Here is a 114,671-nt window from a genome sequence, read left to right on the forward strand (position 1 = left end):
TTTTCAGAAGTTTTCAAGGAATCCTTAACAACTTCAACCACTTGCGCTTCAGATCTCTCATCAGCGGGAGGAGAATTCTACAGCGTTGCACGCTGCTGTCAACACCTCTTTTTCAACTCCTTGGCGCTTCGATGAACTGAAGCAACCTGCTGCCGAAAACTTCGTAACTCATTGTTTACCAAGGAGTTTTCCGTTTCGACTGCGCCGGAAGTGGGGCGAATTATAGGCTTCCAGAATTTGCCGTCAACCATTAATTACGCCTTTTTGGCAGAAGTACCCTTTTTAGCGATCAGGCGCGGGATTCGACGAGCCAGCGGCGGCAACCTGAGCACTAACAGCAATGCGCCTATAGATGCATAGATCGACCACTCCTTAAGATCGGCGCGCACGATCCAGAGCATATGCAGCAATCCGAGTACGAGAACCAGATAGGCCGAGCGATGCAGCTTCTTCCAAAGAACTCCCATACGTCGTTGGCTGTATCGATTGGAAGTGCACGCTAACGATAGCAAGCACAAAAAACCCAAGGCCCCGACAATGATGTACGGTCGCTTGCGCAATTCGACACCCAGCTGCGCCCCGTCGAATCCAAGGATGAACGCCAGGTAGGCGCTCAAGTGCAGAACCACGTAAGCGAAACACCACAATCCCAATTGCCGCCGGACCGCTATCCACCCCGCCCACCCCGTGAGCTTTTGCAGCGGCGTCATACTGAGCGTGACGAGCAACAGCACAAGCGTCCCCAACCCCAACCGATCAACCAGCACCTTGCCGGGATCAGGCCCCAGCGCATCCTGCCAGGCCTGGTACAACCAAAGCAGCGGCCACACCATTGCACAAATGAAAACCGCTGTACGCCAGAGCGGATATCGCATCAATAATTCTTCCGCAAATCGAGCCCTGCATATAAAGAAGCGACTTCATCCGCATAACCGTTGAACATCAGCGTGTCACGCACATTAGGCTTGAACAGACCGCTCGGCAGTCGGCGCTCGCGAGCCTGGGTCCAGCGCGGGTGGTCAACCGTAGGATTCACGTTCGCGTAAAAACCGTATTCATCCGCGGCAATACTCTGCCAAGTGGTTTTTGGCTGCTCGCTCACCAGGCTTATCCGCACGATGGACTTGATGCTTTTAAACCCGTACTTCCATGGCACAACCAAACGCAAAGGCGCCCCGTTCTGGTTCGGCAGTTCACGCCCGTACATCCCCACCGCCAGTATTGCGAGCGGGTTCATGGCTTCGTCCAATCGCAGCCCTTCTACATAAGGCCAGTCGATCAAGGCGAACCCGGACCGCTGCCCAGGCATGCTCTTCGGATCCTGCAGGGTTTCGAAGCGAATGAATTTGGCATTTGACGTGGGCTCTACCTGGCTAAGCAGCGCCGAAATGGGGAAGCCGATCCATGGAATCACCATCGACCAAGCCTCAACGCAGCGCAAACGGTAAATACGCTCTTCCAACTGATAAGGTTTCATGAAGTCTTCCAGAGCATACCGCCCAGGCTTACCCACCTCCCCGTCCACGACCACGCTCCAGGGTTCGGTTTTCAGCGCACCGGCGTTGGCAGCCGGGTCACCCTTGTCAGTGCCGAACTCATAGAAGTTGTTGTAATGCGTTGCGTCCTTGAACGGGGTGATCGCCTCATCCTTGACACTGACGGCCCCCCATCGAATCGAGGGAAGTTTTTCGCCAAACCAAGAGGGAGCCTTGCCAGGCTCGACATCCGGATATCGCGTCGCCTCCCCGGCAACCGCCCACTGCGGCAGACTGCTCACCGCCAATCCGGTTACGGCAGCACTCAATACATTGCGTCGAGAAAGATAGAGAGATTCAGGCGTGACGTCCGACTCATGGCAGTCGGACGCTTTTGGGACTTTGATCAGCATGGCTACTCCGCAGCATTGGAGAACAGGCGCACCAACAGACTGCGGAGTATGAGGGAAATTACATCACTCGGCGCCTTTACGCCGACGAAGATGTAACAGGTATTGCACCGGACCAGATGCTGCATAGGCGAGGAACACCAGCAACAGGATGCGCGGCGGATCACTGAACACGACGGCAAACACCAACACCACGGCAAGGATCGCCACAAACGGAACGCGCCCTTTCAGGTCCAGCTCCTTGAAGCTGTTGTACTTGATGTTGCTGACCATCAGCATGCCGGCCGCCGCCACCATCAGCGCAACCAGGAAGGACATCTTGGAACCCTGGATGCCGTAATCACTGAACGCCCAGACAATACCGGCTACGACTCCCGCCGCAGCCGGGCTGGCGAGACCGATGAAATAACGCTTGTCGGCAGTACCGACCTGGGTGTTGAACCGTGCCAGGCGCAACGCCGCACCCGCTACATAGATGAAGGCGACCATCCAGCCGACCTTGCCCATGTCGCCTAACGCCCAGCCGAAGGCGAGCAACGCCGGTGCCACGCCAAAGGCAACCATGTCCGACAGCGAGTCGTACTCGGCGCCAAAGGCACTCTGGGTATTGGTCATGCGGGCAACGCGGCCGTCGAGGCCGTCGAGCACCATCGCCACGAAAATCGCGATGGCGGCGAACGCAAAATACTTGCTCGCACCCATCGAATCGCCGGCACTCAAGGCACTCTGGGCGCTCATCGAGTTGATGATGGAATAAAACCCTGCGAAGAGATTCGCAGTGGTGAACAGATTCGGCAGAAGATAGATACCACGATGCCGGACTTTACGGCCGTCAGCGTCATGCCCTTCTTCGATGTGCTCATCGATGGGCAGAAGGCTTTCGGCGTCAGAAGCCTGCTTTGGCTCTTCGGGACGTTCGCTCATGGACATTACCTTGCAACGGGGTGGAAAGTTTCGACAGGTGTCTGGGACGACGGTTCGACCGCAAACGATGCAGCTTTATACCAGAACCGATCACCCAAACGAAAAAACGCGGCCTAAGCCGCGTTTTTCGGACAAGTAATCGACTTAGTTCTTGGCTTTGTCGACGATCTTGTTGGCACCGATCCAAGGCATCATGGAGCGCAGTTGCTCGCCGATGACTTCGATACCGTGCGCGGCGTTATTACGACGCTTGGCGGTCATCGAAGGATAGCCGGTAGCGCCTTCGCTGATGAACATCTTGGCGTATTCGCCGTCCTGAATGCGTTTCAGGGCGTTGCGCATGGCCTGACGGGATTCGGCGTTGATCACTTCCGGGCCAGTCACGTACTCGCCGTACTCGGCGTTGTTGGAGATCGAGTAGTTCATGTTGGCGATACCGCCTTCGTACATGAGGTCCACGATCAGCTTCAGTTCGTGCAGGCATTCGAAGTAGGCCATTTCCGGCGCGTAGCCAGCTTCAACCAGGGTTTCGAAACCAGCTTTTACCAGTTCAACGGTACCGCCGCACAGAACGGCTTGTTCGCCGAACAGGTCGGTTTCAGTCTCGTCCTTGAAGGTGGTTTCGATGATGCCGGTACGACCGCCACCCACGCCGGCAGCGTAGGACAGCGCAACGTTTTTAGCGTTGCCGGATGCGTCCTGGTAGATCGCGATCAGGTCAGGGATACCGCCGCCTTTGACGAACTCGGAACGTACGGTGTGACCTGGTGCCTTCGGCGCGATCATGATCACGTCGAGGTCAGCACGCGGCACAACCTGGTTGTAGTGGATCGCGAAGCCGTGGGAGAAGGCCAGGGTGGCGCCTTTCTTGATGTTCGGCTCGATTTCGTTCTTGTACAGGGAAGACTGGAACTCGTCCGGGGTCAGGATCATGACCAGGTCGGCAGCAGCAACAGCGGAAGCAACGTCAGTCACTTTCAGGCCGTGGGCTTCAGCCTTGGCAACAGTGGCCGAGCCTTTGCGCAGGCCAACAGTCACGTCAACGCCGGAATCTTTCAGGTTGCACGCTTGAGCGTGGCCTTGGGAGCCGTAACCGATGATGGCAACTTTCTTGCCCTGGATGATCGACAGGTCGCAGTCTTTATCGTAGAAAACTTTCATGAATTTCCCCTATATCCGGCCGTTCAGGCCATTCGCTAATTTGGTTTAGATGCTGAGTACTTTGTCGCCGCGGGCAATACCGGTGACGCCACTGCGGACGGTCTCCAGGATCGAGGCGGTGCCAATGGACTGGATGAAGCTGTCGAGCTTGTCGCTGGTACCGGTCAATTGAACGGTATATACGCTGGCACTGACATCGACGATCTGTCCACGGTAAATATCGGTGGTGCGCTTGATCTCGGCGCGCTGGGCGCCGGTGGCCTTGACCTTGACCAGCATCAGTTCGCGCTCGATGTGAGCACTTTCCGACAGGTCGACCAATTTGACCACTTCGATCAGCTTGTTCAGGTTCTTGGTGATCTGCTCGATGACCTCATCGTGCCCGACAGTGGTCAGCGTCAGACGCGACAGGGTCGGGTCTTCGGTGGGTGCCACGGTCAGGCTTTCGATGTTGTAGTTGCGCTGCGAGAACAGGCCGACAACACGAGACAAAGCGCCAGGTTCGTTTTCCAGAAGCAAGGAAATAATGTGCCGCATGATTAAGTACGCTCCGTCTTGCTCAGCCACATATCGCGCATGGAGCCGTCTTTGATCTGCATCGGATAGACGTGCTCGCTGGTGTCGACCGAAATATCGATTACCACCAGGCGATCTTTCATGGCGAACGCCTCTTCCATCTTCGACTTCAAATCTTTCGAATCAGTGATGCGCACGCCAACGTGGCCATAGGCCTCCGCCAGCTTGACGAAATCAGGCAGCGATTCCATGTAGGAATGAGAGTGACGGCTGCCATAGCTCATGTCCTGCCACTGGCGAACCATGCCCAGTACACCGTTGTTCAGGATGACGATTTTTACCGGCAAACCGTATTGCAGGCAGGTCGACAACTCCTGAATGTTCATCTGGATGCTGCCCTCGCCCGTTACGCAGGCGACGTCGTCATCCGGAAAGCTCAACTTGATACCCATGGCCGCAGGGAAACCGAAGCCCATGGTGCCCAGGCCTCCGGAGTTGATCCAGCGGTTCGGCTTGTTGAACTTGTAGTACTGCGCCGCGAACATCTGGTGCTGACCCACGTCGGAAGCTACAAAAGCATCGCCCTTGGTCACTTCGCACAGGGTTTCAATCACCGCCTGCGGCTTGATGACACTGCCGTCGCCCTTGTCATAAGGGAACAGGCCGCGATCACCGCGCCACTCGTCGATCTGCTTCCACCAGCTGGCCACGGACTCCTTGTTCGGGGTCTCGCCGATTTCCTTGAGGATCGCGACCATTTCGGTCAGGACGCTCTCGACCGGACCCACGATAGGCACATCGGCCTTGATGGTCTTGGAGATCGAAGCCGGGTCGATGTCGATGTGAATGATCTTGGCGTTCGGGCAGAACTTCGATGCGCCGTTGATGACGCGGTCGTCGAAGCGTGCGCCGACGGCCAGGATCACGTCAGCATGGTGCATCGCCAGGTTGGCGGTGTAGCTGCCGTGCATGCCCAGCATGCCGATGAACTGACGGTCGGTACCAGGGTAACCGCCGAGGCCCATCAGGGTGTTGGTCACTGGCAGGTTGAGCATCTTCGCCAACTCGGTGAGCGGCGCGGAGCCACCACCCAGGATAACGCCACCGCCCGAATACAGCACAGGACGCTTGGCCGCCAGGAGCATTTCTGCCGCCTTGCGGATTTGCCCCGAGTGGCCGCGAACGGCCGGGCTGTAGGAACGCAGCTTGGCTTTTTTCGGGAAGACGTATTCGAACTTCTCGGCCGGGTTGGTCATGTCTTTCGGAATGTCGACAACGACCGGACCAGGACGACCGGATTGCGCCAGGTAGAACGCCTTCTTCATGACTTCCGGGATTTCCGACGCATGCTTGATCATGAAGCTGTGTTTCACGATCGGCCGGGAGATACCGATCATGTCGGTTTCCTGGAAGGCGTCGGTACCGACCATGGTGCTAGGCACCTGGCCAGAAATCACCACCATCGGAATGGAGTCCATGTAGGCCGTGGCGATACCGGTGATGGCGTTGGTCGCGCCCGGGCCGGAGGTCACCAGTACCACGCCGGCTTTACCGGTGGCACGGGCGTAGCCGTCAGCCATATGGGTCGCGGCCTGCTCGTGACGAACCAGGATGTGAGTCACTTCCGGTTCTTTGAACAAGGCATCATAGACATGAAGAAGAGCACCACCCGGGTACCCGTAGATATATTTGACGCCTTCGTCGCGCAAAAAGCGGACGAGCATCTCACCGCCAGATAAAAGCTCCACGTTGTTCACCTCTAAAACGCCAGAATACCGTCCACGAAAAGGGGGACGGGTCTTAATAGGTTTACTTCCCAGCAGAGCATGAGCGACGGTGGTCGCCGACTACGTCAGCACTGACTGAGCAAGTATTGGGATCGTCCCAAGTGTTGCGGGCCTTTCCCACCCAGCGCGAGGTAACGCGTTGCGGGTGTAACAGGTCGGCGCGGATGTGCGCCTCATGATCTGCCGAGTGGGTCTGCTTCTGGCAGTCCCTCTACAGCGGACTTTGGATTCTTCTGTTTCGTCCCTTGCAAGTCAAGTCGTCTATGAGCTTTATTCTACTAACCACATGAGAACGCAAGAAAAAACCCGTAAACCCCCTGCGTGTTAGCTTCAATTGCGCAACTTTTGACAAGGAATTGGCATGCGTACGCACTTCATCATCGCCGGCCTGATGGTCGCCCTTAGCCCGCTGTCGATGGCCGGGCAGATTTACCAGTGGGTCGACGCCCAGGGCGTTACCCATTTCGATGCTCAACCGCCTCGGGATCAGCCTGCCACTACCATCGTTATGCCCGCCTCACAGCCTGGCACGTCGGGCACTGGCGCCCGCAACGGTGCAATTGGCGACCAACAAGCCATCGACAAATCGGTGAAGAAGCAGGTGAGCGAGCAACAGAACCAGCTGAAGGTCTTCTGCGAACAGGCACGAACCAACCTGGCGCAGCTACAGAATAATCCGCGCCTAAGAGAGGAAGTGGATGGCCAGATGCGGCGTCTTGACGACTCCCAGCGTCAGGAGCGCATCAGTGAAACGCAAATGCAGATTGCGGATAACTGCATGTAGGAGCCCGTAGGAGCTGTCGAGTGCAACGAGGCTGCGATCTTTTTTTGAAAGCAAGATCAAAAGATCGCAGCCTCGTTGCACTCGACAGCTCCTACAGGGGATCGCAGCTCAGCGGGAGGCGGTGATCAGTTGATCGAACTCTTTGAGCAAAGCCTGCAGCTGCCGATCCTTGCCTTGGACATTGCGCTGGGCGAAGACCATTTCAGCCATCTCCTGAATCCCCGATGCATTCGGCAAGGGCAGATCCTGCTCCAGGATTGCTTTCATGCGCGGCAGGAAGATCCATTGCAGCCACTGCTCGAAGTCCAGGGTATCAACTGAAAACGGCTCGACGCTGGACAGTGCTTCAGCGGATGGCGCGACCTCGTCCCACCACCCCTGCACACGCAATTCGCGTTCGATCAGCAGCAACTGATCGGCAATCTTCGGAAACCGTACATCCATCACGAAGTAACCTTGGCTTTCTGGCGAGCCAAAGCGGCCCCCGCCGAATCACCCTGCTTCTCGCGCGCTTGGGCGATCAGCTCCCACAGGCTGGCCTGCAGTGCCGGACGCCCGTTGGCGAAGGTCAGGCCACGGCGAGCAAATTGCTCGGCCTGCGGCGCATCACCTTGGGCCATGCGCACTTGCGCCAGGCGATACAGCACCTGCGGCTCCCGCGGGGCGACACGCTGGGCGCGTTCGAGGCTGGAAGAAGCGCCATTGAGATCGCCGCCGGCCTGCTGCTGCTGAGCGGTGGTCAACAACGCCAGCACCGGCCCGTCCAGTTGCTCGTCGGCGGACAAGCCACCGGAACTGGCCGACGGAATCCCGCTTGGTGTCGAGGGCATGCTATAGCTGCCTTGATTGACCGGTGCGGACTGAACCGGCGACGTGTCGATCGGCCCTGGCGTAATCGGGCCCGGGGTAATGGGCCCTGGAGTAATCGGAGTGGTGCTGATCGGTGCCGACGTCACCGCACCACCACCCGGCACCATCACGACAACACCAGTATCGCCTTGTGGAATCTCCTGGGCCTGGGGTTGCACAGGACGTTTTACCGTCGTCTGACGGTAGCCGCCGTTCGCCGAAACGCGCTCGCTATTGGAAACCTTGGTGCCGGAGTCCACCACCGGAATCGAGCCGCGCTGTACCGAAGAACAACCGCTGAGCAAAGCCACGGCGGTCACCGCTGGAATCAACCACTTGTTCACTTGAAACCCTCTTTGCTTAATTCATCCAGCCCTTGACCCAATCCATCACCGTTTCACCGTTGATCGGGCTTTCGCCACCACAAGCGGGACCGGGAGGCGGTTCGCTGCCGCGAATATACGGCATCTGCACGGCGCCGGGGCAACCGGCGTCGGAGCCTTGGCCGGTTCGCGAATCGACCCAGGCCTGAACGATATTATCCGGCTGCGGCATGTCCAGCGGCAACGGGTCGGCCTTGCGCATGAAGCTGGTCCAGACCTGCAACGCACCGGTAGCACCCGTGAATGGTGTCTTGCCGTTGTCGTCGCGTCCCAACCAGACCACCGCCAGCAAGTCCTGACTGAAACCTGCGAACCAACTGTCTCGCGAGTCGTTACTGGTGCCGGTTTTGCCGGCCAGGGTCAAGGTCTTCGGCAATACGTTGTAGACCGAACTGCCGGTACCTTCACGCATCACGCGCTGCATGGCGCTCTGGATCAGGTAGATCGACGCCGGGTCGAAACGCTGCTGGATCTGGAACGGATAACGCTTGAGCGGCTCGCCTTCGGCCGTCAGGACGCTACGGATCCCGCGCATCGGCGTATTGAAACCGCCGTTGGCGAGCGTCTGGTACATGGTCGCCACTTCGATCGGGGTCATGCCGCCAGCGCCCAGCAACATCGATGGGAAGGCCGGAAACTCGCGACTGACACCCAGGCGCCCGAGCGTCTTGAGGACATTCGGCACACCCACCGCCAGGCCCAGGCGTGCGGTCGACAAGTTGTAGGAGTGCGCCAGCCCTTGATAAAGGAAGACCGTGCCGTGGGAGCGGCGATCATAGTTCTGCGGTTTCCAGACCTGCCCGTCAGCGCCCTTGACCGAGAAGGAGTCGTCCGACAGCCAGCTGGTCAATGTGTATTGGCTCGGTTTTTCCAGCGCCGTCAGGTAAACCGCCGGCTTGATCAACGAGCCGATCGGCCGCACCGCGTCCAGCGCCCGGTTGAAACCGGCAAAGCTGGCCTGGCGACTGCCGATCATGGCCTGCACCTCGCCGGTTTCCGGATTGGTCACGACCATCGCCGCCTCGACCTCATCCGAGCCCTTGCGACCGGACAGGCGCTTGAACGTGTCGTTGACCGACGCTTCGGCCTTCATCTGCAGGATCGGATCGAAGCTGGTGAAGATCCGCAGCCCCTCCTCGGTCAAGTCTTCGTCGCGGTAGTCTTCACGCAGCTGGCGCTTGACCAGGTCAAGGAAGCCGGGGAACGAGCTGTCCGCCAGACTGCCGCGCTTGGTCACGCCCAACGGCATTTTTTTCGCCGCCTCGACTTGCTCCGCCGTGGCAACACCCTGCTCCTGCAGCACGTCGAGCACCAGGTTACGCCGCTCCAGTGCACGCTCCGGATACCGGCGCGGGTTGTAGGAGGACGGCCCCTTGACCATGCCGACCAGCAAGGCCACCTGATGCAGCTTGAGCTCGGCCAGAGGCTGGCTGAAGAAGAACTGGCTGGCCAGGCCGAAACCGTGCACCGCGCGTTGACCGTCCTGACCGATAAACACTTCATTGAGGTAAGCCTCAAGGATCTCACGCTTGTCGTAGTGCAGTTCCAGCAGCAACGCCATCATGGCTTCGGTCAGTTTGCGGGTCAGGCTGCGCTCGTTGGTCAGGTAGAAGTTCTTGACCAACTGCTGGGTCAGGGTACTTCCCCCCTGACGCATGCGACCCGACGAGCCGTTGACCCAGATCGCCCGGGCAATCGACTTCGGCGAGACACCAAAATGGTGATAGAAATCACGGTCCTCGACCGCGACCAGGGTCTCGAGCAAATACGGCGGCACCTGATCGATCTTGATCAGGATCCGGTCTTCGAGGTTTTTCGGGTACAGGCCACCGATCAGCAGTGGTTCCAGACGCACCACCGACAATTTCGAACCCTTGGCCGCCGACAGTTCCGCCACGTAGTCGCCCGAGAAGCGCACACGCACCGGTTGTGCTTGCTCCATGCCTTCATAGAACTGGAAGCCGCGGGTATTCAGATCGACGGTATTGCCGTTGACGGAGGCCGCGCCCGGGCCGTTGGCCACGCTTTCACGGCGATAGCCCAAGGCATCGAGCTCGGTGAGAAAATCGTCCCTGCTCAGCTTTTGTCCGACGAACAGCTCGAGCGGACGCGCGTAGACCTTGGCCGGAATCATCCAGCGCTTGCCGGAGAACTTCTCCTGCACGATGGCATCGAGGTAAACGGCGAACCCGGCCAGCACCACAAGGCCGACCAGGCTGAGTTTAAGGGCCCAGCCAAGCCAGGGCCGCAGGCCTCTGGAGGGGGGATTCTTTGGGGTACGGGGGGATCGAGTACGAGTCATGGCGGCGGATTATACGCACTTTATTCATAGTCAACAGGAGGCCCGCGAGTTTGCGTTAGGCTGGCTAGACGCCATAATGACGACCTGAATTTTTTCCGACTCTTAAGGATCGCCTGTGAGCCAGTCCCTGATCGCCGCCCTGCAAAACCCGGCCCTCTACCCGCATCCTGTAGATGGATTCAAGGTCATCGAGACCCACATTTCCTGGGTCGTGCTTACCGGCCCCTTCGCTTATAAAGTGAAGAAGCCGATGAACTTCGGCTTCCTCGACTTCACCACCCTCGAGGCTCGCAAGCATTTCTGCGCTGAAGAGCTGCGCCTGAACCAGCGCCTGACCCAGGATCTTTATCTCGAAGTGCTACCGATCACCGGCAGCGCCGAAGCACCGCAACTGGGCGGCGAAGGTCCAGCCATCGAGTACGCGCTGAAAATGCGCCAGTTTGACCAGGACGGATTGCTCAGCACCCTGCAAGCCAATGGCGAACTGACACCGGCGCACATCGACCAGATGGCTGAACAGATCGCCCGCTTCCATCTGGACGCACCGCGAGTGCCGGCAGAACACGAAGCCGGGACCGCAGACAGCGTCATGGCCCCTGTACGGCAGAACTTCGAGCAGATTCGCCCCTTCCTCAGCGACAAGGCCGACCTGCTGCAACTGGACGCCCTGCTGGCCTGGGCTGAAAGCAGCTTCGAACGCCTCAAGCCACTGTTTGCCCAACGCAAGGCAGAGGGTTTCATTCGCGAATGCCACGGCGACATCCATTTGGGCAACGCTACCGTGATCGACGGCCGCGTGGTGATCTTCGACTGCATCGAGTTCAACGAACCGTTCCGCTTCACCGACGTTTACGCCGACACCGCCTTCCTGGCGATGGACCTGGAAGACCGCGGCCTGAAGTGCCTGGCACGTCGATTCATCAGCCAATACCTGGAGCTGACCGGCGATTACCAGGGCCTGGAGCTGCTGAACTTCTATAAAGCCTACCGAGCGTTGGTGCGCGCCAAGGTCACCCTGTTCAGCATGCCGGCCGAGGCCACTGCGGTGCAGCGCGCCACGACATTGCGCCAATACCGCAACTACGCCAACCTGGCGGAAAGCTACAGCACCATCCCGTCGCGCTTCATGGCCATCACCCACGGTGTTTCCGCCGTTGGTAAAAGCCACGTGGCCATGCGCCTGGTCGAAGCGCTGGGGGCGATTCGCCTGCGCTCCGATGTCGAACGCAAACGCCTGTTCGGCGAGCAAACCGTCGCCAATGAGCTGCAAGCCGGCATTTATAGTGCCGATGCCAGTGTCGCGACCTACCAGCGCTTGCACGAAATTGCCGGGCTGATCCTGCACGCCGGGTTCCCGGTGGTGGTCGATGCCACCTACCTCAAGCATGAACAACGCGACAAGGCGGCGAAAGTGGCCGAGGCGACCGGTGCGCCTTTCCTGATCCTTGACTGCAATGCACCCCAAGCGGTGATCGAAAGCTGGCTGGCCCTGCGCCAGGCAGACAAAAAAGATCCGTCCGACGCCACCCTGGCCGTTATCGAAGCCCAGCAAGCCAGTCGTGAAGCCTTGACGCCCGCAGAAATCCTCTGCAGCAAACGCGTGCAGACCAACGAAAGCGGAACCCTCGACACAGTGGTAGAACAGATTCGCCAGCGCCTGCCCGGCCTGTAAGGCGCATTTGAGCCGTGAAGCCTGATCCGGCTTCACGGCCTTCAAACAGTGGCACTATACTGGCGTCATAAATCCAACAGGTGACGTGACATGAGCCAGCCGAAACTGCTCGACTCCCCGCTGTATGCCTTGCTGCATAAAGACGACATCACCGGTTTTAACAAAGAGCGCCCCAAACACGGACCTATCGACATGATCGGTGGTGATTTCCGCGGCCTGGACCTGCGCGAACTCAATGCCGAGGGTATCGACTTCACCGACGCCTATTTTCGCTCCGCTGATCTGCGCGGCATCGATTTTCGCAACGCTTCGCTCGAAGGCGCGAGTCTGGCCCACGCACAGATTTCCGGCGCCTATTTCCCAGTGGAGCTGAGCGCGGACGAAATCCTGATGTCGATGAACTTCGGTACGCGCCTGCGTTATCGCACCCGCTGACCGCCAGTCTGAATTGACAAGTCCAGCGCCCCCATAGCGCGCTGAACTTTGGACAATATTGCCTGAAAATCAGGCAATTTGATCGTTTTCCCCACCTTTTCCTCGCTTTTATCAGCATCACAGCCCGCTGCCTCTTAGAAGCTTTTGCGTCAAAAACGAGCAAACAATCACGCTTTTCCTACTGATGGCTACACTCCTCAGAAGCTTGCCCACGCACCATTCGGCCATCGCAAGGAGGCTTGATGAATGATGAACTGCAACACCTGAAGAATCTTGGCAAGACGTCGGCGCAATGGCTGCATGCCGTGGGCATCCACAGCGCCTCGGACTTGCGTCGCCTGGGGGCGGTGGATGCTTATCGAGCCGTGCGCACGCGCGGGTTCCGGGCGTCCAAGGTGTTGTTGTACGCAATCGAAGGCGCATTGATGGACGTGCATTGGAATGACATCCCCGCCGAACGCAAGGAAGCCTTGAACAAACAACTCGAAGCCATCTCGTCACGCCACAAGAATTGAACGAGTACCGCTCGCCATGTACTTACTTGGGGAACAACCGGCCTACGCCGAAACACTGATCACTCGCCTGCGGAACATTCCCGCCCGACTGTTGCAGGGTTTGATACCGAGTGGGCCCGCCGTCGAATTTTCCGCCATCGACGACCTGGCCGCCGCCTTGCCCGCCGATCAACTGTTCATGCTGGATAACGGCCGGCTGCATGGATGCATCGATGATCGAGCACTGTTCTACCTGCAGCAGGGCGATCTGATCGGTCTGCGCCAGGACGCGGGGCTGCCGCGCTGTCGCTTGTGCAGCAAGACGCCCCTGGCGCTGACACCCTACCTTCGATCGCAGGTGTTCCAGCACATCTATGCCGACCCGACCCGCTCGGAGCTGTTCCTGCAGTACATGGCGGGCCAGACCGCCCTGCTGTCCGATGCCGTGGCGCGCCTCAAGCAACCGGAGTTTCGCGCCACCAACGGCTTCCAGCGAGTTGCCGACGGCGAAACCCTGATCCATCGGGGCGATGAGGCCGACCATGTGTTCGTGATCATCGACGGCCATGCCGAAGCGTTTGTCGATGGGGTGAAGGTGGGCGACGTGCCCAAGGACGAGATTTTCGGCGCCATGGCCGTGTTTACCGGCGAGAAACGCAACGCCACGGTCATCGCCAGTGAACCCTGCACCATCATGCGCATTCCCAAGGATCAGTTTTTGAGCCTTACCCAGAGCAATCCGAAGATTGCCAACAGCCTGATCGAGAGCATGGCACGGCGTATCGACCTGCTGAATAAACAGATTGCACAGTTGAGCGCACTGAAAACGACGGGCAGAGCTCAATGAATACGGGGATTTGGAACCATCGTGCGACAAGAATCGGGTAAATGGGAAATCACCTGTTGACTTGGTAATGAGAATCGATATGATTATCACAACTGGTCGCGAGACTGGTCGATATTCTGAAAAGCCCTTGGTTCGGACTCTCAGATTATCTCCTCATCAGGCTAATCACGGTTATTTGACCCGGCTCTTGCCGGGTCTTTTTTTGCCCTCGGGAAAGTCGCGCGACGCTGCAGCCAGTATCCTGAGCATCTGAAACGGGTTTGCATTGGGCAACTCAGCTATTTGGTCAGTGCTTGCGACCTGAGGATCAGCATGAAATTTCTGTGTACCGGCGTTGAACTGGCCGACGCCAGCAGCCGTGGTTTCAACCTCGACGGCCAGAAATTGTTCGCCGTACGCCGGGGTGGCCAGGTCTACGTCTATATCAATCGCTGCCCGCACCGTGGCGTCGGACTCGAATGGACCCCTGACCAATTCCTCGACCCCAGTAACAGCCTGATCCAGTGCGCCACCCATGGCGCCCTGTTCTTGATCGAGGACGGCGAATGTGTCGCCGGCCCTTGCGCAGGGCAATCGCTGACCCGTGTCGATTGCCGCGAAGACGCACAAGGCATCTGGGTCAGCCTCTAACCGCCGAGCAATAATTCAAGACGCCGGTCCACCACCATCTCCTCATGGGTCAGGCGAACACCGTAGGCCAACACTTCAACCCCGCACGCCACGGCCTCACGCAAGGCCTGAGCGTAGGCTGAATCGATTTCTTGCGCCGGGCGCACCGCTTCGATGCCACTGAGATTGACGCAATACAATTGCACCGCACGAATCCCGTCCCGAGCCAGATGGGCCAATTCCCGCAAATGCTTGGCCCCGCGCTGGGTCACCGCATCGGGGAACGCCGCCACCGGCGTGCCGTCATAGCCCAGGGTGACACTTTTGACTTCCACGTACGCGTGCCCGCTCGGGTACTCGAGGCGGAAATCGATGCGACTGCTCTCTTGACCGTAAGCGACTTCGCGCTTGAGCTCGGTGAAGCCGTTCAACTCGGTGATCACCCCCGCTCGCAACGCCTCTTCGATCAAGCCATTGGCCCGCCCGGTATTCACGCAGAACAAGCGCCCGTGCGGGGTTTCGCCGACTTCCCAGGTGCCGGGCAACTTGCGCTTGGGGTCATTGGAGCGACTGAACCAGACCTGTCCGCCTTCGACCTGACAATTGAGCATCGAGCCTGTGTTCGGGCAGTGAATGGTCAGCAACTCGCCATCGACGGTTTCGATATCGGCGAGAAAACGCTTGTAGCGGCGAATCAGCCGACCTTCTTCGAGTGGGGGATAAAAACGCATCAGCCTTGCCAGCTCCGCAAGCCACGCCCGATACGCTCCACCGCTTCCTGCAAGCGTTCAAGGTTTTGGGTGTAGGCAAACCGCACATGATGCCCGGCCTGATACCGGCCGAAGTCCAGCCCGGGCGTAATCGCGACATGCTCGGTTTCGAGGAAATGACGGCAGAACGCGAAGGCATCGCCGCCGAACTTGCTGATATCGGCATACAGGTAGAACGCGCCTTCCGGCTCGACGGCGATACCGAAGCCAAGCGCTCTCAAGGCAGGCAGCAGGTAGTCGCGACGACGACCAAATTCGGCACGACGTTCTTCCAGGATCGCGATCGTAGCCGGTTCAAAACAGGCCAACGCCGCGTGCTGGGCCATGCTAGGCGCGCTGATATAGAGGTTTTGCGCGAGCTTTTCCAGCTCACTCACCGCCGCATCCGGCGCTACCAGCCAGCCAAGACGCCAGCCGGTCATGCCGAAATATTTAGAAAAACTATTAAGTACAAAGGCACTGTCGTCGACTTCCAGCACGCTGGCCGCATCGGTGCCGTAGGTCAGGCCGTGGTAAATCTCGTCCACCACCAGGTGACCGTGGCGTTGTTTGATGGCCTGGGACAGTTGCGCCAACTCGTCGCGGGTGAGGATCGTGCCGGTCGGGTTGGCCGGTGAAGCTACCAGTGCGCCCACACTGTCCTGGTCCCAATGCCGCTCAATCAGATCCGGCGTCAGTTGATAACGCACATCCGGCCCCACCGGGACCAGCTGCGCGGCGCCTTCCACCAGACGCAGAAAATGCCGGTTGCACGGGTAACCCGGGTCGGCGAGCAACCAGTGCTTGCCCGGATCGACCAACAAGGCACTGGCCAGCAGCAAAGCACCGGAACCGCCGGGTGTGATGAGGATGCGTCGCGGGTCGATGTTCAAGCCATGACGCTGCTGATAAAAGCCCGCAATGGCCTCGCGCAGCTCGGGGATTCCGCGGGCGGCGGTGTAACGCGTCTTGCCCCCCTCCAGTGCCGCCTGTCCGGCGCGGATGATCGGCTCGGCGGTGGTGAAGTCCGGTTCACCGATTTCCAGGTGGATCACATCGTGACCGGCAGCCTGCAATTCATTGGCCCGCGCCAGCAACGCCATGACATGGAAAGGTTCTATTGCGCGACTGCGGGCACTGTAGGACTGAGCCATTGGCCTTCCTTCAACAGGGAAAAGAACCAATTCTACCCAAGCGCAGGAACGAGCGAGAACCTAAAGCGGTCAGAGGCCTTATGACCCAGGCACAAACGAACTGAGCGAGTGCCCGGGGTTTGACTAAAATCATTAATTGAGCAGGGTTCCAGAGCCACCAGGCAACGCTTTGCCATCATTTGAAAGCGCCGCAGGCCGCGGCCTCGACATCCGGGAGTAGCGCGGTCTGATTTGATCTGGTAAGTTCGCCCGCTTGCAGCCGCAGGGCCGGCAGGTGCCGGTGATGGAGCAATCCTGCGCAGATGGATTACAAGAGTAGAGGCGGTCTATTTCATGTCCACCCAAGCAAAGCAACAAGCGAATCAGGCGATCAGCGGCTTCGAGCCCTATGTTCAGAAAGCTGGCGAAGAGTACATGGGCGAGCCCATGCGCAAACACTTCACCAAGGTTCTGAATCAGTGGAAAAAAGAGCTGATGGAAGGTGTCGACAAGACTGTGGACCACATGAAGGACGAAGCGGCCAACTTCCCTGACCCGGCAGACCGTGCCAGCCAGGAAGAAGAGTTCGCTCTCGAGCTTCGAGCCCGCGATCGTGAGCGCAAGTTGATCAAGAAGATCGACAAGACGCTTCAGTTGATCGAAGACGAAGAGTACGGCTGGTGTGAATCCTGCGGCATCGAGATCGGCGTCAAGCGTCTTGAAGCACGCCCTACCGCTGACCTGTGCATCGACTGCAAGACGCTGGCGGAAATCAAGGAAAAGCAAGTCGGCAAATAATTGCGGCTTGAACGAAGAACGGAGCGTGCGAACGCTCCGTTTTTGTTTCTGACGTATGCTTCGACAGGAAACCTGTGGGAGCGAGCCTGCTCGCGAAGGGGCGTTCAGGCCCAATATTGATGCAGGCTGACACTCAGCTTTCGCGAGCAGGCTCGCTCCCACATGGGACTTGCGCACGACCGGACAACGTAATATTGCATTCATGACCGCCATCACCTCCCCCACCTACATCGGCCGCTTCGCCCCCACGCCCAGTGGTCACCTGCACTTCGGCTCGCTGGTTGCTGCATTGGCCTCGTACCTCGACGCGCGCTCGGTGGGTGGGCGCTGGCTGATGCGCATGGAAGATCTCGACCCGCCCCGCGAAGAGCCCGGCGCCCAGGCCGCGATCCTCAAGGCACTGGAGAGCTATGGTTTCGAATGGGATGGCCAGATGGTGCGCCAGAGCGACCGTCACGATGCCTATGCCCAAGTGCTCGATCGCCTGTTCAGCCAGGGCCTGGCCTACGCCTGTACCTGCTCGCGCAAACAACTGGAGCCGTTCCACGGCATCTATCCGGGGTTGTGCCGCAATGCCGGACACGGCACCGAAGATGCCGCCATTCGCATTCGCGTCCCCGAACTTGATTACCACTTCATTGATCGGGTGCAGGGGGAGTTTCACCAGCATCTGGGCCGGGATGTCGGTGATTTCGTGATTCGCCGGCGCGACGGGCTCTATGCTTATCAACTGGCGGTGGTGCTGGACGATGCCTGGCAAGGCATCACCGACATCGTGCGCGGTGCCGACCTGCTCGATTCCACGCCGCGCCAGCTCTACCTGCAGGAGCTTCTCGGCCTGCGCCAGCCGCGTTACTTGCACATCCCGCTGATAACCCAGCCCGATGGCAACAAACTCGGCAAGTCCTACCGTTCGCCGCCGCTCACCGCAGATCAGGCTACGCCGTTGTTGTTGCGAGCCTTGCGCGCCCTGGGACAAAAACCCGGCGCCGAACTGGCCTACGCCACGCCACGGGAAGTGCTGGATTGGGGCATTGCCCACTGGGATGCCCGGTTGATCCCGCGCACACTGAGCCTGCCCGAGGCGCAGCTACAGTGATCGTGCTTGCAGTGGCGCGCCCATCCGTTACCATCGCCGCACGTTTTCGGGCACGGGCATAAAAAAGAGAGGCCGGGATGTACATCTATCGCTTGGTCCTGCTCCTGGTAGTGGGGATTTATCTGTTTTCCCCAGCCATCATGGATTGGTGGATCGACGCCACTGGCGCCTGGTATCGCCCTTATCTGCTCTGGCTGATCCTGATCGTCGTGACCTTCATCCTGCAGAGCCAAAAAGATGCCGATGAGCTTTAGCCTGACCCAGATGATCCTGATCAGCGCCGCGTACCTGGCGGTGCTGTTCGGCGTAGCCTGGGTCAGCGAACGGGGCATGATCCCGCGGGCGATCATTCGCCACCCGCTGACGTACACCCTGTCCCTGGGGGTCTACGCCAGTGCCTGGGCATTTTATGGCACCGTGGGCCTGGCCTATCAGTATGGCTACGGCTTCCTGTCCAGCTACCTGGGTGTTTCCGGCGCGTTTCTGCTGGCGCCGGTGTTGCTGTATCCAATCCTGAAGATCACCCGAACCTATCAGCTGTCATCCCTGGCCGATCTGTTCGCCTTCCGCTTTCGCAGCACCTGGGCCGGCGCGCTGACCACGATTTTCATGCTGGTCGGGGTATTGCCCCTGCTGGCGCTGCAGATCCAGGCGGTCGCCGACTCCATCGGCATCCTCACCCGCGAGCCGGTACAACATCGCGTGGCGCTGAGTTTCTGCGCACTGATCACGCTGTTCACGATTTTCTTCGGCTCCCGGCACATCGCCACCCGGGAAAAACATGAAGGCCTGGTGTTCGCGATAGCCTTCGAGTCGGTGATCAAGCTGATCGCCCTCGGCGGCGTCGGCCTCTATGCGCTGTATGGCGTATTCGACGGCCCGCAACAACTGGAGTTGTGGCTGCTGCAAAACCAGACCGCCCTGGCCGCGCTGCACACGCCACTGCAGGAAGGCCCTTGGCGCACGCTGTTGCTGGTGTTCTTCGCTTCGGCGATCGTCATGCCGCACATGTACCACATGACCTTCACTGAAAACCTCAATCCGCGCTCGCTGGTCAGCGCGAGCTGGGGCTTGCCGCTGTTCCTGCTGCTGATGAGCCTGGCCGTGCCGCTGATTCTCTGGGCCGGCCTGAAACTCGGCGCCACCACCAACCCGGAATATTTCACCCTGGGCATCGGTATCGCGGCCAACAGCAAGGCCCTGGCACTGCTGGCCTATGTCGGCGGCCTGTCCGCTGCCAGCGGCCTGATCATCGTGACCACCCTGGCCCTATCGGGCATGGCCCTGAACCACCTGGTGCTGCCGCTGTACCAGCCGCCGGCCGAAGGTAACATCTACCGCTGGTTGAAGTGGACCCGTCGCGCCCTGATCGTCGCCATCATCATGGCCGGCTACGGTTTCTACCTGCTGCTGGGTGCGGAGCAGGACCTGGCCAACCTCGGCATCGTCGCCTTCGTGGCCACGCTGCAGTTCCTCCCGGGCGTGCTGTCGGTCCTGTATTGGCCGACTGCCAACCGTCGCGGCTTCATCGCCGGGCTGCTGGCGGGGATCTTGGTGTGGCTGGTGACCATGTTGCTACCGCTGGTCGGCAACCTGCAGGGCTTCTACATACCGTTGTTGAACATGATCTACGTGCTCGACGACACCAGTTGGCACATGGCCGCGATCGCCTCCCTGGCCGCCAACGTCCTGATGTTCACCCTGATTTCGCTGTTCACCAATGCCAGCACCGAAGAGGCCAGTGCCGCCGAAGCCTGCGCGGTGGACAACGTGCGCCGCCCGCAACGCCGGGAGTTGCACGCCGCCTCGCCCCAGGAATTCGCCACTCAGCTGGCCAAACCGCTGGGAGCCAAGGCCGCGCAGAAGGAAGTCGAACAAGCCCTGCGCGATCTCTACCTGCCCTTCGACGAGCGCCGCCCGTACGCCTTGCGCCGTTTGCGCGACCGGATCGAAGCCAACCTGTCGGGCTTGATGGGACCCAGCGTGGCCCAGGACATGGTCGAGACGTTCCTGCCCTACAAGGCCGGCGGCGAAAATTATGTCACCGAGGACATCCACTTCATCGAAAGCCGCCTCGAGGATTACCATTCGCGCCTGACCGGCCTGGCCGCCGAACTCGATGCCCTGCGCCGCTATCACCGCCAGACCCTGCAGGAATTGCCGATGGGCGTCTGCTCGCTGGCCAAGGACCAGGAAATCCTCATGTGGAACAAAGCCATGGAGGAGTTGACCGGGATCGCCGCACAGCGCGTGGTCGGTTCGCGCCTGAGCACCATTGCCGATCCGTGGAAAGAACTGCTGCAAGGCTTCATCAATGTACCGGATGAGCACTTGCACAAACAGCACCTGGCCCTTGATGGCCAGACCCGCTGGCTGAACCTGCACAAGGCGGCGATCGACGAACCCCTCGCACCGGGCAACAGTGGCCTGGTGCTGCTGGTGGAAGACCTCACCGAAACCCAGATGCTCGAAGACAAACTGGTGCACTCCGAGCGCCTGGCCAGCATCGGTCGCCTGGCCGCGGGCGTGGCCCATGAAATCGGCAACCCGATCACCGGTATCGCCTGCCTGGCGCAGAACCTGCGCGAAGAGCGCGAGGAAGACGGCGAACTCAAGGAAATCAGCGGGCAGATCCTCGAACAGACCAAGCGCGTCTCGCGCATCGTCCAGTCTCTGATGAGTTTCGCCCATGCCGGCAGCCACCAGCACAGCGACGAGCCCGTCTGTCTGGCGGAAGTGGCCCAGGACGCCATCGGCCTGCTGGCCCTGAACCGGCGCAATTTCGAAGTGCAGTTCTATAACCTGTGCGATCCCGATCACTGGGTCGAAGGCGATCCGCAGCGGCTCGCCCAGGTATTGATCAACCTGCTCTCAAACGCCCGCGACGCCTCGCCTCCCGGCAGCGCGGTGCGGGTCAAGAGCGAAGCCGGCGAACACACGGTCGACTTGATCGTGGAAGACGAAGGCAGCGGCATTCCATCGAGCATCATGGATCGATTGTTCGAACCCTTCTTCACCACCAAGGACCCGGGTGAAGGTACCGGCCTGGGCCTTGCACTGGTCTATTCCATCGTTGAAGAGCATTATGGACAAATCACCATCGACAGCCCGGCTGATGTTCAGAGCCAACGCGGCACCCGTATCCGGGTGACCTTACCGCGTCATGTCGAAGCGACGTCCGCTGTGAACTGAGACCGTCGAGAGTATCGAATCAATGCCGCACATTTTGATCGTCGAAGACGAAACCATTATCCGCTCCGCCTTGCGCCGCCTGCTGGAACGCAACCAGTACCAGGTCAGCGAAGCCGGTTCAGTGCAGGAAGCACAAGAACGCTTCACCATTAACACGTTCGACCTGATCGTCAGTGACCTGCGCCTGCCGGGCGCGCCGGGTACCGAATTGATCAAGCTTGGCCAGGGCACTCCGGTGCTGATCATGACCAGCTATGCCAGCCTGCGCTCGGCGGTGGATTCGATGAAAATGGGCGCGGTGGATTACATCGCCAAGCCTTTCGACCACGACGAAATGCTCCAGGCCGTTGCGCGCATCCTGCGTGACCGGCAAGCGGCGCAAGCCAGCGGCGAACCGGTCGTCGGCAAAGTCGCCAACGCTGTCGCCAAACCCGGTAGCGACAACAGTAACGGCGAAATCGGCATCATTGGCTCATGCCCACCGATGCAGGACCTGTATGGCAAGATCCGCAAAGTCGCACCGACGGATTCCAATGTGCTGATCCAGGGCGAGTCCGGCACCGGTAAAGAACTGGTGGCGCGCGCCCTGCACAACCTTTCCAGGCGGGCCAAGGCGCCGATGATTTCGGTGAACTGCGCGGCCATTCCGGAAAGCCTGATCGAGTCCGAACTGTTCGGCCACGAGAAAGGCGCATTCACTGGCGCCAGCGCTGGACGTGCCGGCCTTGTGGAAGCGGCGGACGGCGGCACCTTGTTCCTCGATGAGATCGGTGAGCTGCCACTGGAAGCCCAGGCGCGCCTGCTGCGCGTGCTACAGGAAGGTGAAATTCGCCGAGTGGGTTCGGTCCAGTCGCAGAAAGTCGATGTGCGCCTGATTGCTGCAACCCACCGCGATCTCAAGAGCCTGGCGAAGATCGGCCAGTTCCGTGAAGACCTGTATTACCGGCTTCACGTGATTGCCCTGAAACTGCCAGCCCTGCGCGAACGTGGCGCGGACGTCAATGAAATCGCCAACGCGTTCCTGGCGCGCCAAAGCGCACGAATCAACCGGACAGACCTGAAGTTCGCCCCGGACGCCGAGCAAGCCATTCGTCATTACTCGTGGCCAGGCAACGTTCGCGAGCTGGAAAACGCGGTCGAGCGTGCCGTCATCCTGTGCGAGAGCCCGGAAATTTCCGCCGAGCTGCTGGGCATCGACATTGAACTGAGCGACCTCGAAGACGACGAGTTCATCGGCCTGCCGCCGCAACAAGGTGGCAGCAACGCCGGCAACAACAATCACGAGCCGACCGAAGACCTGTCCCTGGAAGACTACTTCCAGCACTTCGTGCTCGAGCATCAGGATCACATGACCGAAACCGAACTGGCGCGCAAGCTCGGGGTCAGTCGCAAGTGCCTGTGGGAACGCCGTCAGCGCCTGGGCATCCCGCGGCGCAAGACTGGGGTACCAAGCGAGAGCTGAACCCCACCTGTCTCATGTGCGGGTAACACATGATTTTGTGAAAAAACTGTTACCTCAGGTTTTTCACGTAACAGAAGCCGGGGCTTACGGTAACGAAGCCCCGGTTTTTTTTGGCCCTTGTTGACCCCCTCGACGCACCTAACCCCTTGTTTTACTGGGGTTCGCAAAAGTTGGCACGCCCCCTGCTATATGTTTGGTACAAGAACAATAACAAGCAACGAACAACACAATAAAAATAAGACGAATCGACTCACGCACAATAAAAACAAGACGGCGAGAGGCGCAGCTAACTGATTCTTTTGGAGAGGCGTTGTATTTGGGGCTTGCCCCACGACCAGGCCGAGAACAACAAAAAACTGTCTTAAGACAGAGCCTGAACTGGTTGGATCGCAAGATCACTGCAGCACAGCGACCAAAGCAATCCGTTTGCTCTTGGCTCCCGATTGGGAGGGTCATGAAGGAAAGCTTCATGACAAGGGCACTCAACAAAAACAAGAAGCCCGAAACCAATAACAAAAACAGAGCATGCAACTACTTCTTGGGGAGCTTCGGCTCCCCTTGTGGTTTCTGCAATTTGGAAACCTGCCTACACCTCAAATCTGCTGTGTCCTACACCATCCCCCGACTAAATGCTAGAATCCCCGCCCATCATGCGGTCATTCTTCGTTTTGGCCGAACATTCCTTCAAACAGTGCATCCCATGCTGAAGAAGCTGTTCCAGTCATTCCGTACTCCCTTGCGTCGTACGCAACACATTCGCAGCACGCCTGAAGTGCTCAACAGCGGTCAACATTCGCTGCAAAAGGCGCAATTCAGCCGTTACGCGGTGAACATCGTCGAACGCCTGCAGGGCGCCGGGTACCAGGCCTATCTGGTCGGCGGCTGTGTGCGAGACATGCTGCTCGGCATCACGCCGAAAGACTTTGACGTCGCCACCAGTGCCACACCCGAACAGGTACGGGCAGAATTCCGTAATGCACGGATCATCGGCCGCCGGTTCAAACTGGTACACATCCACTTTGGCCGCGAAATCATCGAAGTCGCGACCTTCCGCGCCAATCACCCGCAAAACGACGAAGAGGAAGACACCAATCAATCCTCGCGCAACGAAAGCGGGCGCATCCTGCGCGATAACGTCTACGGGACCCTGGAAGAAGACGCGCAACGCCGCGACTTCACCATCAACGCCCTGTATTACGACCCGGTCAGCGAACGCATTCTCGATTACGCCAACGGCGTACACGACATTCGCAACCAACTGATCCGCTTGATTGGCGACCCCAAGCAGCGCTACCAGGAAGATCCGGTGCGGATGCTGCGGGCCGTGCGTTTTGCCGCCAAGCTCAATTTCGGCATCGAAAAACACAGCGCCACGCCTATCCGCGAGCTGGCCCCCATGCTGCGCGAGATCCCGTCAGCCCGCTTGTTCGAAGAAGTGCTCAAGCTGTTCCTGTCCGGTCACGCCGCTGACACCTTTGAAATGCTGGTCGATCTGCAATTGTTCGATCCACTGTTCCCGGCGAGCGCCGAGGCACTGGAATACAACCCGACCTATACCCATACGCTGATCAGCGAAGCCCTGATCAATACCGACCTGCGTATCAAGCAAAATAAACCGGTGACCCCGGCGTTCCTGTTTGCCGCCCTGCTCTGGCCTGCCCTGCCGGCACGCGTATTGCGCCTGCAGGACCGTGGCATGCCGCCCATTCCGGCGATGCAGGAAGCGGCTCACGAACTGATTGCCGAGCAGTGCCAGCGCATCGCGATCCCGAAACGCTTCACCATGCCGATCCGCGAGATCTGGGACATGCAGGAGCGCCTGCCACGGCGCAGCGGCAAACGTGCTGACCTGCTGCTGGACAATCCGCGATTCCGCGCCGGCTACGACTTCCTGCTACTACGCGAAAGCGCCGGCGAGCAGACCGATGGCCTGGGCGAATGGTGGACCGACTACCAGGACGCCAACGACAGTGAGCGGCGCGACATGATTCGCGACCTCAGTGGCAAGGACGACGGCGCCGGCGGCCCACGCAAACGTCGTCGCAGCGGCGGCGCCAAGCGCAAGCGCTCAGCAGACGCTTCGAGCACCACGGGCGAGTAATCCATGGAACGCATCTACATCGGCATGGGCAGCAACCTCGTTGACCCCGCCGAACAGCTGCGCAGCGCCACCCTGGCGCTGGCACAGTTGCCGCAATCGGAACTGGTCGGGGTTTCAGCCTTCTATCAAAGCGACTCGTTGCTCCCTGGCCAACCGCGTTACACCAACGCGGTTGCCGCTCTCGACAGCACGCTGTTACCGCTTGAATTGCTGGACGCCTTGCAATCCATTGAAAACGGCCAAGGCCGCGAGCGCCTTGAGCGCTGGGGGCCGCGCACCCTGGACCTCGACATCCTGCTGTTCGGTGACCGCCTGATTGACGAACCTCGCCTCAAAGTCCCGCATTACCATATGCAGGAGCGGGCCTTTGTGCTCTATCCATTGGCAGAATTGGCGCCTGTGGATCTGCGCCTGGCCGATGGCCGCAGCCTGGCAGAATTGCTCACGGCGTGCCCGTTCGTCGGCCTGGAACGCCTGCCGGCAGACTGAGTAGCCCCAAAAGATCGCAGCCTTCGGCAGCTCCTACAAGTCATCACCGTCCTGTAGGAGCTGCCGCAGGCTGCGATCTTTTGATGTTGGCGTTTGCTGAAACGCATCAGTCAACCCGGTAACACCCCACACGTAACAATGCGGTAACACACGCAATTGACTTCCCACGTTCTCCTCACGACTATAGGCGTCCCGCTGCCGCCATCACGGCATCAAGGGCGCAATCCAGGCCTTAAAAGCACGACAGAAGACCGTGCGCCTGTATTTAACGAAGAATCACGCGCGTTACTCGCAGTAGTTTCCACAGCGCCTGAATGAGGAACTTTTCATGCCAGCCATCACCCTGACCACTCTGCAAGGTCTCAAGCACAAAGGTGAAAAAATCACCATGCTGACCTGCTATGACGCAACCTTCGCCCATGCCTGCAACCAGGCCGGCGTCGAAGTGCTGCTGGTGGGCGACTCCCTCGGCATGGTTCTGCAAGGTCATGACAGCACCCTGCCGGTGACCACCGCCGAAATGGCTTACCACGTGGCGGCCGTCAAACGCGGTAACACCGACGCCTTGATCCTTGCCGACTTGCCCTTCATGGCCTACGCCACCACGGAACAGGCCATGACCAACAGCGCCCTGCTGATGCAGTCCGGCGCTCACATGATCAAGGTCGAAGGCGCATTGTGGTTGGCGGACTCGATCCGCCTGCTGGCGGAACGAGGCATTCCGGTCTGTGCCCACATGGGCCTGACCCCGCAATCGGTGAACATCCTCGGTGGCTACAAGGTCCAGGGTCGCAATGAAAACCAGGCGCGGCAGATGCGTGCCGATGCCATTGCCCTGGAACAGGCCGGCGCGGCGATGTTGCTGCTCGAGTGCGTGCCGAGCGAACTGGCCGCAGAAATCACCCAGGCCGTGAGCATTCCAGTCATCGGGATTGGCGCCGGCCACCACACCGACGGCCAGGTACTGGTGCTGCATGACATGCTGGGCTTGTCCATTACCGGTCGCGTGCCCAAGTTCGTGAAAAACTTCATGACCGGCCAAACCAGCATTCACGCCGCCTTGAGCGCCTATGTCAGCGAAGTCAAGGCGTCGACTTTCCCTGGCATCGAACATGGATTCTCTGCATGAACACCGTCAAAACCGTCCGCGAATTGCGGGCCGCCGTGGCCCGTGCCCGCGGTGAAGGCAAGCGCATCGGCTTTGTGCCAACCATGGGCAACCTGCACAGCGGTCATGTCGCGCTGATCACCAAGGCCACCCAACGGGTGGATTTCGTGGTCGCGAGCATTTTCGTCAACCCGTTGCAGTTCGGTGCCGGCGAAGACCTCGACAAATACCCGCGCACCCTCGCCGCCGACCAGGAAAAACTCCTTGAAGCCGGCTGCGACCTGCTGTTCGCGCCAACCGTTGAAGAGATGTACCCCGACGGCATGGCCGGACAGACCCGCGTCAGCGTCCCGCAACTTTCCGAAGGCCTGTGCGGCGCCAGCCGTCCAGGGCATTTCGAAGGTGTGGCAACGGTGGTCAGCAAGCTGTTCAACATGGTCCAGCCGGACCTGGCGATCTTCGGCCAGAAAGACTTCCAGCAACTGGCGGTCATTCGCGCGCTGGTGCATGACCTGAACATGCCGATCCAGATCATTGGCGAGCCAACGGTGCGGGCGGCGGATGGCCTGGCACTGTCATCGCGCAATGGCTTCCTCACCGAAGAGCAGCGCGCCGTGGCACCGGTGGTGTATCGCACGCTGAGCGAGATCGCCGAAGCGATCAGGCAGGGTGAGCGCGATTACCCGGCCCTGATCCGCGCCAAGCTGCAACAACTCGAAGCGGCGGGCCTGCGTCCCGATTATCTGGAAATTCGTCATGGTATGAGCCTGCGCCCGGCAACCCCTGAAGATCGCGACCTGGTGATCCTGGTGGCGGCGTTCCTGGGGACGACGCGCTTGATCGACAATTTGCACCTGAACCTCGACACCCCCGCCTGAAATTCCCCCCACAATTCCCCCACGACTGCGCCGGTATAAAAAAGTACCGGTCGCAGGTCCGACAAAGCCAAGACAGATCGTCTCTCTGGGTTTACTGTTACCGGCCTGCGCTATTTAATCGTGTGCACGCAGGCTAACCGGATACCACTCAGACGGTGGTCAGGACATTCCGGTATTTTCAGTGTCTTAAAGGCAGTTCAAGTAAAAGGAAACCCGCAGCGATGGCGTACTACCGCACCCCCCACGACGTGACCGCCCTGCCCGCCTGGCAAGCGTTGAAAGATCACCGCCAGGCCATGCAGGATTTCAACATGCGCGAGGCGTTCAACGCCGACCCGCAGCGTTTTACCCAATTCACTCTCAGTAGCTGCGGCCTGTTTCTCGACTATTCGAAAAACCTGATCAACGCCCAGACCCGTGACCTGCTGGTAGGCCTGGCCGACGAAGTCGACCTCAAGGGCGCGATCAAGGCGCTGTTCGATGGCGAAATCGTCAACGCCTCCGAAGGACGCCCCGCCCTGCACACCGCCCTGCGTCGCCCGGTTGGCGACAAGTTGTCGGTCAACGGCGTCAACGTGATGCCTGAAGTACACAAGGTACTGAACCAAATCACTGACCTGGTGGGCCGCATCCACGATGGCCTGTGGCGCGGCTACTCCGAAAAGCCGATCACTGACGTGGTCAACATCGGCATCGGCGGTTCGTTCCTCGGCCCCGAGCTGGTGTCCGAAGCCCTGCTGGCCTATGCCCAGAAAGGCGTGCGCTGCCACTACCTGGCGAACATCGATGGCAGTGAGTTCCACGAACTGGCGCTGAAACTGCGCGCCGAGACCACCTTGTTCATCGTCTCGTCGAAATCCTTCAACACCCTCGAAACCCTGAAAAACGCCCAGGCCGCACGCGCCTGGTACCTGGCCCAGGGTGGTTCGGAAGCCGAGTTGCATCGCCACTTCATTGCGGTATCGAGCAACAACGCTGCCGCCGTGGCGTTCGGCATCCGCGAAGAAAACATCTTCCCGATGTGGGACTGGGTCGGCGGGCGTTACTCGCTGTGGTCGGCCATCGGCCTGCCGATCGCCCTGGCCATCGGCATGTCGAACTTCAAGGAACTGCTGTCCGGTGCCTACACCATGGACCAGCACTTCCTCAACACCCCCTTCGAACAGAACATGCCGGTGCTGCTGGCCCTGCTCGGCGTCTGGTACGGTAATTTCTGGGGCGCGCAAAGCCACGCGATCCTGCCGTACGACCACTACCTGCGCAACATCACCAAGCACCTGCAACAGCTGGACATGGAATCCAATGGCAAGAGCGTGCGCCAGGATGGTACGCCCGTCAGCACCGATACCGGCCCGGTGATCTGGGGCGGTGTAGGCTGCAACGGCCAGCACGCTTACCACCAGTTGCTGCACCAAGGCACCCAACTGATCCCGGCTGACTTCATCGTGCCGATCGTCAGCTTCAACCCGGTGGCCGACCATCACCAGTGGCTGTATGCCAACTGCCTGTCGCAAAGCCAGGCGTTGATGCTCGGCAAGACACTGGCCGAAGCCCAGGCCGAGCTGCGTGACAAAGGCATGAGCGAAGAACAGGTGCAGAGCCTTGCGCCGCACAAGGTGATCCCGGGCAACCGTCCGAGCAATACCCTGGTGGTCGAGCGCATCAGCCCGCGGCGCCTGGGTGCGCTGGTGGCAATGTACGAGCACAAAGTCTTCGTGCAAAGCGTGATCTGGGGCATCAATGCCTTCGACCAATGGGGTGTGGAGTTGGGCAAAGAGCTGGGCAAAGGCGTCTACAACCGCCTGGTCGGCAGCGAGGAAACCCCGGCTGACGACGCGTCCACCCAGGGCTTGATCAACTACTTCCGCGGGCGCCACCGCGGCTGATCTGACGCCATTCCTGCGGGGGTACTAACCTTGTAGGAGCTGCCGCAGGCTGCGATCTTTTGATCTTCTAAAAGCAAAGTCAAAAGATCGCAGCATTGCGCAGCTCCTACGAGGGTCGCGCAGCTCCCCTCTTGTCCTCAAAACAAGAAGAAGGAACCGTCATGTTCGATATCAGCACGTTCCCCAAAGCCGATGCCGTGCGCCGGGCTGCACAATTGAGTCAGGACGACTATCACCGCCTGTACCGCGAATCCATCGAGCACCCCAGCACCTTCTGGGCCGAACAAGCCACCCGCTTCCTCGACTGGAGCGCTCCGTGGCAAACCGTCCAGCGCTACGATCTGAAAACCGGTGAAGCCCATTGGTTTGCCGGCGCCAGACTGAACGTCAGCTACAACTGCATCGACCGTCACCTGGCAACACGCGGCGATCAGACCGCGATCATCTGGGAAGGCGACGACCCCGCCGAATCCACGCAAATCACCTACAAGAAGCTTCACCATTACGTCTGCCGCCTGGCCAACGTGCTCAAGAGCCGTGGCGTAAAGAAAGGCGACCGTGTGTGCATCTACATGCCCCTACGCCATGCTCGCCTGCTCACGCATCGGTGCAGTGCATTCGGTGGTGTTCGGTGGCTTTTCGCCGGATTCGTTGCGCGACCGGATCCTCGACGCCGACTGTCGCACAGTGATTACCGCCGACGAAGGCGTGCGCGGCGGCAAGTTCGTGCCGCTCAAGCACAATGTCGACAAAGCGCTGCAAAGCTGCCCGGATGTCAGCACCGTGGTCGTGGTGGAACGGACCCAGAACCCGGTGAACTGGGTCGAAGGCCGCGACCTCTGGTATCACCAGGCACTGCGTGACGTCGGCGACGACTGTCCGCCCGAGCCGATGGACGCCGAAGACCCGCTGTTCATCCTCTACACCTCCGGCAGCACCGGCAAACCCAAAGGCGTGCTGCACACGACGGGGGGCTACCTGCTGCAAGCGGCAATGACCTTCAAGTATGTCCTGGACTACCGCGACGGCGAAGTTTTCTGGTGCACCGCCGATGTCGGCTGGGTCACTGGCCACAGCTACATCGTCTACGGGCCCCTGGCCAATGGCGCCACCACCCTGATCTTCGAAGGCGTGCCGAGCTACCCGAGCACCTCGAGGTTCTGGCAGGTGATCGACAAGCACAAAGTAAACATTTTCTACACCGCCCCCACCGCGCTGCGGGCCCTGATGCGCGAGGGCGCAGAACCGTTGCGGGAAACGTCCCGCGCCAGCCTCAGATTGCTCGGCACCGTCGGTGAACCGATCAATCCGGAAGCGTGGGAGTGGTACTTCAATGTCGTCGGCGAACAACGCTGCCCAATTGTCGATACCTGGTGGCAGACCGAAACCGGCGGCATCATGCTCAGCCCGCTGGTCAGTGCGCAACGGATCAAACCAGGCTGCGCGACACAACCGATGTTCGGCGTGCAGCCGGTGTTGCTGGACGAACATGGCAAGGAAATCAAAGGCGCCGGCAGCGGCGTGCTCGCCTTGAAATCAAGCTGGCCAGCGCAGATCCGCAGCGTCTACGGCGATCCGCAACGGATGGTCGACACTTACTTCAAGCCCTATCCCGGCTACTATTTCACCGGCGATGGCGCCCGCCGCGACGAAGACGGTGACTACTGGATCACCGGGCGCATCGACGATGTCATCAATGTCTCCGGGCACCGCATCGGCACCGCCGAAGTGGAGAGCGCCCTGGTACTGCACGACAGCATCGCCGAAGCCGCCGTGGTCGGTTACCCCCACGACGTAAAGGGCCAGGGCATCTACGCCTTTGTCACGCCCATGAACGGCGTCGAGCCCAATGAAGAACTGAAGAAAACCTTACTGGCCCACGTCAGCAAGGAGATAGGCAGCTTCGCCAAGCCCGACCTGATCCAATGGGCGCCGGCCTTGCCGAAAACCCGTTCAGGCAAGATCATGCGGCGCATTCTGCGTAAGATTGCCTGTAACGAACTGGACAGCCTGGGAGATACCTCGACCCTGGCCGACCCGAGCGTGGTCCAGGGCTTGATCGACAAGCGTCTGAACCAATAACGTACTGCCGCCTCCTGCAGGAGCTGCCGCAGGCTGCGATCTTTTGATCTTGAAAAACAAAATCAAAAGATCGCAGCCTGCGGCAGCTCCTACGGAAAATCATCGAGACACCATGGAATTTATTCGCAGCCGCATCGAAACCCAGATCATGAGCCTGACCGGCCTGTCCCTGGGCAAGCTCGACCTGGAAAACCCCAAGGGCGACCCCGGGCTGTTCGGACCGGATTCGGTGAGCTGGCAAGTCCACGGCGATTTCAGCAGCATGTTGATCGGCGGTATCAGCGCCCTGATGCTGCAAGCGTTGCACCCGCTGGCCTTGGCCGGTGTGTGGGACCATTCGAATTTTCGCGAGGATATGCTCGGTCGGCTGCGCCGCACCGGGCAATTCATTTCCGGCACCACCTTCGGCTCACGACAGGACGCCGACTGGCTGATCGAAAAGGTGCGCACCATCCACCTGCAAATCACCGGCACCGCGCCCGATGGCCGGCACTATGCCGCCAGCGATCCCGACCTGCTGACCTGGGTGCACGTCGCCGAGGTCAGCAACTTCCTCGCAGCGCACCTGCGTTATCGAAATCCGCAACTGTCCCTGGCCGACCAGGATCGTTATTACGCAGAGATCGCGTTAGTCGCCGAGCGCCTGGGCGCCCGTGACGTGCCGCGCTGCCGGCAGGAAATTGCCGCTTATCTTGAGCGCGTTCGCCCGCAACTGTTGTGCGACGAACGTAGTCGTGAGGTACTTCGACTGTTGTTGAACGCCCCCTCCCCCAGCCGTTTGGCCAGGCCTTTCGGCGGGTTGATGATGCAGGCCGGAATCGACCTGCTGCCGGATTGGGCCAGTGGCATGCTCGGTGTAAGCCAGGGGCCGCTGCAACGCAAACTGATCCGCGCCAGTGTCAATCGCAGTGCGCCGATGCTGCGCTGGGCGGTGCGTAATGGCTCGGTGCATCGTGCGAAACGGCGTATGGGCCTGTCGTAGGAGCGAGCATGCTCGCGATGGACTTGAATACTGCGCGGAGTGTCAGGCACCCAGCGTCATCGTTGACGATCATCGTCGGAACGCCGCCCGGAGCATGCTCGCTCCTACAAGTGCTACTGCGCTCAAGCTGTTAAACTCCCGCGCCCAATTCCTCCTGCAAGGCGCCCAGCATGTCTTCCTTGAATCAGGCGCTGCGCGCCGCCCTTGAACATCGCCAGGACCTGCTGGCCGAGTTGCACAGCCAGGGCACCGACTGCTATCGCCTGTTCCATGGCAGCCAGGAAGGCGCCGCAGGGCTGACGATCGACCGCTATGGCCCACAACTGATGGTGCAGAGCTTCCATCAGTCGCTGGACCGCGAGGCGTTGCTGCACTTGCATGAAATCGTCAATCAATACCTGGGGCTGGAAACCCTGCTGGTCTATAACGACCGCTCCCGTGGCAACTCGCGCATCGACCGTGAAGACACCGTCTACCGCGCCGAAGAAGCCGCACTGCAAGACCTGGTTGGCCACGAGTGGGGCTTGAATTACCGGGTACGCGGGCGCCACGCCGGGCAAGACCCGCTGTTGTTCCTCGACCTGCGCAACACCCGTGGCTGGGTCAAGGAGCACAGCAAGAACAAGCGCGTGCTGAACCTGTTCGCCTACACCTGCGGGGTCGGCCTCAGCGCCGCAGCCGGTGGTGCCAGCCAGGTGTGCAACCTGGATTTCGCCGAAGGCAACCTGGCGGTCGGGCGCGAGAATGGCTTGCTCAACCCGCAACTGCCAACCATGGAGTTCATCCAGTCCGACTACTTCCCGGCCATTCGCCAGTTGGCCGGCCTGCCTGTCAGCCAGCGTCGTGGGCAGAAATTGCCGAGCTACCAGCGCCTGGACCAACGCCAGTACGACCTGGTGCTGCTCGATCCCCCTGCCTGGGCCAAGAGTGCTTTTGGCACCGTCGACCTGCTTCGCGACTACCAGAGCCTGCTCAAGCCGGCATTGCTGACCACCGCTGACAATGGCGTGCTGATCTGCTGCAACAACCTGGCAAAAGTCAGCATGGACGACTGGCGCGAGCAGGTCTTGCGTTGCGCCGAGAAGGCTGGTCGGCCGGTACGGGAGTGGACAGTCATGAAACCCGGCGATGACTTCCCGTCGATGGACCAGCAGCCCCCGCTGAAAACCCTGATTCTGCAGTTCTGAAAGTCGCCGTTGTTTTCAGATAAATCCCGCTCGATGTGAGGGCTTCGGAACCGAAATCGCGTGCCATACTCCAAGGCACTCCGATCCAGACAGATGAAGCCATACATGTACAAAGGATTGATTCGCGCCATCGGCGCCTTGTTGACTGCTCTGGCCCTCTACAGTCTGCTGGGCTTTCTCATTTTGCCCGGCATCGCGTTGCGCGTTGCCAACCAGCAACTGGCCAACTACGCCACGACGCCCGCCACGATCCAGCGGATCGAACTCAACCCGTTCAGCCTTGAAGTAACCCTTTGGGGCCTGAACATTGGCGAGCCCGGCAAGGAGCAGGTTGGCTTCGAACGCCTGTACGCCAATCTGCAACTCGACAGCCTCTGGACCAAAGCGCTGCACCTGTCGGATATCGAGCTGGAGAAATCCAAGACCGAGGTGCTCTTCGGCAAGGACGGCAAGCTCAACCTGATCGGGTTGTTCAAATTGCCGACCAGCGAACCGACACCCGTCGACCCTGACGCCAAGCCATTCCCGCTGCGCATCGACCGCATCAAGCTGGTGGACGGATCGCTGCACTTTAAGGATGCGCGCCCCAGCGAAGCCATCGAATTCCTCTACGACAAGCTCGATTTCGAGCTCAAGAACCTCAGCACCCTGCCGGAAGACAGTGCCGACATGACGCTGGTGGCAATTGGTCCCAACGGCGGCCAGATCGACTGGACCGGCAACTTCAGCCTGATTCCGCTGGCCTCCGAAGGTAAGCTGAAAATCACCGACGGCAAGATGAAAGCTTTCTGGCCCTATGTGCGCGACGCCGTGCCGCTGGACCTCGAAAGCGGCGTACTCAGCCTCAGTACCGATTACAAACTCAACCTGTCCAAGCAAACCGAACTGCTGTTGAACAATGTCGCGGTCAGTATCGCCCCCTTCGCGATCAAAGCCCCGGATGGACGGCCGCTGGCGAAGCTCGAACGCCTGGACATCAGCGAAACCACTGTCGACCTGGCCAAGCAACGAGTGGTGGTTGGCAAGATCCGCAGCCACAAGCTCGAAACCTGGGCAGCCCTGGAAGCCGACGGGCAACTCGACTGGCAGAAACTGTTCGCCAGCCAACCGTCCAGACCAGCGGCCAAGGCCAACGCCGAACCGCCGAGCACCCCGGCGGCGGCCGATTCGCCGAAACCCGAACCCGCGACGCCAGGCAAACCGTGGCAAGTGCTTCTCAATGATGTGCAATTGCGCGATTACAAAGTGCATCTGGCGGACCGCAAAGCACAACCTGCGGTGGAACTGGAACTGAGCCCGCTGAATCTCGACTTGCAGAAGTTCGACAGTCTCAATGGCTCGCCCTTCCTCCTCAAGCTCGACACCGGCGTAGGCAAACAGGGCAAGCTCACGGCCGATGGCGAGGTCAACCTGGACCCGGTCAGCGCCCGACTCAACGTACAGACCAAGGACATCGACCTGCGTGTAGCACAGTCCTACATCAGCCCGTTCATTCGCCTGGAACTGCGCAGTGGCATGCTCGGCAGCGACCTGGCGGTCAACCTGAAAAGCACCGATCCGCTGGCGCTCAGCGTCACCGGCCGCGCCCAGGTCGATCAATTGCATACCCTCGATACCCTGAAAACCCGCGACTTTCTCAAGTGGCAACAATTGGTGGTAGAAGGCCTGAACTACCAACACGGCGACAGCCTGTCGATCGACAAGATCAATCTGCTGCAACCCTATGCGCGCTTCATGATCAACGATGACCGGACCACCAACATCGATGACCTGCTGATCCCGCAACCGGCCGACGCCGGCGCCAAGCCCGCCGCCGCCAAGCCCACCGCCAGCAAGGACAAGCCCCTGGGCATCCACATCGGCGGCATTGCCATCAACGACGGTTCTGCGAATTTCGCCGACTTCAGCCTGACCCCGAACTTCGCCACCGCCATTCAGCAGCTCAACGGTTCGATCGGCACCATCGACAGCCGTCAGGCGAAACCGGCCAGTGTCGATATCAAGGGCAAGGTTGACCGCTATGCACCAGTGACCATCAAGGGCGCGGTCAACCCGTTCGACCCGATGGCCAGCCTCGATATCGCCACCAGCTTCAAACGCGTGGAACTGACCACATTAACCCCCTACTCCGGCAAGTTCGCCGGTTATCGCATCCGCAAGGGCCGACTCAACCTCGATCTGCATTACGTGATCGTCAAGGGACAGCTCAAGGCTGAGAACAAAGTGGTGGTCGAACAGTTGCAACTGGGCGAAAAGGTCGACAGCCCGGACGCCGTGAGCCTGCCATTGAAACTGGCCATCGCCTTGCTCAAGGATGTCGATGGCAAGATTTCCATTGAACTGCCGGTCAGCGGTGACCTGAACAATCCACAGTTCAGCGTGATGCCGATTGTCTGGCAGACCCTGCGCAACCTGATCGTCAAGGCCGCCGCTGCGCCGTTCAAACTCATTGGTGGCCTGGTGGCCGGTGGTGGCTCGCAAGACCTGGGTACCGTGGCATTCGCCCCGGGTTCAAGCGAACTGAACAAGGACGCCGAAGCGGCACTGGTCAAACTGTCCCAGGCCCTGAAGGAACGTCCGGCCCTGCGCCTGGAAATCGAAGGCACTGCTGCCAAGAGCAGCGATGGCCCGTTGCTCGCCGAGCAACGCCTGGAACGGGAATATCAGTACAACTACTACAAAATGCTCCAGCGCCGTGGCGACAAGGTTCCGGCCAAGGCAAATTTGCTGGAGGTACCCGATAGCGAGAAAGGTGCGCTGCTGGAAGGGATCTACCGCACGCGACTGAAGGTCCAGCCACCTGCTGAATGGAAAGACCTGGGCAAAGAAGAACGCACCGCGAAAATGCGCGAGCAGGTGATCCAGTTCTGGAGTTCCAGCGAAGTGCTGTTGCGTGAGCTGGGCCAGGAGCGCGCCAGCAGCATCAAGGACTATCTGGTCGATAAAGGCCAGCTCGCCGATGACCGTGTGTACTTCATCGATGCCCAGTTGGGCGAAGCGGAAAAAGACGGAAAGGTCGTTACGCCCCTGCATCTGGACGCCGAATAACGGCAACAGCAAAAGATCGCAGCCTTCGGCAGTTCCTACTGGTCTACGCAAACCCATGTAGGAGCTGCCGAAGGCTGCGATATCTGCTTTGAATAGAACAGGCCCCGACACGAATGCCGGGGCCTGTAATGGCCACATCCTTATGGCCGGTCGCATGAACTTCTAAGTTGCGGCAGACGTATGACTCAGCCCGTCTGCCGCGCCTTCTCCCAGTCCAGGCGAGAAGTCTTGCCTTACTCGGCTTTCAGGCCGTCAGCGGAGACCGCCTTGACGCCTTTGATTTTCTTGGTGATCGCCACGGCAGTGGCTTTCTGTGCATCCGTTACAGCAACGGTGGACGACAGGGACACAACACCTTTGTTGGTTTCCACTTTGATATCGGTACCTGGAATGCCTTTTTCGGTGACCAGGTCTGATTTGACTTTGGTAGTGATCCAGGTATCGGAAACATCCTCTTTCGCTTCGGTCATTTCACCGGCGGCCAGCATCATAGGGCCTTGTGTGACCTGAGCCTGGGCAAATGCAGCGTTGGCCATGGTCAGGGTCAACGCGGTAGCAGCAGCGGCAGCAATAGCGAACTTCTTCATACGAGTAACTCCTGTTTTTCTGGAAAGTCTGCTGGTTAGCTTGTCAGCAGGGTTACCAGAGATATTGCGAACGCTGTGCCAACTTTGAAACAGACAACAATTACTTATAAATCAACGACTTATAAAAACAGTCATTTTTCACAATCATGCAAAATGCATGAGTTGGAAATTATCTACATGCAAGTTGCGGGTTTTAAAGAAGGCCTAAGGCCATGAATTGTTGGAAGTTTTCTCAATTACTCGAAATCTTTGAACGGCGAGCAAAAAAATACCCCGCACTGAGCGGGGTATCGGGGCAACAAGCTATGGGTCAGGCCTTTGGCTCAACGCCCTTGCAGCCTTTCGGCGCGTACTCCTGTTCGACACCGGTGGTGCACGTCCAGCCATTCAACGAGCGGGTCAAGGTAATGGTTTTATTCAACACCTGCGCCGGAGCATTGAGGATTGTGCAACCAATCGTGCCCGTACCTTCTGCTGCTTTGCCCACTGCGGTCGTGGCGCAGTTGGACGTGGTGGCGGAGCCGCCCACCTGTGTCAGGTCCGGGTCTGTCCCTTGGTTCATCAGGTCTTCAAACGCCACCTTCAATGCTGAAATCTCGGCCAGACCTGCCGTGACCTTGGCCCGCGCCTGGTACTTGGAGTAAGCAGGGATCGCAAACGTCGCCAGGATCCCGATGATCGCCACGACTATCAGCAACTCGATCAGGGTAAAGCCTTTCTGATTATTCAATGACAGCCTCCGTGCATGAGTGGAAATCTCATGATCTGCACCTGCTGCAGCACAGCCCATGCCAAGCCCGGCGTGCCGTATTCCGGGGTGCAATCATTGCCACGAAGCCCTTCCTGGCCCCAGAAAACGCACTATCTGACACTTTTTGTCACCTCAGGACCGCAGGTTTTGTTCCCCCGCTTGACTAGGCTATAAGTCTTCAATTGCTTGCGCCCGGAACCCCGAGGAACGCATCGGCACATTCACGATCTATGAGGCGGCCGATTGCGATCAATGCAACGGCGGTTATAACCGGGTCAGCAAGGACTGAACATGGCAGTCAAGGCAGCAAGAACCAGTGTGTACACCTGGGAAGGCACAGACAGGAAAGGTACGAAGGTGACGGGCGAATTGAGCGCCCAGAACCCGGCACTGATCAAGGCGAAATTGCGCAAGCAGGGCATCAACCCCGGCAAGGTGCGCAGGAAAACCACGTCGATTTTCAATCAGGGCAAACGTATCAAGGCCCAGGACATCGCCCTCTTCACCCGGCAAATGGCAACCATGATGAAAGCCGGCGTGCCGTTGTTGCTGTCTTTCGACATCATCGGTGAAGGCTTCGATAACCCGGCCATGCGCAAGCTCATTGATGAGGTGAAACAGGAAGTGGCGGCGGGCAATAGCTTCGCCACCGCCTTGCGTAAGAAACCGCAATATTTCGATGAGCTGTACTGCAACCTGGTGGACGCCGGGGAGCAGGCTGGCGCGTTGGACACGCTGCTGGAACGGGTGGCGACCTACAAGGAGAAAAGCGAAAGTCTCAAGGCGAAAATCAGGAAAGCCATGACCTACCCGCTGATCGTCGTGTGTGTAGCGATCATCGTGACTGGCATCCTGCTGGTCGAGGTGGTGCCGCAATTCGAATCGGTGTTCAAGGGCTTTGGGGCTCAATTGCCGTCCTTTACCTTGATGGTCATCGACCTGTCGCAATTCATGCAAGCGTGGTGGTGGATGCTGCTGGGCGTACTGGTCACGGCTGCTTTCGCTGTGCGCCACGCCCTGAAAACCTCGCAAGGTTTTCGTGACCGAATGGACACCTGGCTGCTGAAACTGCCGCTGGTGGGGACCTTGATGCACAAGTCCGCCGTGGCCCGTTTCGCCCGCACGCTGTCGACGACCTTCGCCGCTGGCGTGCCGCTGGTCGAGGCCCTGGAATCGGTGGCCGGCGCCACCGGCAACATCGTGTTCAAACGCGCGGTGTTGCGCATCCGACAGGACGTTGCGACGGGCATGCAGCTGAATTTTTCCATGCGCACTTCCGGTATTTTCCCGAATATGGCCATTCAGATGACCGCCATAGGCGAGGAGTCGGGCGCACTCGACGACATGCTGGACAAGGTGGCCGGTTTCTACGAAGACGAGGTCGACAATATGGTCGACTCCCTCACCACCCTGATGGAACCGTTCATCATGGTGGTGCTGGGTGTTATTGTCGGCGGCCTGGTGGTCGCGATGTACCTGCCCATCTTCCAACTCGGTTCAGCGATCTGACATGCCCTTGAACGAAATTCTTACCCACTACCCACTGGCTTTCGTCGTCATCGCCGGGGTGGTCGGCCTGCTGGTCGGCAGCTTCCTCAACGTGCTGGTGTGGCGCCTGCCGAAGATGCTTGAGCGCGAGTGGCGCGTGCAGGCCCATGAGATCCTCGGGCTGCCCGGCGAAACGCCGCTGCCGACTTTCAATTTGATGCTGCCGCATTCCCAGTGCCCACATTGCGGGCACCGGATTCGCGCCTGGGAAAACATTCCAGTGCTCAGCTTCCTGTTCCTGCACGGGCGCTGTTCAGCCTGCGCGACGCCGATCAGCAAACGCTATCCATTGACTGAGCTGACCTGCGCCCTCCTGTCGGCGTTCATTGCCTGGCACTTCGGTTTCGGCTGGCAAGCCGGCATGGCGATGCTCCTGACCTGGGGCTTGCTGGCCATGAGCCTGATCGACGCCGAGCATCAACTATTGCCCGATGTACTGGTGCTACCGCTGATGTGGCTGGGGCTGATCGTCAACAGCCTCGATCTGTTCGTGCCATTGCCTGAGGCGTTATGGGGTGCCATTGCCGGCTACATGGCGCTGTGGACAGTGTTCTGGGTGTTCAAGCTGATCACCGGCAAGGACGGCATGGGGCATGGGGATTTCAAGCTGCTGGCGATGTTTGGCGCCTGGGGCGGTTGGCAGATCCTGCCGCTGACGATCGTCTTGTCATCCCTGGCGGGTGCGATCATCGGCGCGATTTACCTGCGCCTGCGCAAGGCACAAACATCGACGCCGATCCCTTTTGGCCCCTATCTGGCCATTGCCGGCTGGATTGCCTTGCTCTGGGGTGGTCAAATAACCGCCTTCTATTGGCAGTTTGTCGGTCTGAAATGAATAACCCTGTGGAAAAACCCTGGATTCTCGGCTTGACCGGCGGCATTGGCAGCGGCAAAAGTGCGGCGGCCCAACATTTCATCGACCTGGGCGTGCATGCGGTCGATGCCGATCATGCCGCGCGCTGGGTGGTGGAACCCGGTCGGCCGGCGCTGGCAAAGATTGCCGAACACTTCGGTCCCGGGGTGTTGCAAGCCGACGGGCAACTGGACCGCGCCGCGTTGCGTAAACTGATCTTCGAAGTACCGGAGCAACGCCTCTGGCTGGAAGCCTTGCTGCATCCGCTGATCGCCGAAGAGATTGCCCATCACCTGGCGCTGGCAAAATCACCTTACGCGATTCTGGTTTCGCCACTGCTGATTGAATCCGGCCAGTACGCCATGACCCAACGGGTCCTGGTGATCGATGCCCCCGAACAGCTACAGATCGAGCGCACCCTGCGGCGTGACCAGACCAGCGAACAGCAGGTCCAGGCGATCCTCAAGGCCCAGTCCAGCCGTCAGGAGCGCCTAAGCCATGCCGACGACGTAGTGGTCAATGACCGCGACCTCGCCTGGCTGCACAGCGAGGTCGAACGCCTGCATCACTTTTACCTTACTTTGCGTGGAGGCCAGTCATGAGCCAGATTTCAACCGTCGAATGCCCAACCTGTGGTGCCCCAGTCGAATGGACCCCCGAGAGCAAATTCCGGCCGTTCTGCTCGGACCGGTGCAAACTGATCGACCTGGGCGCCTGGGCGTCGGAAGAGCACAAGATTCCAGTGGCCCCGGATGCCGAGGACGAAATGTTCAGCGGCGATTTCGACCCGCGCCACTGATCCGGATCATCAGGGGCCTGGCCTGTGCCAGGGAGTGGGCCAGGCCCTGGCTGTTAGAGCTTGCGCCCCGAAATCCAGCGTATTAGCGAATGCTATACTTCTCTCGAATTGCATGAATGTGCAACGTTCCCCACGGGTACCGTTACCGACGGCAAAATCTCGATGATTGGCTGCAGGACAAAGGAGGTTCACCGCCAACACGAGATGGGAGGTGTGGCATGAATCGACACTATTACATCAGTGACAATCTCGATGATCTTGAAGCCGTTGAAAATGAGCTGGAAGCCAGCGGCATCAATTCCGAACAAATTCATGTGCTCAGTGAACAGGTTGCTGATGTTGAACAACATCACCTCCACGAAATCAGCTCGTTAATGGAACAGGACGCCGTTCACTCCGGTGAGATTGGTGCGGTGGTCGGTATCCCACTCGCAGCAGTGGTCCTGGGTGGCGCCTATTGGATGGGCTGGACCGAATCCGCCGCAGGCTGGACACCCTTCGTCTTCCTTGCCGTGGTTATCTTGGGCTTCTGCATCTGGGAAGGCGGCTTCTTTGGATTCCAGGTGCCGAACTCTCACTTCCGCAATTTCAAGCAGGCGGTGCATGAGGGCAAGCACATCTTTTTTGTGGATGTTGAGCCGAATCAGGAAACGGTACTGGACCAGGTCATCGGACATCATCCCATGCTGGAAATCGCTGGCACGGGAGCGGCAGCACCCCACTGGACAGTAGCCTGGCAGCACAAATGGCATCAGTTCAAGCGAGTGATATCAGGTTAACTGCCGAAGACTGATGGCCGCTTATTGGCCGAAGAAAATGACCCGACTGAGGAAAACATAATCCGCCTCGGTGGCCATCAGTCCGACAAGTACCAGCAGACACAAGGGTGGCATCAATATCGCGTAGACCAGGGCCAACCGTTCCCAGGCCATGTGCATGAAGATGGAGACGATCAAGCCTGCCTTCAGCAACATGAACGTGATAATCAGGGCCCACCTGAGATAGCCGTGAAAATGGAAAAAGTCGACAAGGTACGAGAGTGTGCTGAGGACAAATAACAGCCCCCAGATTTTCAGGTACAAACTGATTGGATGTTGCTGACCTTGAACATGCGCCATCATCCGCGCTCCTCTACCATAAATAGAAGAAAGCAAAAATAAACACCCACACCAAGTCCACGAAGTGCCAATAAAGCCCCGCTATCTCGACATTCTGATAGTTGCCGGAGCGCTCATAATCTCCCCGCAATACCTTCATCGCCACAATGCTGAGGTAGATGGCGCCGATGGATACATGCAGTCCGTGAAAACCGGTAATCATGAAAAAGCTGGCACCAAATTGCGCCGCCCCCATGGGGTTCCCCCAAGGGCGCACCCCTTCTGCGATGAGCTTGCTCCATTCAAAGGCCTGCATGCCGACGAAGGTCACTCCCAAGGCAGCGGTCGCCAGCATCAGGGCCGTGGTTTTCGCGCGATCACGGCGATAGGCGAAATTGACGGCCATGGCCATGGTGCCGCTGCTGCTGATCAGCACAAAGGTCATGATGGCGATCAGGATAAGCGGGATTTCCCTACCGCCGATCGTCAATGCAAACACTTCACTGGGATTGGGCCAGGCGTCGGTGATGGTCATGCGTACCGACATGTAGCCGGTCAAGAAACAGGTGAATATGAACGTGTCGCTCAGCAGGAATATCCACATCATCGCCTTGCCCCAGGGGACCTGCTTGAAGGCGTCTTTATCCGAGGCCCAATCGCTGGCGATGCCCTGCCATCCCGGTGCAGGCAACGGGCTTGATGGATCGGACTCGACCGGGGCTTGTGGATGCGCTGCCATGGTTTTTCACCTCAGGCCGCAGAGTCTGGCGATGGTTTCATAGGTTTGCGGCGTGCTGGTCAGTAGCGCGAACAGCACGAACCAAAGACCCAATAGATAGTGCCAATAGATGGCACAGAGCTCTACGCTGGCGCTGAGTTGCGGCATTGGCACCTGACGCAGGAATTTGCCGACGGTCCTGCCCCAGGCAACCAATCCGCCCAACAGATGGAGGCCGTGCACGCCGGTTAACAGGTAGAAGAAACTGTTGGCCGGGTTACTGGCGACAAAGTAGCCCCAGGCGACGAACTGCTGCCAGACCCAGAGTTGCCCCGCCAGAAAGGCAATGGCAAATCCTCCCCCTACTACAAAAGCAATGACCGTTGCGTCCATTCGAGCCCGGCGGGCGGCCATGCGCGACCACTGCAGAGAGATGCAACTCAATACCAGAAAAGCCGAATTCACCCACAATTGCCAAGGATTGGCCAACGGCGCCATCGGCTCTGTCAGGGGTAGCCAGTCGGCCATTTGCGAGCGGGCGATAAAGGCGAGCAGGAAGAGAAAGAACAGTGAGCTCACCACTGCCAGAAACAAGCGCAGGCCGGTTTTTGCAACGTGGCTTCCATCGGCACCCGCGCCGGCCTGAATACCTTCAGGATCGCGATTCCAGCTGCCGCCGGGGTCAGCGCCATCGGCGTTTCTCAATAGCAATCTGTTCATGTCTTCACGTCCGCTATCCTGGCGCCCTCGCTGCGTTGCCGCATGTGCTCCAGCTCCTCGGCGGAAACCGTTTGCGGCACGAAATCCTGGTCTATCCCTGGCACGCTGTAGTCATAAGGCCAACGATGCACGACTGGCAGTTTCTCGCCCCAGTTGCCGTGTACCGGCGGGGTGTCCGGTGTTTGCCATTCCAGACTGGCCGCGCCCCAGGGGTTACTGCCTGCGGGTTTACCCTTGAATACACTCCAGGCCATGTTGAACACGAACAGCAGCTGGGAAACACCGACGGTCAATGCGACCACCGTAATGAAGGCATTCAACTCGTGCGCCGACTGTGGAATGAACGCGTAGTTGTCATAGGCGTAGTAGCGGCGCGGCATCCCTTGGAAGCCCAGATAGTGCATAGGGAAAAAGATCGCGTAGGTGCCCAGAAAAGTTATCCAGAAATGCAACTTGCCCAAGGTGTCGTTAAACATGCGCCCGGTGACTTTCGGGAACCAATGGTAAATGCCGCCGAACACCACCAGTACCGGTGCGACCCCCATGACCATATGGAAGTGGGCGACGACGAAATAGGTGTCCGAGAGCGGAATATCGACGATCACATTACCCAGGAATAATCCCGTCAGGCCGCCGACCAGGAAGGTGACGATAAAGGCCAGGGCGAACAGCATCGGTACGGTGAGATGGATGTCGCCCCGCCACAGGGTCAGTACCCAGTTGTAGACTTTCAGTGCCGTCGGCACGGCGATGATCAAGGTGGTGACGGCGAAGAAAAAGCCAAAGTAGGGGTTCATGCCGCTGACATACATATGGTGCGCCCAGACCACGAAGCTGAGTACGCCGATCGCAATGATGGCCCACACCATCATTCGATAACCGAAGATATTTTTACGCGCATGGGTGCTGATCAGGTCGGAGACCAGGCCAAACGCGGGGAGCGCAACGATGTAGACCTCCGGATGGCCGAAGAACCAGAACAGGTGCTGGAACAATATCGGGCTGCCGCCCTGGTGATCGAGTTGCTGCCCCAGCGAGACCATCGCCGGCATGAAGAAACTGGTGCCCAGGAGTTTGTCGAACAGCATCATGACCGCACTGACAAACAACGCCGGGAACGCCAGCAAGGCCATGATCGACGCCATGAAGATGCCCCACACCGAAAGCGGCATGCGAAACAACGTCATACCGTGCGTGCGCGCCTGCAACACCGTGGTGACATAGTTCAATCCACCCATGGTGGCGGCGACAATAAAGATCGCCAATGAGATAAGCATCAGCACGATGCCCCACTCGACCCCAGGTGTGCCCTGGCTGATCGACTGCGGCGGATAAAGCGTCCAGCCCGAACCGGTGGGGCCGCCCGGGACAAAGAAACTGGAAAGCAACACCACTACCGCCAACAGGTAGAACCAGTAACTGAGCATATTGACGTAGGGGAAGACCATGTCGCGGGCGCCCACCATCAACGGGATCAGATAGTTGCCGAAGCCCCCCAGAAACAAGGCCGTCAGCAAGTAGATGACCATGATCATGCCGTGCATGGTCATCGCCTGATAGTAAGTACTGGCATCCATGAACGCCAAACTGCCGGGGAAGCCTATCTGCATGCGCATCAAGCCGGACAACACCACGGCGATAAGCCCCACGAACAGCGCCGTCAAGGAATACTGGACGGCGATGACCTTGTGGTCCTGACTCCAGATGTATTTAGTCAGGAAACTCTTGGGTTCGTGCAGTGCTTCTGTTTCGGCTTGCTCCGCATAAGCCATCACGTCATCCTCCTGTCGAAGTTTCAGTGCATTCCTGGCTGTTTACGGCTACTTCCCTGGTTGCGCCTTGCTCGCGTCGGCATTGGCTTTGGATTTGATAAAGGCGATCAGTGCGTTCAACTCCTGATCAGTCGGGGTAAAGGCCGGCATGACGGCGGCATAGCCTTTGACGATCCTGGCGCCGGGATTGAGGATCGAATCCTTTAGATAACCCTCGTCGACCTTGATACTCGATCCGTCGGCAAGCGTCACTGTCGAGTCATACAGGCCCTGCCAGCTGGGGCCGACACCCTTGCTGCCATCGACACTGTGGCAGGCCAGACAGCCTAGCGACTCGGACAACCGCTGCCCCTGGGTCGCCAAGTCGTCACCCCTGTCCAGCTTTTCGCTGGCAGAAGGTTCCTGCTGCGCAGCACCCAGTGATTTGATCACGGCGACGACAGCCGTCAGCTCATCGTCATTGAGAGTATAGGCCACCATCACCGGCGGGTAGCCCTGCACCAGGCGGGCCTGCGGCTTGAGAATCGACTCCTTCAGGTAAGCCTCATCGACCAGCGCACTGCTGCCGTCGGCAAACTGTTCAGTGCGACCGTACAGACCCTTCCAGGTCGGACCAAGACGGGTACTGCCATCCTGGCTATGGCAGGCACTGCAGCCGTATTGTTCGACCCACTGGCGACCTTTTTCCAGCACGCTGTCCTGACCGGGTTTCGCAGCGCTCGCCAAGGTCTGCGCAAAGGTCGGCTGGCCGCTCAGCCATTGATCAAAGGCACCCTGCTCCTCCACGATCATCTGGCCGCGCATGTTGTAATGGCCTACGCCACAAAACTCAGCGCACAGGACCTCATATTTTCCGGTTTTAGTTGGGGTAAACCAGAAGTAAGACACCATCCCGGGCACCATATCCATCTTGCTGCGAATTTGCGGGATATAGAAATCATGCAATACATCTTTAGAACGAAGTAAAACTTTTACCGGCCTATTCAGCGGCAATCGGATTTCATTATTTTTTATAAGTACATCGTCCTGTCCGGCAGGGTCCTTGGGATCAATGCCGAGGGGATTGGTGGCATCGACAAACTTGATATCCGACTTGCCCAACTTCCCATCCTGCCCGGGAAAACGGTAGGTCCACTGCCACTGTTGAGCAACGACTTCGAGTTCATAAGCCTCTTTCGGCACCCGGATGAAATCGTTGTAGACAACCAGGCCTGGCGCCAACATGGCGGCGATACCGATCGAGGTCACTACAATCAACCAAAACTCCAACTTTTTACTTTCCGGCTGGTAGTGCGCCCTGGCACCTTCCTTATGGCGATACCGCATTATCGCGAGTGCCATGAACACCGTGATGGCGATGAAGAATATTCCGCTGATGATCAGGGTAATGAACAGCGTGGTGTCTATTGATCCCCAGTTGGAAGCTGGCGGTGCTGCATGCCAAGGTGCAAGTACATGAAAGAGCACTGAGGCAATAACGATTAGAATCAAGACAATTGCTATCGCCATTTCTCTTCATCCTATTCCTGTTGTTCGTTGGTTATGCGCAAGCATCGCCACTGACGTCCAGGCACGGCAGGCAACTGCCACCCGTGGTGGCAAAGTCATTGCAAAGTATAGGTCGGCAAGCGAGGCCCGGTTGGCAGCTATACTCAATGGCACGTCCGCAGCCCCGATGGAGGATTCGTCATGAGTAACCTGACGCTCGAAGGCAGGTGGAAACCCAGCGCCGACCAAAAGTCCGAACCCATAGGTGAGATCCATTTTTACGTCGACGGCCCTCTCCATCTACGGCTGGAGGAAGCGGAAGAACGCCTGCAGAAGACCCCTGAGCTAAAAGAAGTCATGGTCGATGTCGACATGGACACGTTGAACCTGGTCTTGCCAGAGGGTTACAGCCCCTTGTCCGACTGTCAGATGCGCGTGTATCTGCACTTCGAACGTGGTCAGTTCCATCTGGTCGGACACCGGGCGAGCGATGGCAGCCTGATCTACTCCAACGTGGTTCTGATTGATCAACTGATCGATTGAACGGCGGATTTGAAAGGAATCAAGACTTGGGATCGTCGTCCTTCCAGGGCGCCGAGAGGTAGCGCGTGCGATTGAAAGTTTCGAGCCACTCGGGGGAGAACACCACCAGCGCGCTGACCACCATGCCGTTGATGAACGCCTCCGGAAATATGAGCAGCCACAGGTAGCCGATAAAGTCTTCGAGCCAGTAAGGCATGGCAAAACGCTCGTCGTACCACAACAATGTCAGCGATAGCGCCAGGCACAGCAACGCTGTAAGCGCTGCGGCAAAAAAACCGGAAATGAAGATGTACACGAAGGGGTTTCGTGGCTGCGCGCGCTCCACCAGAATCGCACAGCATTCGGTGATCAACACTGGCAACAAAATGAATAGCGCGCCATTGACCCCCATGGCCACAAGGTCCTGACGGCCCAGCAGCACCAGTCCCGTCTGCGCCACCAATCCACCGACGATCGCCAGCGGCCAGTCCAGCAACAGCGTCACCGCGGTCATGCCGATGAAGTGATAAGACACGCCGGTATCGAAATCGCGCCGCACCAGCCACAACGCAAAGAGCGCAAACACCGTGCCGAACAGCAAGTGCTGGCGACGGCTGTCGCTGAACAGCTCGACCCAGGACACTCGCGCAACGGCCCAGATCAGCACCGGCACATAGATCAGCCACCCCACCGTGAGGGTTTCAGGTGACAGCAACTCGGCACCGATCATGACAGGACACACTCCCTTGGCTTGCCAATAGAGAACAGGCCTTCAGTCTACACCGCCCTTTGCCACCCCCTCGACTTCACGCCCAATGCCGGGGATCGTTAATCACCGCTTCATGTTCGGCGAACAGCTTGGGCAGCTCAGCCTTGAGAAAATCCACCCACGTACGAACCTTGGCATCGAGAAAGCGTCGCGACGGATACACCGCATACACATTGCGCTGACGCGGCCGATAGTCCGGTAGCAAACGCAACAAGGTGCCATCGCTCAAGGGCCGCGTGGCGGTGTAGAACGGAATCAGGCTGATGCCCATACCGGCCTCCGAAGCCTTGACCATCGACTCGGCGACGTTGCACTGAAAAGTCCTGGACGGGCTGACCGCATGCTCGCCCTCCTCGTCCTGAAACACCCACTGATCGCTGTACAACGGGTCGAGCATGCGCAAGCACTGATGATCGTCCAGCACCCGCGGATGGTCCGGCACACCCCGGCGTTGCAGGTATTGCGGGGAAGCACAGGGCACGCTGTAGAACTGTCCGACGGCCTGGGCGACCAATTGCGAATCGGCCAGTTCGTGGGCAGTCGAAATCACCACGTCGTGCCCTTCCTCCAACGGATCGGGATTGCGCTGCGACAGGGTCAGCTCGAACACCACATCGGGATAAAGCTCGCTGTAGCGAGCAATCAGCGGCGTGATCAGCACCCCCAGGCCGTTCATGCTGTGCACCCGCAACCGACCGCTTGGCTTGAGATGCGCACCGCGAGCCTCTGCGGTCGCCTCCTCCATTTCCTCAAGTATCAGCCGACTGCGCAGCAGGAATCGCTCCCCGGCCTCGGTCAGGCTCAAGCGCCGTGTGGTGCGCTGCAGCAGGCGGGCTTGCACGTGCTGCTCCAAGTCCGCGACCAGGCGCGAGACCTGCGCGGTGGACAACTCCAACGCATCGGCGGCGGCGGTGAAACTTGCGCAGTCGACGACACGGACGAACACGCGCAAGTTGTTAAGCAAATCCATGAGCCCTCCAGGCTGGGTGACTGTTACGTTTGATGTAAGGCTGTATCAGGCGTTCGCCCCTTTATCCAACGGTGGCAAAGACTAGACTTTACCCATCGAACCCACATGGAGCTCGCCATAATGAAAACCTTGATCAGCCTGCTGCTGACCCTCGTCGCCACCTCGGCCATGGCCGCTGAAAACGAGCCCCTAGCGGTCTTGTATAACCCGGCGCAGCCGCTGGACATCGCCAAGGTGGTTTCCGTATCGGACACCGCGACCGCGTGCGGGGTTGTACCAGCGACCATGGTCTATGTCGATCATCAGGGCCAGACCCGCCGCGTGACGTACAACGTCATCGGTGATTGCACCAGCAGCCTGTGATCCGCCTTGGCACTCAGAGCAGCGTCCAGGTGTAACTCAGGATCAAGCGGTTTTCATCGATATCACTGCGGTAGTTGGAACGCGCCATCGCATTGCGCACACGGATACCGAGGCCCTTGAGGCTGCCACTCTGCAGCACATAGCCGATGTCCAGGTCACGCTCACGATCCTTTCCCTCATAGCCCTTGCCGGTGTCGACATTGTCGCCACTGATGAAGCGCAGGGTACTGGTCAACCCCGGTACTCCCAGGGCCGCAAAGTCATAGTCATAACGCGCCTGCCAGGAGCGCTCGTCGGTGGAGGCGAACTCGTAGGTCGGTACTTCGTTGCCCAAGGGCGAAATATTGGCAAATACCCGCGGGAACGCGCTGTCTCCGAACATGCCCTGATAGCCGACATAAAAAGTGTGACCGCCGCGCTTGGCCGACAGCAGCGAAAAGAACACCTGGTTGTCGATATTGCCCAGCAATTTCTTGCCATCCTCGCGCGAATCGAAGTAGCCGAGGTTCGCCCCCAATATCCAGTCGCCTGTCGGCTGGCTGTGCTTGAGCCCCAGGAAGCGCTGGTTGTAGATATCTTCCAGCTGCCCGTACCAGGCGCTGACCGAGCTGCGTTTATCATTGAAGGCGTAATCGGCCCCGGCAAAGTTGAAACCGTCACTGCTGACTTGACGCTGCGGCACATGGCCGAGCATGGCTTGCATCTTTTCGTCACCGGCTTCGTTGCGCAGGCTGGTCGAATTCAAATGGCCGGCCTGCAATGTCAGGCCATTGATCTCATTGGAGCTGATACTTGCCCCCTGATAGCTGGGCGGTAGCAGCCGGATATCACTGAACACCAGCACCGGCAGGTTGGGTTGCAATTCACCCGCCTTCAGTTCGGTTTTGGAGTAGCGCACCTTCAAGGCGCCCTCCAGGCGGCTGTAATCGTTTGCCGCACGCCCGTCATCCTGCACCGGCAGCAAACCGGTATTGACCCGGTCCGGGCTGCTGTCGAGCTTGAGGCCGAGCAGGCCGATGACATCCACGCCGAAGCCGACGGTGCCCTGGGTATAACCGGACTTGACGTTGAGAATGAATCCCTGCGCCCATTCCTCGGCCTTCGATTGTTGATTGGCTCCGACGATGTCGGAATAGTCCCGGCTGAAGTAGTAATTGCGCGCTTGCAAGGTGGCCGTGGTGTCTTCGATAAAACCATTCTCGGCGGCCATCGCGCCGGTGGAGAAACTCGAGACGACAGCCATGGACAACACTGAACCGGTTGTTGGGAGAATCTGTTTCATCGTTTTTTCTCTTATTGTTATTGATCGACAGGTTGAAGTGCTTCAGCAGTGGACTCACCGCGCGCGACGGAGCGGCGGGCGTTCAATATCAAGTGGGTGGCCATGCCGAAAATCAGTCCCCAAAAAGCCGCGGACAACCCAAACAGCGACATACCCGAGGCCGTGGTGAGAAAGGTCACCAACGCGGCTTCGCGATCGGTCGGTACCGCCATCGCGCCCGCCAGCGCTCCAGCAATCGCAGCGAACAGCGCCAATCCGGCGAGGGCCGCGATCAGTTCCTTGGGGAATGCCGAAAACAGTGAGACCAGGGTGGCGCCGAAGATCCCCAGCACCAGGTAACACAGGCCACCCATCACCCCGGCTACGTAACGCTTGCCAGGGTCTTCGTTGGCCTCGCGGCCCGTGCAAATAGCCGCGGTAATCGCTGCCAGGTTCAGTCCGTGGCAACCGAACGGCGCCAGCAGTGCCGTGCCCAATGCGCTGCTGGCGATGATCGGGCCCGATGGCGTGGCGTAACCGCTGGCGCGCAGCACGGCTATACCAGGAACGAATTGGCCAGTCAGCGCCACCATCACCAGCGGCAAGGCGATGTTAAGCGTTGCGCTGAGGCTGAACGCCGGGGTGATCCACACCGGCGTGGCCAAACCGATGACCAGCGCCTCGCCATGCAGATCTCCGGCGAGCAATGCCATCGAGCAGCCCACCAGCAGGACCATCAGCACCGCATAACGCGGCATCAGTCGTTTGCAGATCAGGTACGTGGCAAACATCGCCAGCACCAGCAACGGCTTACCCTGCAACGAGACAAACAACCCGGTGCCGAAGCTGAACAGAATCCCCGCCAGCATCGCTGCCGCCACCGCTGCCGGCAGCTTGCCGATGATCCGGTCGAACGCCCCCGACACCCCGACCAGGAGAATGATCAGGCTGCTGACCAGATAGGCTCCCACCGCTTCCGGCAGGGAGATCCCTGGCAACAGCGCCACGAGCAACGCCGAACCGGGTGCCGACCACGCGATGATCACCGGTACGCGGTAATGCAAACTCAGACCGATACCGAGCATGGCGCTGCCGATGGAAATCGCCCAGACCCACGACGACAGCACTTCGCGCGACAGGTGCGCTGCCTCGGCGGCCTGGAAAATAATCACCAGGGGGCCGGCGTAGGAAATCACGGTGGCGATGAACCCGGCGACGGCCGCAGACAGGGAAAAATCCCGCAGCAAGGTTTTCATGAAGCCTCGCCGACAGCTCCGCCGGACGAGCCCTGCTGATCATCCAACAGGGATTGTCGGGCACTGCGCCGACTGCTGATGGCGAACACCGTCATGGCGATGGCGGCAATCGCACCAGGCAAAGCAAACGCCATGAAGTTCAGTTGCAGCGGCAGGCTGATCCCGAGCAAAGCGCCGCCCAGCAGTGGTCCGACGATCGCACCATTGCGCCCGATGCCCGAAGCCCAGCCAAGCCCCGTGGACCGAATGTTCATTGAGTAGAACTGGGCAGCGCAGGCGTACAGCAGAATCTGCGAGCCGATGGTGGTGGCCCCAGCGATGGCGATCAGCAGGTACAACACCGGCATCGGGCTGTTGAAACCCAACAGGGTGATCGACACCGCCGCCATGGCAAAGAACACCGATAACACACGCGGCAGGTTGAGCTTGTCACCCAGCACACCGCCGCCAACTGCGCCGAAGATCGCGCCGAAATTCAGCACCAGCAGGAACGACAGGCTCGAGCCCAGGCTGTAACCTGCGTTGGCCATCAGTTTCGGCAGCCAGGAGCTCAAGGCGTAGACCATCAGCAGGCAGCAGAAAAACGCCAGCCACAACATCAACGTACGCAGTGCACGGCCCTCGCGGAACAACTGCAACACCGGGGTGCCAGTTCCCTTCACTTCACTCATGTGCAACTGGTCATCGGCCTGTGCGACATAGGCCGGGTCGATCCGCTGGAGAATGTTGCGAGCTTCGTCATTGCGCCCCTGGCGCAGCATGAACCCCACTGACTCGGGCAGGAAATACATGATCAGCGGCAATAGCAGCAACGGCAGGACCGCCACATAGAACACCGACTGCCAGCCGAAACTCGGGATCAGCACGATACCCAGCCCGGCGGACAGCATGCCGCCCACCGAGTAGCCGCTGAACATGATCGCCACCAGGGTGCTGCGGATTTTTTTCGGCGCGTATTCGTTCATCAACGCCACGACATTGGGCATCACGCCACCAATGCCCAGCCCGGCAACGAAGCGGCAAAGACCAAACTCGGTGGGGTTTCGGGCGAACCCGTTGAGCACGGTGAAACCGCTGAAGAGCATCACGCAGATCGTGATGGCTTTCTTGCGGCCGATCCTGTCCGACAGCGGACCGAAGAACAGCGCGCCGAACATCATGCCGAACAATGCATAGCTGCCTAACGCCCCCGCTTGCAGAGGGCTGAGCCCCCACTCTTTCATCAGCATCGGCAAGACCACGCCGTAGATCACCAGATCGTAACCGTCGAAAATGATGATCAGGGCACACCAGAACAGCACCATCCAGTGGAAGCGGTTGAACCGGGCCTTGTCGATAACCTCATGTACGTCGATCTTGCGCATGGCGTTCATCTCTTGTTGTTGTTTTTTTCAGGAGCAGCGGTAGCACGGCTCACGTCCGTACAGCCGAGGGTAGAGTCAACAGGCTCGGGTCAATATCCGCATCGCGCAGACCACTATCCGTTTTGTGCAGCGCCCTGAACCGGGCTGGGAGGCGCGAGCAATTGCCCCTCTCCGATAAACTGTCTTCTTTACAATCGCATTTGAGCGCTAAGCTTGGGCGTATGGATGATTCAGATTACTTACGCCTGCTGACCATTGCGGCCGAGCAAGCCAACGCGTTCCTGTCCAATGCCCGCAAATGGGAGCGCGAGCGTTGGGTCTGCCAACGCCTGCTGCAAGGCTTGAACATTTCCTACCGGGCCGACGAATTTGCTCCGGCGGGAGAACCGCCGGACGTGTTGTTTCGCGACGCCAATTTCGAGGTGTTCTTCGTGCTCGACGAGGGCCGACGCCTCAATGATGAATGGCGCGACGAATTGCAGAGGCGGCGCAGTGCGTTCTCCCTGAGCCAGCTGGTACGGCGCGAAGCCAAGCCCCGCCGCATACCGGCCAACGAGTTCTTGTTGCGGCTGGCGCCAACCTTGCGCAAAAAAGCACACAACTACAAAGAGCGCGGCATGGACCTGGGCGAGCTGGACATCATTGCCTTCGCCAGCCTCAAGCGCGAAGTGCTGGACCTCAACAGTCATTTCCCACCGCCCACCGAATACCTGCGCCAAGGCTGGCGCTCGCTGTCACTGGTGGGCCCGACCTTCGCCCGCGTGCTGTTCGCGCATCCCGATGCGCCGGATTTCCTGCGCAGCAACCTGGGACGCAGCATCGTGTTCGACGTCGGGATCAGCCTGTGAGCCCATTGCAGGAACTGATTGCCGAAGTACCGCAGATCGGCCGCGTACGCTGGATTGGCGTGCGCCCGGAACGTCACGTGCCAATGATCGAGCTGGATGCCGTGGAAGCGCGACTGGAGGCCGGCTTGACGGGCGATCGCGCCCGCCCCGGCGTGCGCAATGCGCGGCAGGTGACGCTGATTCAGTGGGAGCATCTGGCGGTGATCAGTTCGCTGATGGGTCGCCCGGACGATCAACCGGTCAAGCCTGAAGATTTGCGGCGCAACCTCGTTATCAGTGGCATCAACTTGTTCAGCCTCAAGGGCCGGCGTTTCCGCATCGGCCAGGCGATTTTCGAAACCACTGGCTGGTGCCAGCCCTGCGCACGCCTGCAGAACAACCTGGGCCCGGGGACCTTTCAGGCCGTGCGCGGGCATGGCGGAATCACCGCCCGAGTGCTACAAAGTGGCATCATTCGCCTGGACGACAGGGTGAGCGTCGAGCCCCTTACGGACAGCGGCTATGCTCCGTTCAACGTTCGTTGAGTCCGCCTGTAGCTTCTTCACCTTCAGCAACGTCTACCTGACGAGGCCTTTTATGACCAGCCGCCTGAACCCCGAAGACCAAAAGCATGTCGAAGCGTATCTGCAACTGTCCCAACACCAAGTCGAGCGCCGGCCTTTCCGGCCGTGGATGCTCCTTGTGCTGGTATTGGCAGTGACCATTGGCCTGGGCCTGTTGAGCCGACTTATCAGTTATCTGACGCTATGAGCTGCTTGGCGCTCGCTCGGGTAATTGCACCGATTTCTTTTAGCCTTGCGAGATATCCCCATGACTCATCGTATTGTCATCGTTGGCGGCGGCGCCGGCGGTCTGGAGTTGGCTACCCGTCTGGGTAAGACTCTGGGCAAACGCGGCACAGCCAGCGTGATGCTGGTCGACGCGAACCTGACCCACATCTGGAAACCGCTGTTGCATGAGGTAGCGGCCGGGTCGTTGAACTCGTCCGAAGACGAACTCAACTACGTGGCCCAGGCAAAATGGAACCACTTCCAATTCCAACTGGGGCGCATGAGCGGGCTTGATCGCGCCAATAAAAAAATCCAGTTGGCCGCCACTTATGATGACGCCGGGCTGGAACTGGTGCCTGCCCGGGAAGTGCCTTACGACTCGTTGGTGATTTCCGTCGGCAGCACCACCAACGATTTCGGCACCCAGGGTGCAGCGCAGCACTGCCTGTTCCTGGACACCCGCAAACAGGCCGAGCGCTTCCATCAGCAATTGCTCAACCACTACCTGCGCGCCCATGCAGGGCAGACCGACAAGGTCGAGCAGATCAGCGTGGCCATCGTCGGTGCCGGTGCCACCGGGGTCGAACTGGCCGCCGAACTGCATAACGCCGCCCATGAACTGGCGGCTTATGGCCTGGATCGGATCAAACCGGAAAACATGCACATCACCCTGATCGAAGCCGGGCCTCGCGTGCTGCCAGCCCTGCCGGAACGAATCGGCGGGCCGGTGCATAAGACCCTGGAAAAACTCGGGGTCAATGTCATGACCAACGCCGCCGTCAGCGAGGTGACGGCCGACAGCCTGATCACCGTAGATGGCAACGTGATCAACGCCAGCTTGAAAGTCTGGGCCGCCGGGATTCGTGCGCCAGGGTTCCTCAAGGACATCGATGGCCTCGAAACCAACCGCATCAATCAACTGCAAGTGCTGCCGACCCTGCAAACCACCCGTGACGAGAACATCTTCGCCTTCGGTGACTGCGCGGCCTGCCCGCAACCAGGCACTGATCGCAATGTGCCGCCACGCGCCCAGGCTGCGCATCAACAGGCGTCGTTGCTCGCCAAATCGCTGAAACTGCGGATCGAAGGCAAGCCTCTGCCTTCTTACAAGTACACCGATTACGGGTCGCTGATCTCGCTGTCGCGTTTTTCGGCTGTGGGTAACTTGATGGGTAACCTGACGGGTAGCGTCATGCTGGAAGGTTGGCTGGCGCGGATGTTCTACGTGTCGCTGTACCGCATGCACCAGATGGCGCTATACGGGCCATTTCGCACGGCGATGCTGATGCTGGGCAGCAAGATTGGGCGCGGGACAGAGCCGCGCCTGAAACTGCACTGATCAAGCTGCTTTCTGTAGAAGCGAGCATGCTCGCGAAGAACCTGAGAACGCCGCGTTAAACCAGAAACGCTGCGTTTTCGTTAACGATCTTCGCGAGCATTCGAGCGTCGACCGGCTGCTCCTACAGTTGATCCGCGGCAAGCAATTAGCAGGCAAAAAAAATCCCCGTATCTTTCGATACGAGGATTTTTAATATGGTCGGGGTAAGGGGATTCGAACTCCTGACATCCTGCTCCCAAAGCAGGCGCGCTACCGGACTGCGCTATACCCCGGTAAAAAAAAGGCACCTTTGAAAGGCGCCTTCTGCGAACAGAGCTTTTGGCGTCTGATCTTAAGATTTGATTCCAGCGTTAACTGGTTTCAAAAATGGTGGGTCGTGTGGGATTCGAACCTACGACCAATTGGTTAAAAGCCAACTGCTCTACCAACTGAGCTAACGACCCAAAAATGGTCGGGGTAAGGGGATTCGAACTCCTGACATCCTGCTCCCAAAGCAGGCGCGCTACCGGACTGCGCTATACCCCGGTTTGAAATTGGCTCCGTGACCAGGACTCGAACCTGGGACCCAATGATTAACAGTCATTTGCTCTACCGACTGAGCTATCACGGAACTACACATTTCAATTTACAACTGTGAAGCTTTACTGCGTTCTCTTCAACCCGTTTGCATCGCTGCGTTCGTGTGTCTGAGGCGCGCTATTCTACAATCTCTACAACCTCTGTCAACCCCCTAAATTGCTTTCAAGTTAATGATTTGCAACTTATTTTCGATTCCTGCTTGGGGAGCAGAAACCCTGGCGGGTGACTTACTGCGGGGCGCACTTTACAAGCCTTTTCCTTAGAGTTCAACAGCCTAGATGAAAAAAAGGCCTCGCAATGCGAGGCCTCTTCACTTTTGCCGCCGATCTGGCTCAGACGAAGACGATTTCGTCGTTCTCCACCACGCCATGGGCCGTGTCTCCCGGCATGAATCGACCGGAAAGGATCAACTGCGCCAGCGGGTTCTCGATCCAGCGCTGGATCGCTCGCTTGAGCGGCCGTGCGCCGTACACCGGGTCGTAACCCACCGCGATCAGCTTGTCCATGGCCTCTGGGCTCAGTTCCAGCTTCAGCTCCCGTTCGGTCAGGCGACTGCGCAGGCGACCCAGCTGGATCTCGGTAATGCCGGCGATCTGATCCCGCGCCAAAGGCTCGAAGATCACCACTTCGTCGACCCGGTTGATGAACTCCGGCCGGAAGTGAGTGGAAATCGCGTCCATCACCGCCGCACGCTGCGCCTCGCGATCACCCACCAGCTCCTGGATCTGCACCGAACCCAGGTTGGAGGTCATGACGATCACGGTGTTCTTGAAGTCCACCGTACGGCCATGGCTGTCGGTCAGGCGACCATCCTCCAGCACCTGGAGCAAGATGTTGAACACGTCCGGGTGCGCCTTCTCGACTTCGTCCATGAGGATCACCGAGTAAGGCTTGCGGCGCACCGCCTCGGTCAGGTAACCGCCCTCTTCATAACCGACGTAGCCCGGTGGTGCACCGATCAGGCGAGCCACGGAATGTTTCTCCATGAACTCGGACATGTCGATCCGCACCATCGCCTCTTCGGTATCAAAGAGGAATTCGGCCAGCGCCTTGCACAGCTCGGTTTTACCGACACCGGTCGGGCCGAGGAACATGAAAGAGCCGCTCGGGCGATTAGGGTCGGACAACCCGGCACGGGAACGCCGAACCGCGTTGGAAACGGCCACCACCGCTTCATCCTGGCCAATCACACGCTGGTGCAACAGGCTTTCCATCTTCATCAGTTTTTCGCGCTCGCCCTCGAGCATTTTCGACACGGGAATGCCGGTCCATTTCGACACGACTTCGGCGATTTCCTCTTCAGTCACCTTGCTGCGCAGCAACTGGTTTTCGGGCTTGCCATGTTGATCGACCATTTGCAGGCTGCGTTCCAGGTCCGGGATCACCCCATACTGCAATTCGGCCATGCGGTTCAGGTCGCCTTTACGTCGGGCCGCTTCCAGCTCCTGACGTGACTGTTCGATCTTCTGCTGGATCTGCGCCGAACCCTGCACCTCGGCTTTTTCCGAGTTCCAGATTTCTTCGAGATCCGAGTACTCACGCTCGTGACGGGCAATTTCTTCCTGGAGTTTTTCCAGGCGTTTTTTCGCCGCATCGTCGCTTTCTTTCTTCAGCGCCTGGGATTCCACCTTCAGCTGAATCAAACGGCGCTCCAGACGGTCCAGCACCTCCGGCTTGGAGTCGATCTCCATGCGGATGCGGCTGGCGGCCTCGTCGATCAGGTCGATGGCCTTGTCCGGCAATTGCCGGTCAGTGATGTAGCGATGGCTGAGCTTGGCCGCCGCAATGATCGCGCCGTCGGTGATCGCCACCTTGTGGTGGACCTCGTAGCGCTCTTTCAGGCCACGCAGGATGGCGATGGTGTCTTCTTCGCTCGGCTCGTCCACCAGCACTTTCTGGAAGCGTCGCTCCAGGGCGGCGTCCTTTTCGATGTATTGGCGGTACTCGTTGAGCGTGGTCGCACCGACGCAGTGCAACTCACCGCGCGCCAGGGCCGGCTTGAGCATATTGCCTGCATCCATCGAGCCCTCGCCTTTACCGGCACCGACCATGGTGTGCAGCTCGTCGATGAACAGAATGATCTGCCCTTCCTGCTTCGACAGCTCGTTGAGCAACGCCTTCAGGCGCTCTTCGAACTCGCCACGGTATTTGGCACCGGCGATCAGCGCCCCCATGTCCAGGGACAGCAGGCGCTTGCCCCTGAGGCCATCAGGCACCTCACCGTTGATGATGCGCTGGGCCAGGCCTTCGGCGATGGCGGTTTTACCGACGCCTGGCTCACCGATCAGCACCGGGTTGTTCTTGGTGCGACGTTGCAGGACCTGGATCGTGCGGCGAATTTCATCGTCACGGCCGATCACCGGATCAAGCTTGCCCTCCTCGGCACGCTTGGTCAGGTCGACGGTGTACTTGTCCAGTGCCTGACGCGCTTCCTCGTGGTTGGGGTCATTGACCGCCTCGCCACCACGCAGGTTGTTGATCGCATTTTCCAGGGCTTTCTTGCTCACGCCCTGGCCGAGCAAAAGCTTGCCGAGCTTGCTGTTCTCGTCCATGGCGGCGAGCAGCACCAGCTCACTGGAAATGAACTGGTCGCCCTTCTGCTGGGCCAGGCGATCGGCTTGATTGAGCAGGCGCGCCAGATCCTGCGACATGTTCACGTCGCCGGTGGGATTCTGGATTTTCGGCAGCTGGTCGAGCTCTTTGGTCAGCTCTTTACGCAAGCTGTTGACATCGAAGCCCACCTGCATCAGCAGGGGCTTGATCGAGCCACCCTGTTGTTCGAGCAGGGCTTGCATCAAATGCGCCGGTTCAATGGCCGGATGATCGAGACCGACAGCCAGGGATTGGGCGTCGGACAAGGCTAACTGCAATTTGCTGGTTAAACGGTCTATACGCATGGGTCACCTTCCTTTTGAGCAGGTCGGACCTATAAAACATCCTGAATGAAGAAACCTGCCAGATACCACAATAGATGCGGTCGATTCTGGGAGTTTCAAGCGTTGTGATGTTGATGCAGGTCAGAGAAGTCTAGCGTTCGAGCCAGATCAGGGAGGCAAAGCGGCCGGTGCGCGACGCACGGCGATAAGAAAAGAAGCGCGGATCGGTCACGGTACAGAAACCGCCGCCGTAAACAGCGGTTACACCACGGGCCGCCAGACGCAAACGCGCCAGCATATAGATGTCGGCCATGAACTTGCCGGGGTTTTGGCTTGGCACAAATGCCTGGGCGGCTTCGGGCAATTGCCCGACGAAGGTTTCGCGCACTTCCGGGCCGACTTCAAACGCTTGCGGGCCAATGGCCGGGCCGAGCCAGACCAGGACCTCGGCAGGCGCAACAGCCAGACTGTCGAGCGTGGCTTCCAGCACACCGGCCGCCAGCCCGCGCCAACCGGCATGGGCTGCGGCAACGCGGGTACCGGCCCGGTCGCAAAACAGCGCAGGCAGGCAGTCGGCAGTCATCGCCGCACAGGCAATGCCCGGTGTTGAAGTCCAACTGGCGTCAGCAGTCATCACCCGGCTCGGGTCCGCATGGGCCACGACAATGCCGTGAACCTGCTGCAACCATGCCGGTTGAATGGAGAAGTGATCGGTAAGGCGACGGCGATTTTCGGCGACAGCTTCGGGACTGTCGTCGACATGATCGCCAAGATTGAGGCTGTCGAACGGCGTCAGGCTGACGCCGCCCCCACGGGTGGTCACACAGGCTTTGACCCCGGCCGGCGCGGGCCAGTCAGGAATCAGCCAGTCACTCATCCGACAAACGCCTCGCGATCTTGCTTGAGCAGGGTCAGCAACCAGACGAAGTCTTCCGGCAACGGCGATTCCCAGCTCATACGGACACCGGTCGTCGGATGGTCCAGCTCCAGGAACCGTGCATGCAGTGCCTGACGCGGGAAGTTCTTCAACGATTCAACCATGGTCGGGTTGGCTGCCGGCGGAATCCGGAAACGACCGCCATAGGCAGGGTCTCCGACCAACGGGAAGTTGATGTGCGCCATGTGCACGCGAATCTGGTGCGTACGACCGGTCTCCAGCTTCACCCGCACGTGGGTGTGGGAGCGGAAACGCTCGAGCACGCGGTAATGGCTGACGGCCTGCTTGCCACCTTCCATCACGGCCATGCGCTGGCGTTGCTGGCCATGGCGACCAATGGGCGCGTTGATCTTGCCACCCGCCGTCACCACGCCGATCACGATGCACTCGTAGATCCGGCTGACGCTGCGACTCTGCAACTGTGTCACCAGCTGCGTCTGCGCCTGGATGGTCTTGGCCACCACCATCAGGCCGGTGGTGTCCTTGTCCAGGCGATGCACGATCCCGGCGCGGGGCACATTGATGATGTCCGGCACGTGATGCAGCAAGGCGTTGAGCAAGGTGCCATCAGCGTGGCCAGCAGCCGGGTGAACCACCAGGCCCGCGGGCTTGTTGATCACCAGGATGTCGTCGTCTTCATAGACGATGTCCAGGGCGATGTCTTGGGCGACCCATTCGCCCTGAGCTTCCTGCTCGGCGGTGAGTTCAAGAATGGCGCCACCGTGAACGATGTCTCGCGGGCGGACAACCGCCCCATCCACAGTCAGGCGGCCGTCTTTGATCCAGGCGGAAAGGCGCGAGCGCGAGTGCTCAGCGAATAGTTGTGCGGCGACTTGATCGAGGCGTTGGCCGCCCAATTCGGACGGCACCTCTGCGCGAAGTTCAATTTTATCGGACATGCTCGGACTGGGCGTCGGCACAGCCTTTGGTTTCGGCTGCGCGCTTGTGGTTAAATACGGCGTCTTTTGCCCCGAGGCTATTCAACGGGGCGCTCATCATAACAGGACGGCCTCGCCCAAGACAGCGGCCGTCATAGGGACGCAAGCCGCCATGCAAGTGAAACACCTGCTGCTGATCGCCATCCTCGCATTGACCGCTGCTTGCTCTTCGAAGGAAGTCGTAGACGAAAACCTGAGCGAAGTCGAGTTGTACCAACAGGCTCAAGCCGATCTGGACAATAATAGCTACACCAGCGCCACTGCCAAGCTGAAGGCTCTGGAATCGCGCTATCCGTTCGGCCGCTATGCCGACCAGGCTCAGCTGGAACTGATCTACGCCAACTACAAGAACGCCGAACCGGAAGCCGCCAAGGCAGCTGCCGAGCGCTTCATTCGCCTGCACCCACAGCACCCGAATGTCGATTACGCCTACTACCTCAAGGGCCTGACTTCTTTTGACCAGGACGTTGGCCTGCTCTCGCGGTTCCTGCCGCTGGACATGACCAAGCGTGACCCGGGTGCCGCCCGCGACTCGTACAACGAGTTCGCCCAGCTGACCAGCCGCTTCCCGAACAGCCGTTACGCGCCGGATGCCAAGCAGCGCATGATCTACCTGCGCAACCTGCTGGCAGCCTACGAAATCCACGTGGCCGACTACTACCTGACCCGCCAGGCCTACGTGGCTGCCGCGAACCGTGGCCGTTACGTGGTGGAAAACTTCCAGGAAACTCCTTCGGTCGGCGACGGCCTGGCGGTGATGACCGAGGCCTACCAGCGCCTGCACCTGGACGAACTGGCAGCCACCAGCCTCGAAACCCTGAAGCTCAACTACCCGAACCACCCAAGCCTGGTGGACGGTCAGTTCGTGCCATCGGTTGCCGAAGCCGACAACCGCTCGTGGCTGAGCAAGGCTACCCTGGGCCTGATCGAATCCCGTCCGCCGCTGCCGCCGGGTGAAACCCGCGCCAACCAGGACGTGCAGAAACAATTCCAGGACGCCAAGGACGCGATTCCCAACGAGCTCAAGCCGAAAGACAGCAGCGGCGATGTGATCGAAGAAGAGGACCACGAGGCAGAGGGCAACAACGAAGACCGCTCCTGGTTCAGCTACATGACCTTCGGCGTGTTCGACTGACACGACCGGCGGTGCAAAAAAAGGGAGACTCTCGAGTCTCCCTTTTTATTGCGCCGTTTTTATCCAGCGCGAATACGCTGTGCGCCTGCCATGTCCTTGGCTAAACTGGCGGTTCATCCGTCATAAAGCAGCTCACCATGCTTCGTTTATTATTCTGGATCGCCGTGATTGCCGCCGCTGTGTGGTTCTGGCGCAAGTACAAGGGCCAGGCGTCTGCACCCAAGTCCTCCGCCGAGCTGGAAGCAGCCCCCATGGTCCGCTGCGCCCATTGCGGCGTGCACCTGCCCCGCGATCGCGCTCTGCGTCTTCAACAACAGTGGTATTGCAGCCAGGCTCACCTGGAGCAAGGCCCCGGTCCTAGTGATCGCTGAGACGTCCAGTCCCGGCGAAAAACAGGCCCGGCGACTGCTGCGTCTCTATCACCTCTACCGTTTAAGCATCGGCATCACCTTGGTATTGCTGATTTCCAGCAACCTGGACAACCGCTTGCTTACGGCCGCCAATGACGACCTGCTGCGCAGTGGCAGCTGGTTGTATCTGGTACTGAATATCCTGCTGGCAGTCTTCTTCCAGAGCACCCGACGCCCGACGCAACTGCTCAGCCTGGCCCTGGTCGACGTCCTGCTGCTTTGCGGGTTGTTCTACGCCGCTGGCGGAGTGGCCAGCGCTATTGGCAACTTGCTGATCGTCTCGGTGGCCATCAGTAATACCTTGTTGCGAAAACGCATCGGCTTGCTGATTGCCGCCATCAGTACACTTGGCATCCTGGGTTCGAGCTTGCTGCTGAATGTCAGCCATCGTGCCAATCCCAACGATTATTTACAGGTCGGCACGCTTGGCGTTTTGTGTTTTGGCGCGGCGCTGCTGGTACAGGGCCTGATCCGACGACTGGAAGTCAGCGAAACCCTGGCGCAACAGAAGGCCAGCGAAGTGGTTGGCCTGGAAGCCCTCAATGCACTGATCCTGCAACGCATGCGTACTGGCATCCTGGTGCTTGACGACCAATGGCGCGTGCAACTGGCCAATCATGGCGCCTTGACCCTGCTGGGCTGCGAGCGCCTCGAAGGCCGACGGATCGACGAATATGCACCTTCCCTGGTCGAGCGCCTGCAACTGTGGATCAACAATCCGACGCTGCGCCCGCAAAGCCTGAAAATCGCCCGCAATGGCCTTGAACTACAGCCAAGCTTCATCGCCCTGGCCTCCAGCCCGCATCGCCAGACCCTGGTCTTTCTCGAAGACCTCGCACAAATCACCCAGCAGGCTCACCAACTGAAGCTCGCCGCCCTGGGCCGCCTCACCGCCGGTATCGCCCATGAAATCCGCAATCCGTTGGGCGCCATCAGTCACGCCGCGCAGCTATTGCGAGAATCGGAGGAACTGAATGCCGCGGACCGGCGTCTGACGCAGATTATTCAAGACCACTCTCAGCGCATGAATCGGGTTATCGAAAACGTCCTGCAACTGTCCCGCCGCCAGCAAACCGCGACCCAACGACTCGACCTGAGGCCCTGGCTGGAAGAGTTCGTGGCGGCAACCCGCGACCGGGCGAGCGAGCACCAGAAAATCCATCTGCGCATTGTGCCCGGTGACTTCGAGACCTTGATGGACCCGAACCAGCTGGAGCAGATTCTCGACAACCTGATAGGCAATGCCTGGCGCCATAGCGCCCTGGACCACGACCCGGCGCAGGTCTGGCTTGAATTGTTCAGCGATCCCGAAAGCCAGCTACCGATCCTCGAAATCCTCGACGACGGTCCCGGAGTGGCCCCGGATCATCAAGCACAACTGTTCGAGCCCTTCTTCACCACCAGCCAACAGGGCACTGGCCTGGGGCTATACCTGTCACGTGAGCTGTGCGAGAGCAACCAGGCTCGCCTGGACTTCAAACCACGCCAAGGCGGCTGCTTTCGCATCACCTTTGCCCACGGACGCAAACAAGGTTGAACATGAGCCCACGGAAAAAAGTCCTGGTCGTCGACGACGAACCGGACATCCGCGAACTCCTGGAAATCACCCTGGGACGGATGAAACTCGACACTTACAGTGCCCGTAACGTTGGCGAGGCCTTGGCCCTGCTCCAGCGCGAGACGTTCGACCTGTGCCTGACCGACATGCGCCTGCCGGACGGCAGCGGCCTTGACCTGGTGCAACATATCCAGCAACGCTATCCACAGATTCCGGTGGCCATGATCACCGCCTATGGCAACCTCGATACAGCGATCAATGCGCTGAAGGCCGGCGCTTTCGACTTCCTGACCAAGCCGGTGGACCTGACCCGCTTGCGGGAACTGGTCACCAGTGCCTTGGTGTTACCCGCCCCAGGGACCACCATCGATCGCCGCTTGCTGGGTGACTCGCCGCCCATGCGCAATTTGCGCCAGCAGATCGACAAACTGGCCCGCAGCCAGGCACCGGTATACATCAGTGGCGAGTCCGGCAGTGGCAAGGAACTGGTCGCCCGCCTGATTCATGAGCGAGGCCCCCGGGCCAACCAGCCCTTTGTCCCGGTCAATTGCGGCGCGATTCCGACGGAGCTGATGGAAAGCGAGTTTTTCGGCCATCGAAAAGGTAGCTTCAGCGGCGCCATCGAGGACAAGCCCGGTTTGTTCCAGGCGGCCCACGGCGGCACCCTGTTTCTCGACGAAGTGGCAGACCTGCCTCTGCCCATGCAGGTCAAACTGCTGCGGGCGATCCAGGAGAAAGCCGTACGCAGCGTCGGTGGGCAACAGGAGAGGGTGGTCGATGTGCGCATACTGTGCGCCACCCACAAAGACCTTGGCGCCGAAGTCGCCGGCGAACGTTTTCGCCAGGATCTGTACTACCGCCTGAACGTGATCGAACTACGCGTGCCACCGTTGCGCGAACGCCGTGACGACATCGAGCCGCTGGCCTGCCATGTGCTCAAGCGCCTGGCTGCAGACACCGGGCAGCCCGCGGCAAAACTCCACCCCAATGCCCTCGACGCCCTGAAAAGCTACCGTTTTCCGGGCAATGTGCGGGAGTTGGAGAATATGCTCGAACGCGCTCACACCTTGTGCGAAAACAACCGGATCGAGGCCAGCGACCTGCGCCTGGCCGAGGGCAACTGCTCCGCCGAAGGGGGCGTGCCGGACCTCACGCAAATCGATAACCTGGAGGCGTACCTGGAAAACGTTGAACGCCAACTGCTTCTCCAGGCCCTGGAAGAGACCCGCTGGAACCGCACGGCGGCGGCCCAACGGTTGAATCTGTCGTTCAGGTCGATGCGCTACAGGCTGAAGAAATTAGGCCTGGATTGAGGGCCTCTTCGCGAGCAAGCCCGCTCCCACATTCGACCGTATTTATTCAGGCGAAATACCGTCGAATGTGGGAGCGGGCTTGCTCGCGAAGGCAATCTGACAGACGCCAAAAACCTCGAATCAAATCCGCCCGGCCGGCGCATACGGTGCCGGATCAATGATCGGCGCCCTGCCCAACATCACATCAGCGAACAACTGACAGGACGCCGGCGCCAGTACCAACCCGTTGCGGTAGTGCCCGCAATTGAGCCACAACCCCTCAAACCCAGGCACTTGGCCAATGTAGGGAATGCCCTCCGGCGAACCAGGCCGCAACCCTGCCCAATGCCCCACCACCTCGGCGTCGGCCAACGCCGGGATCAATTCCACGGCCGAAGCCTTGAGGCTTTCGAGTGCCGATTCGGTAGGCGTCTTGTCGTAGCCTTCATGCTCCAGGGTGCTGCCAATCAGGATGTGCCCATCGCGCCGCGGTATCGCATAACGCCCTTTGGCCAGCACCATGCTCGGCAGGAAATCCGCCGCGCACTTGTAGAGGATCATCTGCCCTTTCACCGGTTCGACTGGCAACTCAAGGCCCAGGCTCTTGAGTAAGTCGCCGCTCCAGGCGCCAGCGGTAAGAACCACTTGATCGCCATGGATCGCACCGCTGGAGGTCTGCACACCGACTATTTTTTGGTCTTGCGCAATAAATCCGCTGACTTCGCATTGCTCATGAATCGTCACGTTCCCCAGCGCCTGCAATGCCGCCTTGAGCGACTTCACCAGCCGTGGGTTGCGCACATTGGCAACGTTGGCCATGTAGATCGCTCGGGAATAGCCGCCACCGAGCACCGGCACCGCATCGTGGGCCACCGAGATGTCCACAGCCCGCAGCGGCCGGCCCTCGCGGGCGGCCCAGGCCAGCGCCTCGGCTTCATCGTCCAGGTCCAGCCAATACAAGCCCGTGGTATGCACCTCGGGATCGATCCCGGTAGCAGCGAACAAGCGTTCGCCCAGCTGTGGATAGAAATCCTGGGACCAATGCGCCAGCGCGGTAACCGCAGGGCTGTAGCGCCATGGATAGAGCGGAGAAACGATGCCGCCGCCTGCCCAGGACGACTCCTGGCCAACGCTCGATCGGTCCAGCAGCACCACGCTCTGCACCTGGGACGCGAGATTGAATGCCGTCAGCAGGCCGATTACCCCACCACCGACGATCACCACTTGCTGTTGCCTGGTCATGTTCTGATCCAACCATTAAATAGACAAAGGCGCAAAGGGCGCCCGAAAAGGAAACTCAGCGACCCCAGCAATCCTTGGTGGTCAGGCCGGCCGTGGCATTGACCATCGCGCGCGCCCCCGTATTGGTGATAGTGAAATCACCGCACTTGTCATTGGCCATGCTGGTGCCAGGCTTGCGCACCGCCGTCAGCAAGAAGGTCTGGTCGGTCAGAGTCGGCGTGATGGTGTAGTAGTCATTTCCGGCGCTGAGACCCGGGACACCGCTATAGACGTTTTTCTGTGAATAGAAACGCTCGAGGATCTGCGCCTGCTCGGAAAGCAGACCGGCCACTTCGGTGCGGCGCCCCTTATTCAGATATTCGGTGAAGCTCGGCATAGCGATGGTCATGACAATCCCGATGATCGCAATCACGATCATGATTTCGATCAGGGTAAAACCGCGGTTGGATCTGTGCATGCCTCAACTCTCGCTTACTGTATTTGTCGCCACATGATGCGACGGCTGCCGCCGCCGGATTTTTCCACCAGCGTGGAGATACCGCCACTGGAATCGTTCACGATCTTGCGCGTCGCGTCATTGACGATGGCGTTCAAAGTCGGAATGCCGCCGGTAAAGACCACGCCGCTGGACAGCGTGTCAGTGCTGTCGATCACGGCGTCGCCATTACTGTCGAGCACCGCGTAATTGAGCATCTTACCGCTGAACGCATCGAGTTCGACCAGTTTGCCGCTACCAGAGCTGGCGCAAGGTTGCGTGGTATCCACGCTTGCCGTGGTGAAGACGATCCGCCCGAGCACCAGGCTGGCCTGGTTGAGTACACGCTCACCGGTCAGCGTGCTGTTATACAGCAGTGGCAAATACCAGCCCTTTTTCGCCGGGTAGGTCACCTCGTTCTGGCTGGTAGTGATCAACTGCCCCGAACTTCCCGAAAGCACCCCGGTCACCGCCTGAGCCTGCAGACTGGAGACGGTGATTTGTCCGCCCCCCCCCGTTCGCGTCCCACACCGCGTAGAACGCCTGCAGGTCCTTGTTGGTCTGGTCCGCCGTCTCGTTGAGTTTTCCCGTGCCGAAAAACACCATCTTGCCGCCCAGGACATTGTCCGCCAGCAATGGCTGTGCGGTGATTGGCTGGGTAGCGCCACCGGCTGTGGTAAACAACGGCTGGCCGGCAAACGCCAGGCCCCAGGCATCCGGGGTGGTGCCACTCAGGTCAAACTTCCAGAGCCGTCCCTTGAGATCGCCGCCATAGGCTGCCTGCACCACATTCTGCGAGTTCACCTCGAGTTTCACCGAAGACAAGCCATTAGTGGTTTCGCTGCTGTCGATCACGACCTTCCTGATCAGGCTGCCGTCACGAATGTCCACCACGTACAACGCCGCGACCCCTGAATTGCTGCCGTAGCCGTTGGCAATGAACGCCGCCCACCGCCCATCCGCCAAGCGTGCCACCTCCGGACGGGCGTAGGCATAACCCAGGTCATTGAACGCGTTCGCCGCACTGGCAGTGACCGGCGCGCTGATTTCCCACAAGGCCTTCATGACATTGCCCGCCGACGCGTCGAACAACTGCAGCGCATAGAAGGTTCGCCCGCCCGCCCCCGTTCCGCCCAGTGCGAGGGTTTTCCAGGCACTGTTGAGCTGAGCATCGAACACGCCCACCTGCCCATCCACCAGAAATTTGTGGCTGACGCCGTTGATGTAGGCACTATCGGCGATGTAACGCAAAGACGGCAGCACGCTGGAAGGCATGTAGGCGTAGCGCCGGGCACCGTTGCCGGTATTGACGACGCTGACGAAACCGTCGTTGGCGTTGACCACCAGACTGGCGCTCATGTTGACCGCCTTGATCGCCAGGTAAGCGCTGTAGCTGGTGTCCCCCGACAAGTCCGATGCGGTTTGATCCGAAGGTGCCGCCAGGACCAGCGGTGAATTGACGATATCGCCCAGCAACACACTGCGCGCCTTCAGGCCAGCCTTGTTGGTGCCCTTGCTCCACTCCACCAGATCGCTGCCCGTGATACCGCCGGGCAAGCCTTGGTCGAGAACGGCTTGCTGGGCCGTGGAAAAATTGGCGAAGGCCAATGGCACGACGCTGTTGCTCTGGTTGTTCCATGATTGATAGGTCGGTGCCGTAGCACCCGGCACGAGGGTGTTATCAGTGGACCACAGCACCGACGCCGTATTGACCGCGCCACTGGCGGTGAAACCGTAGGCCTTTATCGTGCCACGCCAGTCCTTGGGGTCGTAGCGGGTCTGGAAATAGTGGGTGGCGCTGGCGACACCACTGCCGCCGGAGCCGGCGGCGCACAACAAGGGCGTGTCCGAGGGCGTAAAGGCATCGGCGGGAGCTGCTATGAACAAGGCGAAAAAGACCCCGCTGAACAATCTCCAACGCTGCGTGCGGCTTTCAATATTTCGCATAAATGCTCTCCACCACACTGCGTGAGCTGCCCGCAATGCCCACGGCGGTGACCCGGTACAAGGTCACCGAGGTGTTACTCGGCACGTTCACCGCGGCCAGGCTGGTGCCTATGTTCTGCACCCCATAGAAGCCGGCGCCCGCCGCGATCCAGGTCACCCCCGAGGTGGAGTTGAACCCGGCCGCCTTGAGGGTGGACGATTCGGCAGGCGGTGCGCACCGCAAAGTGCCGCTGCACACCGGCAACGAATAGCTGTCGAGCTGAACAGCGCTTTCGCCTACGCGCAACACCGCTTCGGCAGCCTGGAATGACTGGTTGCGCAAGCTCAGGCTACCGGCCATTTTTTCCTGCAGCGTGGCGTTTTGCATCGACGAGATGCCAATCAGCGTCAGCAGCAACAGGAACACCAGGCTGACCAGCAGCGCCATGCCGCGCTGGCAACCAGGGGACACACGCACCGGCCCGCCCTTCATGGCAGACGGTTGCGCAAGGCGGCAACCACGTTGAAGGTTTGGTCGCTCACCCGGTGGTTCGGGTCGGTGAGGGTCAGGCTCAGGCGTACGCTACGGATACGCGCCGGGTCCGACGGGTTGCTGCTGTAAGTGGACACCGCCGAATCGGCGGCCGAGCTGGCGAGGCCGAAGCTCACGTCGAATGCACTGACGTTATCGACCAGCGTTTGTTCGAGTGGCTTTCCCCTGCCGACACCAAGGGTCAACTGACCGTCCTTCAAGCCGTAGATCATTCGCCGGATGGGAAACGCCAGTTGCCCTGTGGCTGGTGCGCGCAGGTCGGAGTAAGCCGTCGCGCTGCTTCGGCAATCGGAAACCACCGTCCAGGCCGGCTTGCCGCCATTGCTGCCGACGTCCGCCGTCACCAGGGTTAACTTGAGAGCTGCGTTATCCCAACTGATCGGTTTTATCTGGCTGGCAGCGAAATCACCCTCTTTGCTGGCATCGGTGATCGTCCCCAGGCAGCCGAACATGCCGACCATGCGGATTTCCTGGATCATCTTGCTCAGTACGAAGCGCGCGTCCTCCTGCATGGCCGCGGCGGCATTCTGGCTGATGTAGGTGTTTTTTGCGGCGATGAACACCTGCACCACACCCAGGACCACCACCAGGCTCAACGCCAGGGCAATCAGCAACTCGATCAGGCCGAATCCGCGATTGGAGCGGCTCATGGCGTGGCCACCGGGTCGGCGGTTGCGCGGCTTGTGAGGACGAAACTGCGCCTTGAGTTAGCGCTGTTGGCGGCCCGCGAGTCGTCCCAATTAATGGTGATGGTGTACACCCGCTGGTTCAGGGAGATACTGCCGGTCGCCGTGGCACCACCGAAATTGACGATGTTATGGGTGAAATCGTAGAGATCCTGGTCCCGGGCGACGTTGAGATTGCCCGCGGTCGGCGGTGTCACGGTGTAATCGGCGGCGGCATTGGCGCGAATGCGGTCCAGCATGTCGTAGGCGATAAAACTGGCCTGGCTGGTCATGCGCGCACTGTCAGTGTATTTCAAGGCATTCAATTGAACGGCGGCCGCGCCCAACAGCCCCACGCCCAGAATCAGCAACGCCACCAGCACTTCGATCAACGTCATGCCCTCCTGGGCATGCTTGCTCCATGGCCTCATCCGCAACTTCCACCCAATAGAATTCGTCCGTTCAAACACACATTCAGCATCCTGCTTTGCGTTCCGAGCACATAGCTGATCACCACTGCCGTGGAGGGTGACGACAGCCCGCCCAAATTGTTGAAATCGATGGCCGACACTCCCGAGGTTAGCGTCAGAGTCGCACCGCTGCTGATCGGTGGAACAACCCGCAATACATTCGCCGGGGTGCCCGTACCGTCATAGACCGACAACTCCCCTGTCCACACGCCCCCACCCGCCGTGGGTCGTACCCGAATGGTCACGCCGCGATCGATCGCTTCGAGTCGGGCGAAGTTGAGGCCACGTTGCAGGTCCCTTATCTCGGTGTCGGCCTTGGTGCTTTGCGACGAACGGATAAACGCCGGGACCACCAGGGTGATCAGGGCCAGGAAAATCGCCAACGCAACCAACAACTCGATCAACGTGAAACCTTTTGTACGATGATCCATCGTTGCTCTCTGCTGCCGTCGGCTATACCTGCTCCACGCGCTAGAACATTCCAGGGAGGAAAATCTCATGCGTGAGCAAGGTTTCAGTCTGATTGAATTGCTTATGGGACTCGCAATTCTCGGGATTGTTCTGCAACTGGTCAGTCCGGCATTCGCTGCGCTGACAGAATCGAAGCATCGCGAGGAAGCGGCGAAGTCACTGGCCAGCGGTCTGCGCAGTGCAAGGAGCGAGGCGGTATCGCGCGGTCAGGTCGTCGTCGTTCACGGCATAAACGATGACTGGAGCCAGGGCTGGCGAATTATCCTGGATGTCAGCGGCAAGGGGCACGAGGACCCTGACAATCCGCTGCTGACAGAGCGTCGCAGCGGAATTGGCGTGGCGATTTTCGGCAACCAGTATGTCAGGACTGCCGTACGATTCGGCCCAGGGGGTGAGCCGGTGTCCGGAGGTTTCCAGGCAGGGACATTGCATGTTTGCGCTGCACGCGAAGCGCAAAGCGAGCACCAGGTGGTGCTGGCCTCGAACGGTCGCATCAGCCTGCGCAGTGAAAAGACCACACAGGCGCTATGCGCAACCTGAAGGATCAGAGCAGCGAACGGACCCGGAGTTCTTTTGGCATGGAGAACGTGATGTTCTCTTCACGCCCGGCCAACTCATCGGCCCCGGTAGCACCCCAGGCCTGCAATTGCTGAATCACGCCGCGCACCAGGACTTCCGGAGCGGAAGCGCCAGCGGTGATACCGATCCGCTCGACACCGTCGAACCAGCTCTTGTCGAGGTCCTCGGCACCGTCGATCAGGTACGCCGGGGTTGCCATGCGTTCGGCCAGTTCACGCAGGCGATTGGAGTTGGAGCTGTTCGGGCTACCGACCACCAACACCACATCGCATTCGTCGGCCAATTGCTTGACCGCGTCCTGGCGGTTTTGCGTGGCGTAGCAGATGTCGTCCTTGCGCGGGCCGCCAATGGCCGGGAAACGCGTACGCAGGGCGTCGATGACGCGACTGGTATCGTCCATGGACAAGGTCGTCTGGGTGACGAACGCCAGTTTATCCGGGTTTTTCACCTGGAGTTCGGCGACGTCCTTTTCATCTTCGACCAGGTAGATCGCCCCACCGTTGCTGGCATCGTACTGGCCCATGGTGCCTTCGACTTCCGGGTGACCGGCGTGGCCGATGAGGATGCATTCACGTCCATCGCGGCTGTAGCGGGCGACTTCGATGTGCACCTTGGTGACCAGCGGACACGTGGCGTCGAACACTTTCAGGCCACGGCCGGCGGCTTCAGTACGGACGGCCTGGGACACGCCGTGGGCACTGAAGATCACGATCACATCGTCCGGCACCTGGTCCAACTCTTCGACGAAGATCGCCCCGCGGTTACGCAGGTCTTCGACGACGAACTTGTTGTGAACCACTTCGTGGCGCACATAGATCGGCGGCCCGAAAACCTCCAGGGCGCGATTGACGATTTCGATCGCCCGGTCCACACCGGCGCAGAAGCCACGGGGGTTGGCGAGTTTGATTTGCATGCTGTGCCTCGTGTCTTGCGCGCAAGAAATAGCGAAAACCGTGAAAAACAACTGTGGGGACGGGCTTGCTGTGGCGAGGGGATTTATCCCCGTTCGATTGCGAAGCAATCGTAGACCATTCAGCGCGTTCTCATTCAATAACGCGCTGACTGGATTCAAGGGCGCTTCGCACCCCAACGGGGATAAATCCCCTCGCCACAAAGGCTCGCTCCCACAAGTTACAGCGCTTTGACGGAGATGATTTCCACGTCAAAGGTCAGCGTCTTGCCTGCCAGTGGATGGTTGAAGTCGATGGTCACTTGCGTGTCATCGAACTCTTTGACCACACCCGGCAATTCAGTATTGGCCGCATCGTTGAAGATCACCAGCAAACCTGGCGACAGGTCCATATCCTGGAACTGTGAGCGCGGGATGATCTGCACGTTTTGCGGGTTGGGCTGGCCGAACGCGTTTTCCGGCTCGATGCTCAGGGTACGCTTGTCGCCCGCCTTGAAACCGAACAACGCCACTTCGAAACCTGGCAACAGGTTGCCGTCACCGACCTTGAAGGTCGCCGGGGCCTTGTCGAAGGTGCTATCCACCGTGTCGCCGTTCTCCAGGCGCAATGCGAAATGCAAGGTGACTTCCGTGTTCTGGCCGATGCGTTGCTCAGCCAATACCTGTTCAGTCATGAACGGTTTCTCCGGTCTTTTTACTTTTGAACATATCCAGTGCCAGCATTACAGCACCAACCGTGATTGCACTGTCGGCAAAGTTGAACGCCGGGAAATACCAGCGGTTCTGCCAATGCACCAGAATGAAATCGATCACATGGCCGAGGGCAATGCGGTCATATAGATTACCCAGCGCGCCACCCAGCACCAACGCCAGCGCGACAGCCAGCCAGGTTTCATTGCGTCCAAGACGCTTGAGCCAGACCACCAGCACCGCACTGACCGCGACCGCAATCAGGGCAAACAACCAGCGCTGCCAGCCGGAGCTGTCAGCCAGGAAGCTGAATGCCGCGCCGGTGTTGTAGGCCAGGGTCCAGCTGAAGTAATCGGGGATCACCACGATTTGCTGGTACATCTCCAGCGAGCCTTCGAAGTAGAACTTACTGGCCTGGTCGATGACCAGGACCAGCAAACTCAACCAGAGCCAGCCCAGCCGCCCAAAACGGCCAACGGCATTAGGCATAGTGGCGAACCTCGCCAGCGCCGCTGATGTTGTCGACGCAACGACCGCAGATTTCCGGATGCTCCGGATTCACGCCGACGTCTTCACGGCAATGCCAGCAACGGGCGCACTTGGCGAAGGCCGACTTGACGATTTTCAGCTTCAAGCCGCTGACCTCGGTAACTACCGCGTCCGCTGGCGCCTGAACAAAAGGTGCAACGCTGGCGGTGGAGGTGATCAGGACGAAACGCAGTTCGTTGCTCAGCTTGGTCAGGTCGGCGCTCAGCGCGTCTTCGGCGAACAGTGTCACTTCGGCTTGCAGGTTGCCACCGACGGCCTTGGCCGCGCGCTGGATTTCCATCTCTTTGTTGACCGCGACCTTCACTTCCATGATGCGGTCCCAGTAGGCGCGACCCAGCTCGAAGCCTTCCGGCAGTTCGCTCAGGCCTTCGTACCAGGTGTTGAGCATGACGGACTCGTTGCGCTCGCCCGGCAGGTATTGCCACAGCTCGTCGGCGGTAAACGCCAGGATCGGGGCGATCCAGCGCACCAGCGCTTCGGAGATGTGGAACAGCGCGGTCTGGCACGAACGACGGGCCTTGCTGTCGGCACCGGTGGTGTACTGGCGGTCCTTGATGATGTCCAGGTAGAAACCGCCCAGCTCCTGCACGCAGAAGTTGTGGATCTTCGAGTACACGTTCCAGAAGCGGTATTCACCGTAGTGCTCTTGCAGCTCACGTTGCAGCAGCAGGGTGCGGTCCACGGCCCAGCGGTCCAGTGCCAGCATTTCCTCGGCCGGCAGCAGGTCGGTGGCCGGGTTGAAGCCGGTCAGGTTCGAGAGCAGGAAACGCGCGGTGTTACGGATACGCCGGTAGGCGTCCGCACTGCGTTGCAGGATCTGCTCGGACACTGCCATTTCGCCGGAGTAGTCGGTAGAAGCGACCCACAGGCGCATGATATCGGCGCCCAGGGTGTCGTTGACTTTCTGCGGTGCAATGACGTTGCCCAACGACTTGGACATCTTGCGGCCGGACTCGTCAACGGTGAAACCGTGGGTCAGCAGCTCGCGATACGGCGCGTGGTTGTCGATGGCGCAACCGGTCAGCAGCGACGAATGGAACCAGCCGCGGTGCTGGTCCGAACCTTCCAGGTACAGGTCGGCGCGTGGACCGCTTTCGTGGCCCATCGGGTGCGAACCGCGCAGCACGTGCCAGTGGGTGGTACCCGAGTCGAACCAGACGTCCAGGGTGTCGCTGATCTTGTCGTACTGTGGCGCTTCATCGCCCAGCAACTCGGCGGCGTCCAGTTTGAACCAGGCCTCGATGCCTTCGACTTCGACGCGCTTGGCCACGATTTCCATCAGCTCGACGGTACGTGGGTGCAGTTCGCCGCTTTCCTTGTTCAGGAAGAACGGGATTGGCACGCCCCAGTTGCGCTGGCGAGAGATGCACCAGTCCGGACGGTTGGCGATCATCGAGTGCAGGCGCGCCTGGCCCCAGGCCGGTACGAACCGGGTCTCTTCGATGGCTTTTAGCGAGCGCTGGCGCAGGGTGTCGCCGGTGGTTGGCTGCTTGTCCATGCCGATGAACCACTGCGCTGTGGCACGGTAGATCAGCGGAGTCTTGTGGCGCCAGCAGTGCATGTAGCTGTGTTCGATGATGGTCGTGTGCAGCAGCGCACCCACTTCGGTCAGCTTGTCGACGATGGCCGGGTTGGCCTTCCAGATGAACTGGCCGCCGAAGAATTCCAGCGATGTCGCGTAGACGCCGTTGCTTTGTACCGGGTTGAGGATGTCATCGTTGACCATGCCGTATTTCTTGCAGGTCACGAAGTCGTCCACACCGTAGGCCGGGGCAGAGTGAACCACGCCAGTGCCGGCGCCCAGTTCGACATAGTCAGCCAGGTAGACAGGCGACAGGCGGTCGTAGAACGGGTGGCGGAAGTTGATCAGTTCCAGCGCCTTGCCCGAGGCAGTCGCGATAACCGAACCCTCCAGGCTGTAGCGTGCCAGGCATGACTCGACCAGTTCTTCAGCCAACACCAGCAGTTTGTCGCCGACATCGACCAGGGCGTAGTTGAATTCAGGGTGGACGTTCAGCGCCTGGTTGGCCGGGATGGTCCACGGGGTGGTGGTCCAGATCACGATCGAAGCAGGTTTGTCCAGCGAAGGCAGACCGAACGCGGCAGCCAGCTTGGCTTCATCGGCAATCGGGAATGCAACGTCGATGGTCGAGGACTTCTTGTTCTCGTACTCGACTTCCGCCTCGGCCAGGGCCGAACCGCAATCGAAGCACCAGTTCACAGGCTTGAGGCCCTTGAACACGAAACCGCCCTTGACGATTTCGGCGAGGGCACGGATTTCACCGGCCTCGTTCTTGAAGTCCATGGTCTTGTACGGGTTGGCGAAGTCGCCCAGCACGCCTAGACGGATGAATTCGGATTTCTGCCCTTCGATCTGCTCGGTGGCGTAGGCACGGCACAGTTCGCGGGTCTTGTCGGCGCCCAGGTTCTTGCCGTGGGTCACTTCAACCTTGTGCTCGATCGGCAGGCCATGGCAGTCCCAACCCGGAACATAAGGCGCATCGAAGCCCGACAGGGTCTTCGAACGAATGATCATGTCCTTGAGAATCTTGTTCAGTGCGTGACCGATGTGAATCGTGCCGTTGGCGTATGGAGGACCGTCATGCAGGACGAACTTCGGACGATCCTTGCCAATCTCACGCAACTTTCCGTACAGGCCAATGCTGTCCCAGCGCTGCAGAATCTGCGGTTCGCGCTGAGGCAGGCCGGCCTTCATTGGGAAGGCGGTGTCCGGAAGGTTTAGCGTGGCTTTATAGTCGGTCATTTAAGGCTCTTCATTAGCGATTGGCGCTAGGTGCGACAGGGCACGGGCGGCGGCGACATCCGCATTGATCGCCGTCTTAAGCGCCTCCAGAGAGGCGAAACGCTGCTCTTCACGCAGCTTTTGGTGGAAAACCACCGTCATACGCCGGTCATACAGATCGCCGGCAAAATCTAAAAGATGTACTTCGAGGTGGGCTCTGCCATCTCCCTGCACCGTGGGTCGAACGCCGATATTGGCGACGCCAGGCCAGGTCTTGCCATCCAGGTCGACACTGACCAGATAAACCCCGGTCAGCGGCACGCGACGCCGCTTGAGCTGGATATTGGCGGTGGGCGTACCCAACTGCCGGGCCAGCTTCTGGCCGTGCAACACGCGACCGGCGATCCGGTATGGACGGCCCAATAAACGCTCCGCGAGGGCGAAATCAGCAGCGGCCAGCGCATTACGCACCTGGGTGCTGCTGACGCGAATGCCATCGAGCTCGACAGTTTGCGCCGCTTCGACGGTGAAGCCCTGCATGACGCCGGCCTGTTGCAGGAAATCGAAATCCCCTGCCCGGTCACAGCCAAAACGGAAGTCGTCGCCGACTTCAAGGTGCTGCACGCCGAGACCGTCAACCAGGATGGTATCGACGAACTCACTGGCGCTGAGCTTGCTCAGGCGCTGGTTGAATGCCAGGCACAGGACTCGGTCGACCCCTTCGGCAGCCAACAGCTGCAGCTTGTCACGCAGCCGGGCCAGACGCGCTGGCGCCGTGTCAGGGGCGAAAAATTCCCGGGGCTGCGGCTCGAAAATAACCACGCAGCTGGGCACGCCCAACTCGAGCGCACGCTCGCGCAGCCGCGCCAGGATAGCCTGGTGGCCACGGTGTACACCGTCAAAGTTGCCAATAGTGGCGACACAGCCCCGATGCTGGGGGCGCAGATTGTGGAGGCCTCGAACCAGCTGCATAACGCGCTTCTTGCTCATAAAGTGGTCGATTATAACCACACCCGGCGGCCTACGACAGGCAACACCGTATCCCAAAGTAATCGAGCCGACAAAAATGCCGACTCGCCCATGTTTATCGAGGCCCTGACTTTAGCCAAGCGCCTTGCGATTGAAGTCGCGCAACCTGAAGCCCATCAACACTAACATGCCGAAATAAGCCACCACACCGGCGATGACCAAAGCGCCCAGGCGCAGGAACCGCTCAAGCATCTGCCCTTCGCCCCAGGCGGGCATGAAATGCATCCCCGCCAGCAGCACAGCGGACATCACCGTCACCGCGACCACCAGCTTGAAACCAAACTTCGCCCAACCCGGTTGCGGCTGGTACATCTGCTGCTTGCGCAGTTGATAGAACAGCAGCCCGGCATTCAGGCAGGCACCGGCACTGATGGCAAGCGCAAGGCCGGCATGGGCCAGCGGGCCGATCAAGAGCAGGTTGAACAACTGGGTGACCACCAGGGTGAAAATCGCGATTTTTACCGGCGTGCGGATGTTTTGTTGCGCATAAAAGCCCGGCGCCAGCACTTTGATCACGATAATCCCGAGCAAACCGACTGAATAGGCGATCAGCGCACGCTGGGTCATGGCCGCGTCATGGGCATCGAACTGACCGTACTGGAACAGTGAAACCGTCAGCGGCTCGGCCAGAATCCCCAACGCCAGCGCGCAAGGCAATACCAGCACGAAACACAGCCGCAGCCCCCAATCGAGGATTCGCGAATATTCCTGGCGGTCCTGGCTGGCATAGGTCTTGGCCAGGGTCGGCAGCAGAATCGTGCCCAATGCCACGCCCAGCACACCGGACGGCAACTCCATCAGGCGGTCGGCGTAGTACATCCAGGACACCGAGCCGGCAACCAGGAAGGAGGCAAAGATGGTGTTGATGATCAACGAGATTTGACTCACCGACACCCCGAGAATCGCCGGCAGCATCTGCTTCATCACCCGCCAGACGCCGCTGTCGCGCAAACTCAGGCGCGGCAGGACCAGCATGCCGATTTTTTTCAGGTGTGGCAGCTGGTAAAGCAACTGCGCCAGACCGCCCGCCAGCACCGCCCAGCCCAGCGCCATCACCGGCGGATCGAAGTACGGCGTCAGGAACAGCGCAAAGATAATCATGCTGACGTTCAGCAGGGTCGGCACAAACGCCGGAACAGAAAAGCGGTTCCAGGTGTTAAGGATCGCGCCAGCCAATGAGGACAGGGAAATCAGCAAGATGTACGGAAAGGTCACTCGCAGCAAGCTGGTGGTCAGCTCGAACTTCTCCGGCGTATTGGTGAAACCCGGCGCGGTCACCCAGATGACCCAGGGGGCGGCAAGCATGCCCAGCGCCGTGACGAGCGCCAGTACCAGTGTCAGCAGGCCAGAGACATAGGCAATGAAGGTTCGCGTCGCCTCATCGCCCTTCTGGCTTTTGTATTCGGCCAGAATCGGTACGAATGCCTGGGAAAACGCCCCTTCGGCAAAAATCCGCCGCAACAGGTTGGGCAATTTGAAGGCGATGAAAAAGGCGTCGGTCGCCATTCCCGCGCCGAATGCACGTGCGATAAGGGTGTCACGAACAAACCCCAGAACCCGGGAAAGCATCGTGATAGAGCTGACGGCGGCCAACGATTTGAGCAGATTCATTAAAAGAGTTCGTGCCTGTCGATAAACAGCAGGCGAACTACGCGCCTACTTATGCGATACTCCGCGCCGCAACAGCACAGAGCCAAAGCTCGCGAGTTTACAGGTCGCACGCTGGAAAGAAATATCCAGAGGTGTTGCACCTACCACTTAGCGGAACGTCTCAACCGCCCTTGACAAGACCTCAACTCATCGGCATGATTCGCGGCCTATTTTGTTTGCTATTTCCTAAAAAGTCTTTCGAGGAGCTCGACGGTGGCCAACTCACCTTCCGCCAAAAAACGTGCAAAACAGGCTGAGAAGCGTCGCAGCCACAACGCCAGCCTGCGTTCCATGGTTCGTACCTACATCAAGAATGTAGTTAAGGCCATCGACGCAAAAGACGCTGAAAAAGCTCAAGCTGCTTACGTTCTGGCTGTGCCAGTTATCGACCGTATGGCCGATAAAGGCATCATCCACAAGAACAAGGCTGCTCGTCATAAGAGCCGCCTGAATGGCCACGTAAAGGCCCTGAACGTTGCCGCTGCTGCCTAAGCGACTCGTTCATTAAAAAACCGACCTCAGGGTCGGTTTTTTATTGCCTGCGATTTGATGAACACACAAAACAATTGTGGGAGCGGGCTTGCTCGCGAAAGCGGCGCATCAGGCGACACCTGCATCGACTGACACTGCGCTTTCGCGAGCAAGCCCGCTCCCACACTTGGATTTTCGTTTACTTATTGAGCGTTCGCCCACGGCAAAATCGGGATCGCCGTCACCGCATTCTGCGGACTGCCCTCGATCAAGCGATCGCTATACACCAGATACACCAGCGTATTGCGTTTCTTGTCGAGGAATCGCACCACCTGCATGGTCTTGAACACCAGGGAAGTACGCTCCTTGAACACCTCGTCACCGTCCTTGAGCTCACCCTTGAAGCTGATGGGCCCGACCTGGCGACAGGCAATGGACGCCTCGGCACGATCCTCGGCCAATCCAAGCCCACCCTTCACACCCCCGGTCTTGGCGCGCGACAGGTAGCACGTCACACCCTCGACCTTGGGATCATCAAAGGCCTCGACCACGATGCGATCATTCGGGCCGACAAACTTGAACACCGTCGACACCTGGCCAATTTCCTCGGCCGACGCCAGCAGCGGCATCGCCAACAGCAACCCCAACAATCCTTTTGCCATGCGCATCAGGTATTCCTTCAGACCAGAATCAGGTTATCGCGATGAACCAGTTCCGGTTCCGCCATATAACCCAAGAGACCGACAATCGCTTCAGACGACTGACCGATGATTTTTTGTGCTTCCAGCGCACTGTAGTTGGCCAACCCACGGGCAATTTCACGACCGTCGGGCGCCACGCACACCACCATTTCGCCGCGCCGGAAGCTTCCCTGGACCAATTTGACCCCAACCGGCAGCAGGCTCTTGTTACCTTGGGACAACGCCGTCACCGCACCCGCGTCCAACACCAGGGTGCCACGGGTTTGCAGATGCCCGGCCAGCCACTGCTTGCGCGCCGCCAGCATGCCGCGTTCAGGCGAGAGCAAGGTGCCAATGCGCTCACCCGCCTTAAGACGATCCAGAACGCGCTCCAGACGACCACCCACGATGATCGTATGCGCACCGGACCGCGCCGCCAGGCGTGCCGCGCGCAGCTTGGTTTGCATGCCACCGCGCCCCAGCGCTCCGCCGGTACCGCCCGCCACCGCGTCGAGCGCCGGATCATCGGCACGCGCCTCGTAGATCAGCTGGGCATCTGGATTGTTGCGCGGATCGGCGTCGAACATGCCATCGCGATCCGTCAGGATCACCAGCAGGTCAGCCTCGACCAGATTGGCCACCAACGCCGCGAGGGTATCGTTGTCGCCGAAACGGATTTCGTCGGTGACCACGGTATCGTTCTCGTTGATCACCGGAATGACCTTCAACTCAACCAGCGCACGCAAGGTGCTGCGGGCGTTCAGGTAGCGCTTGCGGTCGGACAGGTCATCGTGCGTCAGGAGAATTTGCGCAGTGTGTCGACCATGCTCGGCAAAGCTCGACTCCCAGGCCTGCACCAAGCCCATCTGGCCGATTGCAGCAGCGGCCTGGAGCTCGTGCATCGCACTGGGTCGCGCGGTCCAGCCCAGACGGCTCATGCCGGCCGCCACCGCCCCGGAGGACACCAGCACCAGCTCGACACCCGCCTCATGCAAGGCCACCATCTGTTCAACCCAGACACCCATTGCCGCGCGATCCAGGCCCTTGCCGTCCGCTGTCAGCAAAGCGCTGCCGATCTTCACGACCCAACGCTGCGCACCTGTCACCTTGCTCCGCATCATCTTCAACCTTAGCTTGAGGGCAGCGCGACCTGGCACTGCCCGTGACGTTATTCGTGGTTATTCGTGACCAACGATCGATTTCCAGATACTAAAACGCCGCTCGATTGAGCGGCGCTTAAGTTTATCGCAACGAATCAGTCACGCACGTAAATGATTTCCGGACCGTCTTCGTCGTCCACGTCTTCTTCGTCCCAATCATCGTCGCCGATGTCGTGGACCGACTTCACGCCGCTACGACGCAAGGCACGCTGATCGTCCAGCGCCTGCAGCTGGGCACGGGCTTCGTCTTCGATGCGCTGATCGAGATCGGCCAGCTCTTCCTTGTAGGCCGGGTCGTTGGCCAGGCGATCGGCACGATCTTCCAGGTAACGCATGATGTCGTGACACAGACGCTCGGTGTTCTGCTTGGCGATAGCCGAGATCACGTAGACCGGACCGGTCCACTCCAGGCGATCGACGATTTCCTTGACCCGCTCATCGTGCTCTTCTTCAAGGATCTGGTCGCACTTGTTGAGGATCAGCCAACGATCACGCTCAGCCAGGGACGGACTGAACTTGGTCAACTCGTTGACGATGACCTCGGCAGCGTCCGGAGCACTGGTGTCATCCAGCGGAGCCATGTCGACGAGGTGCAGCAGCAGACGGGTACGCGACAAGTGCTTGAGGAAACGGATCCCCAGGCCGGCGCCGTCGGAAGCACCTTCAATCAGGCCCGGAATGTCCGCGACCACGAAGCTTTTCCAGCGATCGACGCTGACCACACCCAGGTTTGGCACCAGGGTGGTAAACGGATAGTCGGCGACTTTCGGCTTGGCAGCGGATACCGAACGGATAAAGGTACTTTTACCAGCGTTCGGCAAACCCAGCAGACCCACGTCCGCCAACACCTTCATTTCCAGCTTGAGGTCACGCTGCTCGCCCGGCTTGCCCGGCGTAGTCTGGCGTGGCGCACGGTTGGTACTGGATTTGAAACGGGTGTTACCCAAACCGTGCCAACCGCCATGTGCCACCAGCAGCTTCTGGCCGGCCTTGGTCAGGTCGCCGATTACTTCCTGGGTAGCGGAGTCGATCACCGTGGTGCCGACCGGTACGCGCAGCACCAGATCCTCACCCTTCTTGCCGGTGCAGTCGGTGCTGCCACCATTGGAGCCACGCTCGGCATCGAAGTGCCGGGTGTAACGATAGTCGACCAGGGTGTTGAGGTTTTCGTCGGCGATCATGTAGACCGAGCCGCCGTCGCCACCATCACCACCGTTCGGACCACCGTTTTCGATGAATTTTTCGCGACGGAAACTCATGCAGCCGTTACCGCCGTCGCCAGCCTTTACTCGGATCGATACTTCATCAACAAACTTCATAACAAAACGCCTCTCGCCATACGGACGAGCCGAAAAACACTAAGACATAAGACTCTTGCAAAAATGAGCGCAGCGACCTCAATCAACGACCGCTAAAAACCAGCGCCGGCAGCCCATACAAACAGTTTTGCAAGAGACTCACCCCACAAACGAAAAAGCCCCGTCGCGAGACAGGGCTTTTCCAGCGATCGCGCGATTAAGCCGCGACTACGCTCACGTAACGACGACCGAAGGCGCCTTTTACTTCGAACTTGATCACGCCTTCGACTTTAGCGAAGAGAGTGTGATCTTTACCCATGCCAACGCCGTAGCCAGCGTGGAATTGGGTGCCGCGCTGACGCACGATGATGTTGCCTGCTTTGATAGCCTGGCCGCCATACATCTTCACGCCAAGGCGTTTGGCTTCTGAGTCGCGACCGTTACGGGTACTACCACCAGCTTTTTTGTGTGCCATGAGTTCAATTCTCCTAGTGAGGAATTAGGCTGTAATTAAGCCTGAATACCGGTGATTTTGATCTCGGTGTACCACTGGCGGTGGCCCATACGCTTCATGTGGTGCTTACGGCGACGGAACTTGATGATGCGGACTTTATCGTGACGACCTTGGGAGATCACTTCAGCCACAACGGTAGCGCCAGCAACAACTGGAGCGCCGATATTCACGTCGTCACCGTTGGCAACCAACAGAACGCGATCAAAGGTAACGGATTCGCCGGTAGCGATTTCCAGTTTTTCGATCTTCAGGTATTCACCTGGGGCGACTTTGTACTGCTTGCCGCCAGTAACGATTACTGCATAAGACATGGTATTTCTCCGATAATCCTGCTCACCCAGCTCTTTATAAGAAGAGGTATTGGCTGGCATGGCTGCATGGGGCTGGAGGCCCGCTTGCAATTGCGTAAGGCAGGTGCTGCCCAGGAAGTTCAGGGTGCGCGATTGTACGCAAGGCACGAGCGCCTTGCAATAGGCCGTCCATCGCGCCTTGACACCTGCTGGCATGGGTCCTAGCATGCCGCGCAACCCTTCTGGAGCAACTGTCGCTGATGCAACCCCAAGCTTTCTACCGCGCGGTGGCGGACGATTTTAGCGCCGTCGACGGCATCATCAAGAAGCAGCTGACTTCCCGAGTGCCGCTGGTATCGAAAATCGGCGATTACATTACCTCGGCCGGCGGTAAACGCCTGCGTCCGTTACTGGTGCTGCTGTGTGGCAAGGCCCTTGGCCGCGAGGGCGACGACCTGCGCCTGCTGGCCGCCACCATCGAATTCCTGCACACCGCCACCCTGCTGCATGACGACGTCGTTGACATGTCGGGCATGCGCCGTGGCCGCTCGACGGCCAATGCCATGTGGGGCAACGCGCCGAGCGTGCTGGTGGGCGACTTCCTGTATTCGCGCTCCTTCGAAATGATGGTCGAGCTGGGCTCCATGCCGGTGATGAAGATCCTTTCGCAAGCCACGCGGATCATCGCCGAAGGCGAAGTGCTGCAGCTGTCGAAGGTCCGCGATGCCAGCACCACCGAAGAGACCTACATGGAGGTCATCCGCGGCAAGACCGCGATGCTCTTCGAAGCCTCGACCCACAGTGCGGCAGCCCTGGCCGGCGCGACACCCGAGCAGTGCGAAGCGTTGCGCACCTTCGGCGACCATCTGGGCGTGGCCTTCCAACTGGTCGACGACCTGCTGGACTACAAAGGCGACGCCGAGACCCTGGGCAAGAACGTCGGTGACGACCTGGCCGAAGGCAAGCCGACCCTGCCGCTGATCTACACCATGCGCGAAGGTACGCCGGAGCAGGCAGCCCTGGTGCGCAAGGCGATCCAGAAAGGCGGTATCGAAGACCTGGAAAACATCCGCGAAGCCGTGGAAGCCTCCGGCTCACTGGATTACACCGCCCAGCTGGCCCGCGACTATGTGGCCCGTGCGATCAAGTGCCTCGACGCGCTGCCCGCCAGCGAATACCGCGATGCACTGGTTGAGTTGAGCGAGTTTGCGGTCGCTCGCACACACTGATCTGCCCGTGTAGGAGCCGGCTTGCTGGCGATTGCATCACCACGGTGTTCCCGACACACCGAGTTGGATGCATCGCCAGCAAGCCGGCTCCTACAGGTCCCCCCCTCTCCCACCTAAAACCCTATATAATGTGCGCTTTTTAGCGATCCTGAATCCAAGGAGCCTTAGTGAGCACGTTGCCACCCTGCCCGAAATGCAATTGCGAATACACCTACGAAGACGGCACCCAGCTGATCTGCCCTGAGTGCGCCCACGAATGGTCCGCCAGCGGCGAAGCCGAAGCTGTGTCCGATGATGCGGTGAAAAAGGATTCGGTGGGCAATGTCCTGCAGGACGGTGACACCATCACCGTGATCAAGGACCTCAAGGTCAAGGGCACGTCGCTGGTGGTCAAGGTGGGCACCAAGGTCAAGAACATCCGCCTGTGCGATGGCGATCACGACATCGACTGCAAGATCGACGGCATCGGCCCGATGAAGCTCAAATCTGAATTCGTCAGAAAAGTCTGATTCAGCTGTACGCCACCTCGCGTCCTGACGCGGGGTGGCGCTTCACCCTCCCCCGCCTCGCCCAATGAATCCTCGCAATAGCCAAACGCCAGCCTTTTTGACCTTACGCAATCTTTACCCAGAAAAATCCCCAATCAGCCAATAGGCCCTTGCTATTTATTGAATAGGAATTATTCTCATTGAATCCAATCAATGGAGATGAGAACCCATGACTTATTTGATCGATGCCTGGCTGGACCGTCCACACCCCTACCTCAGGATCCTGCATCGGGAAACCGGGGAAGTCTGTGCAGTGCTGGAAGAGGAAGCCTTGAACGAACTGCAGGATCAGGGTGATCTGGACGTCAACGGCTTGAGTTCCAGCGAGCCGGTGGTGCTCAAAGAAGTGGTGCGCAACCTGTTTCTTTTTTGCTATGCCCGGGCATTGCGCCCGACCAATGAACTGCATCACAAGATAGAACTATGAGAAACGCAAACCCCTGTAGGAGCGAGCATGCTCGCTCCTACAGGGTCAGGTATTACAGAACGTCCAGCAGCTCGACGTCGAACACCAGGACGCTGTGCGGCGGAATGCTGCCAACGCCTTGAGCGCCGTAAGCCAGTTCGCTCGGCACGTACAGACGCCATTTGCTGCCGGCATTCATCAGTTGCAGGGCTTCGGTCCAGCCAGCGATCACGCCGCCGACCGGGAATTCCGCAGGCTCGCCGCGCTCGTAGGAGCTGTCGAACACGGTGCCGTCGATCAGGGTGCCGTGGTAGTGGGTACGCACGGTATCTTCACGGGAAGGCTTGGCGCCTTCACCGGCGGACAGTACTTCGAATTGCAGGCCGGAAGCCAGGGTGGTGATGCCGTCACGCTTGGCGTTTTCAGCCAGGAAGGCCAGGCCTTCGCCAGCGGCCGCTTCAGCCTTGGCTGCCGCTTCGGCCTGCATGATTTCGCGAATTACCTTGAAGCTCGCAGACATTTCTTCCTGGCCAACACGGCTTGGCTTACCGGCAAACGCGTCGGTCAGGCCTGCCAGGATCGCGTCCAGGCTAACGCCCGGTGGCGGGTTGTCGCGCAGCTGGTCGCCCAGCTGACGGCCGATGCCGTAGCTGACGCGGGTTTCGTCGGTGGACAGATTTACTTCGGACATGACACTGCTCCGCTGTGCGGACGGCTCGGGAACTGGCCGTGCGTGCACAGCGCGTCCCGGAGCGCCCGGAACCAAAAGGGCCAGCAGACTAGCACAGATGTCATGCCATTGATGAGGGACGTCAGGCGATCGGCACCTTCAGGTTTTCCTCCACATCGGCGACCAGCCCGCACATCTCGTCATGCACGACGGTGTGCACAAGGTTGAAGTGCAACTTGGGAAAGGAGCGCAGCACCTCGCGTGCATGTTCCACCGAGCGCAACTGCATCGTATGACCTGGCGCATCGCTCAATGGATACGCCGCTCCGTGCATACGCGCCTCAAGCAGGTAAATGCCTCCTTCCATGGAGATCAGGTTCAACTCATCGACCTTCCCGGCGACGGCATAGGCATTCAACTCTTGCAGGTTCATGAACGCACCTCACGCAGTGACGAGCCAACACCCTTACAGGGATATGCCTCGGCGCATCAAAGCACAAGCCATTAACGACGCCGCCCGTCTGTTTTGCAACAGACGGGCGGCGCGGAACAACAGGGCAGCCGTTGTTTAGTGCTTGGTCACTTTATCCAGGTAACCCATGGCAAATGCCGACACCACAAAGGTCATGTGAATGATGACGTACCACTGCAAATGCTCGGGATCGACGTTCTTGGCGTCCATGAAGATACGCAGCAGGTGGATCGACGAGATCGCCACGATCGACGCGGCCACCTTCATTTTCAGCGACGACGAGTCCATGGTGCCCAACCAGTTGAGCTTCTCCTTGCTGTCGTCGATGTCCAGTTGAGATACGAAGTTCTCGTAGCCGGAAATCATCACCATCACCAGCAAACCGCCTACCAGCGCCATGTCAATGAGCGACAGCAACACCAGGATCAGGTCCGATTCGGCCATCGAGAAGACGTTGGGGATAACGTGGAAGACTTCCTGGAAGAATTTCAGTGCCAGTGCCAACAGCCCGAGGGACAAGCCGAAGTAGATCGGCGCCAACAGCCAGCGCGAGGCGTACATTGCATTTTCGATAAAGCGTTCCATTGAATCTCACAGGCGGACTTGAAATGGCCGCGAGTATAACAGCCGTCCGTAATACCCAGAAACCATTGGGAAATCCGCTACCTGCGTGTGTGTGTCAAATTTTTTCTGCTAGTGTCCAAACCATTGACAGCAAAATGACATCGGACAGGAAGACTGGAAATGGATGGGCGATTGCCATTAACGAGTGCCGGGATCTTCATGGCCCTGCTGATCAGCGCCTGCTCGCCCAGCGACGAGAAACGCCAGGTCAGCCTCGAGGAAAAGACTGCGCAGTTCGAGAAGTCCCTGGATGCCATCGAGGACCCGAAACTCAAGGATGCGGTGGCCGAACTGGGCGGTTCGCTGTTGTTGCTTGAGCGCGCGCAACTCAAGCTCGACAGCAAGCCCGTGGAAACCGAATACGGTGAAGACGCCCTCGCCGTGCTCAAGCACTACCCAACGCCACAGGCCCTGGTTGACACGTACATCAATGGCCTGTTCGTCCTGCACAAGGACTCCAGCTCCGACTACCTGACGGACCTGCAACCGGTGTTTCCCTTCAACTTCAGCATCCCGGCGGCGTTTCTGTTTCCCCATGGCCTGCAATGGCAGTCGGTCACCCTGAGCAACAAACGGGTCATCGCCTTCCAGCCGGAATGGTCGGAAACCGACCCAGGCATTCAGTTGAGCCCATCGAGCTCCAACGTGACCAACCCTGACGACTTGACCGTGACCTATCCGTTCATTGAAGGACTGGACGTCGATATCAAGAATCAGCCACAACCGGTGAGCCTGCAAGGCAAGGTGGAAGTCATTGCACCGCGCCGGCTCTACAGCTTTGACCTGACGAAAAAGGACATCGGCCAGACCCGCACCAACGACAACTTGAGCGTCACCTTGGTGAAACTTGCGGACAACTTCGCCGAAATCGAGTTCAGCAACAGCGAGCCGCCAGCCCCCGAGATTGCTGAAACACCGTTGAATCCGCTGATTGTCCAGGCCCGGGACGCCACCGGGCAGTTTCTGTCGCGCTCAGGCTCGATCAATGAGAATGCCGCGCAAATTGCCTTCTACCAGAAACAACTGGCGAAGCTGCAGCAACAGAAGCTCTGGAGCGAGTCGCTGGAAAAACAGCTCAATGAAGAGCAGCGAACTTTCGAAAAACAACAGAAACGCCACTACTCCAAGGTGTATTTCAACGGGACCATCGAAACCCTTGAAGTCAGCCTGCTGGATTTCTCCGGCGTTACGGTGACTCGCAAGGACCTGGACCTGCCGGTACGCCGCTTCGACCGCCATACCACGGCGAAAACCATCCAGCCGCTGAGCTTGCCGGTGGTGGTCTACGACGACAATGCCCCGACCTGGCTCAAAGGCGCGACCTTGACCCCTGAACAGTTGAAAAAAGGCGTCAGGATCAATCAATCGGTCGAGGATCCCAGCGCTGCGCGCGTCGAGTTCACTCACCTGCTCAGCTTCAATGATGAATTGCTCGGTAGCTCTTTCAACCCGGGCGATAGTCCGGTCAGCTTCTTCACCGAAGACAGCAGCGGCAAGCGCGATGGGTCGATCGAATTGCCACCAGAGGCGTATGAGGTCGACCCCTTGGGCGGCACGATCACCTACGACCTGAACCTGTTTCCACAGACACCCGCCTTTGTGGTTGGCTCCATCCCGCTATTTCTGGCCACTGTCGAAAAGCAGATGTTCGATGCCCATCAATTGCCCAAGGGTCTTGAACTCAAGGGCAATGCACTGGTGGTGGATTCGAAAGTGTTTCCCGATCAGGACTGGCGCTTTTTTGCCAAGGATGACAGCGGCAATTACCTGAAGGAAATTCTTGCGGTCAGCCATGACGCGAGCACAGAAGGCCCCGCGTTATTCGCCGTGCATTACTTCTACGGTCAACCCACGCGCCTGGAAACCTATCAACGAACTGACCTCGCCACCGTGCAATATGGTTTTGAGGTCAAGCTCGACAAGGCTGACATGTCCAGCCAGGCCCAATAGCGCTGTCAGTGCTCGGGCCGGAACTCGAAACCACCCACGCTACGACAACGACCACCGTTGATTTCCCGCAACTGGGCTTGCAGATGCAGGCACCAGATCTGCGGGTCATCGGCCAGTTCATAGCCGTGCAGGGTCAGGCTTTCAACGATGGTATCGAGGATGGACTCAGCCACAAAAGGGCCATGGAACGGGCCTTGGGCTTTGATGGCTGAAGGTTGTTCACCGGCCATTCCGGCGGCGAAGAGTAAGGTCCACATCCCCGTATCGCCCGCCAGGGGGCGGATGGCGCATTCGATACGAGTCACAAGACCTAGACATTGACGAGTGAGGCAGAGGTTGCGCGGCATGGCGGCGACCCTCGGTAAATCCGGTATTCAGCCTCCACGGGAAGGCTGTCTCGATCCAGTGATACTGTCGATATCCTTGAGCAGAGAATAGAGGAAAAGTTTGACTAGTACGTCAAGTAAGACCAGAAGGCGCCGAATGGTCACTGTGTGAATATTGGCGCCAGAGTGATGGCACTTTTCCAGGATTACCCGAAGACAAATGTGGGAGCGGACTTGCTCGCGAAAGCGGTCATTCAGACAACAACGATGTTGACTGTAAGTCCGCTTTCGCGAGCAAGCCCGCTCCCACAATGGATCGAGATGAAGCTCAGGTTTGCATCAGGCCGGCTTGGCCTCCACCAGCGCCTCGACCGCCATTTCCTTTTCTGCCTCTTTCAGGTCATCTTCGCTGATCATCTCCGCGATCACCCGCAAGCGCTCCACCACCCGTGCGTTGACGCTACCTTCAGGGAACTCGCCATTTTCATCCGGCTCGCCCGCCGGCTCACCCACCAGCAGGCTGAGCGCCTCGTCGGCCTGACGCACCGCGTAGACGTGGAACTGACCGGCGCGCACAGCGGCCAGCACTTTCTCGTCAAGCATCAGCGTGGCAACGTTGGCGTGGGGAATGATTGCTCCCTGTTCGCCCGTCAGCCCGCGGGCTTCGCAGAGACGGAAGAACCCCTCGATCTTCTCGTTGACGCCGCCCACGGCCTGCACTTCACCGAACTGGTTGATCGAGCCGGTAATCGCAAAGCACTGCTTGAGCGGGGTTTTCGACAGGGCCGAGATCAGGGTGCATGCCTCGCCCAGGGAAGCACTGTCACCATCGACGTAGCCATAGGACTGCTCCAGCGCAATGCTCGCGGAGATCGCCAGCGGAAACTCCTGGGCGTAACGGCTGCCCAGGTAACCGGTGAGAATCATCACCCCTTTGGAGTGGATCGGCTGACCGAGGTTGACCTCACGCTCGATGTCGACGATACCGCTGCCACCGGGATACACCGTGGCGGAGATCCGCGCCGGTACACCGAAGGCCGAGTCGCCGACTTCCAGCACCGTCAGGCCGTTGCACTTGCCGACCGCCGCGCCCGCGGTGTCGATCAGGATGATCCCCGCCAGCATGTCATCGAGAATGCGCGCCGACACACGTCCGGTACGGGTGGCCTTGGCCTTGAGTGCCCGCTCGATGTGACCGGCATCGGTCATTTCATCCGAGGCCAGGTGACGAATGAAATCCGCCTCGCTGACCAGCTGGAACAGATCACCGATGCGTGCCGACAACCGCCCCTGATGCTCGGCCAGGCGTGCGCTGTAGGTTGCCAGGCGCGCTACCGCATCGGCGGTCAACGGCGCCATGCCCTCCTCGGAAGTACGGGTCTTGAGCAACTGGGCGAACTGTTCCAGGCTCTCGTCGACCATTGGAATGTCTTCATCGAAATCCACCAGGACGCGAAACATTTCCTGGAAGTCCGGATCGAGGTCCTGCAGCGTGTAGTAGAGCTGGCGGGCGCCGATGATGACGACTTTGACCTGCAACGGAATATGCTGCGGCGTCAGGGTGACGGTAGCGAAACGACCCATCTCGCCCAGTGGCGATTCCATTTTCAGTTTGCGCGATTGCAGGGCGCGCTTCAGCGCATCCCACACGAACGGCTCGCTGAGCATTTTATCCGCTTCAAGGATCAGGAAACCGCCGTTGGCCCGGTGCAGCGCACCCGGCCGCAACTGCCGATACGTGGTGTAGAGCGCGCCCTGATCGGTGCTGTATTCGATGCGACCGAACAGGTTCTCGTAGGTCGGATGCGGCTCGAACACGACAGGGGCACCACCGCTGGCGGAATGCCCGACCACCAGGCTCGGCGCGTATTGTTCCTCCAGTAGCTTGCGGGCGACCGCATCGGTCTTGCTGTCGTCGACCAATTGCTCGACCACGGTCTTGAGCAAATACACCTGCATCGCTTGCAGGTAACCGCACACCGCCGCGTTCTCGGCGTATTTCTCCGACAACGGCGACAGCAATGGCTGCAGGGCCAGCGTAATGGTTTCTTCGTTCAGGTGGCGCAGTTGATTGCTCGACTCGCGCTTCCATTGCGGCAGGCTGGCGAGTTCCTCGTTCAGGCGCTCTTCGAGGTTGGAAATATCATCGTGGAAGCGATCGCGCTCGGCTTCTGGCAATTGAGCGAATTCGGCCTCATCCAACGCCTTGCCTTCAAGCATCGGAGTGAATGCGATATTGCTGGCATCGCGATAGAGCGCGACGTCTTTCTCCAGCGCCAGGCGCTCGATCACGTCCAGCGCCTTGTCATAGCGCTGATTGAAGGCGCGGTCGATGGCGCTTTTCTTCTGCTGGTAGGACGGATGCTCGAACACCGCCGGAAAGGTCGCCAGCAGGTTGTCGATCAAGCCGTTGATATCACCGATGAAAGCACCGGCGGTGCCCGATGGCAGTTCCAGGGCACGCGGTTCGCGCGGCTCATCGAAATTATTGACGTAGACCCAGTCCGCCGGGGTCTGCAGGCGTTTGCCTTCGGCCTTCAGGTAGCGTTTGACGAAAGAGAAGCGACCGGTGCCGGGCTCGCCCATGACGAATACGTTGTAACCGGGGCGTGGCATGGCCACACCGAACTGCAAGGCTTCGACCGCACGTTCCTGGCCAAGCACACCGCGAAAGGGCTCCAGATCATTGGTGGTAGAGAAGCTGAACTGTTCAGCGGAAAACGGACGGGTCAGCGCTTCAGGCGCTAGACGCAAGCTGGCAGCAACAGGATCAGGCATCGGGCTTCCTTAACAATCAGGCGGGGCAGATAGCGGCATTCTGGCGCCGCCCATGCCTGACTGGCAAGGAGCGCCTAAGGCCAAAGCATAGTCAAGGCCAAAGCCCGGCGTTGAGCGGCGCCAAATCACCGATTTCAACGAATTTTTGGCAAAAAATCACGGAACCCCTTGATCATGCCTAAACTCCAAACTGCGCGACTGGATTAATAACCAGTCCACACTGGCGAGATAGGCGCCAGAACCCTTGTCCATTGGTTTGCACATAAAGAGAACAAAGCTATGAAACGGATTCTTCTTGGTACTCTCTTCACCGCGGTATCCATCAACGCCATGGCTCAGGCGCCAGGCGGCCCGGATTGCGGTTGGGGCAACATGCTGTTCGAAGGTCAGCGTGGCACCCCGGCTCACTTCCTGGCATCCACCACCAACGGCACTTCCGGTAACGCAACATTTGGTATGACTTCCGGTACCAACGGTTGCTCGACCAACGCGTCGCTGACCTATGGCGGCAAATCCTGGTTTGCCATGAATGGCATGATGAACGAGCTGTCCGAAGACATGGCTAAAGGTCAGGGCGAAGCGCTGACCACCTACGCCGTGGTACTGGGCGTGGCGCCGGAAGACCGTGCGCACTTCGCCGCCGTCACTCACGAGCACTTCCAGCAGATCTTCAGCAAAGCTGACGTGACCGCGGAAGATGTGCATACCAACACCCTGGCCGTTCTCAAGAGCGATCCTCGTCTGGCCAAGTACGCAACTCAGGCTTAAGCTCCAGCGCACCCCGCTTCTTTCGGGAAGCGGGTTTATTTTTTGGACCTGCCCCCTCCTTGGGTCTTTGTTTTTTTCCTGTTTAAGTTGCTGATTATGCTCAAACGCCTTGCCTGGCTGGCGCTCTGTGTCTGCGCCCCGCTGTCCGCCGCGCCTCACATCGATCCACAACGTTTGCAGCAACTGGCCAACGACCCCTTTTGGATTTCCCTGGGCCATTACGAAACCGCCAAGCTCGGTGGCTGGCGAAGCTATGTCAGCGACAGGAAATTCTTTCTTGCCGCCGATGGCAACGAACACCCGGACCGTGAACTGGCGGCCACCGTGCAAGCCTTGTACGCCCCGGCCACTGCCGGCGAAAAGCATGCGCAGTGCGTCTACCCGGCACGAACCCGCTGGCTCAAGGCGCAACTCAACCTGACCGACCTGCCGGCTTTGGACTGCGCCGAATTCAAGCAATGGTTCAAGGACGTTTCGCCCCACAGCGCGGTGATGATCTTCCCGGCGGCCTACCTGAACAGCCCGTCATCGATGTTCGGCCACACGTTGCTACGCATCGATCAGGCGGACGTGCAAAGCGACAAGACCTCGCTGCTCAGTTACGCGATCAACTTCGGCGCCTACATCGAGGGTTCCGACAACAGCATCCTGTACGCCTGGAAAGGCTTGATGGGGGGCTATCCGGGGCTGTTTGCGCTGGTGCCCTACCAGGAAAAGCTCTCGGAATATCGCAGTCTCGAGAACCGTGACCTGTGGGAGTACCGCCTGAACCTGACCCAGCAGGAAACAGCGCGCATGGTCGAGCACGTCTGGGAACTGAAACAGATTCAGTTCGACTATTTCTTCTTCGACGAAAACTGCTCCTATCGCTTGCTGGAACTGCTGCAAGTGGCGCGTCCGAGCCTGCGCCTGACCGAGCAATTCCCGCTGACAGCCATTCCCACCGATACCGTCAAGGCCGTGAAAGAGGCAGGGCTGGTGGAGTCCATCCAGTATCGTCCGTCTCGCGAACGGGAATTGCTGAGCCGAGCCGAGCCACTGACCGATGAAGAACAACAGTGGGTACTGAGAGTCAGCGCCGACCAGAATCAATTGCAAACGCCCGAATTCAAGGCGCAACCCCGTGACCGCCAGGCGCTGATTATCGATGCGGCCTACCGCCTGGAACGCTATCGCGCCAACGGCCAGGAGCGTGATCCGCAGCGGGCCCAGCGCAGCTTTGAGTTACTGCGGGCGATCAATCGAAATCCCGCACCGGAACTGGATATCCCGCAGCCTGGCCTGCCCGAGGACGGCCACGAGTCGCGCACCTGGCAGGCCGGTCTGGGCACCCGTGGCGACCGAGCCTTTGGCGAGTACGGCTTGCGCATGGCCTATCACGACCTCAATGACAACGCCGAAAGCTTCCCCCTCGGCGCACAGATCGAGATCCTGCAATTGAAACTGCGTCAGTACGAAGGCAATGACTGGCAGGTGCAGCAACTGGACCTGGCGACCATTCGCTCCCTGACCCCGCGCAATGAGTTGCTGCAACCGTTGTCGTGGCAGGTCACTGGTGGCCTGGAGCGAGTGCCGGGCAAGCATGACGATGAAACCCTGGTCAGCCACGTCAATGGCGGCGGCGGTGGAACCTGGCAACTGGGCGACGACATGCTGGGGTTCGCCCTGGGTACCGTGCGCGTGGAGCACAACAATGACTTCGCCGAATTCATATCGCCGGCGGCCGGTTTCAACACCGGCCTGCTGTGGAAAAACCCGCTGGGCAATCTGAGCCTGGAGGCAAAAGGCGATTTCTTCACCAATGGCGAAGTGCGCCGTAGCCTGAGCCTGAACCAGCAGTGGGAATTGTCACGCAACCTCGGTGTGCGCCTGAGCGCCCAGCGCGAGTTCAGCCACCTGGCCACCCCTGAGAATGAGGTGATGCTAGAGGTGAAGTGGTATCACTACTGACCAAAACTCACCGATCCACCCTGTGGGAGCGAGCCTGCTCGCGAATGCGCACTGTCTGCCGACATCGATGGCGGCTGATCCACCGCCTTCGCGAGCAGGCTCGCTCCCACAGGGGATTGTGATGTTGAATGGATTTTTCACAGGCCTTCCACAAACACCTGACGAACCCGCACCTAGACTTCCCCTATAGGCCGTTAAACGGCCCCGGGAGTCCGAGATGTGGCGTTGCGCGGGTGTGTTGAGTTTGTTGATGTTGATCGCAGGTTGCCAGACAACCCATGAAGATTTGATCGCCAAGGGTTATCCACCCGCATTCGCCGACGGCTTCGATGATGGGTGCAGCAGTGGTCGACAGGCCGCCGGAGCCATTACCGGCGAGTTTCGCAAAAACGTCCCGCGCTACCTGAAGGACAAGAATTACGCCGAAGGCTGGAGCGATGGTTTCCGACAATGTCAGGCCATGCGCGAAAACGAGGATCGTGGCAACTATCGCAACAGTCACCTCAATGAACGGGACAAAGCCTGGGAACAACAGAAGGATCAGGATGCCGCCCGAGCCTATCGCTCGCCATAAGTCGCTTTCAGACATCCCGTGCAACCAAATGCCTGCGAGCATGGCCCAAACCCTATAACGGGAGAAAACCATGAGCCGGGCATTCGTCAATGAAGATAACGCCGCTGCGCAAGCGGATCAGCCAGTCGAACGGCAAGTCAGCGCGCAGCCCAACTACGTCACACCACAGGGCCTGAAACTGCTGCAGGCCAAGGTTGGCGAACTGCAAGCCCTGCACGCCGCGCAGTCTGCGGAGGGCGATCAGGCCGACAAGCAGCGCCTGGCCGACCTGGAGCGCGACCTGCGTTATTTCAAGCAACGCCTGGGTAGCGCCCAGGTCGTACCAGTCGCCACGTCCACCGAAAAAGTGCAGATCGGCAGCCGGGTAACCTACGCCGATGAACATGACGCCGAACACCGGGTGCAACTGGTGGGCGAAGATCAGGCCGATGCAGCTCATGGCCTGATCAATTGGGGATCACCGCTGGGTCGGGCGCTGCTCGGGGCGCAACTCGGTGACGAGGTGCTGTGGCAACGCCCGGCCGGCGATCAAACGATCGAGATCATTCGTATCGAACCGGGTTAAACCACACCTTGGGCCAGCATCGCGTCGGCGACTTTGACGAAACCGGCGATGTTCGCACCCTTGACGTAGTTGACCTGGCCATTCTCCTCACCGTAATGCACGCAAGCGTGATGGATCGACTGCATGATGGCGTGCAGCTTGCTGTCCACCTCACCGCCGGTCCATAGCAGACGCATGGCGTTCTGCGACATCTCCAGACCGCTGACAGCAACACCACCGGCATTGGACGCCTTGCCCGGCGCGAACAGGATGCCTGCTTCGATAAACAGGTCCACGGCTTCGAGGGTGGTCGGCATGTTCGCCCCCTCCGCTACACAGAAGCAGCCATTGCGCAGCAATGCCTGTGCCGCATCGGCATCCAGTTCGTTTTGCGTGGCGCACGGCAACGCGATCTCGCAAGCTAGCCCCCACGGATGCTGGCCAGCCAGGAACTCCAGGCCAAAACGACCCGCCAGCTCGCTGATGCGTCCGCGCTGCACGTTTTTCAGTTCAAGCACTGCCTGCCACTGCTCTTCGGTCAGCCCGCTTTCGCAATACAGCGTGCCTTCGGAGTCAGACAGCGAAACAACCTTGCCGCCCAGGTCCATGACCTTGCGCGCCGCGTACTGCGCAACGTTACCGGAACCCGAGATCGCCACACGTTTGCCTTCGACGGTTTCGCCGCGACGCTTGAGCATTTCCTCGGCGAAGTACACGCAACCGAATCCGGTGGCCTCAGGGCGAATCAGGCTGCCGCCATAGCTCGGTCCCTTGCCGGTCAACACGCTGGTGAACTGGTTGCTCAGGCGCTTGTACTGACCGAACAGGAAGCCGATCTCACGGGCACCGACGCCGATATCGCCGGCCGGCACGTCGACATCGGCGCCAATGTGGCGATACAGCTCACTCATGAAGGCCTGGCAGAAGCGCATGACTTCGGCGTCGCTTTTACCTTTGGGGTCGAAATCGGAACCGCCTTTGCCGCCGCCCATGGGCAACGACGTCAATGAGTTCTTGAAGGTCTGCTCGAAGGCCAGGAACTTCAAGACGCCCAGGTTCACCGACGGATGGAAACGCAAGCCGCCTTTGTATGGGCCGATGGCGCTGTTCATCTGGATACGGAAACCGCGATTGACCTGCACCTTGCCGTGATCGTCGACCCAGGACACGCGGAACACGACAGCTCGCTCCGGCTCGCAGATGCGCTCCAGGATGCCCGAGGTCAGGTAATGCGGATTGGCTTCGAGAAATGGCCACAGGCTACGCAAGACTTCCTCGACGGCCTGGTGGAATTCAGGCTGGTCCGGGTCGCGCTTTTTCAGGCGGGCAAGGAAGGATTCGACGGATTCGATCATGGAAAAGTCTCGGCAAATTTATTGTCATTGGTAGAAATTGGGCCGGACTTTAACAAACGAAACGCGCACTAGGACAGAGCAGAATGTCGCATTTATGAAATTAAATGGTGCACTTGATATAAATTTTGTCCGATTATCGACCATTTCTGCACCTAAATAGGGAGAGCCTCCCTGAATCCCGCACCATCAGTAACACCACCATCGCTGGCAAGCCAGCTCCCACAGTTTGGATGTTGTACACACTTTCCGGGCATTACCCATTCCCTGTGGCAGCTGGCTTGCCTGCGATGAATACACCGCGGTGCCACTGGAAAACGAACAAAAAAAAACGGAGCCCCGAAGGCTCCGTTTTTTCATGCAACCAACCCCAGATCAGGCCAGTTTCTTGTGTCGTACCCGGTGTGGCTGGGCAGCGGCTTCGCCAAGACGCTTTTTGCGATCGGCTTCGTACTCGGTGTAGTTACCTTCGAAGAACACAGCTTGCGAGTCATCTTCGTACGCCAGGATGTGCGTCGCGACGCGGTCAAGGAACCACCGATCGTGAGAGATCACAATGGCAGCGCCCGGGAAGTCGAGCAGGGCTTCTTCCAGGGAACGCAGGGTTTCGACGTCGAGGTCGTTGGACGGTTCGTCGAGCAACAGGACGTTGCCGCCCTCTTTCAGGGTCAGGGCCAGGTGCAAGCGACCACGCTCACCACCGGAGAGGTCCTTGACGAACTTCTGCTGGTCGCCGCCCTTGAAGTTGAAGCGGCCGACGTAAGTGCGCGACGGAATCTCGTAGTTACCAATGCGGATCTGGTCGGAACCGTCGGAGATTTGCTGGAACACGGTCTTGCTGCCGTCCAGGTCTTCGCGGCTCTGGTCCACGCAAGCCAACTGCACGGTTTCGCCGACTTCGATGCTGCCCGAATCCGGTGTTTCCTTGCCCATCAGCATGCGGAACAGGGTCGACTTACCGGCACCGTTACCGCCGATCACGCCGACGATGGCACCTTTAGGCATGGAGAACGACAGGTTGTCGATCAATACGCGATCGCCATAGCCCTTGGTGACGTTCTTGAATTCGATGACCTTGTCGCCCAGGCGTGGACCGGCCGGGATGTAGATCTCGTTGGTTTCGCTGCGCTTCTGGAATTCCTGCGATTGCATTTCCTCGAAGCGTTGCAGACGAGCCTTGGATTTCGACTGACGGGCCTTGGCGCCTTTGCGCACCCACTCCAGTTCTTCCTTCATGGCTTTTTCGTGAGCCGACTGCTGCTTGGATTCCTGGGCCAGACGATCGGACTTGGCTTCCAGCCAACCCGAATAGTTGCCCTCGTACGGAATGCCCGCGCCGCGGTCGAGTTCCAGGATCCAGCCAGCGACGTTGTCCAGGAAGTAACGGTCGTGCGTGATCGCAACCACGGTGCCCGGGAAGTCGTGCAGGAAGTGCTCCAGCCAGGCAACGGAGTCGGCGTCCAGGTGGTTGGTCGGTTCGTCGAGCAGCAGCATGTCCGGCGCGGACAGCAGCAGGCGGCACAGGGCCACACGACGCTTTTCACCACCGGACAGGTGTTCTACTTTTGCGTCCCAGGCCGGCAGGCGCAGCGCGTCGGCGGCGACTTCCAGCTGGCGCTCCAGGTTATGGCCATCGCTGGCTTGCAGGATGGCTTCGAGCTTGGCCTGCTCGGCAGCCAGCTTGTCGAAGTCGGCATCCGGGTCGGCGTAGGCCGCGTAGACCTCGTCCAGGCGCGCCTGGGCGTCCTTGATCACGCTGACCGCTTCCTCGACCACTTCACGCACGGTCTTGGTCGGGTCCAGTTGTGGTTCTTGCGGCAGATAGCCGATGTTCAGGTCTGGCATCGGACGGGCTTCGCCGTCGAACTCGGTGTCGACGCCAGCCATGATTTTCAACAGGGTGGACTTACCCGAACCGTTGAGGCCGAGTACGCCGATCTTGGCGCCCGGGAAGAACGACAAGGAGATGTTTTTCAGGATTTCCCGCTTCGGCGGAACAACTTTGCCCAGCCGATGCATGGTGAATACGTATTGAGCCATGGAGAACCTAGGGTCAGTGACTGATGAATGAATAGAGCGCAGGCGATGCCCGGCCAGACCATGCGCGACGTACGCTTGACGAGGTCAATGCGCAGGCGCTGAAAAAAGTCTGATTCTAGGAGCTGGAACGCTCCCGCGTAACCGGCAAAGCTACCTTAATGACAGATGGCAGTCCAGCCGAGCGGGACTGGCACTTCGCCACAACTCAAGGCATGCTAGCCGCCCTTCGGGCGTCCGACTTATAGTGCACGTCGCGCCAGTCCAGCCAAACCGCAGGATTACAGTTTGTCCAGTGTCCCTCCGTCCCTGATCCCCCGTGCACCGACTGTTGCACCCGGCTCGCCCATGCGCGGCACACTCAAGGGCGCTTTGGCGATGCTCGTGTTGCTGCTGCTCGCCTTGTTGTGCTGGCAACTGCTCGATCAGCTTCGGGAAACCCAGAAGATCCAACGCCAGGCGACCATCGACCACACCGCAGACCAGGCCGCACAAGTGAGCCTGAATATGGCGCTCAACGCCCAGATCGCCCTCAACCTGCTACCGATTGTCGAGCAGCCACAAAGTACTGACGAGCTGCAGGACCTGCTGCGCAAACTGCAAAAGTCCTTGCCCGAGCTTTCCAGCCTGGCACTGCTCAGCCCTTCGGGAAGAATCCTCAGTGACACGGCCGGCACCAGCGACGATGCCGACTACCTGGGAGAGCTGGTCCGACGCAGTCGCGCCCAACCCCACTACTACAGCAACGCCATCGACGGCTCGCGAGTGTATCTGCTGTTACATCAAGCCAGCGGCAGCAATCGCGGCTATTGGACCTTGCGCTTCAGGCCGACGTTTTTCACTTCACTGACCCATCTGAACGAAACGGGTACTGCCCCGCTGTGGCTGGTGGAAAATCGCTTCAATCACCAGATCCTCAGCCGCGACGAGGCATTGCCGCAGGTCAACCCAGGCACCTTGACCCAGGACGATGTGGCCAACAGCGTACTGACCGTCGCGCTGAGCAGCAGCGACTGGCAACTACGTGGACTGTTCGATCGCCAGCGAGTGCTCGAAGAACTGCTACCGGCTTTCATTGGCAAATGCCTGCTATGCCTGGCTTTTTCCATGCTGCCGTTCATCGTCCTGCTGAACATGCGCCGTCGGCAGCGCCAGCTGCACGAAGGTCGCCGACGCTACCAGGAAATTTTCGAAGGCTCGGGCGTGGCATTGTGCGTACTCGACATGTCTGGCCTGCGCAGCGTGTTTGACAAGGCCCAACTGCTGAGCGACGAGCAACTGCAAGCATGGCTGGCGGTTGCGCAACAGCGCCGGCAGCTGCTGCAGGAGCTGCGCATTACCGAAGTCAATCAGGTCGCCCTGCAACTGCTTAACGTCGATACCTGTGAACACGTCTGGAGACTGTTGATCGATGGCAATCCTGTAGAGGGCAGCGCCATCGGCAATCAGGTGCTCGAAGCGGTGCACAGGAAACAGCAACAGCTCGAACTGGAAATCAAACTCCAGGACGCCTCGGGTCGTGACCAGCATCTGTGGCTGGTGTTGCGCCTGCCGCAGAACCCTGACGACTTCAAGGCGGTGATCCTGAGCATCACCGATATCACCAGCCGCAAGCTCATCGAGCTGTCGCAGCAGGAGCGCGAACGTTTCTGGTCTGACGTCGTGCGGACCGTGCCCGATCACCTTTACGTGCAAGACGTGATCAGCCAGCGAATGATCTTCAGCAACCATCACCTGGGCCAAACGCTGGGCTACAACCGCACCGAACTGCAGCAGATGGGCGAGTACTTCTGGGAAATCCTCCTGCATCCTGACGATGCCGATTACTACCACCGGTCGCGCCAGACCCAGCGGCAAGGCGGCTACAGCCAATTGATGCAATGCCAGTTGCGCTTTCGCCACCGTGACGGGCAATGGCGGCGTTTCGACATTCGCGAGCAGGCACTGGCACGGGACAAGCACGACCAAGTCACCCGCATCATCGGCGTGGCCAAGGACGTTACCGAACAGATCGAGGCCAGCGAGTCGCTGCGCGACAGCGAGCAGCGCTACCGCATGCTCGCCGAAAGCATCAGCGACGTGATTTTTTCCACCGACAGCCGCATGGCGCTCAACTATGTAAGCCCTTCCGTGCAGGGGGTGCTGGGCTACGACGTAGAGTGGATTTTCCAGAACGGCTGGCAATCGACCATTGCCAATCCGCAACAGTTGAGTGGCATCTACAGCCTGATGGATCGTGTCAGCAAAGCGCTGGATAAACCTGAACAGCTGGCCCTGCTGCGCAGCCAGGTGCAAACCCAGCTATTCCTGTTCGACTGCCTGCGCGGCGATGGGCGCAAGATTCCTATCGAGCTACGACTGGTCCTGGTCTGGGACGAACACGGTGCATTCGAAGGCGTGCTTGGCGTCGGTCGCGATATCAGCCAGCAACGCCGGGCCGAGAAAGACCTGCGAATGGCCGCCACGGTATTCGAACACTCGACCTCGGCGATCCTCATCACCGACCCGGCCGGCTATATCGTCCAGGCCAATGAAGCCTTCAGTCGTGTCAGCGGTTATGCCGTGGAACAGGTACTCGACCAGTTGCCGAACATGCTCACCGTCGATGAGCAGCAGGAAGCCCATTTGCGCTACGTGCTCAAGCAACTGAACCAGCACAGCACCTGGGAAGGCGAAGTGTGGCTGCGTCGGCGCAATGGCGAGCATTATCCGGCCTGGGTCGGCATTACCGCGGTTCTGGACGACGAAGGCGACCTGGCCAGCTACGTGTGTTTCTTCAGCGACATCAGCGAACGCAAAGCCAGTGAGCAACGGATTCACCGCCTGGCCTATTACGACGCCCTGACCCACCTGCCCAACCGCACGCTGTTCCAGGATCGCCTGCACACGGCGTTGCAGGCGGCTGAACGGCAGAAGTCCTGGGTGGTGTTGATGTTCCTTGACCTGGACCGCTTCAAGCCGATCAACGACTCCCTGGGCCATGCCGCCGGTGATCGCATGCTCAAGGAAATGGCCACGCGCCTGCTCGGTTGCGTCGACGACGACGACACGGTCGCGCGCATGGGCGGCGATGAGTTCACCTTGCTCCTGCAACCGCGGGCCAACCGGGAAATCGCCTTGACGCGGGCGATTCACGTGGCGGAGCAGATCCTCGCCAGCCTGGTCAAACCCTTCGTACTCGAAGGCCGTGAGTTCTTCGTCACGGCCAGTATCGGCATCGCCCTGAGCCCGCAGGACGGCAATGAACTCAGCCAGTTGATGAAGAACGCCGACACCGCGATGTACCACGCCAAGGAGCGTGGCAAGAACAACTTCCAGTTCTATCAGGCGGACATGAACGCCAGCGCCCTGGAGCGCCTGGAACTGGAAAGCGACTTGCGACATGCCCTGGAACAGAACGAATTCGTGCTGTACTACCAACCGCAGTTCAGCGGCGATGGCAAACGCCTGACCGGCACCGAAGCCTTGCTGCGCTGGCGTCATCCGCGCCGTGGCCTGGTGCCGCCGGGAGATTTCATCCCGGTGCTTGAAGAACTCGGACTGGTGGTGGACGTCGGGGATTGGGTGATCAGCGAGGCTTGCCGCCAGCTCAAGACCTGGCATCAGGCCAAGGTGCGCGTGCCGAAGGTGTCGGTGAACATCTCGGCACGGCAGTTTTCCGATGGCCAGCTTGGCACGCGGATCGCCAACATCCTGAAGGAAACCGGCCTGCCTCCGGCGTGCCTGGAACTGGAACTGACCGAAAGTATCCTGATGCGCGAAGTCAGCGAAGCCATGCAGATTCTCGCCGGGTTGAAAAACCTTGGCCTGAGCATCGCGGTCGACGACTTCGGCACGGGCTACTCATCGCTCAACTACCTCAAGCAGTTCCCGATCGATGTACTGAAGATCGACCGCACCTTTGTCGATGGCCTGCCATCGGGTGAGCAGGATGCGCAGATCGCCCGGGCGATCATCGCCATGGCCCACAGCCTTAACCTGGCGGTGATCGCCGAGGGCGTGGAAACCCAGGAGCAACTGGATTTCCTGCGCGAACACGGTTGCGATGAGGTCCAGGGATACCTGTTCGGCCGGCCGATGCCGGCCCACACCTTTGAAGGGCAATTCAGCAATGATGCCCTCTTCATGTTCGACTGACATTGTGTGGTGACGCTCGCGAAGAGGCCGGCCCATTCACCGCTGATCCCGTCATGAAGCCCACTTGTCTGCGACATGATGTCGTTTCATATGCCTTCCAAAACCCATTGGGTTAGAATGCCCCCCTTTTCCGCCCCCGATCCTTGAGGACCGCCATGTTCAGCCGTGATTTGACTATTGCCAAGTACGACGCCGATCTCTTTGCCGCCATGGAGCAAGAAGCTCAGCGCCAGGAAGAGCACATTGAGCTGATCGCTTCGGAAAACTACACCAGCCCTGCGGTGATGGAAGCTCAAGGCTCGGTACTGACCAACAAGTATGCCGAAGGCTACCCGGGCAAGCGCTACTACGGTGGTTGCGAGTATGTTGACATCGTCGAGCAGCTTGCAATTGATCGAGCCAAAGAACTGTTCGGCGCCGATTACGCCAACGTTCAGCCGCACGCCGGTTCGCAAGCCAACAGCGCCGTTTACCTGGCCCTGCTGTCGGCTGGCGACACCATCCTGGGCATGAGCCTGGCCCACGGTGGTCACCTGACCCACGGTGCCAGCGTTTCGTCCTCCGGCAAGCTGTACAACGCCATCCAGTACGGCATCGACGCTAACGGCCTGATCGACTACGACGAAGTCGAGCGCCTGGCCGTTGAGCACAAGCCAAAAATGATCGTGGCCGGTTTCTCTGCATACTCGCAGATCCTCGACTTCCCACGCTTCCGTGAAATCGCCGACAAGGTGGGTGCCTACCTGTTCGTCGACATGGCCCACGTGGCTGGCCTGGTCGCCGCTGGCGTCTACCCGAACCCGGTGCCATTCGCTGACGTGGTGACCACCACCACCCACAAGACCCTGCGCGGTCCACGTGGTGGCCTGATCCTGGCTCGCGCCAACGCCGACATCGAGAAGAAGCTGAACTCCGCGGTATTCCCGGGCGCCCAGGGTGGCCCACTGGAGCACGTAATCGCCGCTAAAGCGATCTGCTTCAAGGAAGCGCTGCAGCCTGAGTTCAAGGCTTACCAGCAACAAGTGGTGAAAAACGCCCAGGCCATGGCCAGCGTGTTCATCGAGCGCGGTTTCGACGTGGTTTCCGGCGGTACTGAAAACCACCTGTTCCTGCTGTCGCTGATCAAGCAGGAAATCTCCGGTAAAGATGCCGACGCCGCCCTGGGCAAAGCGTTCATCACCGTGAACAAGAACTCCGTGCCAAACGACCCTCGCTCCCCGTTCGTCACCTCCGGCCTGCGCTTCGGCACTCCAGCTGTGACCACTCGCGGCTTCAAGGAAGCAGAGTGCAAGGAACTGGCCGGCTGGATCTGCGACATCCTGGCAGACCTGAACAACGAAGCGGTGATCGATGCCGTTCGTGAGAAGGTCAAGGCTATCTGCAAGAAGCTGCCGGTATACGGCGCTTAATAAGCCCCCGCTAGACCGCAGCAATGAAAAAACCGGCCAGTGATGGCCGGTTTTTTTTGCCTGTCGTAAAGATCAAAAGATCGCAGCCTTGGGCAGCGCCTACGGGGAAACGCGAATTCCAATGTAGGAGCTGCCGAAGGCTGCGATCTTTTGATTTTCAATGAGCCAGCGCAACCGGTCAGACCGGTCATGCCAATTTTACGATTTCCCCTTGTAATCTTGAAAAAACCCAGCGTAGACTGCGCCTGCACTGGACATACCGGTAAGACCACAATAATTAAGTCCTGAATCTGATGCGCGACGCGCACGGCAGCCAGGACACCGACCAGGATTCCTCCCATGCTCAGATGGTGCTCGCGTTCAATCTTCCTCCAAGTGGTTCTCGGACTGGTGCTCGGCATCGTCTGCGGGCTGACCCTTCCCGAATATTCCGCTCAGCTCAAACCCCTTGGTGACGGTTTTATCAAGCTGATCAAAATGCTCATCGGCCTGATTGTGTTCTGCGTAGTGGTTAGCGGTATCAGCGGCGCCGGCGACCTTAAGAAGGTCGGCCGCATCGGCCTGAAATCAGTGATCTACTTTGAAATCCTCACCACCATTGCGTTGGTGATCGGCTTGGTATTCGCCTTCAGTACTGGAATCGGCAGCGGCGCGAACATTCATCTGGATCAGCTTTCTGCCGCGGACATGGGCGATATCGCCCAACGTGGCCAGCACATGCACACCACCACGCAGTTCCTGATGGACCTGATCCCGACTTCGGTGATAGGCGCCTTCGCAGACAACAATATCCTGCAAGTGCTGCTGTTTTCGGTGTTGTTTGGCAGTGCGTTGAATCTGGTGGGCGAAGCCGCTTCCGGTATCTCGCGACTGATCAATGAGCTCAGCCACGTGATCTTTCGCATCATGGGCATGATCGTGCGCCTGGCGCCGATCGGTGTGTTCGGCGCGATCGCCTTCACCACCAGCAAATATGGCCTGGATTCACTGCAGCACCTGGGTAGCCTGGTCGGTTTGTTCTACCTGACCTGCGTGGCTTTCGTCGCGTTGATTCTAGGCCTGGTGATGCGCCTGTCCGGCCTGCGGATGTGGCCGCTGCTCAAGTACCTGCGCGAAGAACTGTTGATCGTCATGGGGACCGCTTCGTCCGATGCCGTGTTACCACAAATCATGCGCAAGCTGGAGCATTTGGGCATCGGCAGCTCGACGGTCGGGCTGGTGATTCCAACCGGGTATTCATTCAACCTCGACGGTTTTTCGATCTACCTGACCCTGGCCATTGTGTTCATCGCCAACGCCACCGGCACGCCGCTGGCGATGACCGACCTGCTGACGATTCTGCTGGTGTCGCTGATCACCTCCAAGGGCGCCCACGGCATTCCCGGTTCGGCGCTGGTAATTTTGGCAGCCACCCTGACGGCGATTCCGGCGATTCCGGTGGTGGGCCTGGTATTGGTGCTGGCAGTGGACTGGTTCATGGGCATCGGACGGGCGCTGACCAACCTGATCGGCAATTGCGTGGCGACCGTGGCCATTGCCCGTTGGGAAAAGGACATCGATGTGCAGCGGGCGAACAAGGTGCTTTCCGGCCAGGTGGGTTATACCTTCCAGCCGAGAAAACCGGTGGCCCCGGCCCATCAGCAGGAATTTTGAACAAGCGCCGTGCCTGCTTTCGGGCAGGCACGGCCAACAACGCTATAGATGCTCATGGAGCGAACAGTGATTACCTCATCGACCGTTGTAAATTCAGTCGTAGAAAAGCTTCGGGCCGCACTGGCCCGCGGTCAGTGGCGCTCCGGCGAAATGCTCCCGGGGCAGCGTGAGCTGGCCGAACAGTTGGGCATCAGCCGCCCGAGCCTGCGTGAAGCCGTCATCGTCCTGGAAACCCTCGGCCTGGTGCGCTCCATGCCGGGCAAAGGCGTGGTGGTGCTGGATGCGAATATCAACGACAGCCAAAGCCATGACAGCGCCGTGGCCGGGGCGAGCCTGGAAGATGTCCTGCAACTGCGCTACACCCTTGAGCCGTTCATCGTCGGCCTGGTGGCGCAGTCCATCAGCAGCAAGGAAGTCGGGCAACTGCGCCTGACCCTGATGGACATGCGTGAAGCCCTGGAAGCCAACGACAGCGAAGCCGGCGTGAATGCCTACATCGCGTTCCATGAAGAGCTGTTCACGCTGACGTCGAACCCGATTTTCCAGAGCGTGGTCCAGCAGACCAGCAATGCCCTCAAGCAGAGCGCCGACGTGTTGCGCAACTCCCCGGAACACCTGGCTGAACGCCTTGAAGAAAACGAAGCAGTGGTGCGCGCGATCCGCAGCAAGAACAGCGCCCAGGCCAGCGCCGAGATGCGCCGGCACATTTTGCGCGAAGGTCAGCGCATGGGCATCGAACTGAATATTCCGGACGACAACCTCGGCAGTTGAATCCGCTTCAAATTGGAGACAGGCCATGAACAGCTTCGCCTCGCCACAGACTCTTGTTGCCCTGCCCTTTGCCCCGGCGGTAGAGGATCTGTACTCACGGGTGCTCGATGCCATTCTCGAACAGCGCCTCGACACGACCAGTCGCTTTACCGAAGAAAGCCTGGCGCAGATGTTTGGTGTTCGACGCAGCGCCATCCGTGGCGTGCTGACGCAACTGTCCTACCAGCAGGTCATTGTCCTTCGGGCCAACCATCGACCTCGTGTCGCGCAGCTGAATGCCGAGCAAGCCCGGCAGGCATTGCATGCCCGGCGACTGACCGAGCTCATGCTGGTGAGGCTGGCCTGCCAGCGACCCTGCCCGCTTGCCTTGGAGCGCTTACGAGCGCTGGTCGATACCGAGCGCCAATGCGCCGAGCATGGCCGGGCGATTCGCCTGTCGGGGGAGTTTCACCTGCAGTTGGCAGACATGGCGGGCAACACTCCACTAGCGCATTTTCTCGGCAGCCTGGTGCCTTTGACCTCATTGGCGATTGCGCAGTTTAACGCAGCTTTAGAGGACTATTGCGTTTGGCAACTGCACGAGAAAATAGTGGATGCGCTCACGCGTCGAGATGCCGCGATGGCGGTGATGCTACTGAACCGTCACCTGGATCATCTGGAGGCGGTTTTGCTGAACGCTCAACCGCACTCCAACCAGAAGCGTATTGCCGGTTAGCCCGCCGCCACTCGCGCGAACCCTTGGCGAATCTTTTCCTGCGGCAAATCGTCGGCAATGAACACGATCACGCTTTCACGGGTTTCATCGGCCGCCCACTCCGTGTCCCAGTCGAAGCCGTAAAGTTTCAGCACACCCTGAAACACCATGCGGCGCGGCTCGCCGAGGATGTTCAAGACGCCTTTGTAGCGCAGCAGTTGCTTGCCGTGCTCCTCCAGCAGCTCGTTCATGAACTCGCTGAGTTTGTCGATATCCAGCGGTTTTTCGGTGCGCAGCACCAGGCTGGAAATACGGTCGATGGACGGTGCCTGGCTCACTGGACGCAAACTCACGCCGCCGCCCAGATCGGCGTTGAGGTTGAAGCCACGCACATCGAGCAGCTCGGCCAGGTCGATCTTGCCGTGGTCGACCACACGAATCGGCGCACGACGATTGATACGGGTCAGGCGCTCGCTCAACGCCGTGAATGCAGGTTCGTCCACCAGATCACGCTTGCTCACCAGCAAACGATCGGCGAAACCGATCTGCGCCTGGGCGATGGTCTGGGTCAGGTGCTGTTCGGCGTGCGCCGCGTCCACCAAGGTTATGATGCCGTCGAGGATGTAGCGCTCGCGCAGCTCCTCGTCGATGAAGAAAGTTTGTGCCACCGGAGCCGGGTCGGCGAGGCCGGTGCATTCGATCACCAGGCGATCAAAGGCGATCTCGCCGCTGTCGAGGCGTTCGAGCAGCAGGTACAAGGCCTTGGTCAGGTCGGTGTGAATGGTGCAACAGACGCAGCCGTTGGCCAATGTCATGACCTGTACCGGCTCGTCACCCAACAGCTGGGTGTCGATACCGGCATCGCTGAACTCGTTTTCGATCACGGCGATTTTCAGGCCGTGCTCGGCCTTGAGCAGATAGCGCAACAGCGTGGTTTTACCTGCGCCGAGAAAACCGCTGAGGATGGTTACCGGAATTGGAGAGGACACGCTAAATCTCCTGTCGTAATGAAATGAAAGAAAAACACAAAACAAATGTGGGAGCGGGCCTGCTCGCGAAGAGGTCGTGTCAGTCGACATGAATGTTGAATGACACACCGCTTTCGCGAGCAAGCCCGCTCCCACAGGGTATTGCGTCAACCTGGCTGTTTAATCAACAGCACTTCGGCCCACCCTTGCCACCGTAGCGAGCCTCCTGGCGCTCGCGAAAGAACGCCTCGTAGCTCATCACCGGTTTGTCCGGATGCTTGCTTTGCATGTGCTCGACGTAATTGTCGTAGTCGGGCATGCCGACCATCAGGCGCGCGGCCTGACCGAGGTATTTACCGAGGCGACTCAGGTCATTGAACATGCTGCAATCCTCTGGTTACGCATCCGGCAGCGCCTGGAACGGCGATTCTTTATCCGTACGCTCTTTTTTACCCCAGGCGGCAATACCGACTTTGAGCGCATAGAACAGGATGCTGAACACCACGAACAGGAACAGCGCGGTCAGCGTGGCGTTGGTGTAGGCGTTGAAGATCACGTGCTGCATCTGAGTGATGTCCTTGGCCGGGGAGAGGATCTGGCCATTGGCCAGCGCATCGCTGTATTTTTTCGCCAGCGACAGGAAGCCGATGGCCGGGTTGGCGTCGAACAGCTTGATAAAGCCAGCGGTGGTGGTGCAGATCAGCAACCACACGGCAGGCAGCATGGTGACCCAGACGTAACGCTGGCGTTTCATCTTGATCAGCACCACGGTGCCGAGCATCAGCGCGATACCGGCCAGCATCTGGTTGGAGATGCCGAACAACGGCCACAGGGTATTGATGCCACCCAGCGGATCGATCACGCCCTGGTACAGCAACCAGCCCCACATGGCCACGCAACCGGCGGTGGCGAGGAAGTTGGCTGCCCAGGACTCGGTACGTTTGAGCGCCGGCACGAAGGAACCGAGCAAGTCCTGCAGCATGAAACGCCCGGCGCGAGTACCGGCGTCCACCGCGGTCAGGATGAACAGCGCTTCGAACAGGATCGCAAAGTGATACCAGAACGCCATGGTGTTTTCACCCGGCAGCACACTGTGCAGGATCTGCGCGATACCCACGGCCAGGGTCGGCGCACCGCCGGCACGGGCCAGGATGGTGGTTTCACCGATGTCCTTGGCCACCGCTTGCAGGGCTTCGGGAGTAATCGCAAAACCCCAGTTGCTGACTGCGGTCGCGACGGCCACCACATCACCGCCGACCACGGCCGCCGGGCTGTTCATGGCGAAGTACACGCCCGGCTCGATCACCGAGGCCGCGACCATGGCCATGATCGCCACGAAGGATTCCATCAGCATGCCGCCGTAACCGATGTAACGGGCGTTAACCTCGTTATCGAGCAGCTTTGGCGTGGTACCGGAAGAGATCAGCGCGTGGAAACCCGACACGGCGCCACAGGCAATGGTGATGAACAGGAACGGGAACAGTCCGCCCTTCCACACCGGCCCCGTGCCATCGATGAACTGGGTCAGCGCCGGCATTTTCAGCTCAGGCATGGTGATCAGGATGCCGATCGCCAAAGCGACGATGGTACCGATCTTGAGGAAGGTCGACAGGTAGTCACGCGGTGCCAGGATCAGCCATACCGGCAAAGAGGCTGCCACGAAACCGTAACCAATCAGCATCCAGGTAATCTGCACACCAGTGAAGGTAAAGGCCTTGGCCCACACCGGGTCTGCGGCGATCTGCCCGCCCAGCCAGATCGAACCCAGCAGCAACAGCACGCCGATCACCGATATTTCGCCGATGCGACCCGGACGGATGTAGCGCATGTAGATGCCCATGAACATCGCGATCGGGATGGTCGCCATGACCGTGAAGATCCCCCACGGGCTCTCGGCCAGGGCCTTGACCACGATCAGCGCCAGCACCGCGAGGATGATGATCATGATCAGGAAGCAGCCGAACAGCGCAATGGTGCCGGGGATGCGGCCCATTTCTTCGCGGACCATGTCGCCCAGGGAGCGGCCGTTGCGGCGGGTGGACATGAACAGGACCATGAAGTCCTGCACGGCACCGGCCAGCACCACGCCGGCAATCAGCCACAGCGTGCCGGGCAGGTAGCCCATCTGCGCCGCCAGTACCGGACCGACCAGCGGCCCCGCGCCAGCGATGGCCGCAAAGTGGTGACCGAAGAGAATATGCTTGTTGGTCGGGACATAATCCAGACCGTCATTGTTGAGCACGGCCGGGGTAGCCCGTCGCGCATCGAGCTGCATGACATTGTTAGCGATAAACAGACTGTAGTAACGATACGCCACCAGATAGATGGCCACGGACGCAACCACAATCCACAAAGCGTTGATCGCCTCACCTCGGCGCAGTGCCACCACGCCCAGGGCGCACGCCCCAACGATTGCCAGCAGCAGCCAGGGTAAGTGGCGTAGCGGGCTATTATTATTTTTCATTTTATTATTCCAGCCAGAGTGGACAAGAAAGACAGCCACCTCGAGTTTAGCTCGCCTGACAGCAAAGGCCATACCCCGACATTGGTCTAGACACCTGCTGGCGCTGGCAGCCTTTTGCAAGGCCGGTCTATAGTCAGCGTACATTTCCGAGGATCGCGCCATGAGCGAGCACCCTACCGAACGTCGCCGCTTCAAACGTATTGCGTTCGATGCCAGAACCGAGCTGAGCCAAGGCGCGTTCATCTGGCCGGTGAAGCTGATCGATCTGTCGCTCAAGGGCTTGCTGATCGAGCGACCGGAGCCGTGGCTTGGCAACGGGCAGCAGGATTTTTCTGTCGACATCCATTTGAGCGAAGACAACCACATCGCCATGGATGTGCAATTGACCCATGAAGACAATGGTCAATTGGGTTTCGTGTGCAGGCACATCAGCCTGGAGTCCATTGAACGCCTGCGGCGATTGATTGAATTCAATCTGGGCGATCCGCAGGAGCTTGAACGCGAACTGGGCGCGCTCATCGAAATCTGATTCCGCCCCTGTAGGAGAGAGCATGCTCGCGATGGACGTCAACGATGACGCGGGCTATCTGAATGAGCGCGTGATCCAAACGTTTTTTGCGAGCAGGCTCGTTCCTACAGAGGATTGGTGTTATTCGAACAGGGCGTCGAGGGCCTGCTCCAGACGGGTGACCGCGATGATCTGCAAACCCGCAGGCGGCTCTTTCGGCGCATTGCCCTTGGGCACGATGGCACGTTTGAAGCCATGCTTTGCCGCTTCCTTCAAGCGCTCCTGACCACTTGGCACCGGCCGCACTTCGCCGGAAAGGCCAACCTCACCAAATACCAGCAGATCATGGGGCAGCGGCCGGTTGCGCAAACTGGACATGACGGCTGCCATCAAAGCCAGGTCAGATGCCGTTTCCAGTACTTTCACCCCTCCGACCACGTTGAGGAACACATCCTGATCGTGGGTGGGTATGCCGCCATGCCGATGCAGAACTGCCAATAACATTGCCAGCCGGTTCTGATCCAGACCCAGGGTTACCCTGCGTGGATTGGCCAGGTGACTGTCATCTACCAGCGCTTGGACTTCCACCAACATCGGCCGCGTGCCTTCCCATGTCGCCATGACCACACTGCCCGGGACTTCTTCCTGCGCACGGGTCAGAAAAATAGCCGAAGGATTGGAGACTTCTTTCAGGCCCTTGTCGGTCATGCCGAACACGCCCAGTTCGTTAACCGCACCGAAACGGTTCTTAACCGCCCGCAACAGGCGCAGGCGCCCGTCTGATTCGCCTTCAAAATACAACACGGTGTCGACCATGTGTTCCAGTACGCGGGGCCCCGCCAGCGCGCCCTCCTTGGTCACATGCCCCACCAGGAAAATCGCGGTGCCACTCTGCTTGGCGTAACGCACCAACAGCGCCGCACTCTCACGAACCTGGGACACACCGCCCGGTGCGGATTGCAGTTGCTCGGTGAAAATCGTCTGGATCGAGTCGATCACCATGACCCGGGGCTTTTCCACCCGAGCGGTAGCAATGATGGTTTCTATGCAGGTTTCGGTCATGACCCGCAGCTGATCCTGTGGCAGCCCCAGGCGTCGGGCGCGCATGGCCA

General features: G+C 59.4%; 104 protein-coding genes, 4 tRNA genes and 2 pseudogenes (1 of these 110 running past the window's edge). 51 read left to right on the forward strand and 59 right to left on the reverse strand.

Annotation, left to right across the window (positions count from 1 at the left end; genetic code table 11):
* Positions 1–254 precede the first annotated feature (254 nt).
* The 6 genes from msrQ to CGA21_RS13000 form a co-directional block, all read right to left on the reverse strand.
* Positions 255–875 (reverse strand): protein-methionine-sulfoxide reductase heme-binding subunit MsrQ, encoded by a 621-nt coding sequence (gene msrQ, locus CGA21_RS12975; RefSeq protein ID WP_188264308.1) that lies wholly within the window; start codon positions 873–875, stop codon positions 255–257.
* On the reverse strand, positions 875–1,888 hold the full coding sequence (msrP, locus tag CGA21_RS12980) for a protein-methionine-sulfoxide reductase catalytic subunit MsrP (RefSeq protein WP_188264309.1): 1,014 nt from the start codon (positions 1,886–1,888) through the stop codon (positions 875–877). Before msrP ends, msrQ begins: the two co-directional genes overlap by 1 nt.
* 63 nt (positions 1,889–1,951) lie before the next feature.
* Complete coding sequence (gene pssA, locus CGA21_RS12985; RefSeq protein ID WP_188264310.1) at positions 1,952–2,809, reverse strand: CDP-diacylglycerol--serine O-phosphatidyltransferase; 858 nt, start codon at positions 2,807–2,809, stop codon at positions 1,952–1,954.
* Positions 2,810–2,953: 144 nt separating this feature from the next.
* Positions 2,954–3,970: a ketol-acid reductoisomerase gene (gene ilvC, locus CGA21_RS12990; protein ID WP_007909969.1), complete on the reverse strand. Its 1,017-nt coding sequence runs from the start codon at positions 3,968–3,970 to the stop codon at positions 2,954–2,956.
* A 45-nt stretch (positions 3,971–4,015) separates the two neighbouring features.
* On the reverse strand, positions 4,016–4,507 hold the full coding sequence (gene ilvN, locus CGA21_RS12995) for an acetolactate synthase small subunit (protein WP_003176102.1): 492 nt from the start codon (positions 4,505–4,507) through the stop codon (positions 4,016–4,018).
* Between the two features lie 2 nt (positions 4,508–4,509).
* The gene (locus CGA21_RS13000) at positions 4,510–6,234 is read right to left on the reverse strand and encodes an acetolactate synthase 3 large subunit (protein ID WP_020798578.1); all 1,725 of its coding nucleotides are present in this window, start codon (positions 6,232–6,234) and stop codon (positions 4,510–4,512) included.
* A gap of 400 nt (positions 6,235–6,634) precedes the next feature.
* Here CGA21_RS13000 and CGA21_RS13005 point away from each other — a divergent pair, with 400 nt between their 5' ends.
* The gene (locus tag CGA21_RS13005; protein ID WP_188264311.1) at positions 6,635–7,057 is read left to right on the forward strand and encodes a DUF4124 domain-containing protein; all 423 of its coding nucleotides are present in this window, start codon (positions 6,635–6,637) and stop codon (positions 7,055–7,057) included.
* Positions 7,058–7,165: 108 nt separating this feature from the next.
* Here the strand turns inward: CGA21_RS13005 and CGA21_RS13010 are convergent, their stop codons facing one another.
* Genes CGA21_RS13010 through mrcB form a run of 3 tightly spaced genes read right to left on the reverse strand, consistent with a single transcriptional unit; the run spans position 7,166 to position 10,591 of the window.
* Positions 7,166–7,501 carry a YqcC family protein gene (locus CGA21_RS13010; RefSeq protein WP_020798580.1) on the reverse strand — a complete coding sequence of 112 codons (336 nt, stop codon included), beginning with the start codon at positions 7,499–7,501 and terminating at the stop codon, positions 7,166–7,168.
* On the reverse strand, positions 7,501–8,250 hold the full coding sequence (locus CGA21_RS13015) for a tetratricopeptide repeat protein (protein WP_188264312.1): 750 nt from the start codon (positions 8,248–8,250) through the stop codon (positions 7,501–7,503). The genes CGA21_RS13010 and CGA21_RS13015 overlap by 1 nt, the downstream gene beginning before the upstream one ends.
* A 16-nt stretch (positions 8,251–8,266) precedes the next feature.
* Positions 8,267–10,591 carry a penicillin-binding protein 1B gene (gene mrcB, locus CGA21_RS13020; RefSeq protein ID WP_110751139.1) on the reverse strand — a complete coding sequence of 775 codons (2,325 nt, stop codon included), beginning with the start codon at positions 10,589–10,591 and terminating at the stop codon, positions 8,267–8,269.
* 115 nt (positions 10,592–10,706) lie between these two features.
* Here mrcB and CGA21_RS13025 point away from each other — a divergent pair, with 115 nt between their 5' ends.
* The 5 genes from CGA21_RS13025 to CGA21_RS13045 all read left to right on the forward strand — a co-directional run bounded on the left by CGA21_RS13025 (position 10,707) and on the right by CGA21_RS13045 (position 14,669).
* Positions 10,707–12,263, forward strand: coding sequence for an AAA family ATPase (locus CGA21_RS13025; protein WP_188264313.1), 1,557 nt, complete (start codon positions 10,707–10,709; stop codon positions 12,261–12,263).
* A 90-nt stretch (positions 12,264–12,353) separates the two neighbouring features.
* Positions 12,354–12,698 carry a pentapeptide repeat-containing protein gene (locus CGA21_RS13030; RefSeq protein WP_110751135.1) on the forward strand — a complete coding sequence of 115 codons (345 nt, stop codon included), beginning with the start codon at positions 12,354–12,356 and terminating at the stop codon, positions 12,696–12,698.
* 242 nt (positions 12,699–12,940) lie between these two features.
* Positions 12,941–13,213 carry a TfoX/Sxy family protein gene (locus CGA21_RS13035; RefSeq protein ID WP_007971093.1) on the forward strand — a complete coding sequence of 91 codons (273 nt, stop codon included), beginning with the start codon at positions 12,941–12,943 and terminating at the stop codon, positions 13,211–13,213.
* Between the two features lie 16 nt (positions 13,214–13,229).
* Positions 13,230–14,039 (forward strand): Crp/Fnr family transcriptional regulator, encoded by an 810-nt coding sequence (locus CGA21_RS13040; RefSeq protein WP_110751133.1) that lies wholly within the window; start codon positions 13,230–13,232, stop codon positions 14,037–14,039.
* A gap of 312 nt (positions 14,040–14,351) precedes the next feature.
* A complete protein-coding gene (locus tag CGA21_RS13045; RefSeq protein WP_110751131.1) occupies positions 14,352–14,669 on the forward strand; it encodes a Rieske (2Fe-2S) protein in 318 nt (105 codons plus the stop codon).
* Here CGA21_RS13045 and sfsA read toward each other — a convergent pair.
* Positions 14,666–15,379, reverse strand: a complete 714-nt coding sequence (sfsA, locus tag CGA21_RS13050) for a DNA/RNA nuclease SfsA (protein WP_188264314.1) — start codon at positions 15,377–15,379, stop codon at positions 14,666–14,668. The genes CGA21_RS13045 and sfsA overlap by 4 nt on opposite strands.
* Positions 15,379–16,551 (reverse strand): pyridoxal phosphate-dependent aminotransferase, encoded by a 1,173-nt coding sequence (locus CGA21_RS13055; protein ID WP_020798588.1) that lies wholly within the window; start codon positions 16,549–16,551, stop codon positions 15,379–15,381. Before CGA21_RS13055 ends, sfsA begins: the two co-directional genes overlap by 1 nt.
* Positions 16,552–16,884: 333 nt before the next feature.
* Here CGA21_RS13055 and dksA point away from each other — a divergent pair, with 333 nt between their 5' ends.
* From dksA to CGA21_RS13125, 14 genes and pseudogenes are all read left to right on the forward strand, one after another.
* Positions 16,885–17,328: an RNA polymerase-binding protein DksA gene (dksA, locus tag CGA21_RS13060; protein ID WP_008058386.1), complete on the forward strand. Its 444-nt coding sequence runs from the start codon at positions 16,885–16,887 to the stop codon at positions 17,326–17,328.
* 202 nt (positions 17,329–17,530) lie between these two features.
* Complete coding sequence (gene gluQRS / locus CGA21_RS13065) at positions 17,531–18,427, forward strand: tRNA glutamyl-Q(34) synthetase GluQRS (RefSeq protein WP_188264315.1); 897 nt, start codon at positions 17,531–17,533, stop codon at positions 18,425–18,427.
* A gap of 77 nt (positions 18,428–18,504) precedes the next feature.
* On the forward strand, positions 18,505–18,681 hold the full coding sequence (locus CGA21_RS13070; RefSeq protein ID WP_003176118.1) for a hypothetical protein: 177 nt from the start codon (positions 18,505–18,507) through the stop codon (positions 18,679–18,681).
* Entirely contained in the window at positions 18,665–21,619 is a 2,955-nt protein-coding gene (locus CGA21_RS13075) for a sensor histidine kinase (RefSeq protein ID WP_162276369.1), read from the forward strand. The genes CGA21_RS13070 and CGA21_RS13075 overlap by 17 nt, the downstream gene beginning before the upstream one ends.
* A gap of 22 nt (positions 21,620–21,641) precedes the next feature.
* Positions 21,642–23,081, forward strand: a complete 1,440-nt coding sequence (locus tag CGA21_RS13080; protein WP_110751125.1) for a sigma-54-dependent transcriptional regulator — start codon at positions 21,642–21,644, stop codon at positions 23,079–23,081.
* Between the two features lie 700 nt (positions 23,082–23,781).
* Positions 23,782–25,182, forward strand: coding sequence for a polynucleotide adenylyltransferase PcnB (locus CGA21_RS13085; protein WP_110751123.1), 1,401 nt, complete (start codon positions 23,782–23,784; stop codon positions 25,180–25,182).
* Between the two features lie 3 nt (positions 25,183–25,185).
* Positions 25,186–25,671: a 2-amino-4-hydroxy-6-hydroxymethyldihydropteridine diphosphokinase gene (folK, locus tag CGA21_RS13090; protein ID WP_188264316.1), complete on the forward strand. Its 486-nt coding sequence runs from the start codon at positions 25,186–25,188 to the stop codon at positions 25,669–25,671.
* 328 nt (positions 25,672–25,999) lie between these two features.
* Entirely contained in the window at positions 26,000–26,800 is an 801-nt protein-coding gene (gene panB, locus CGA21_RS13095; protein ID WP_188264317.1) for a 3-methyl-2-oxobutanoate hydroxymethyltransferase, read from the forward strand.
* Positions 26,797–27,657: a pantoate--beta-alanine ligase gene (gene panC, locus CGA21_RS13100; RefSeq protein WP_110751118.1), complete on the forward strand. Its 861-nt coding sequence runs from the start codon at positions 26,797–26,799 to the stop codon at positions 27,655–27,657. Before panB ends, panC begins: the two co-directional genes overlap by 4 nt.
* A gap of 221 nt (positions 27,658–27,878) precedes the next feature.
* Positions 27,879–29,543: a glucose-6-phosphate isomerase gene (pgi, locus tag CGA21_RS13105; RefSeq protein ID WP_020798596.1), complete on the forward strand. Its 1,665-nt coding sequence runs from the start codon at positions 27,879–27,881 to the stop codon at positions 29,541–29,543.
* 161 nt (positions 29,544–29,704) lie between these two features.
* A pseudogene (gene acs, locus CGA21_RS13110) lies at positions 29,705–31,625 on the forward strand (acetate--CoA ligase).
* 112 nt (positions 31,626–31,737) lie between these two features.
* On the forward strand, positions 31,738–32,607 hold the full coding sequence (locus CGA21_RS13115) for an oxygenase MpaB family protein (protein WP_188264318.1): 870 nt from the start codon (positions 31,738–31,740) through the stop codon (positions 32,605–32,607).
* Between the two features lie 170 nt (positions 32,608–32,777).
* The gene (locus CGA21_RS13120) at positions 32,778–33,794 is read left to right on the forward strand and encodes a class I SAM-dependent rRNA methyltransferase (RefSeq protein ID WP_110751112.1); all 1,017 of its coding nucleotides are present in this window, start codon (positions 32,778–32,780) and stop codon (positions 33,792–33,794) included.
* A 93-nt stretch (positions 33,795–33,887) separates the two neighbouring features.
* Positions 33,888–36,842 (forward strand): DUF748 domain-containing protein, encoded by a 2,955-nt coding sequence (locus tag CGA21_RS13125; protein ID WP_188264319.1) that lies wholly within the window; start codon positions 33,888–33,890, stop codon positions 36,840–36,842.
* Between the two features lie 233 nt (positions 36,843–37,075).
* Here CGA21_RS13125 and CGA21_RS13130 read toward each other — a convergent pair whose 3' ends face one another.
* Positions 37,076–37,429: a BON domain-containing protein gene (locus tag CGA21_RS13130; RefSeq protein ID WP_110751108.1), complete on the reverse strand. Its 354-nt coding sequence runs from the start codon at positions 37,427–37,429 to the stop codon at positions 37,076–37,078.
* Positions 37,430–37,739: 310 nt separating this feature from the next.
* The gene (locus CGA21_RS13135; protein ID WP_083349763.1) at positions 37,740–38,159 is read right to left on the reverse strand and encodes a pilin; all 420 of its coding nucleotides are present in this window, start codon (positions 38,157–38,159) and stop codon (positions 37,740–37,742) included.
* A gap of 312 nt (positions 38,160–38,471) precedes the next feature.
* Between CGA21_RS13135 and CGA21_RS13140 the strand changes: the two genes are divergently transcribed.
* From CGA21_RS13140 to CGA21_RS13160, 5 genes are all read left to right on the forward strand, one after another.
* Positions 38,472–39,689, forward strand: a complete 1,218-nt coding sequence (locus CGA21_RS13140) for a type II secretion system F family protein (RefSeq protein WP_188264320.1) — start codon at positions 38,472–38,474, stop codon at positions 39,687–39,689.
* 1 nt (position 39,690) lies between these two features.
* On the forward strand, positions 39,691–40,563 hold the full coding sequence (locus tag CGA21_RS13145) for a prepilin peptidase (RefSeq protein ID WP_188264321.1): 873 nt from the start codon (positions 39,691–39,693) through the stop codon (positions 40,561–40,563).
* Positions 40,560–41,183 carry a dephospho-CoA kinase gene (gene coaE, locus CGA21_RS13150; RefSeq protein ID WP_083349764.1) on the forward strand — a complete coding sequence of 208 codons (624 nt, stop codon included), beginning with the start codon at positions 40,560–40,562 and terminating at the stop codon, positions 41,181–41,183. The genes CGA21_RS13145 and coaE overlap by 4 nt, the downstream gene beginning before the upstream one ends.
* Positions 41,180–41,380 (forward strand): DNA gyrase inhibitor YacG, encoded by a 201-nt coding sequence (gene yacG / locus CGA21_RS13155; RefSeq protein WP_110751100.1) that lies wholly within the window; start codon positions 41,180–41,182, stop codon positions 41,378–41,380. Before coaE ends, yacG begins: the two co-directional genes overlap by 4 nt.
* Positions 41,381–41,598: 218 nt before the next feature.
* Entirely contained in the window at positions 41,599–42,159 is a 561-nt protein-coding gene (locus CGA21_RS13160) for a magnesium transporter (RefSeq protein WP_188264322.1), read from the forward strand.
* A gap of 21 nt (positions 42,160–42,180) precedes the next feature.
* Here CGA21_RS13160 and CGA21_RS13165 read toward each other — a convergent pair whose 3' ends face one another.
* The 5 genes from CGA21_RS13165 to CGA21_RS13185 are packed head-to-tail and all read right to left on the reverse strand — an operon-like array spanning position 42,181 to position 47,196.
* Complete coding sequence (locus CGA21_RS13165) at positions 42,181–42,498, reverse strand: cytochrome C oxidase subunit IV family protein (RefSeq protein ID WP_110751157.1); 318 nt, start codon at positions 42,496–42,498, stop codon at positions 42,181–42,183.
* A 13-nt stretch (positions 42,499–42,511) separates the two neighbouring features.
* Complete coding sequence (locus CGA21_RS13170; protein WP_188264323.1) at positions 42,512–43,216, reverse strand: heme-copper oxidase subunit III family protein; 705 nt, start codon at positions 43,214–43,216, stop codon at positions 42,512–42,514.
* A 6-nt stretch (positions 43,217–43,222) separates the two neighbouring features.
* Positions 43,223–43,915 carry a cytochrome c oxidase subunit 3 gene (locus CGA21_RS13175; RefSeq protein ID WP_188264324.1) on the reverse strand — a complete coding sequence of 231 codons (693 nt, stop codon included), beginning with the start codon at positions 43,913–43,915 and terminating at the stop codon, positions 43,223–43,225.
* Complete coding sequence (gene ctaD, locus CGA21_RS13180; protein ID WP_110751092.1) at positions 43,912–45,687, reverse strand: cytochrome c oxidase subunit I; 1,776 nt, start codon at positions 45,685–45,687, stop codon at positions 43,912–43,914. The genes CGA21_RS13175 and ctaD overlap by 4 nt, the downstream gene beginning before the upstream one ends.
* 48 nt (positions 45,688–45,735) lie before the next feature.
* On the reverse strand, positions 45,736–47,196 hold the full coding sequence (locus tag CGA21_RS13185) for a cytochrome c oxidase subunit II (RefSeq protein WP_188264325.1): 1,461 nt from the start codon (positions 47,194–47,196) through the stop codon (positions 45,736–45,738).
* Positions 47,197–47,376: 180 nt separating this feature from the next.
* On the opposite strand from CGA21_RS13185, the gene CGA21_RS13190 reads away from it, so the two are divergent.
* Entirely contained in the window at positions 47,377–47,718 is a 342-nt protein-coding gene (locus CGA21_RS13190; RefSeq protein ID WP_110751088.1) for a hypothetical protein, read from the forward strand.
* 19 nt (positions 47,719–47,737) lie between these two features.
* Here the strand turns inward: CGA21_RS13190 and CGA21_RS13195 are convergent, their stop codons facing one another.
* Positions 47,738–48,427, reverse strand: a complete 690-nt coding sequence (locus CGA21_RS13195) for an energy-coupling factor ABC transporter permease (protein WP_188264326.1) — start codon at positions 48,425–48,427, stop codon at positions 47,738–47,740.
* Positions 48,428–48,503: 76 nt separating this feature from the next.
* Positions 48,504–49,436 carry a LysR family transcriptional regulator gene (locus tag CGA21_RS13200; protein ID WP_020798616.1) on the reverse strand — a complete coding sequence of 311 codons (933 nt, stop codon included), beginning with the start codon at positions 49,434–49,436 and terminating at the stop codon, positions 48,504–48,506.
* Between the two features lie 120 nt (positions 49,437–49,556).
* Between CGA21_RS13200 and CGA21_RS13205 the strand changes: the two genes are divergently transcribed.
* Positions 49,557–49,799 (forward strand): DUF2790 domain-containing protein, encoded by a 243-nt coding sequence (locus CGA21_RS13205; protein ID WP_110751084.1) that lies wholly within the window; start codon positions 49,557–49,559, stop codon positions 49,797–49,799.
* A gap of 13 nt (positions 49,800–49,812) precedes the next feature.
* Here CGA21_RS13205 and CGA21_RS13210 read toward each other — a convergent pair whose 3' ends face one another.
* Genes CGA21_RS13210 through CGA21_RS13220 form a run of 3 tightly spaced genes read right to left on the reverse strand, consistent with a single transcriptional unit; the run spans position 49,813 to position 53,680 of the window.
* The gene (locus tag CGA21_RS13210) at positions 49,813–51,081 is read right to left on the reverse strand and encodes an OprD family porin (RefSeq protein WP_188264327.1); all 1,269 of its coding nucleotides are present in this window, start codon (positions 51,079–51,081) and stop codon (positions 49,813–49,815) included.
* Positions 51,082–51,098: 17 nt separating this feature from the next.
* Positions 51,099–52,316, reverse strand: a complete 1,218-nt coding sequence (locus CGA21_RS13215) for a benzoate/H(+) symporter BenE family transporter (RefSeq protein WP_188264328.1) — start codon at positions 52,314–52,316, stop codon at positions 51,099–51,101.
* Complete coding sequence (locus tag CGA21_RS13220) at positions 52,313–53,680, reverse strand: aromatic acid/H+ symport family MFS transporter (protein ID WP_110751077.1); 1,368 nt, start codon at positions 53,678–53,680, stop codon at positions 52,313–52,315. The genes CGA21_RS13215 and CGA21_RS13220 overlap by 4 nt, the downstream gene beginning before the upstream one ends.
* 221 nt (positions 53,681–53,901) lie before the next feature.
* Between CGA21_RS13220 and CGA21_RS13225 the strand changes: the two genes are divergently transcribed.
* Genes CGA21_RS13225 through CGA21_RS13240 form a run of 4 tightly spaced genes read left to right on the forward strand, consistent with a single transcriptional unit; the run spans position 53,902 to position 56,637 of the window.
* Positions 53,902–54,528, forward strand: coding sequence for a DUF1780 domain-containing protein (locus tag CGA21_RS13225; protein WP_110751075.1), 627 nt, complete (start codon positions 53,902–53,904; stop codon positions 54,526–54,528).
* Positions 54,525–55,052: an MOSC domain-containing protein gene (locus tag CGA21_RS13230; protein ID WP_020798621.1), complete on the forward strand. Its 528-nt coding sequence runs from the start codon at positions 54,525–54,527 to the stop codon at positions 55,050–55,052. The genes CGA21_RS13225 and CGA21_RS13230 overlap by 4 nt, the downstream gene beginning before the upstream one ends.
* A 52-nt stretch (positions 55,053–55,104) precedes the next feature.
* A complete protein-coding gene (locus CGA21_RS13235; RefSeq protein WP_020798622.1) occupies positions 55,105–55,278 on the forward strand; it encodes a DUF3094 family protein in 174 nt (57 codons plus the stop codon).
* Between the two features lie 60 nt (positions 55,279–55,338).
* The gene (locus CGA21_RS13240; protein WP_110751073.1) at positions 55,339–56,637 is read left to right on the forward strand and encodes an NAD(P)/FAD-dependent oxidoreductase; all 1,299 of its coding nucleotides are present in this window, start codon (positions 55,339–55,341) and stop codon (positions 56,635–56,637) included.
* 195 nt (positions 56,638–56,832) lie between these two features.
* On the opposite strand, the gene CGA21_RS13245 is transcribed toward CGA21_RS13240, so the two are convergent.
* From CGA21_RS13245 to rluD, 7 genes are all read right to left on the reverse strand, one after another.
* Positions 56,833–56,909 (reverse strand) — tRNA-Pro (locus CGA21_RS13245).
* A 95-nt stretch (positions 56,910–57,004) separates the two neighbouring features.
* Positions 57,005–57,080: transfer RNA gene (locus CGA21_RS13250), tRNA-Lys, on the reverse strand.
* Between the two features lie 5 nt (positions 57,081–57,085).
* Positions 57,086–57,162: transfer RNA gene (locus tag CGA21_RS13255), tRNA-Pro, on the reverse strand.
* 9 nt (positions 57,163–57,171) lie between these two features.
* Positions 57,172–57,247 (reverse strand) — tRNA-Asn (locus CGA21_RS13260).
* 301 nt (positions 57,248–57,548) lie between these two features.
* Positions 57,549–60,113, reverse strand: coding sequence for an ATP-dependent chaperone ClpB (gene clpB, locus CGA21_RS13265; RefSeq protein ID WP_033040376.1), 2,565 nt, complete (start codon positions 60,111–60,113; stop codon positions 57,549–57,551).
* A gap of 130 nt (positions 60,114–60,243) precedes the next feature.
* A complete protein-coding gene (gene pgeF / locus CGA21_RS13270; RefSeq protein WP_188264329.1) occupies positions 60,244–60,969 on the reverse strand; it encodes a peptidoglycan editing factor PgeF in 726 nt (241 codons plus the stop codon).
* The gene (gene rluD, locus CGA21_RS13275; RefSeq protein ID WP_008058321.1) at positions 60,966–61,928 is read right to left on the reverse strand and encodes a 23S rRNA pseudouridine(1911/1915/1917) synthase RluD; all 963 of its coding nucleotides are present in this window, start codon (positions 61,926–61,928) and stop codon (positions 60,966–60,968) included. Before rluD ends, pgeF begins: the two co-directional genes overlap by 4 nt.
* A 151-nt stretch (positions 61,929–62,079) precedes the next feature.
* Between rluD and CGA21_RS13280 the strand changes: the two genes are divergently transcribed.
* From CGA21_RS13280 to CGA21_RS13295, 4 genes are all read left to right on the forward strand, one after another.
* Entirely contained in the window at positions 62,080–63,102 is a 1,023-nt protein-coding gene (locus tag CGA21_RS13280) for an outer membrane protein assembly factor BamD (protein WP_110751069.1), read from the forward strand.
* A gap of 137 nt (positions 63,103–63,239) precedes the next feature.
* On the forward strand, positions 63,240–63,473 hold the full coding sequence (locus tag CGA21_RS13285; protein ID WP_033040380.1) for a PP0621 family protein: 234 nt from the start codon (positions 63,240–63,242) through the stop codon (positions 63,471–63,473).
* Positions 63,463–65,049, forward strand: a complete 1,587-nt coding sequence (locus CGA21_RS13290; RefSeq protein ID WP_188264330.1) for a sensor histidine kinase — start codon at positions 63,463–63,465, stop codon at positions 65,047–65,049. Before CGA21_RS13285 ends, CGA21_RS13290 begins: the two co-directional genes overlap by 11 nt.
* A 2-nt stretch (positions 65,050–65,051) precedes the next feature.
* Positions 65,052–66,383 carry a sigma-54-dependent transcriptional regulator gene (locus tag CGA21_RS13295; protein ID WP_110751065.1) on the forward strand — a complete coding sequence of 444 codons (1,332 nt, stop codon included), beginning with the start codon at positions 65,052–65,054 and terminating at the stop codon, positions 66,381–66,383.
* A gap of 120 nt (positions 66,384–66,503) precedes the next feature.
* Here CGA21_RS13295 and thiO read toward each other — a convergent pair whose 3' ends face one another.
* From thiO to CGA21_RS13330, 7 genes and pseudogenes are all read right to left on the reverse strand, one after another.
* Positions 66,504–67,604 carry a glycine oxidase ThiO gene (gene thiO, locus CGA21_RS13300; RefSeq protein WP_188264331.1) on the reverse strand — a complete coding sequence of 367 codons (1,101 nt, stop codon included), beginning with the start codon at positions 67,602–67,604 and terminating at the stop codon, positions 66,504–66,506.
* A gap of 55 nt (positions 67,605–67,659) precedes the next feature.
* The gene (locus tag CGA21_RS13305) at positions 67,660–68,061 is read right to left on the reverse strand and encodes a type IV pilin protein (RefSeq protein WP_110751061.1); all 402 of its coding nucleotides are present in this window, start codon (positions 68,059–68,061) and stop codon (positions 67,660–67,662) included.
* 14 nt (positions 68,062–68,075) lie between these two features.
* A pseudogene (locus tag CGA21_RS13310) lies at positions 68,076–69,909 on the reverse strand (pilus assembly protein); the annotation flags it as partial.
* A 103-nt stretch (positions 69,910–70,012) separates the two neighbouring features.
* Positions 70,013–70,498 (reverse strand): PilX N-terminal domain-containing pilus assembly protein, encoded by a 486-nt coding sequence (locus CGA21_RS13315; RefSeq protein WP_188264332.1) that lies wholly within the window; start codon positions 70,496–70,498, stop codon positions 70,013–70,015.
* Complete coding sequence (locus CGA21_RS13320) at positions 70,495–71,208, reverse strand: prepilin-type N-terminal cleavage/methylation domain-containing protein (RefSeq protein WP_188264333.1); 714 nt, start codon at positions 71,206–71,208, stop codon at positions 70,495–70,497. The genes CGA21_RS13315 and CGA21_RS13320 overlap by 4 nt, the downstream gene beginning before the upstream one ends.
* Complete coding sequence (gene pilV, locus CGA21_RS13325; protein ID WP_188264334.1) at positions 71,205–71,654, reverse strand: type IV pilus modification protein PilV; 450 nt, start codon at positions 71,652–71,654, stop codon at positions 71,205–71,207. The genes CGA21_RS13320 and pilV overlap by 4 nt, the downstream gene beginning before the upstream one ends.
* Complete coding sequence (locus tag CGA21_RS13330) at positions 71,651–72,124, reverse strand: GspH/FimT family pseudopilin (protein ID WP_110751052.1); 474 nt, start codon at positions 72,122–72,124, stop codon at positions 71,651–71,653. Before CGA21_RS13330 ends, pilV begins: the two co-directional genes overlap by 4 nt.
* A gap of 67 nt (positions 72,125–72,191) precedes the next feature.
* Here CGA21_RS13330 and CGA21_RS13335 point away from each other — a divergent pair, with 67 nt between their 5' ends.
* Positions 72,192–72,704 carry a GspH/FimT family pseudopilin gene (locus CGA21_RS13335; RefSeq protein ID WP_110751050.1) on the forward strand — a complete coding sequence of 171 codons (513 nt, stop codon included), beginning with the start codon at positions 72,192–72,194 and terminating at the stop codon, positions 72,702–72,704.
* 4 nt (positions 72,705–72,708) lie between these two features.
* On the opposite strand, the gene ispH is transcribed toward CGA21_RS13335, so the two are convergent.
* The 6 genes from ispH to murJ all read right to left on the reverse strand — a co-directional run bounded on the left by ispH (position 72,709) and on the right by murJ (position 80,275).
* Positions 72,709–73,656, reverse strand: coding sequence for a 4-hydroxy-3-methylbut-2-enyl diphosphate reductase (gene ispH / locus CGA21_RS13340; RefSeq protein ID WP_110751047.1), 948 nt, complete (start codon positions 73,654–73,656; stop codon positions 72,709–72,711).
* A gap of 218 nt (positions 73,657–73,874) precedes the next feature.
* The gene (gene fkpB, locus CGA21_RS13345; RefSeq protein ID WP_173667185.1) at positions 73,875–74,312 is read right to left on the reverse strand and encodes an FKBP-type peptidyl-prolyl cis-trans isomerase; all 438 of its coding nucleotides are present in this window, start codon (positions 74,310–74,312) and stop codon (positions 73,875–73,877) included.
* Between the two features lie 7 nt (positions 74,313–74,319).
* Positions 74,320–74,832: a signal peptidase II gene (gene lspA, locus CGA21_RS13350; RefSeq protein WP_110751045.1), complete on the reverse strand. Its 513-nt coding sequence runs from the start codon at positions 74,830–74,832 to the stop codon at positions 74,320–74,322.
* Complete coding sequence (ileS, locus tag CGA21_RS13355) at positions 74,825–77,656, reverse strand: isoleucine--tRNA ligase (protein WP_188264335.1); 2,832 nt, start codon at positions 77,654–77,656, stop codon at positions 74,825–74,827. The genes lspA and ileS overlap by 8 nt, the downstream gene beginning before the upstream one ends.
* A complete protein-coding gene (gene ribF, locus CGA21_RS13360; RefSeq protein WP_177411635.1) occupies positions 77,657–78,607 on the reverse strand; it encodes a bifunctional riboflavin kinase/FAD synthetase in 951 nt (316 codons plus the stop codon).
* Positions 78,608–78,736: 129 nt separating this feature from the next.
* Positions 78,737–80,275, reverse strand: coding sequence for a murein biosynthesis integral membrane protein MurJ (gene murJ, locus CGA21_RS13365; RefSeq protein ID WP_020798645.1), 1,539 nt, complete (start codon positions 80,273–80,275; stop codon positions 78,737–78,739).
* A gap of 252 nt (positions 80,276–80,527) precedes the next feature.
* Between murJ and rpsT the strand changes: the two genes are divergently transcribed.
* Positions 80,528–80,806 carry a 30S ribosomal protein S20 gene (gene rpsT / locus CGA21_RS13370; RefSeq protein WP_020798646.1) on the forward strand — a complete coding sequence of 93 codons (279 nt, stop codon included), beginning with the start codon at positions 80,528–80,530 and terminating at the stop codon, positions 80,804–80,806.
* Between the two features lie 182 nt (positions 80,807–80,988).
* Here the strand turns inward: rpsT and CGA21_RS13375 are convergent, their stop codons facing one another.
* The 5 genes from CGA21_RS13375 to rplU all read right to left on the reverse strand — a co-directional run bounded on the left by CGA21_RS13375 (position 80,989) and on the right by rplU (position 84,748).
* Positions 80,989–81,453 (reverse strand): CreA family protein, encoded by a 465-nt coding sequence (locus tag CGA21_RS13375; RefSeq protein ID WP_188264336.1) that lies wholly within the window; start codon positions 81,451–81,453, stop codon positions 80,989–80,991.
* Between the two features lie 11 nt (positions 81,454–81,464).
* On the reverse strand, positions 81,465–82,583 hold the full coding sequence (gene proB, locus CGA21_RS13380; protein WP_033041014.1) for a glutamate 5-kinase: 1,119 nt from the start codon (positions 82,581–82,583) through the stop codon (positions 81,465–81,467).
* A gap of 137 nt (positions 82,584–82,720) precedes the next feature.
* The gene (gene cgtA / locus CGA21_RS13385) at positions 82,721–83,944 is read right to left on the reverse strand and encodes an Obg family GTPase CgtA (RefSeq protein ID WP_020798650.1); all 1,224 of its coding nucleotides are present in this window, start codon (positions 83,942–83,944) and stop codon (positions 82,721–82,723) included.
* 196 nt (positions 83,945–84,140) lie between these two features.
* Positions 84,141–84,398 (reverse strand): 50S ribosomal protein L27, encoded by a 258-nt coding sequence (gene rpmA, locus CGA21_RS13390; protein WP_003281574.1) that lies wholly within the window; start codon positions 84,396–84,398, stop codon positions 84,141–84,143.
* A 35-nt stretch (positions 84,399–84,433) separates the two neighbouring features.
* Entirely contained in the window at positions 84,434–84,748 is a 315-nt protein-coding gene (gene rplU, locus CGA21_RS13395) for a 50S ribosomal protein L21 (protein ID WP_003176051.1), read from the reverse strand.
* Between the two features lie 239 nt (positions 84,749–84,987).
* Here rplU and CGA21_RS13400 point away from each other — a divergent pair, with 239 nt between their 5' ends.
* The 3 genes from CGA21_RS13400 to CGA21_RS13410 all read left to right on the forward strand — a co-directional run bounded on the left by CGA21_RS13400 (position 84,988) and on the right by CGA21_RS13410 (position 86,931).
* A complete protein-coding gene (locus CGA21_RS13400) occupies positions 84,988–85,956 on the forward strand; it encodes a polyprenyl synthetase family protein (protein ID WP_020798652.1) in 969 nt (322 codons plus the stop codon).
* A 167-nt stretch (positions 85,957–86,123) separates the two neighbouring features.
* A complete protein-coding gene (locus CGA21_RS13405) occupies positions 86,124–86,465 on the forward strand; it encodes a zinc ribbon domain-containing protein YjdM (RefSeq protein ID WP_110751037.1) in 342 nt (113 codons plus the stop codon).
* 208 nt (positions 86,466–86,673) lie between these two features.
* Positions 86,674–86,931, forward strand: a complete 258-nt coding sequence (locus tag CGA21_RS13410) for a hypothetical protein (RefSeq protein WP_020798654.1) — start codon at positions 86,674–86,676, stop codon at positions 86,929–86,931.
* A 52-nt stretch (positions 86,932–86,983) separates the two neighbouring features.
* Here CGA21_RS13410 and CGA21_RS13415 read toward each other — a convergent pair whose 3' ends face one another.
* From CGA21_RS13415 to CGA21_RS13425, 3 genes are all read right to left on the reverse strand, one after another.
* On the reverse strand, positions 86,984–87,601 hold the full coding sequence (locus CGA21_RS13415; RefSeq protein ID WP_020798655.1) for an FKBP-type peptidyl-prolyl cis-trans isomerase: 618 nt from the start codon (positions 87,599–87,601) through the stop codon (positions 86,984–86,986).
* A gap of 121 nt (positions 87,602–87,722) precedes the next feature.
* Positions 87,723–88,013 carry a DUF6482 family protein gene (locus tag CGA21_RS13420; RefSeq protein ID WP_020798656.1) on the reverse strand — a complete coding sequence of 97 codons (291 nt, stop codon included), beginning with the start codon at positions 88,011–88,013 and terminating at the stop codon, positions 87,723–87,725.
* Between the two features lie 135 nt (positions 88,014–88,148).
* Entirely contained in the window at positions 88,149–88,637 is a 489-nt protein-coding gene (locus CGA21_RS13425; RefSeq protein ID WP_007970904.1) for a TIGR00645 family protein, read from the reverse strand.
* A 159-nt stretch (positions 88,638–88,796) separates the two neighbouring features.
* Between CGA21_RS13425 and CGA21_RS13430 the strand changes: the two genes are divergently transcribed.
* A complete protein-coding gene (locus tag CGA21_RS13430; RefSeq protein ID WP_188264337.1) occupies positions 88,797–90,626 on the forward strand; it encodes a hypothetical protein in 1,830 nt (609 codons plus the stop codon).
* Between the two features lie 5 nt (positions 90,627–90,631).
* Here the strand turns inward: CGA21_RS13430 and CGA21_RS13435 are convergent, their stop codons facing one another.
* Complete coding sequence (locus CGA21_RS13435) at positions 90,632–90,973, reverse strand: hypothetical protein (protein WP_008058253.1); 342 nt, start codon at positions 90,971–90,973, stop codon at positions 90,632–90,634.
* Between the two features lie 318 nt (positions 90,974–91,291).
* Entirely contained in the window at positions 91,292–93,730 is a 2,439-nt protein-coding gene (locus tag CGA21_RS13440) for a Lon protease family protein (RefSeq protein WP_110751032.1), read from the reverse strand.
* A gap of 279 nt (positions 93,731–94,009) precedes the next feature.
* On the opposite strand from CGA21_RS13440, the gene CGA21_RS13445 reads away from it, so the two are divergent.
* From CGA21_RS13445 to CGA21_RS13460, 4 genes are all read left to right on the forward strand, one after another.
* Positions 94,010–94,498, forward strand: coding sequence for a DUF3015 domain-containing protein (locus CGA21_RS13445; protein WP_020798660.1), 489 nt, complete (start codon positions 94,010–94,012; stop codon positions 94,496–94,498).
* A gap of 96 nt (positions 94,499–94,594) precedes the next feature.
* Positions 94,595–96,448: a DUF4105 domain-containing protein gene (locus CGA21_RS13450; RefSeq protein WP_188264338.1), complete on the forward strand. Its 1,854-nt coding sequence runs from the start codon at positions 94,595–94,597 to the stop codon at positions 96,446–96,448.
* A 217-nt stretch (positions 96,449–96,665) separates the two neighbouring features.
* Positions 96,666–97,022: a hypothetical protein gene (locus tag CGA21_RS13455; protein WP_110751030.1), complete on the forward strand. Its 357-nt coding sequence runs from the start codon at positions 96,666–96,668 to the stop codon at positions 97,020–97,022.
* 70 nt (positions 97,023–97,092) lie between these two features.
* Entirely contained in the window at positions 97,093–97,587 is a 495-nt protein-coding gene (locus CGA21_RS13460) for a GreA/GreB family elongation factor (RefSeq protein ID WP_110751029.1), read from the forward strand.
* Here the strand turns inward: CGA21_RS13460 and gdhA are convergent.
* Together gdhA and ettA are read right to left on the reverse strand one after the other, a co-directional pair.
* Entirely contained in the window at positions 97,584–98,921 is a 1,338-nt protein-coding gene (gene gdhA / locus CGA21_RS13465; protein ID WP_110751027.1) for an NADP-specific glutamate dehydrogenase, read from the reverse strand. The genes CGA21_RS13460 and gdhA overlap by 4 nt on opposite strands.
* Before the next feature lie 372 nt (positions 98,922–99,293).
* Positions 99,294–100,958, reverse strand: coding sequence for an energy-dependent translational throttle protein EttA (ettA, locus tag CGA21_RS13470; RefSeq protein WP_020798667.1), 1,665 nt, complete (start codon positions 100,956–100,958; stop codon positions 99,294–99,296).
* A gap of 345 nt (positions 100,959–101,303) precedes the next feature.
* Between ettA and CGA21_RS13475 the strand changes: the two genes are divergently transcribed.
* The 5 genes from CGA21_RS13475 (at position 101,304) to CGA21_RS13495 (ending at position 109,640) form a co-directional block, all read left to right on the forward strand.
* Entirely contained in the window at positions 101,304–105,092 is a 3,789-nt protein-coding gene (locus CGA21_RS13475; protein WP_110751025.1) for a bifunctional diguanylate cyclase/phosphodiesterase, read from the forward strand.
* Between the two features lie 155 nt (positions 105,093–105,247).
* Positions 105,248–106,501: a serine hydroxymethyltransferase gene (gene glyA, locus CGA21_RS13480; RefSeq protein ID WP_020798669.1), complete on the forward strand. Its 1,254-nt coding sequence runs from the start codon at positions 105,248–105,250 to the stop codon at positions 106,499–106,501.
* Positions 106,502–106,840: 339 nt separating this feature from the next.
* Entirely contained in the window at positions 106,841–108,154 is a 1,314-nt protein-coding gene (locus tag CGA21_RS13485; RefSeq protein ID WP_110751021.1) for a C4-dicarboxylate transporter DctA, read from the forward strand.
* A gap of 66 nt (positions 108,155–108,220) precedes the next feature.
* Positions 108,221–108,925 (forward strand): FadR/GntR family transcriptional regulator, encoded by a 705-nt coding sequence (locus tag CGA21_RS13490; protein WP_110751019.1) that lies wholly within the window; start codon positions 108,221–108,223, stop codon positions 108,923–108,925.
* A 25-nt stretch (positions 108,926–108,950) separates the two neighbouring features.
* Positions 108,951–109,640 (forward strand): GntR family transcriptional regulator, encoded by a 690-nt coding sequence (locus CGA21_RS13495; RefSeq protein WP_188264339.1) that lies wholly within the window; start codon positions 108,951–108,953, stop codon positions 109,638–109,640.
* On the opposite strand, the gene yjiA is transcribed toward CGA21_RS13495, so the two are convergent.
* The 3 genes from yjiA to CGA21_RS13510 all read right to left on the reverse strand — a co-directional run bounded on the left by yjiA (position 109,637) and on the right by CGA21_RS13510 (position 113,051).
* A complete protein-coding gene (gene yjiA, locus CGA21_RS13500; protein ID WP_110751015.1) occupies positions 109,637–110,608 on the reverse strand; it encodes a GTPase in 972 nt (323 codons plus the stop codon). The two genes, CGA21_RS13495 and yjiA, sit on opposite strands and share 4 nt — an antisense overlap.
* Positions 110,609–110,771: 163 nt before the next feature.
* Positions 110,772–110,969: a YbdD/YjiX family protein gene (locus CGA21_RS13505; protein ID WP_008058222.1), complete on the reverse strand. Its 198-nt coding sequence runs from the start codon at positions 110,967–110,969 to the stop codon at positions 110,772–110,774.
* Positions 110,970–110,984: 15 nt separating this feature from the next.
* Positions 110,985–113,051 (reverse strand): carbon starvation CstA family protein, encoded by a 2,067-nt coding sequence (locus tag CGA21_RS13510; protein ID WP_188264340.1) that lies wholly within the window; start codon positions 113,049–113,051, stop codon positions 110,985–110,987.
* Positions 113,052–113,211: 160 nt separating this feature from the next.
* Between CGA21_RS13510 and CGA21_RS13515 the strand changes: the two genes are divergently transcribed.
* Positions 113,212–113,580 carry a PilZ domain-containing protein gene (locus CGA21_RS13515; protein ID WP_110751011.1) on the forward strand — a complete coding sequence of 123 codons (369 nt, stop codon included), beginning with the start codon at positions 113,212–113,214 and terminating at the stop codon, positions 113,578–113,580.
* A gap of 120 nt (positions 113,581–113,700) precedes the next feature.
* Here CGA21_RS13515 and radA read toward each other — a convergent pair whose 3' ends face one another.
* Positions 113,701–114,671, reverse strand: partial view of a DNA repair protein RadA gene (gene radA / locus CGA21_RS13520; RefSeq protein ID WP_020798677.1) — the 3' portion only. 397 nt of this gene lie beyond the right edge of the window; the window shows 971 of its 1,368 coding nt (coding positions 398–1,368); the start codon falls outside the window, past its right edge — the gene reads right to left on this strand; the stop codon is at positions 113,701–113,703.

The sequence above is a fragment of the Pseudomonas sp. PSB11 genome (assembly GCF_014596605.1).
Taxonomy (GTDB): Bacteria; Pseudomonadota; Gammaproteobacteria; order Pseudomonadales; family Pseudomonadaceae; genus Aquipseudomonas; species Aquipseudomonas umsongensis.

What these genes read in the sequence shown, in the direction of transcription:
- panB (WP_188264317.1), top strand. Translation starts at nt 26,000, where the DNA reads ATGCCAGCCATCACCCTGACCACTCTGCAAGGTCTCAAGCACAAAGGT.
- CGA21_RS13505 (WP_008058222.1), bottom strand. Translation starts at nt 110,969, where the DNA reads ATGTTCAATGACCTGAGTCGCCTCGGTAAATACCTCGGTCAGGCCGCG.
- pilV (WP_188264334.1), bottom strand. Translation starts at nt 71,654, where the DNA reads ATGAGGCCATGGAGCAAGCATGCCCAGGAGGGCATGACGTTGATCGAA.
- folK (WP_188264316.1), top strand. Translation starts at nt 25,186, where the DNA reads ATGGAACGCATCTACATCGGCATGGGCAGCAACCTCGTTGACCCCGCC.
- CGA21_RS13165 (WP_110751157.1), bottom strand. Translation starts at nt 42,498, where the DNA reads ATGGCGCATGTTCAAGGTCAGCAACATCCAATCAGTTTGTACCTGAAA.
- CGA21_RS13210 (WP_188264327.1), bottom strand. Translation starts at nt 51,081, where the DNA reads ATGAAACAGATTCTCCCAACAACCGGTTCAGTGTTGTCCATGGCTGTC.
- msrQ (WP_188264308.1), bottom strand. Translation starts at nt 875, where the DNA reads ATGCGATATCCGCTCTGGCGTACAGCGGTTTTCATTTGTGCAATGGTG.
- CGA21_RS13005 (WP_188264311.1), top strand. Translation starts at nt 6,635, where the DNA reads ATGCGTACGCACTTCATCATCGCCGGCCTGATGGTCGCCCTTAGCCCG.
- CGA21_RS13415 (WP_020798655.1), bottom strand. Translation starts at nt 87,601, where the DNA reads ATGTCCGAAGTAAATCTGTCCACCGACGAAACCCGCGTCAGCTACGGC.
- CGA21_RS13045 (WP_110751131.1), top strand. Translation starts at nt 14,352, where the DNA reads ATGAAATTTCTGTGTACCGGCGTTGAACTGGCCGACGCCAGCAGCCGT.
- CGA21_RS13205 (WP_110751084.1), top strand. Translation starts at nt 49,557, where the DNA reads ATGAAAACCTTGATCAGCCTGCTGCTGACCCTCGTCGCCACCTCGGCC.
- cgtA (WP_020798650.1), bottom strand. Translation starts at nt 83,944, where the DNA reads ATGAAGTTTGTTGATGAAGTATCGATCCGAGTAAAGGCTGGCGACGGC.
- CGA21_RS13495 (WP_188264339.1), top strand. Translation starts at nt 108,951, where the DNA reads ATGAACAGCTTCGCCTCGCCACAGACTCTTGTTGCCCTGCCCTTTGCC.
- rluD (WP_008058321.1), bottom strand. Translation starts at nt 61,928, where the DNA reads ATGTCCGATAAAATTGAACTTCGCGCAGAGGTGCCGTCCGAATTGGGC.
- CGA21_RS13195 (WP_188264326.1), bottom strand. Translation starts at nt 48,427, where the DNA reads ATGATCGGTGCCGAGTTGCTGTCACCTGAAACCCTCACGGTGGGGTGG.
- CGA21_RS13485 (WP_110751021.1), top strand. Translation starts at nt 106,841, where the DNA reads ATGCTCAGATGGTGCTCGCGTTCAATCTTCCTCCAAGTGGTTCTCGGA.
- CGA21_RS13010 (WP_020798580.1), bottom strand. Translation starts at nt 7,501, where the DNA reads ATGGATGTACGGTTTCCGAAGATTGCCGATCAGTTGCTGCTGATCGAA.
- rpmA (WP_003281574.1), bottom strand. Translation starts at nt 84,398, where the DNA reads ATGGCACACAAAAAAGCTGGTGGTAGTACCCGTAACGGTCGCGACTCA.
- CGA21_RS13070 (WP_003176118.1), top strand. Translation starts at nt 18,505, where the DNA reads ATGTACATCTATCGCTTGGTCCTGCTCCTGGTAGTGGGGATTTATCTG.
- CGA21_RS13220 (WP_110751077.1), bottom strand. Translation starts at nt 53,680, where the DNA reads ATGCGCAAGATCGACGTACATGAGGTTATCGACAAGGCCCGGTTCAAC.
- CGA21_RS13430 (WP_188264337.1), top strand. Translation starts at nt 88,797, where the DNA reads ATGGATGGGCGATTGCCATTAACGAGTGCCGGGATCTTCATGGCCCTG.
- thiO (WP_188264331.1), bottom strand. Translation starts at nt 67,604, where the DNA reads ATGACCAGGCAACAGCAAGTGGTGATCGTCGGTGGTGGGGTAATCGGC.
- CGA21_RS13510 (WP_188264340.1), bottom strand. Translation starts at nt 113,051, where the DNA reads ATGAAAAATAATAATAGCCCGCTACGCCACTTACCCTGGCTGCTGCTG.
- dksA (WP_008058386.1), top strand. Translation starts at nt 16,885, where the DNA reads ATGTCCACCCAAGCAAAGCAACAAGCGAATCAGGCGATCAGCGGCTTC.
- ilvN (WP_003176102.1), bottom strand. Translation starts at nt 4,507, where the DNA reads ATGCGGCACATTATTTCCTTGCTTCTGGAAAACGAACCTGGCGCTTTG.
- CGA21_RS13115 (WP_188264318.1), top strand. Translation starts at nt 31,738, where the DNA reads ATGGAATTTATTCGCAGCCGCATCGAAACCCAGATCATGAGCCTGACC.
- CGA21_RS13075 (WP_162276369.1), top strand. Translation starts at nt 18,665, where the DNA reads ATGCCGATGAGCTTTAGCCTGACCCAGATGATCCTGATCAGCGCCGCG.
- CGA21_RS13120 (WP_110751112.1), top strand. Translation starts at nt 32,778, where the DNA reads ATGTCTTCCTTGAATCAGGCGCTGCGCGCCGCCCTTGAACATCGCCAG.
- CGA21_RS13435 (WP_008058253.1), bottom strand. Translation starts at nt 90,973, where the DNA reads ATGCCGCGCAACCTCTGCCTCACTCGTCAATGTCTAGGTCTTGTGACT.
- CGA21_RS13040 (WP_110751133.1), top strand. Translation starts at nt 13,230, where the DNA reads ATGTACTTACTTGGGGAACAACCGGCCTACGCCGAAACACTGATCACT.
- CGA21_RS13455 (WP_110751030.1), top strand. Translation starts at nt 96,666, where the DNA reads ATGTGGCGTTGCGCGGGTGTGTTGAGTTTGTTGATGTTGATCGCAGGT.
- CGA21_RS13330 (WP_110751052.1), bottom strand. Translation starts at nt 72,124, where the DNA reads ATGGATCATCGTACAAAAGGTTTCACGTTGATCGAGTTGTTGGTTGCG.
- CGA21_RS13225 (WP_110751075.1), top strand. Translation starts at nt 53,902, where the DNA reads ATGGATGATTCAGATTACTTACGCCTGCTGACCATTGCGGCCGAGCAA.
- CGA21_RS13295 (WP_110751065.1), top strand. Translation starts at nt 65,052, where the DNA reads ATGAGCCCACGGAAAAAAGTCCTGGTCGTCGACGACGAACCGGACATC.
- ettA (WP_020798667.1), bottom strand. Translation starts at nt 100,958, where the DNA reads ATGGCTCAATACGTATTCACCATGCATCGGCTGGGCAAAGTTGTTCCG.
- CGA21_RS13420 (WP_020798656.1), bottom strand. Translation starts at nt 88,013, where the DNA reads ATGAACCTGCAAGAGTTGAATGCCTATGCCGTCGCCGGGAAGGTCGAT.
- CGA21_RS13125 (WP_188264319.1), top strand. Translation starts at nt 33,888, where the DNA reads ATGAAGCCATACATGTACAAAGGATTGATTCGCGCCATCGGCGCCTTG.
- CGA21_RS13175 (WP_188264324.1), bottom strand. Translation starts at nt 43,915, where the DNA reads ATGAACAGATTGCTATTGAGAAACGCCGATGGCGCTGACCCCGGCGGC.
- CGA21_RS13170 (WP_188264323.1), bottom strand. Translation starts at nt 43,216, where the DNA reads ATGGCAGCGCATCCACAAGCCCCGGTCGAGTCCGATCCATCAAGCCCG.
- CGA21_RS13240 (WP_110751073.1), top strand. Translation starts at nt 55,339, where the DNA reads ATGACTCATCGTATTGTCATCGTTGGCGGCGGCGCCGGCGGTCTGGAG.
- CGA21_RS13425 (WP_007970904.1), bottom strand. Translation starts at nt 88,637, where the DNA reads ATGGAACGCTTTATCGAAAATGCAATGTACGCCTCGCGCTGGCTGTTG.
- CGA21_RS13410 (WP_020798654.1), top strand. Translation starts at nt 86,674, where the DNA reads ATGACTTATTTGATCGATGCCTGGCTGGACCGTCCACACCCCTACCTC.
- CGA21_RS13305 (WP_110751061.1), bottom strand. Translation starts at nt 68,061, where the DNA reads ATGCACAGATCCAACCGCGGTTTTACCCTGATCGAAATCATGATCGTG.
- CGA21_RS13445 (WP_020798660.1), top strand. Translation starts at nt 94,010, where the DNA reads ATGAAACGGATTCTTCTTGGTACTCTCTTCACCGCGGTATCCATCAAC.
- proB (WP_033041014.1), bottom strand. Translation starts at nt 82,583, where the DNA reads ATGCGGAGCAAGGTGACAGGTGCGCAGCGTTGGGTCGTGAAGATCGGC.
- CGA21_RS13080 (WP_110751125.1), top strand. Translation starts at nt 21,642, where the DNA reads ATGCCGCACATTTTGATCGTCGAAGACGAAACCATTATCCGCTCCGCC.
- CGA21_RS13475 (WP_110751025.1), top strand. Translation starts at nt 101,304, where the DNA reads ATGCGCGGCACACTCAAGGGCGCTTTGGCGATGCTCGTGTTGCTGCTG.
- CGA21_RS13035 (WP_007971093.1), top strand. Translation starts at nt 12,941, where the DNA reads ATGAATGATGAACTGCAACACCTGAAGAATCTTGGCAAGACGTCGGCG.
- CGA21_RS13460 (WP_110751029.1), top strand. Translation starts at nt 97,093, where the DNA reads ATGAGCCGGGCATTCGTCAATGAAGATAACGCCGCTGCGCAAGCGGAT.
- CGA21_RS13030 (WP_110751135.1), top strand. Translation starts at nt 12,354, where the DNA reads ATGAGCCAGCCGAAACTGCTCGACTCCCCGCTGTATGCCTTGCTGCAT.
- ribF (WP_177411635.1), bottom strand. Translation starts at nt 78,607, where the DNA reads ATGCAGCTGGTTCGAGGCCTCCACAATCTGCGCCCCCAGCATCGGGGC.
- CGA21_RS13320 (WP_188264333.1), bottom strand. Translation starts at nt 71,208, where the DNA reads ATGAGCCGCTCCAATCGCGGATTCGGCCTGATCGAGTTGCTGATTGCC.
- CGA21_RS13200 (WP_020798616.1), bottom strand. Translation starts at nt 49,436, where the DNA reads ATGGATTTGCTTAACAACTTGCGCGTGTTCGTCCGTGTCGTCGACTGC.
- coaE (WP_083349764.1), top strand. Translation starts at nt 40,560, where the DNA reads ATGAATAACCCTGTGGAAAAACCCTGGATTCTCGGCTTGACCGGCGGC.
- CGA21_RS13440 (WP_110751032.1), bottom strand. Translation starts at nt 93,730, where the DNA reads ATGCCTGATCCTGTTGCTGCCAGCTTGCGTCTAGCGCCTGAAGCGCTG.
- CGA21_RS13190 (WP_110751088.1), top strand. Translation starts at nt 47,377, where the DNA reads ATGAGTAACCTGACGCTCGAAGGCAGGTGGAAACCCAGCGCCGACCAA.
- lspA (WP_110751045.1), bottom strand. Translation starts at nt 74,832, where the DNA reads ATGCCTAATGCCGTTGGCCGTTTTGGGCGGCTGGGCTGGCTCTGGTTG.
- clpB (WP_033040376.1), bottom strand. Translation starts at nt 60,113, where the DNA reads ATGCGTATAGACCGTTTAACCAGCAAATTGCAGTTAGCCTTGTCCGAC.
- murJ (WP_020798645.1), bottom strand. Translation starts at nt 80,275, where the DNA reads ATGAATCTGCTCAAATCGTTGGCCGCCGTCAGCTCTATCACGATGCTT.
- ctaD (WP_110751092.1), bottom strand. Translation starts at nt 45,687, where the DNA reads ATGGCTTATGCGGAGCAAGCCGAAACAGAAGCACTGCACGAACCCAAG.
- mrcB (WP_110751139.1), bottom strand. Translation starts at nt 10,591, where the DNA reads ATGACTCGTACTCGATCCCCCCGTACCCCAAAGAATCCCCCCTCCAGA.
- CGA21_RS13215 (WP_188264328.1), bottom strand. Translation starts at nt 52,316, where the DNA reads ATGAAAACCTTGCTGCGGGATTTTTCCCTGTCTGCGGCCGTCGCCGGG.
- CGA21_RS13400 (WP_020798652.1), top strand. Translation starts at nt 84,988, where the DNA reads ATGCAACCCCAAGCTTTCTACCGCGCGGTGGCGGACGATTTTAGCGCC.
- CGA21_RS13085 (WP_110751123.1), top strand. Translation starts at nt 23,782, where the DNA reads ATGCTGAAGAAGCTGTTCCAGTCATTCCGTACTCCCTTGCGTCGTACG.
- msrP (WP_188264309.1), bottom strand. Translation starts at nt 1,888, where the DNA reads ATGCTGATCAAAGTCCCAAAAGCGTCCGACTGCCATGAGTCGGACGTC.
- sfsA (WP_188264314.1), bottom strand. Translation starts at nt 15,379, where the DNA reads ATGCGTTTTTATCCCCCACTCGAAGAAGGTCGGCTGATTCGCCGCTAC.
- gdhA (WP_110751027.1), bottom strand. Translation starts at nt 98,921, where the DNA reads ATGATCGAATCCGTCGAATCCTTCCTTGCCCGCCTGAAAAAGCGCGAC.
- CGA21_RS13375 (WP_188264336.1), bottom strand. Translation starts at nt 81,453, where the DNA reads ATGCGCATGGCAAAAGGATTGTTGGGGTTGCTGTTGGCGATGCCGCTG.
- CGA21_RS13055 (WP_020798588.1), bottom strand. Translation starts at nt 16,551, where the DNA reads ATGGCTCAGTCCTACAGTGCCCGCAGTCGCGCAATAGAACCTTTCCAT.
- ilvC (WP_007909969.1), bottom strand. Translation starts at nt 3,970, where the DNA reads ATGAAAGTTTTCTACGATAAAGACTGCGACCTGTCGATCATCCAGGGC.
- pgeF (WP_188264329.1), bottom strand. Translation starts at nt 60,969, where the DNA reads ATGAGTGACTGGCTGATTCCTGACTGGCCCGCGCCGGCCGGGGTCAAA.
- rplU (WP_003176051.1), bottom strand. Translation starts at nt 84,748, where the DNA reads ATGTCTTATGCAGTAATCGTTACTGGCGGCAAGCAGTACAAAGTCGCC.
- CGA21_RS13235 (WP_020798622.1), top strand. Translation starts at nt 55,105, where the DNA reads ATGACCAGCCGCCTGAACCCCGAAGACCAAAAGCATGTCGAAGCGTAT.
- CGA21_RS13160 (WP_188264322.1), top strand. Translation starts at nt 41,599, where the DNA reads ATGAATCGACACTATTACATCAGTGACAATCTCGATGATCTTGAAGCC.
- gluQRS (WP_188264315.1), top strand. Translation starts at nt 17,531, where the DNA reads ATGACCGCCATCACCTCCCCCACCTACATCGGCCGCTTCGCCCCCACG.
- pgi (WP_020798596.1), top strand. Translation starts at nt 27,879, where the DNA reads ATGGCGTACTACCGCACCCCCCACGACGTGACCGCCCTGCCCGCCTGG.
- CGA21_RS13450 (WP_188264338.1), top strand. Translation starts at nt 94,595, where the DNA reads ATGCTCAAACGCCTTGCCTGGCTGGCGCTCTGTGTCTGCGCCCCGCTG.
- panC (WP_110751118.1), top strand. Translation starts at nt 26,797, where the DNA reads ATGAACACCGTCAAAACCGTCCGCGAATTGCGGGCCGCCGTGGCCCGT.
- CGA21_RS13285 (WP_033040380.1), top strand. Translation starts at nt 63,240, where the DNA reads ATGCTTCGTTTATTATTCTGGATCGCCGTGATTGCCGCCGCTGTGTGG.
- ileS (WP_188264335.1), bottom strand. Translation starts at nt 77,656, where the DNA reads ATGACCGACTATAAAGCCACGCTAAACCTTCCGGACACCGCCTTCCCA.
- CGA21_RS13515 (WP_110751011.1), top strand. Translation starts at nt 113,212, where the DNA reads ATGAGCGAGCACCCTACCGAACGTCGCCGCTTCAAACGTATTGCGTTC.
- CGA21_RS13185 (WP_188264325.1), bottom strand. Translation starts at nt 47,196, where the DNA reads ATGGCGATAGCAATTGTCTTGATTCTAATCGTTATTGCCTCAGTGCTC.
- pssA (WP_188264310.1), bottom strand. Translation starts at nt 2,809, where the DNA reads ATGAGCGAACGTCCCGAAGAGCCAAAGCAGGCTTCTGACGCCGAAAGC.
- ispH (WP_110751047.1), bottom strand. Translation starts at nt 73,656, where the DNA reads ATGCAAATCAAACTCGCCAACCCCCGTGGCTTCTGCGCCGGTGTGGAC.
- CGA21_RS13315 (WP_188264332.1), bottom strand. Translation starts at nt 70,498, where the DNA reads ATGAAGGGCGGGCCGGTGCGTGTGTCCCCTGGTTGCCAGCGCGGCATG.
- CGA21_RS13145 (WP_188264321.1), top strand. Translation starts at nt 39,691, where the DNA reads ATGCCCTTGAACGAAATTCTTACCCACTACCCACTGGCTTTCGTCGTC.
- yacG (WP_110751100.1), top strand. Translation starts at nt 41,180, where the DNA reads ATGAGCCAGATTTCAACCGTCGAATGCCCAACCTGTGGTGCCCCAGTC.
- CGA21_RS13130 (WP_110751108.1), bottom strand. Translation starts at nt 37,429, where the DNA reads ATGAAGAAGTTCGCTATTGCTGCCGCTGCTGCTACCGCGTTGACCCTG.
- CGA21_RS13140 (WP_188264320.1), top strand. Translation starts at nt 38,472, where the DNA reads ATGGCAGTCAAGGCAGCAAGAACCAGTGTGTACACCTGGGAAGGCACA.
- CGA21_RS13335 (WP_110751050.1), top strand. Translation starts at nt 72,192, where the DNA reads ATGCGTGAGCAAGGTTTCAGTCTGATTGAATTGCTTATGGGACTCGCA.
- CGA21_RS13280 (WP_110751069.1), top strand. Translation starts at nt 62,080, where the DNA reads ATGCAAGTGAAACACCTGCTGCTGATCGCCATCCTCGCATTGACCGCT.
- glyA (WP_020798669.1), top strand. Translation starts at nt 105,248, where the DNA reads ATGTTCAGCCGTGATTTGACTATTGCCAAGTACGACGCCGATCTCTTT.